This window comes from uncultured Limosilactobacillus sp. (genome assembly GCF_934202705.1).
Lineage (GTDB): Bacteria > Bacillota > Bacilli > Lactobacillales > Lactobacillaceae > Limosilactobacillus.
The window spans coordinates 1-115,343 of the sequence record NZ_CAKPYE010000005.1 but is presented as its reverse complement, the minus strand read 5'-3'; the positions used below and the strand labels follow the sequence as shown (position 1 = coordinate 115,343).

Here is a 115,343-nt window from a genome sequence, read left to right as displayed (position 1 = left end):
CAAATTAGGCAATAGAAAAGCGCCCATTTCCGGAGAAACAAGCGCTACGGGTGCTACTTGAGCAGCCACTTAATTAGGTGTTTAACGTGCTTACTAGGCACGATCAAAATGATTAGGCACAAATGCCACATTGGAGGTAACCTCCTTTCTGGCACTAGTCAGGTTTTCTAAGCCTGCTTAAATGTGCAATTAGTATTGTATCATAAATAAGGTATGCTATAATATAGCTGTCAAGATGATTAGGCCGTGTGCAATGAGTGCTTTCTAGCTCATAAGCTGGCTTAGGTGGATACCGTTTGGTACCCGCCTTTTTTATTTAAACTTATATACCAAAAAGATAAGTGCTGCTAAGATAGGTAATGAAATAGACGCAACAATCATTTCAGGCTAGACTCGAATTAGGGCCTAGCTTTTTAAATTGACTTATATTTAACCCTAATAACATGATTACATTGAAAAAAGGAATAATCGTTGTATAATAGATGTTAAATAAGATGTGGAAGGGGTGATGATATGCGTAAATTGTCGCAATTTGAGGAGGCCGTCGAACTCCTTAAAAACCCAAAGGAATTTGGTTTAACACAAAAAGTGGTAGCAGAGAAGATGGGATTGACCCGGCAAACGATTAAAAATTATGCAGAGCATCCTGAAACCATTCCATTAGAGCGAATGCCGAAGTTATCAGAGATTTTCCATGATGCAAAAGAACAGCAATCTGAAATCCTACAATTACTGAAGCATGCAGAAACCACTAATCAGCGATTTGAACGAACACAAAATGAATTAATAGCGTTGATTGAAAGTGGTCTTAAGAATACTGAAGCAAGCGACTATACAAAACGGGTTGCGAGAACTTTAGAAATGGAACTTCGGCAGAACAATTCCGAGTTTCTCCAGGTTTTAATGTCACGAATGAGCGGTTGGGGAATTTAAAATTAACATTAATTCAACTTTATTAAAAAATATTATTGACAAATAGTAAAATAGATGTAAAATATAATTGTAAACTGATTCAAGGATATTAATTAAAGATTAGGAGGAGATCAAATATGAATCGGCAAGAAAAGAAATTAGCTGTTCTAACTGGTGCTACTTTAGCCACTGTTACTGGAGTTGTGGCAACAACCAACACGGCCAAGGCTGATAGTACGGATACTAATCATGAAGCCACTGTTCCGGCTCAACAAGTGGTTTCCCAACGGCAACAAGAAGCCAAGAAGGCTCAACAAAATTATGACGACGCTAAGGCGGGCTTAAACCAAGCCAACCAAAGTGCTGATAGTGCCAACAAAGCTTTAAATGATGCCCAAAGTAAGGCTGATGCCCAACAACAAGTTGTCAATAATAGTCAAACGGCTACTAATAACGCTAAGTCAGCGGTTGATGATGCGCAGAGCAAGGTTAACGAAGCGCAAGCCAATGCTGATAAAGCTACTCCAGATGCCATTAAGCAAGCATCGAAAGCGGTTGAAGATCAAAACACGAAGATCAATAATGATCAAGCTGCCATCAAGACCGCTAATGATAATGTAACCACTTCTCAGCAAGGTGTTTCAAAAGCTCAGAACGATGTCGATGGTGCACAAAAGACAGTTGATAATCAAACCGACACGGTTAACAAGGCCCAAAATAACCTAAACAACGCCCAGGATATTTTGAATAATTCTAACTCTGGTAAGGCACAAAAAGCTTATGATGATGCTACCGCTAAAGTAAATGCTGACCAAAATGCAGTTAATGATCAACAAAAGGCGGTTGACGAAGCTAATGATGCTAAGCAAAGTGCGGATAATGCATTAGACGAAGCCAAGAAGAACGCTCAAACTGCTCAAAGCAACTACAACGATAAAAATGATGCGGCTACCACAGCAGCGATCAATTATCAAAATGCCCAAACGGCAACTAAGGAAGCTCAATCCGCAGTTGACAAGGATAATACTGATTTAAAGAACATTAATGATGATCTTAACAGCATCAATAAAATCACTTTACCGGCTGGCTATGTAGAAGCTTTGAAGAACTATGAAAATGATCCTAGTGATGCTAATAAGGAAGCTGTTGAAGCATACAAGAATGCAGGACTTTCTAATTCTTACAAGCACAGTAAGACTGATCAGAATGTAACGTTAACATACGGGCCAAATAATCAGTTAAGTGATAAGGAAGAAACGGAATTGACGCAATTTGTTGCTCAATTGTTAAACCCGATCCGGAAAGCATTTGGAATGCCTGAATTAACCATTAATAATGGGAGCTTGGCCTTTGCTAAATCTATTGCAGCTGCTTATGATAGCGATGCGTGGAATATGTTTACAAAAAATTGGCATGATGTTCAAGCTATCAATAGAGTAGCGGCAGATTACGGATTACAACATGCAACGTTAGATGATACTTATCATCAATCATATGAGTCACTAGGTTCCTCCAATTGGGATGGGAATCCAGAAAATCTTAAGCCTCAAACTCATACGGAGACTCTTGACCAAGTAAAACAAAATCTTTACTCGATGATTGTATCTATGTTATTTGATGACAAAGGTAGTGATTGGGGACACGCAACTGCTTTAACGGGGTTAATGAAAAATTCAGTTGGTGCTAAGTCTGAAGCATTAGGAGTTATGGTTGATTCAATGGATCAGCTGCACTTTATTACTGTATCAGACGTTGATACGGACAGCACTTCCAATAATTCTGTTGCTAATAGCAAGTATGACCAATTAGCTACTACTAATGTTGCAGTTCCAGATCGTTTATCTGAACTGGAAGCACAAAAGGCTACTGTAACCACTAAGTTAGGTAACGATCAAACGCAACTAACTAATGCGCAAAATAATGAATCAGCTAAAAAGACAGCTAATGAAACTGCACAAAGTGAGCTTTCTTCAGCAAAGGCTGCATTAGACAATGCTAATAATGCTGTATCTCCAGCTCAAACTAAAGCTGATAATGCTAAGCAAACTCTAGATGCTGCCACAACTCAATTAGGTGTTCTTAAGACTACTTTGCAAAATGATACTGATGTTCAAGCTCAGGCAAAGAGTACATTGGATGCTTATCAAGCAGATCTTGCTACTAAGCAAGCAAATGTTGATAAGGCTAAAACTCAGTTGGCAACTGAACAAAAAGCATTGGATGAGGCTAAGCAAAACCTCAGCAACAAGCAAGCTGCTCTTCAAAATGCTAATGATGATTTAGTTCAAAAGCAACAAACTGTACAAACGGCAAAAGATCAACTAACCAATGATCAAGCTACATTATCCAGTCTGAAAAAGAGTTTAACTGACTTACAAAACGCTCCTCAATTGTTAGCTAATGCTAAGCAGGAACTGACTACTAAACAAGCTGCTTATGATCAAGCTAACCAAAAGTTAGATGATGATGCAAAGAAATTAGCTGCTCTTCAAAAAGATGTTGATAGTGCAAAGGCTGCTGTGCAGACTGCCACAGATGCGGTAAAGTCAGCTCAACAAGACGTTGATCAAGCAAAGGCTAGCTTATGGACTGATGATATGATTTACGGTGATCATGTTACCGTTACTCCTGAATACACCATTCATAATGGCGATGAGCTACCAACTCCACAAATCACTAATGGTTTTGAATTGACTACTGATACTAGTCAAAACTCAACTACAGCAGCTTCAGTCTTTATTGTTTTACCAGCTAGCGCTGATCAGGGAACAACGACCTTAGCTAACTGGGATGGTAAGATTCCTGCTGGAACTAAAGCAACCTGGGCTGATCTTAACCAAGTACTAGCTGATTCAAAAGTTAATGGTGATCACACTGAAGATGTTTTGATTACTTTCCCTGATGGATCACATCGGACAGTACATGTAGTATTACATGTTTTAGCTCAACCAGCTAAAAACAATGTTTCCGTATCCTTACCAAATGGCTACCAAATTGTAAATGGTCGGGTTCTGGATGCTAATGGAAATCCAGTTGACGGTTGGTCAGTTAAAAATGGTCGAGTTTACAATGCCAATGGTGAATTAGTTGCTGACTTAAGCTTAAATGGTAACTCACAAACTACCAAAACTTTAGCCAGTGCTAATGCCACTAATAATAAGAAGACTTCCTTACCACAAACTGGTAACGAAAACACTTCTGCATTAGCTGGTTTAGGATTAGTGATGGTAAGTATGTTAGCTGTTCTTGGCTTACGTAAGCGGAACTAGTCTTAATATGCCGATTCAACTAGTTTGATATGTAAGCCAACTAAAAAAGCATCTCTTAGATCAAATCTAGGAGGTGCTTTTTCTGTGGTTTAAGCACGCTACAATAGCTATTATTTAGTTACATCGAAATGATAGTGAATAGTATCTCTAGGATTATCTGTCTGAGGAATAATCGTAGAGTAATAAGCCCAAACGTTTGAAGCAACATCTTTATTGTTTCCTCGTGTGAAAAATCGTAGTTCTAAATCCGATCCGTTTAATTTAACAATTCCTGAACCGTAGAATTGATAAGGACTTTTCCTGCTGTCCCAGTCTTTGTACTGGGTAGGTTGATTCTGCGAATTATTTGTGTCACTATACAATTCATTATCATCGTGAACTGATATTGAAGAACCAGCTAAAGCTAAAGCCCTTCCACCTGAAATCACTTTAACTCCTTCCACATGAGAATTGTCAGGATCATCACTATACTCGGGGCGATATTCATTGTTTAATGACGAAATGGAAACATAAGCATTCTTACTCATATTGATAGTGTTGCCTTGTTCATCATAAAATTGGTCACGCAGCGTAACACCGTCCGACCAGTTATACCAAAAACCGTCAGTAGGGTCGCCGTAAATTACCAATGCTGGGTTAGCGTTGTTATATAAATTAGGACTAGTATGATAGTTAACGTCAGCCCAATGCTTTCTACTTGTACCTAAAAGGTTGCTGAATGTTCTCACAATCTTTGATATTTGATGCTTAGTGCCATTTTCGTCTAAATAGTAAGAGTTTTTTAGATTACTGTAAGTAATGGTAGCTACAGTTCCAGCCACTGGTCCTTGCTCATGAATGACATACGTAGTATTGCTATCAGTCTGAGAACCTCCTTCACTTGAAGAAGCTCCCCAATCATAAGTACCCCAATCATTTTTTGAAATAAGGTTTCCAGTCACAACTTTGATATTCGAAGTAGCCTGTGGTTCATGGCCTAATATTAAATGTTGTTGAATTTGGTCTGAAATAATAGCGTTACTTGTGCTGTTATCTTCATTCCATTTACTCCAAGCTTGTTTCTGAGTAGTGATATTAAATCAAAATTTGCTTTCACTTACGAAAGCTGGATAATCATCCTTAAATAAAGGGAGTTTAGTTCTTACATCGAAATGATAGTGAACAGTATTGGTTGGTGGAGTAATTTTGAAACCATCTTGAGGAATTAGTGTAGATAACGTAAACCACGAATTAAATTGATTATACGATGACGTAACAGTAAAGTTTACATCTGTGTAATCACCGGTTACATGGAAAACACCAGCCCCCATATAAGCGTTGGGATCATTTAACCCTTGATCTGTGTCCCACCATTTATTTTCTTGATTAAGCCCTGGTGCCAAAGTTCCATCACCAAAACCAGTTTTGCCAGCCGGAGTTAAGTCTGCTCCTGGTTCGTTAACATGATCTGAGTAAATTAAGTTATTATTGTGAACCGTTACTGTAGAACCATAAAATCCATAAGCTTTTCCACTAGATGTTAGTTGAGCTTCTTCCGTTCGACCAGATCCAGCATTAAGAGAACCTGCTGTCAGCCAAGCACCACCACCGTCTTCACCATCATTAAAGGTAATGCGATTTCCTTTTTCATCGTAATAGTAGCGTTTTACTCCTGTATTGGTAACGCCCACAACAAAAATACCATAGTAAGGATTATTAGAGATAGCGATTCGATGGTTTGATCCACCGTCAACTACTAAATCATGGAAAACCGTCACGATTTTTGAAATCTTATGACCAAGATAGCTACTGTTTTGTAAATTGTCGAAGGTTACTGTAACAGCATTCCCGTTGACGTTGTTAGGAACAGTTACATATACATATCCAGATTGACCCACAGCGTGTTCACCTTTTGATCCCTTTGAGTTTGGCCAGATATCTGGAAAAATGGTTGAATCATCGTTAGGATTACGTGTTACTGCAACAGCAGTAACAGATGAATCATCAACGGAAAACGAAACCTTAGCGTTAGGCTCATTCCCCAATTTAAGATCTTGAATAATGGAGTTGGCAGCTACTTGATTATTGTTCAGTTTCTTTTTGTAATCGTCTAACTGTTTTTGATAAGCCGCTGCTTCTTGATTCTGAGTAGGATTAGTAATTTGCTGTTTTTCTAACTAATTGTATGAAAATTAAACGAACAATTATCTATAAATATTGTTGAGTTGTTAATGTTACTAATCAAAATACTAGTACTTTTATTGATATTTACTTTTATTACTCAGATTCGAAACAACAATGATTATGCAAAGGAAATAAAAAAACTCGAAAGTGATCAAACCATTTCAGGATCTGGAACTTTGAATTGGGGAACCGATGGTAAGAATGGTTACTTCAAGTTTGATTATACCTATACTGCCACCTATCATTACAAGCCAGATACTGATCAAATTGTGGTTACCTCTATTAACTTCCATTTATCGAGAGAAGAACCAACACAAAAGGGTGGTGGCTTTTGGGACGCCATTATTATAGCTAATCCTAATGCCAACTTGCCTCAAGAAACCGGGGATTTTGCTTATCCAAATGGAGACATACCAGGTGTCACTGGTGATTCGCTTTGGTCAAAATATGGTCTGAATAAGAAGGATGTATTTGCTTTTACTGCTCAAAATAATAAAAGCGAGGAGTACTCAATTCACTATAATGATTCAGGAATTGTTCCATACACGGTCAATCGTAACAGTGATGGTACATTTACCATTTTTAAAACGTTAATGCGAGGTAATACTAACGACGACACACATCATAATTGGCATATTCAATGGCGAAATGGTAATTTGAAGAAGAACATTGAAGTTCCAATGCGAAAATCTTCAGAAATTCACTATCATTTCGATGTAAATATTAACTGCAGTTAATTTATGGAAGGTTTTTCTGCTTTCGTAAGTGAAAGTAAAGTTTGATTTAATATCACTACTCAGATTCGAAATAACAAAGAATATGACGAAGAATTAGACAAATGGAATCAAAATAATAGTGAGATTCAGCAAAACTATGAAGAAAAATTAACCGAATATAATAGCCAACTTAAATCATTAGAAGCAGATCAACATGCTGTTGGCTCACAACATGCAACAAACGGTGGTAACTATAACGTAACCATTAATTATGACGTTACTTGGCATTATGATCTTGTGAAATCAAAAGTAATCGTAACTAACGTCAAGTTAGACATTACGCATGGTTCATCAGAACGCCCAGGTAGAGCTGACATGCCTGATTATGGTTTCTTTGACACTTATGTGTGTGCACTCCCAAAAGGTTCATTGCCTGTTGAGACAGGTAAATTTATAGGAGCAGTTTCCAAAGAAGGAAGTGATGTGCCAGGGGCGAGTGTCGATTATATATGGAATTTGGTTAAAAACAATGCTTTAGGTGCTTATATACATAGAAATGATTGGAATCAGTCAACTAAGTATAATTTGAATCTAGTTCCATATGAAGCATTAGATAATGGAGATGGCACTTGGACTTTAATTTCTATTTGGGATCGTTATAGAACAAGCGAGGATCCAAATGGAGTTGTTGCAGGAAAAACAAATTGGCCAGTTTGGGTAAAAGGAGGAGTTCTCGCTTCTGTAAAACTGCCAGTGCCCCCTGTGAAGTCTAATGTTCCTGCTAAACCAATTCAAAAAACAGCAAATATTAACTATCATTTCGATGTAAAAGATATCGCTTTATTTGAGTATGAAAGTACAAAAAAATCGCCTAGTGAAGAAACTAGACGATCGTCAAAGTCGCTAAACCCTGCTATAATATAACCGTAGTTAAAGAATTATATTACTTCAACAATTAGGCTGATAGCTTAACGGTAGCGCTCTTGTTCTGGTGTACGGCAATACACCACCAGCCAAGCGCAACAGAGTCACCCTCAAGGGTATCAGCTCCTCAGTTGACAACTCGTGCATTGGTGGTCGCCAGTGCACTTTTTTTATTATACCATGGAAATCAGACATAATATTCATAGTAAAATTTTTGTGAAAAATATAGGGAGGTTTTACTATGAATAGTAAAATGTTATTTTATCAGTATTATAAAAGTTGGATACATCAGTATAAAGAAGGGGCAGTACGTAAAGTCACCTTTGAGAAGTACCAATTAGTACTTAAAGAATTAACCATCAGGATTCCTCATATCCGATTATGTGACTTGGATCATTTCACTTATCAAAAATTAATCAATGACTATGCACTCACTCATGAGAGATTAACAGTGCGAGATTTTCATCATCATTGTAAATCCGCTTTGATGGATGCCTTAGAGGACGGACTTATTGATAAAGATCCTACCCGGCACTTAATTCTAAAGGGAAAGGATCCTCGTCCTAAGAAGATTAAGTATTTAAGCCTGCTTGAATTAAAGAAACTAATTTTGCAATTTAAACTAGGACAAGAAATTAATATGGATTGGTTATTATTATTAATTGCAAAAACAGGCATGCGATATGCCGAAGCATTGGGGGTAACTCCCGCAGACTTTGATTTTGAAAATGAGATGCTTAGTATTAATAAAACATGGGACTACAAAAGCCAAAGGGGGCATTTTCAACCAACCAAGAATAAATCTTCAGTTCGAGTGATTAAACTAGACACGATTACTTGTGAGCAGTTTCAGAAATTAATTGCTGACGTTCCAGATGATCAGCCGATTTTCCTCTACAATAATAAGAAAATATACACCTCGACGGTTAACTATCATTTAAGAAAATATTGCAAACTAGCTCAAATCCCAATTATATCAGTGCATGGCTTAAGACATACGCATGCTAGTTTGCTAATTTATGACGGGGTGTCAATCCCATCGGTATCTAAGCGGTTAGGACATGCTAATACAATAACTACACAAAATACTTATTTGCACGTTGTAAAAGAACTGGAAGTTAAAGATAACTATAAAATCATCGAAAATATGATCCGATTAGCATAGCAATATATAGAAATGGAAAGGAGTCATCGGCATGAGCAAGATTGATGAATATATTGCAAAGCGAAGTAAAAAAAGTGATGATTTTGCTAGAGAATATAAGGAAGAAAATCAACAATTGCAGGTTGCGGTTGAAGTCCGTAATCTTCGTGATAAATTGGGAATGACACAACGTGAATTTGCAAAACTAGTTGGGAAACCACAGTCGACAATTGCTAGAATTGAAAGTGGTAAAATGAACGTTTCTATTAGCGTTCTTAATGAGATTGCAGACGCCACCAATCAACAATTGACAGTTAAGTTTGAACCAGTTGCAGTATAAAAGGGTTTCAGATAGTACAATTAAAAATGAGTTTTAATAAATTACGAATTTTTGGCGAAAAAATGGCGAAAGTTTGTAATTTATTTTTTTTGTTTATTTTTTATGGTGTAAATAAATTTTAAACAAAAGGAGAGCTCATACATGATTGTAAAAGAAAAAACACAACCATTTATTGTAGATAAAAAGCCTCACTTCAAGATGTATAAGTCCGGTAAATTATGGCTAACGGCCATGGTTACAACTTTGACTTTAGCTGGAGCAGGGGTGACAACTGTCGCACATGCTGATGAAAACACTACAGGTGCTAATTCATCAACTGCAGAAACTAAAGCAGGGGGTAATGCAGTAACCTCAACTACGGCTAATACAAGTGATAGTCAAGAGAATAGCAATGGGGGAAGTTCAACGAATTCGGTACCGGTGAATATTGACCATAGTCAGCTTGATCAAGCTGTACAGAAGGCTAAGGATTCTGGTATCACAAATGTGCATCAAGATCCAACCCAGTCAGCAACAGTTGGTCAAGATCAGATTAATCAAAAGTCTGACCAAATTACTAAAGATTATTCTGATCAAACTCAGAAGATTAATCAGCAAGTGGATCAATATAATCATGAAAAAGAAAATATTAAAAAGTATGATAATGCTATTGCTGATTCAACTTCATTGGAAAATGCTGTAAAACAAGCGCAATCTACTCCTGGTATTACAGTTATTAAGGATAACCCGAAGATTAGTAATATTCAGGCTGATGATAATTCAGTCGATGCATGGAAAAAAGATGCCGAAAGTGATTACTCAAAGCAAGTTTCTGACATTAATAATGCTATCGCTACTCAGAATCAGAATAACTCTAACTATGAAAAAGAATATGCTCAATATGTTGATACCATCAATAAACTTAAACAGGCAATTAAGGAAGTGGGCCTTAACTCAGACGAAACTGGAATTGATTTAGCTAAGCTTCAGCAAGCGTTGGCGTTTAATAACGAAAGAAATGCCCATATTCAAATTGATTCATCTTATAAAACTACTAACGGTACTAATAATCACACCAATTTACTAGTGGGCACACAAAATATTCCAGGAGACTTTGCTACAATTACTTGGACAAATCTAAACAATACTGTTTATCAAGGGCATAAAATTGTCAAAGTCATTGCTGTATTGTCGGATCTGAAATACAACTTAAAGGATGGTAAGTATACCGGAATTGTGCAAATTCCTAATGACCCTTCGGGATTCTTTAGTATTAGCGGTAATTCATTGGATATTGACTACACGTATTACGACGACAATGGTAATCAAATTACGTTTGGCGATAATGCATATCTATCTGCCGGAGGAATGGAATCATGGGATCATAATGGTTTAGATAGTGAAGGGGTGCAATTATTGTCTGATGGACAAGCACTCCACTTGCCAGGCTCTTCTATTATGGTTCATGATGGTAATCTATTGTATGCAGATACTAACAACACAGATTCAAGTAAAGGTGCCAAGATTCAATATGGTAGTCGGAATTTTGACAATGTTGAAAATTACTACCGTGAAGGTTTATTTAAGGTTACTGGTAATCATGTCAAAATTCGGTATACAGATATCTGGTCATCACCATCTGTTGGTAATTGGTTAGATAATAATGGATTACATGCTAGTGATGAGTTTGATGGAGTAACAACTAATAATTTTGGTGGCGTTACCGTTCCATTGAAAAAATCTACTGAACTTCACTATCATTTCGATGTAGCGAAATTACATCATAGCCCAGCTAATGAAACAATTAATTACCACTACACGAATCTAAATGTAACCACAACACCAACTAAGCAGTGGGCGGAAGATGGTCAAAACTCTGATAATAAGGTCTACTTTAATGGGGACACTGCTCATGCTTCCGTATCAGCAACCTTGAATGGGATTAACAACTACGATGGGATTAAGAACGGGTTTGCACTAACTGATGATTATTCACAGTTAGCTCCTGATGCTACTGTTACTGGTGCTACGGTAACTGAAAATGGTAAGGATACCACCGCTAACTACACGCTATCAGTCAAGGATGGCAAAGTTACCATGACTCGGAATAACACTGATGGGCTGCAAGATGGCACCTACACGCTTAATGTTGCCTTTAAGCTAAACGACAACGTGAAAGCAGGAACCCAATTGACTAATAAGGGGTATCTCACCATTGGTGACCATCAATTAGATGTAACGCCAAAGACCGTTACAACCACCACTCCAGATCCACATAAGGATGTTGATGCCGGTGAAGTTCAAGGTAAAGGTGACAAATCCATTAATGGTCAAACTGTAGCTAATGGTACGTTGACCACCTTTCCATTTACTACGGCTAACTTACCAGAAAACCGGGCCAAAAAGATTACTGATCGGGCGTCTGTTGATACCCTGGATCCTCATTTAACTTACCAGGGCTTTAAAGCTTATGTGATTGGTGATGACGGTAAGTTAGAAGATGTGACTAGTCACATCAAACTGGTGCAAAATGGACAAACCCTAACCTTCACCGAAGATAGTTATTTGATTAATCGGTATAATGCTGATCTTTCAAAGGCGGTTACGACACCAATTATTGATGTTTATGCTTACGTCAATGGAGCTAATGTTAAGATCAAAAATCAATACACGTTAATCCAAAATGGCGTTAAATATACATCAAACACGGTGGAATTGACCACACCCGAAAATCCAAAGCCGGTTAAAAAGGATTTAAACGAACAAGGTGTGGATATCAACGGTAAGACAGTTTTACCAGGATCTACTAATATCTATGAAGTCACGGCTGATTACGATCAATACAAAGGCATTCAAACTTCAGAAGACAACATTGCTAAGGGCTTCTACATTATTGATGATTATCCAGAAGATGCTTTAAATGCAGATACGAGTAAATTATCCGCTAAGGATAAAGATGGGAAAGCTGTAGACGGGTTAACTTACACAATTTACCAGTCAGTCGATCAAGCTCCTAAAGAAGTTCAAGCGGCCATTAAACGGAGCGGCATGCAAATTAAGGGAGCGTTTATCGTGGCTGCGGCTAAGGATCCGATGGATTACTTTACAAAATATGTTCAAACTGGTGATTCTGTAACGGTAAGTATGCCAATGATCGTTAAAGATGCTTACAACGGTACTTACACCAACACGGCTTATGAGGTCGATTTCGGACAAGGTTATGCTACTAATGTAGTTTCTAATAATGTACCAAAACTGACTCCAACGAAGAGTGCAGAAGATGGTAACGGTCAAACATTACAAAATAATGCAACGATTCAAATTGGCCAAACTTTTGATTATGTTCTTCATGGGGCCATCATTCCTGCAAATGAAGGTCATCCTTTAACCCAATATGGGGATTATGACGACTATGATCTGGATCATGATCAATATGAACATAAGTATCAAGCGGTTCTAACTACTGATGTAACTTTGAAAGATGGTACGGTACTCAAGAAGGGAACTGACGTTACCAAGTACGTTAAGGAAACAGTTGATGAAACGAATGGTGCAGTTGATTACGAATTTGACAAGGAATTCTTAGATCAAGTGGATACTGATAAATCAGCATTTGGTGCTGATATCCGGGCGTTCTTTACCCGAATTGCAGCCGGTGATGTTAAGAACCAATACACCAATTGGATCAACGGTAAACCATACTTGTCCAATACGTTTATCAGTCACACACCGAAACCAACTCCTAAGCCAACACCGGTGACACCAAAACTAACACCAAAGACTCCAACTCCAGAAACACCAAAGCCTGTTGTCGCAGCGGTTACTCCTGCACAACCAGCTCCGAAAAAGAAGTCATTACCACAAACTGGTAATGAATCTTCAGGATTATTTGGATTAGGCCTCATGGGCTTGTTAATGGCCATTGGTTCACTTGGATTTGGCTTTAAGAAGAAACAAAAGATCGACTAGAATTAACAAAATCATGTATGAGTAAAAGAGAGTAGCAATTAGCTACTCTCTTTTTGGTAATGAGGTGATTAAAATGGTACAAATTCAAAACTTATCTTTGCAGCAGTTAAAGTTCTCTTTAGCTGGAATCAAGGGTTCTGATAATTGGAATACAATGGAGAAACAAATTCCTATTGACCAGCAAGGGGAGTGTATTGAAGCCTTAGCTAGAGTAAAAGAACCTGAAAGAGTAATTCAACGCATGATTGTTGCTAAAAGAATGGATATGGTTAGAAAACACTAGTAACAAAAAAACTCCGTCACAATTTGTGAAGTGATGGAGTTTTTCGTTATTCATAGTGAGACCAAGCAGAATAGATATCAACTATTTTATTCTTTTTATCAACTTTATAAACGACTCGATGTTGAACATTCATTCTTCTGGAATAATTTCCAGAAATCGGCGGTTGTAGTTTTTCAAAACCTTGATTATCTTTAAAAGGATTCTTTTTTAGTTGATCAATAATTTTGTTAAATGATTCTTTTAAATTACTTTGTTTGACTTTTTTTAAGTCTGCCTTAGCAGAATTTTTAATGCGAACTTCGTAAAAACTATTATCGTTTTCCATTTTTAAAGTTTATCCCAATCAATTTCATCAATGTTAGTGAAACCACTATTATCTTTTTCTCTTTTCCGCACTATCTTACCGACACCAGCATTTTCAAGATACATGGTTTCTTGTAAGGAATCCCAATCAGCTTTACTAATTAAGACGGCATCTTCATTTTTCGATGAAGAGATAGTAACCGGAACGTGTGTATCATTAACTTGTTTTAAGAGGTTGTATAGATTTTTTCTTGCGTTAGTTGGTGTAAATACGCTGTCCATTATATTTTATCTCCCTTTTTATTTTAGTTTGATTATAGCGTACGTTAATACGTACGTCAACTTTTTCAAGGATAACTGTATTTACTTCATTTTAAATACATTCCAATTAAAGTAATTGGTGCAATTAAAGGTGACCACATAAAGATGAAAAAAGTGATCATTAATTTGATAATAAGGAAAATTAAAAACTCGGCCCCCGTTACAAAAATAACATAATTAGTGCTGCCCATACCTAATACCTTTTGCATTGTGAAAATATGACGAAACGGATAAGCTGCAATCGGATAACAAAGGCCTAGAACAACCAGTGCACTCCATTCTTTAAAGTTATAAGCCGAAGGGTTATTTTGTTCGGTCAATACAGCTATGATGATTAATACAGCGTAGCGACTAATTAAATAAAAGGTATCCATTTTGCGGAAAGTTTGATTGTAAAAGTTCTTTAATACAGCCATGATGACTTCCTCCCAATTCATTTTACTTTCTTTTACCTTTATTTTATTACCTTTGACCAAAAAGTCAAATAAACGTTAAGCAAAAGTCAAATTCATTGCTTCATAAAAAGCTGTCAAGTCATAAAATGGCGAAAAGTTGTATTGCTCGAATTTTATTTATTCTGAGAGTAAATAAGATTAAGGAGTGATATTATGATTCGTGTTTTTACTAAACCGGGTTGTCCACAATGTAAGATGACAACTAACTTTTTAATTAATCATCATATTAAGTTTATCAACCTAGATATTACGAAACATTCTCAATACCGCCAAAGTTTAATTAACCAAGGCTTTCAACGAGTACCAGTGGTCATGATCAATGAAAGCGAAAAATGGTCGGGTTTCCAGCCAGACCGGTTAAAAAAGCTTGATCAGCAACGTCATATGGGAATGGCCAGGTGATAGTATGACTGAGGTAAAAAGTAATAATCAAGATGGGAAGATCTTTCGTCAATCGATTCAGAAGTACCTTGATATAAGCGGCATTCCGTACACTCAAGATGGCCATTACCTACGTCTGAGAGATCATGACTCTTTAGTGGTTGACACTCGAATTACTCCGCACAAACCTTATGAGACTTTTTATTGGAATTCACAGGGGGAGGGTGGTGATTTATATAATTTTCTACGAGTCTATGGGCCAGATGGTAATGGTATGGATCGCCATGAAGCATACAAAACATTAACCAAGTTGCGTCCGGAATTAGCCAAAGCGCCAATCCACCGGGTAACCATTGCGCCGTATGATCGGAATCGGTGGCGACCTGGTTATGACACTGGAAAAGCCAAAAAGTATTTGACTAACGTCCGTAAACTGAATCCAAAATTAGTTGATGCCCTCTTTCAGATGAAAATTGTTCGGGAGTTGCGAAATGGTGATCTTTTCTTTGTATGGCGTGACCAAAAAATGAAAGAAATTGGCGGCGATGTCCAGGGTACGACAGTTGACCACCAAAAATTTGGTAAACGAGGAACACGGAAAATGATTGCTAAAGGATCACCTCGTGATTTTGGCTTTCACTTTTCGGTAAACAATGCTGGTAATACTAAAAAACTCTATGTTTTTGAGAGTCCCATTGATGCGTTATCCTTCTACAATTTACACCCCAATTTATCAGGCAAATGTGATTTTCTTTCTCTAAATGGTGCGGGTACTAAAGTTAAGACTATTCAAAACTTTATTAGTAAATATGGTATTCCTAACGAAGTTCATTTGGCCATGGATACTGATGACGCCGGTTTTAAGGGAATGTTGAGAGCTAAGGATCTTTTAAAGCCAGCTGGGGTTGGTGACCAAGGAATTGGTTGGGATCAAATGAAAGTTCTTTTTGATCAACCAGTTAGTAAATATAAGGATTGGAATGACGCCCTAAAAAATCAAGATCGTAAGTTATATGTTGAAGATATTAACCAAATTACAAATCGAAAACGGCAAGAAAAGGGTGAGACTTGGTTTAAGCGGATTGTTAATGAATATTACGGTGGCGAGTTGGGCAATAGTAAAGCCAAGACAAAAGTTCAAACAGCATCACCTCAGAAATTTGTTACTCAACCACCCCGGATAGAAAAGCGTAGCCCTGCTTTAAGTCGATAGTTTACTTAGTCTAATTATTTTTTTACAGGAGCTTTTAAATGGAAAATTTAACGATAAAATCAACGATTGAGAACACGATAACAGCTATTAGTAAGTATTGTCGAACGACTATGGGTGTCGGTAATAACGTGTTCTTTTATATGCCGTCATTATTTCGGACACGAAGTGATCAATGGGTGTTTGATGAAAATGGAGCATATTTGCCGTTAAATTATTTAGTGGAAACCGGCAAACCTCAGCAGGGAACCTTATCAATTACCATGAAGTTATGGGATAAGATTCATAATGAAGATATTCAAACTGTAGTGCTGGATGCGATCCCTTTGGGCCGGCCATTTTATAATCGCAGTTATCTGGTACCAGTGGGAATTTATCAACGCAAGCATTATTATGGCGTTGGGTTTTATTATCCACAATTAGCTGGTCGTGCTCAATTAGATATCACTGAACAATGGAAATTATCGATTGCTCATGATGATCATGAATATCAGTTTAAGCGACATTTATCGATGCCGATCGCACTGGATCCTTCGGTAAAGCCTAATGATTTAAAAATTAACGAATCCGGTCAGAATTTTTATAGAGACTTGATTACATATGACAATCAGCTTTATCAAGCCGCTGTTAAAGATGTCATAGCGCCAGTTAAAAATTATAACTATGTATTGCTGGATAATGATAAGTCTTATAATGAATTTGGTAGTCAAAGCATTGTGATTGGTCGATGGCCAAGGCTTACTGCTTTTTATGTACCAAGTGATGGGTGGTTAGCAAATCAATTAATGGTGTATAACCAGCAACCTCGAATTAATTCAACCATTTCACGATTTAATCATGTCGCACAATGGCAAGAGATAATTCGAGTTTTGCGTAACCGCGGAATGATTGATGAAGAGTTTGGTGAAATGTTAGAATCAGCAGATTCGATGACACAATTTTATACAGCGTTTTATAATTTATGTAATCAATCCGGAACCCAGTTTATTAAAATTGATGGTTTGCCTCACGATAATACGCTAGACGTCAATTTTCCGGAATTTCATGTAGCTGAAGCTTGATCAGCTGGATAACAAACATAAAGAGTAAAACGATATCTTGGCAACTCAAAATGGTAAAGTGGAATGTTTATTCAATAGTCTTTACCAGAAATAGAATGTAAGTTTATAATTGAAAATTAGTATAAAGTTTATCCTAAAGAAGGTGAAATAATGAGTAATGATAAAGTTCTTAATGAAACTCTTGATGAACTAACTACCTTAAGAGATGAGATGAACACATTTCGACCTCTTTCAAAAACGCAAACCAAACAATTAGAACGGAATATTCGAATTGAACATGTGTGGTCATCAAACGCTATTGAGGGTAGTTCTTTAAATAGATATGAGACAGCATCTATCCTGGATACCGGTATGACCATTCACAATGTTCCGCTAAAAGACGCAATGGCTGCGGTCGATCTAAACCAAGCCTATGATTATATGATGAATCTGGTAAGCGAAAAACAACCCTTAACTATTACCACTATTCGAGATTTAAATCGACTGGTTATGCTCAAAAACACAAATGAAAAAAGTGAGGCAGGTGCCTATCGGGCCATTGAAGTATGGCCATATGGAAGGGAAGATCGACACTACACAGCGCCACTAGATATTCCATTTGAAATGGATAAGTTAGTTAAATGGGCCAATGATGCAGCTATTAATGAACATCCAGTTAAGTATGCAGCTGATTTACATTATCGCTTTGTTTCAATTCATCCTTTTATTGATGGTAATGGTCGTACTTCTCGCTTGTTAATGAATTTTGCTTTAACGGAAGCAGGATATCCGGTAATTAATATTCAACCAGATAAAACGTCTCGGCAAGAATATATGCAAGCCTTATCACACGCTCAAGATACTGGAGATTTACTGCCCTTTGAAAGGTTAGTGGCAAATTATGTAAAAAAGACGCTTAATAACAGGCTAGGGATACTTAAGCAAAACGAGAAAAATATTGAAGACGCTAGAAAACAAACTTTACTGTTTAAACCCAAGCCACATGAAAGATAAACCAAAGAAGCACATGGCAATCTGCTATGTGTTTTTATTTTGGCGAAATTTGCCTTGTTATTCGAGATTATTACTGTTTTACAAGAAAACAATAACAAGGAAGGCTGGAACAAATGAGCTATGATTATTTAATTCTCAATGAAAAGAAAGATGCTTTTGAAAATTTTAAAAAGGCTCTTGGGGGCTCTCAAGGAATGTTCAATGGTCATTCCTATAAATTAGTTCATGCGCAAGGACACCTTTTAAAATTAGAGGATCCCGAATATCAAGTTCCGGAACAGTTGAGGGAACGTTATAAATCATGGGATCCCAAGTATATTCCATGGAATATTTCTGACTTTGCTTGGCGAAAACGTCCAAAAAATGATCAAGCAAGGAAACTGTTAAAACAAATTCGTGATGCAAGTAAAAATGCTAAAGCAATTGTAATTGCTACCGATGATGACCCTTCTGGAGAAGGGGAGTTAATTGCATGGGAAATTATTATAGCTATTCGATGGAATGGCCCGGTTTATCGTGAATACCATGATGATGAAGAAGCAGATTCGATTCGTAAGGCATTGAGTAATCTGAAAGATGTGTCTAATCCAGAACAAGATGGTGATTATCTTAAATCATCTACTCGAACTAAATGGGATTATCTTTCAATGCCGTTAACCAGATTGGCCACTTCATATGCAAGAAATGGTGGGTATTATGTTCGCAATTCAGTTAGGTTAGGCCGATTAAAGTCGACGATGGTGGCTTTTGTCTATCAACGATTACAAGAGATTCAAAACTATGTTAAGAAACCATATTATGAAGTTAAGTACCAGGATGATCAGGGGCATCTTTATGCTCGAAAGACACCTAAAAATGAAGACGAATTAAAAAAACTGCGCCACGCTGATAAAGCAAGTGCCGTTAAAGAAGCCTATCAATTTACTAATCCTGGACATGTTTCCGGGGTAAAGCGTACGACAAAACATCAATCACCAAAAACACTGCTAGATTTGTCAAAACTCGATGCCATTCTATCGAAACAAGGGTATCCTTCAAAAACGATTCAGGATGTCTACCAACAACTTTATCAGGAACACTATGTTTCCTATCCCCGGACGGAAGATAAATATATTACTTCTGATCAGTTTGCAACCCTGGTCCAGAATGCGATTAAGGTCGCAAAAGTAGTTGGGGTTGACCCTCAACTACTACAACATTGGGAACCACGTCCATCAATTGTGAAAGGGAAAGCAACACATGGAGCTAACCGATTTGGAAAACGAGTTCCAAGAGACTTAGACGAAATTAGAAACGTAGTTAAAAATGCAAATGACGGTGATTGTGCCGTGGATATTTATAGGTTAGTAGCGAAAAGTACCCTGGCAATTTTTGGTAATGATTACGAATATGAAGCCATCGAAGCCCAGATTGCAGAACACCCTGAATTTGTGACCCATTTTAACGTACCCGTCAACTATAACTACAAGTTAATTTTTAATTTAGGTAACTTACCGCAGCAACAAAAGCCAATTGGACAAGAAGCCAAAGTAATCATTGATGAAGGGGTGAATCCCAAGCCAAGTAAACCAACCAAGGAATGGCTTTACAAGCGACTTTCCAAGTATGGTAAGAATGGGATTGGCACAGCGGCAACACAGCAGTCAACAATGTCTGAATTAACACTTCCACAGGGCAAAGCTCATATGTTTAATGATGAACGGGGTATTTTATCATTAACTGATCAAGGCCTAATGGCCGCTTTATTAAGTCAAAATACTTTTATTGCAAATCCGCATATTACGGTGCAGCTATTTGACGGAATGGATCAGATTGGCAAGTTTGAAAAAGAACCAGATAAAGTATTAGCAACCGTTAATCAAGTCATCGATCATGATAACCCGATTATTGAAAAGAATGTCGACTTATTGGCTGGAAAATTTGAAAAACGAAAACAGCAAAATGCTAGTTTTTCAGATAATGATTATCAAGATATTACATTCAATGGTGAACATAAACGGATTAAAAAGGTCTGGGGATCACATCGTTTTACACCTGAAGAACTCAATCAGTTAGCTAATGGAGAGACGATTAGTTTCACGTACACGATTAAAGGAAAACCAAAGATTGTGAGTGGGAAATTAGGCAATGCTAAATTTCATGGTAAAAGTTACTTCGGCTTTATTGCTGATTTTAATCAAGATAAGTAAGGAGAATGAATATGCTTAAATTAACAGGAGAATTCACTAATCAATATGGATTAACTCATTATGATAATTTAACCGTCATGCGGTTTAAAACAAGTGGTGGAATGCTAAATATTCTATTGTCAGATGACCAATACTTGAATAATTTTGTATTAGATACGCAACCACAACCTGGCTCTAGATGGGAATTACTGTTGTGGGAGGACTTAGTACCGCAATTAAATATTATGGTTTTTCGACTTTCTTCCGCCCGAAAACTGGAGAACAGTCAGTCTAATCCACATGATCAACTCAATCAAGACTTTCCATCTGGTGTAAAGGAGAAAACCGATAAACGACAAGCAGGGCAAAAGGCTTCTGAAAGCTTTGAGCGAACTAAACAGCAATTACAAAATCAACAGCAAAGTATCAAACATCATGAAGATTATGTAGCGAAACCCCAACCGCCAATTCGGCAATTTGACACTGATAATGACAACGATAAGGGAGTAGATGATTTTGCCAATGATTACGACGCAGCTGCCGATCTTGATCAAACGGTTAAGGCTGATCAATATCAGGCTGGTTCTCAGTATCAAAACTATGATGACTTTGATATGCGGAAACGGGTACCAAAGAAAAAAACACCGGAGGATGATGCTGTTCAAATGGGTGATGCTGATGATATTGCTAAAGGTTTCTCAAAATTTGAAAAGGATGAAACTAGTACCGAAGCGAGTGATCATGACGAAGACGCCACTACTAATATTCCTCATCTTGATATCTAACCAGGGGAGGATTGCAAATGAATAATTATGAAACGCTGAAATCACTAAAAAGCAAGGGTTATTCACCAGCAGTGGTGGTTAAAAACATTAATCAGTTAAGTCGGCAATCGGCCAAAAGGTGGAGTCATCGTTCCTTTTTAAAAGAATTGAACAGCAGTCAACGACTAGCAATTGGTTATTTTAATGCTCATGTCTCGGATTTAACACAGTTACGAATCTATCAATTACGAGAAGCGTTAAGTTCGCAAAACTTGGATAGCCAATATTGGTTTGTCGCTGAACAGATTAAAGAAGATAAATGGATTGTTGAAAATCCCTTTATTATGCGGCACTTTACGGTGGTGTTTCAGGGCGGTCAGATTAAGTCCTATCAATATAAACTGGATGACGCTGACTTAGAATTTGTCACAACTGATAATCTAATCGAAGCGATTTTGCTCACACAGGTTTAGGGAGGTGGTTACAAAATGAGCTTAGAACAGACAATTAGTAATACTCCAATGATTGACCAGTACACAGATGATTTAACATTAGCTGCTAAACGGAATCCGGATCGTTATCAAGCATACGCTCGGGATCGGGAAATTAGTAAAATTATTGATTATCTAGGTCGTTTAACTAAAAATAACCCAATCCTTCTGGGAGAAGCCGGAGTTGGAAAAACTGCAATTGTGGAAGGTTTAGCTCGCCAAATTGCCTTAAATGAAGCTGGAAAAAAACTGAATGGTAAACACATTCGAGTCATGCAAATTGCGGCATTAGGCCAGCGAGATACAGTGCAAAAGATGTTAAAAATCATTGATGAGTTTCGTAAAACCAAAGGGCAAAATATTTTGTTTATTGATGAAATCCATACCATTATGGGGGCGGACCAAACTGGTGGAGCAATGGATCTAGGTGATGTTTTAAAACCAGCCATGGCCCGGGGAGAGATTCAATTAATTGGTTCCACTACGCAGGACGAATACAATAAATTCATTGCCAAAGATCCCGCTCTACAACGACGTTTTCAAGATCTAATTGTGGAAGAACCAGATCGTAATACGGCTATTCATATTGTGGACGGCACGAAAACGATGTACGAAAAGTATCATCAAGTTCACTATACTCAACAAGCAATTGTTGGTAGTGTTGATTTATCAACTCGATACATTGCTGATCGCTTTCTTCCTGACAAGGCCTTAGATTTAATTGATCAAGCGGGAGAAATTGCCAATCGCCATGGACAAACTAAAATTGATCTCAAGGATATTGCCATGGTTTTACAGATTATGCGTGGAATTCCAGTTACTAACATTTTGAAAAATGATAGTTTACGTTTACGCAATTTAGCTGAACGGTTATCCCAGGATGTGAAGGGGCAACGAGAGGCTATTAAGCAAGTGGCCAATGCAGTCACGATTGCTAAAGCCGGATTACAGGCCCCCAATAAACCGTTATGTTCATTTTTATTTTTAGGCACTACTGGGGTTGGTAAGACGGCATTGGCTCGGGCTTTAGCAAAAGCCATGTTTGATTCTGAGGAAGCCATGGTGCGGTTTGATATGTCGGAATTTTCGGAGCGTGATTCATTGGATCGTTTTCAATATATGGTGACAGATCAAATTAAGCGGAAACCATACTGTATTTTGCTATTTGATGAAATTGAGAAAGCTAGTACGGGTATTCATGATCGGCTGCTGCAAGTTCTAGATAATGGGGAGTTGCGTGATTCCCGTGGGCGGCGGACTAACTTTCGTAACTGCATTATTATTATGACCACTAACTTAGGAGCTGAATTAGTTGCTGATAAACAGTCATACAAGCTAGCGGTGGACGAAGTGGCACAATCTCACGAAACTCCTCGACAAAGAGATCGACGAGAAGAGTCATTTCGGAAAGAAGTTAGTTTGGAATTAACTAATATTTTCCGTCCCGAATTTGTCAACCGAATTGAACATAAAATTGTTTTCAATGTTTTAACAAGATCGATTATTAAACAAATTACGGTACATGATTTAAAGATTCTCAATCATCGTTTAGCAATTCGGGGATTTAGATTGCATTATGAAGATGATCTAGTGAACTACTTGGCTGATGTGGGAACTGACGTTGCCAATGGGGCTCGGCCACTTGAACGAGTCATTGAAAGGGATGTTACGGCACCGCTATCCATGATGTTATTACAACTGGAAAGTCAGCCGGACAATCGTTACCACACGATTGCAACCTCAGTGCTTGATCAACGGGCTGATTATGATCGAACAGCATTACAAAGACATAAGGTAAATGGACGAAAAGTTCTATTTCGACAGATTCCTGATAGTCAAGTTATAGATGATAAAGATGGAGAGAAGGTAAGTTAATGACAACAAATGCCATTATAAAAACGACTAAAAAGCGACAAGCTGCTGAAAAACAAAAGGAAAAGCTAGAAGCGCAACTTAAAACCATTCGGAAAAACATTCGAGATTATCAAGCCTTAGAGCGACAAGAGCTCATTGATCTAATTGGTAAAAAGTTGATGAAAGATTATGGGATCCATTCGGTGGAAGACTTTAATCGCTGGTATCAACAGGTTAGAAATCGAGTTCCGGTAGATCACGCAAATTAATCGACAAAAAGTGGCGAAACTTAACCCTTGGTGGTTTTTCATTAATCTGAATTCTGATCAGTTTGTGATCGAATTCAAATTAAGGGAGGCTTATACCAATGATGCAACCAGTGTTGAATCTGTGGGCCAAGTATCAATCGGTGGTTCAATATATGTATTTGGATGCTGATGTTGGACAATCAACCGCTAACACCATTCGAACGGTAGCGAATGACCTCAAAATTGCTGTACTTGTGGCAATGGGTGCTTCCATTATGTGGGGTGCCGGTCTGTATGGTGTCGGTGGTGATGAATCAGCTCGGGCAGCTAAGAAACGTTGGGGACGGGCAGCAATTGGGATTGTTGTTTGTGTCGGCGCTTGGTTCTTTACCTCATGGCTACAGGGCTATGGTGAACAAAACTTTAGCTAGTTAACTCTTTTAGAAATAGGAATCCTTCTTGGAAAGTTTCAAATTTATTTAGTTATGAATTTTTAACTTAACTTATCGACAGCCAAGAAGGATTTTTTATTATTTTTGGCACTAAAAAAGGACTTTCCATTCTAACCAGAATGAAAAGTCCCCGTAATAGTCCTCGTAAGGATACTATCGCTTATCCAATCACACACTAACATATTTAGATTAGACTATCAAGTACTAGCTATTTTTGGCGAAAGTTGCGGTTTAATGGCAGGTATTTAAATTAGGAAACGAATTAAATAACTATTTCTAAAGGAGTAAAAAGTATGGGTTTATTTAAGTCATTGCGAAAAAAGAATAAGCGCACCATGTTAGACGATAAATATACTGTATTTATGGTTTTGGCGGAAGATTACTTACCAAAGAATAATGATGCAGTTAAGGAAATTATTGATGATCTCTCGGCTTCAGAAAATGCAGATGGGGAAAAGCCACTAAAACAAACCTTACCGTTTGCCACGTTTAAGAATGCAGAAGATTTTCTAAACGAGTTAAGAACGTTATCTGCTAATGAATCTTCACCAATTCCCTTTAAATACATGGCTATTTGGGAATTTGATAAAAATCAAAAGCCTAAACCAGGTAAACCGGGTAGTGGTTCTGGGAATCCTCATGAATGGATTACCTTACCGAATTTTAAAGTATCCTATGATTTTGAAAATCTAACTAAGGTTCTTTTTGAAAGTATCTTTAACGATCCAAATAATGATGACGTACCCTATGATGAAAAAAAGCAAATTGCCGAAAGCCTTAAAGAGGCCTATATGAATTCGCTGGGAGTTGGTGAAGACCAAGTGGCGCATATCCCAACCGAAGCCGAAACTAGCCGGGGTGCAGTTAATTTAACGATTCCAGCATATGCTGACGTTCAGGATGAAGATGATGTTGGGGAAACACCAGCGGATACTACCACAGTTTATGACCCGGAAAGTAATACCTTTATTAATCCAGACGAAAAATCAGTGGCAAGCCAATCGCCTCAATCTCAAGTACCAAAGGATAATGCTGAATCGGCAAAAGATAAAGCTGTTCAGAATTTAAGTGAAGATAATATTGACAAAAATGATACCGATCTAGTAATCCCTAGTCGTGAAAAAAGGGCCAACAAGCGAACGATTAATGATGAAGTCAATGATGAGACGGCTGAAGCTCGACAAAAGGGATATGTTGAAGCACCGCAATTTGCGGTTAAAGTACTTGATCCCGTTAACCCAGGGCAACCGGGCTATGTCGATTATCAATTAAATCAGCAGAAAAAGACCTACAATGCTTATCTTAAGAATCTTGAAAAGAAAATTAATGATTCTAATGAAAAAGCAATTGTTAAGCAACGAGAAAGTTATCGTAAAGCGGCCGCTGAAACCATTGCTCAATTCAAGGAAGCTCACAAAAATGATTTAGATAATTTGCATGATGACATTTTCCATAAACTCTATGCTAAAAAAGAAGATGAAAGTAAGAAAGAAAATACTAAAATTGATGATCAAGAACAGCTAGAATTGAAAGAAGCCCAACGTGCTTATGAAAAACAACAAGAACAAATTCATGAGGACGCCAAAGCCAATCGGGCAGATTTAGAAAAACGTTTAACTGCTAAATATGATAAATTAGCCACTGATCAATTTACTAAGGACTCTGAAAAATTACTTAAGCAAAATGAACAAGAACAGGCTAAGTTACAGAAGCAACAGGATCGAAAATATGAAATTAAAGCTCGTGAGGATGCCGCTCAGTTAAGAATCAATGGTCAACAGGCATTACAGAAAGCCATGGAACATTATGATCATCAACTAAGTAAGGTGCGAACTAAAGTGACTGCCGAAGATATGAACGCACAACAAACAGTAACTGCGGCTAAGAGAGCGGAAACTGAAAGCAAAAGGGTTGATGCTCCTTATCAAGAAATTCGGGAAGCTAATCAAACCATTAGCGACTTGAAAGCTCAGTTATCCAAGGTAACTACAGAACGAGATAATTACCAAAAGGAATCGGTTGACCGCCATACTGAAGTTAAAAATTTGAATCATAAGTTAGATGCCGCCCGCAAAGATTACTCGGCCTTGAATAAGGAGTTGATTAACCAACAAATGTCGAATAGCAATAAGACCTCATCTGATAATTTGAACAGAATGGTTCAATTGATGATTACCCAACAATTAGCTAATCAAAAGCCCGAAAACAAACAGCAAGAGTCACCACAGTTAAAGACGCTTATGAAGGGTGCTAAGCGGACCATGATTGGTGGAATTACCGTGCTAGTCTTACTTATCGCTGGTGGAACCGGGTTATTTATCCATCAGCAAAATGTGAATAATGCACGGATTGCTAGTCTTACCAACACAATGAATCGGCGAGTTGCGGAAGCAAAGGCTGCAAAGGCCACTCCTCAACCAAGTCAGGCTGAAGTTGATAAGAAGGCACTAACCGCTTTACATGCTAACGATAGTAATGCGTTAAACAAATTGCAAACAGAAACGTATTATCAACTAGATAAAGCCATCATTGATAATAATGCGGACGCTGCTAATGCAGCCGTCAGTGCCATGGGTGACAATTTAAAAATGAATGATCGTTATCGATCAACGCAGGCAGAAAACTTATTAAAGAATGCCCATAATGATGATTTAGCTAACAAGGTAGCTGACGCTAATAAATAAGTGGCGAAAATGTTATTGAACGTGAATTTATTTATAAAGAAAGGATATGAAAGGAGTTTAAATTATGCTTAATTGGTTTATTAATAATCCGGTACAACGGTGGTTGTTTGAAAATAGTCACACATTCAATATTTTAGGTTCACAATTTCACTGGGATAATGCGGATCTTGTCGGAATTGTTTTAGTAATTCTACTGGGTGGTTTCTTATATTGGCGACGACGCAAGAACAATAATGTAGATGACTATTACTAAAACCAAAGTTTAGTAAATGATGACCTGGTGCCAATTTGGTACCAGGTCTTTTTTGTTGGCGAATATTGGCACAAACATCAAAGTTATTATAACTACAAATAAGGGTGGAAAATTTGGCTTGATTCTACCTGGTGAATGTTTTCATCCATGGATTGAAAAGAAGGGATTATAAATGGAAAAACAGAATAAGACGAAAGGACGCTATTGGGCCACTGCTTTATTAACCGTGAGCTTACTAAGCGTGGGTACGCTAACAGCCTCAACAGTGTTGGCAGATTCCACAGCTGATTCGGACGTTAGTTTACAAGTTAAACATACCCAAGTTTTACATTTTGTTGATAAAGATACAGGCAAAGTCGTTGGCACTCAATCATTAGTGCTGGACTCCAATGGTAAAACTTTTGCAGACAATACCAAGCTTAAATTACCTTCTGGGTACAAGCGGACGGATAAGTTTACGTACGATTTATCGAGCGTTACTGACGATTCAGACTTACATTACACAACTACTAAATCTGGCCAAAAAGTATGGAACGTCTTCGTTTCCAAAGTCGATGATGATCAAGTAGCTGGTAAGTCTGGAAAAACCGTAACCGCTACTACCACGGTCACAGATAAAGATGGTACGACAACCACCACTACCACTACGACAACCAGTAACGGCAGTACTTCATCAACTTCCACTACTAATCAAAGTGATGGAGATAACGATTCTTCTGACAGTAGTTCAAATGAAAGTTCAAATTCTACTAGTAGTAAGAGAGATTCTTCATCTAATGATGATGCATCGACTAACGATAGTAATACTACCAATGCTGATTCCAGCTCAGATAATTCTGATTCCGACACCGCTGTTTCCTCGGCCAATAGTACGAGTTCAACATCATCAGCATCAGATCAGAATGATCATGGCAATGGGAGTACAAACGGCAATAGTAATACGCAACCGTCTGCAGCCAATAGCAGTTCTGCTAGTTCAGCACCTGCATCGAGTAGTTCATCAAGTGGTTCTTCGTCTGATAATGGTCAAAGCCCAGCAGCTAATGGTAATAACACTACTGGTCAAGGGCAAAATGGCGCAAATCAGACCTTACCGCAAACTGGCATGCACAAGCATAATTTCTTAATTTTGGCCTTAATGAATTTAGGAAATTGGATTAGTACTGTGTTCCATTAAATCAACCAATCAACGTTATGAATCCCTAATCAAATTTGGTTAGGGATTTTTTGGCGAAGATTGTTAAAAAACGTCAACCGATTACCGTTAAATTCGACTAATTATGAGAGGGTGGTCTTTTGGCGCTAAATTATGATCGTGAACGTCGCCGGAAAGATGGAATTCATCATCATTTGGGTGGAAATCCAGTTTTTCTAGCGATTGTTTGGCTGTTTTGGGCGGTAATGATGAGCTACATTGCTTGTTGGTTAGCTAGTGGTTTATTAGCGACGTATGCTTTCTTTCATTCACCAGAATCGTATGCAATTTTGGGAAGTAATATTCCACCTGGTTTATTTAATGGTGTCTTTGCTGGGTGGTCGTTTCGACATTTAGGGGATTATTCCATTTTACAAACAAAACCACTCTGGTTCCTTGTCATTGAGGCTATCTTAGCCGGAATGATGTTACCGCTTGTACATAAAAGTCGACGGAAATGGAAACCCAATTCTCACAATCAATATGGGAATGATCGTTTAACCACCGAAAAAGAAATTCAAAAGCAATACCCACAGATTCCGGATCGAGGTTTTACTTTTCCTGGGTATGGTGGAATTCCGGTATCACATGCCGCCATGACGGATAGTGCGTTAATTAAGCATCATCCTGCTAAATGGTTAAAGTATTGTGTTTGCCCCTGGACATTGCAATGGATCTCAAAAGTCCCAAGTTTAGCAGGGGTCATTCCATTTCGTGAATATGCGAAAGGATTCTATGCAATTGACCAGCAGGCGGTAAATTCTCTGATTGTCGGGATTACCCGTTCCGGGAAGGGTGAAACCCTAGTAATGCCGTTAGTCGATATTCTTTCCCGGGCTGCTAAGAAAGCATCAATGGTGCTTAATGATCCTAAAGGTGAGTTGTATCAAATGGCTTATAACATTTTGCGTAAACGGGGGTATAAAGTCGAAGTTTTGAATATTCAAAATACCGATTTTTCAATGTCTTATAACCCGTTACAAAAAATTATTGACTATGCGAAAGATGGTTACTTTGATGAGGTACAACAAGAAGTTAATACCCTTTCTTCTAGTATCTATGTGGATCCCAATGCTAAGGATAAGTTTTGGCAAAACAGTTCTATTAATCTGTTAAACGCCTTAATTATTGCCGTGATTGATTATGCCAAACGGAATGATAAATGGTCAGAAGTCACCATGGATAACGTCTTACACATGATGACGGAACTTGGTTCGAAACAAGTGCTGGTGAATAAAGAGGGTGAAGTTATTCCAACAGATAAGGATCTTGCGCAAGATCCGGAAACGCCGGTTCCTGATGATACGGAACCAGCTGATCGAAAGAATAAATTGATTGTCTATTTCGAACAAATGCAGAAATTGAATGAAGTTAATTTCAGTCAATTCCGCCAAATGGCGTTAGATGCGTTTGCTCAATCTAAATTTGCTGGTGATGAAACGTCGGGGAATATTTATTCTAGTGCGATGGAAGGAATTAAGATTTATCAGCAAACCAACATTGCTAAGTTAACTTCTAAGAATTCGGTTAATTTTGAGAGCTTAGGTTTCCCTCGAGTGTTCAAGATGAAATTACCTAAGCAATTTCGTTTTAAAACAGCAGTCCTGGAATTTCGGGATCAATCGGGCAAACGACTCGAAAAGCGAACGCAATTGGTTGATAAGGTGGGAATGGTTAACTATGCGATTGAAACCAAGCTACCAGATAACTTTTCCGTAAAAATTACTTTTAACTATCGTAAGAATGATCCGTCGGTTCGGACTTACGAAGCGCTTGTGAAAGGTCATAAAGTTTATCAAACCCAGTTTGGACATGTCAAACGGGACCCATATTCTAATCAACCAATTTTGAAAAAGGTTGAATTACAACCGGATAATGGTCAAATTACGTTTAGTAAATTAGTGATGGACTATTCCGAAGCGCCAGTTGCCTTGTTCCTAGTAACACCACCTAACAATCCTTCGTATAATCAATTACCGGCGTTTGCCGTTGATCAGATTTTCAATGCCAATTACAGTATGGCAATGAATAACGGTAGAAAGTGTTTCCGGAGAATTCATTTTATTTTGGATGAATTTGGTGGCATGCCAACCATCAACGATATGAATGTGAAGGTACAGATTGGCTTGGGACAAAATATTTGTTTTGATCTGGTTGTCCAAAACTTAGAGCAACTTGATATTAAGTACAGCAAAGAACAGGCTTCAACCATTCAAAGTAACTGTTCTAACTTACTGTATATTCTCACCAAGTCCGAGAAGACAGCAAAGACGATTTCCAATATGATTGGCAAGCGGACGGTAGAAGTCCAAACCAGTAATGGTCGTTATGGCAATCTGCATAACGTTAACTACAATACTTCATTTATAAGTCAAGACATTCTCAGTATGAATGATCTACTGAAGTTAATGGGTGGTGAAATGGTAGTTTTAAGGTCTGTATATCGACAAGATCAGAAGGGACACTCAGTTTCCGCAATGCCGATTTTTGATCACGGTAAAACGAAAATGCCATATCGTTATACCTTCTTACGAAGGGAATTTAATGATCAGACCACCTTATCTGATATTGGAATTGTATCGTCACACCGTAATTTAGATCTACAAAGTATGCGGATTAATTATGATCGGGCCTATAACCAGATTGTTAATTTAATGCTACAGAGCACTGATGGACAATCAATAACGAGTGCTGATGAGGAACTTGGCAATCGACTCGGGGATATTAATCAGGAATTGAATGATTCAAATCATGACAACATTAGTATTACTGATGAGAATCAATCCATTGATGAGATGCCGAAAGTGACTGAAGGGAACCAACCTATTAATCACAGCTCGGTTATTAATTCCATAGATGATATGCCAAGTGATTATGTCGTTAGTTTTAATGACTTACATGATCAAGAATATCTTGCCTTGCTTACCAGGACATTGTATCAAGATTTAAATGGTGTTTTGCCTGTAGAAAAACGGAAGGCTTTATTCCAACATACTCATGATGTCTTTAAGCAAACTCGTTATAATTCCTGGTCCGGTTTAACTGATTTATTTGGTGGTGACACACCACAATTTAGCAAATTTAAACAAGACCTATTGAATTTACAGAAACAATTTAGAAAGGAGATAACAGTAAATGTGGCAAGTACTTAAGTATTTTATCCTGCATAACTTACCACTATTAGCAGCCTTTCCTGATCAAATTAAGACGGGTAATAATTTACCGGGTAGTGATCCATCAGTAGCCTTTTACATGAAATGGCATGACTATTTGAATGGCGAAGCCACGATCTTTCATATGGTCGGTGGTTGGATTGAAACGCCAGCAGTCAAAGTTGCCTATCGGATTAATCATTCCTTTGAAGATGTGTTTAATGGAATGTTTTCGCTATTGGGTTGGCAAGGGAATCTAGCTAGTGGTGGTTCACCATTACACCCAATTTATTTAGTAATACAAACTGTTGGTTGGTCGCTGTTGGGATTATCGATCATTATTTTGGTACTCCAGTCGTTAGGACACAATATAAAATGGGGCAAAATTCTGCCCAACGTGGTTGCTGTCTGCCTAACCATTACTGTCTTACCTATGTTGATGCAGACCGCTGGTAGTACAATCGGTGGCGCTGCTCGACAAGGCGTTAGTGATATCAGAAATGCTAAGGTCGGTGGTAAATATGGTTCAAGCATGACGACTAGTTTAGCTTCGCAGCCATACAAGAATAATATCTTTGATGTGGCGGACGAGGTGCGACGTAACTGGAGTGATAATCCAAATAACCTGAACTATGCCAAAGTTAACCATATCAATAACGATAAGGACGTCGCTAATCTGGATATGGGGCAATGCTTTGATTATAAGGGTAAGACAGCAACTGCCCTTGGTTTAACTAATAAAAATGAAGGCAAGTCCCATAAAAAGGCGGCTGAAGTGCTTAAATATCACTTAATTGATGAAAGTGCTGCTGGTGAAGACTCTGGTGGTTATACTGTGGAAAAGAATAATGAAGCCGGTTTAGGCACCCTTAATGATTATTCGTACAGTCGGTATAAAGTTAACTGGATTGGTCTATTTGGTCAATCGCTATTATTGGCGGCCGTATTAATTGCTTCTTCAATCAGAATTGGTAAAGATGCCGTCGAATTAACCGGTATGGAACTAATTGCTCCGCTATTGGCTTATCAATCTGTTCGGTCAAGTAAAAAACTCAGGGATTTAGTTAATTCAATCTGTGGATTGTATATGTCGGCAGTACTTTTACTGGCCGTGATCAAAATCTTCTTTGTCTTTATCCAAACGGCTCCGACGATGAAACCATTTTCTGGAATGAATAATTGGACGAAGTCACTCGCCATTATCATCATTTATGTTGCCGGTGCCTATGGTTTATTTGCTGGAATTAATTATTTTGAACGAATTACAGGAGTATCACAAGGCTTTACCCAAGAAGGACAACAAGCAATGGCTACTGGAGTTGGTGCTGTTGGCCTAGCTGGTGCGGTTGGGGCCGCCGGTGGCTGGATGGCTAGAGGTGGCGGCGCCATTATGAAGCATACAAGTGGTGCTAGTCGGAATAATTCCTTCAGCAAAGCCAAATCAGCGCTTAGTAATAATGGACAATCGAATAACAAGTCCAACACTAAAGGGATTAATAGTCAGTTAGATAAAGATAAAAGTAAGGATCAAACCAATAATCATAATTCATCACAACAGAACGATAATAGTCAAAATAAAAATCAACCGGGGAAAAATGATCAATTCAATGATGCTAAATCGCAACTGGGTGGTAACTCAAATGTTAATGATCAGAATCAGAAACAGGCAGTTAACCCCGATGGGGAAGCTCATGGAATTGGAAATCTTGGCAATGAACAAAGCAATGGTGAAATGCCAACCTTAAATGATGATCAAATTGATAATCCTTCAACGGAAAATCCAGTTGATCAAGCCATGGGTGAACAAGCGCCTGATGAACCACAAACTGATAATCCAGTTGGATCTGAAATGGAGAACAACGGAACCTCATATGAGGGTGGTGATCAGAGTGGTAACTTTGATAGTTCTAGTGATGGTGACCATTCATCAACACAAACACCAGAAAACATTCAAAGCGGATCTCAAGGAATCTACTCGGCAGGGCAAAAGCTCTCATCAGCAGGGGATACTGTCCATCACTTCGGTTCGTCGGTCTCAAAACAATCACGGGACTACTTAAAGAATCATCAATTTAACATGAGTCAGAGTGGCCATGTTCACGGTACAGATGCCGAATCGTTCGAAGATGAATAAACTACGGAAAGTATCTAGTTTTACTAGGTACTTTCTTTTTTGGCATTTCTTTGTAATTTCAGCTATTCGCTTATTTTTAGAAATAAGAAAAGCTCCTACACCAATAACGGCGTAGAAGCTTTGAGATAATTAAATTAGGAGTTGAGTTTATGAACCAAAACAAAAAGAAGAACGATAATAATACGCCTTATTCGTTGAGTGATCAACAGGGCAACGGGCTACCCGAACAGCAAATGCTGAACCATGAATTTACTCGTCCTTCTACTAAATATTTTAGCATGAAATTAGATAAAAATCCACGTCATAGAGACGGTTATCATGTTGCTTCTTCAAGTGAATTAGCCTCTATTAATAAGAATATTGATAGTTTAATAAAAGCTGCGAAATTTTATGAGTCAATTCTGACTAAAGGTTATTTACTATACGTTTATAAATCATCTAGTCAGGAAATAAAAACCCTTAAAGTGAAATACGCAACTGAAAATTTTGCACATTTAACTGGACTTATTTTTGATAGAAAAAGTGCAAATGAAATGTTAAAGGATATTTGTAGTGAGCGTTTACAACAAAATGCCATCTTAGTGAAAAATGATGGTACAACAATGGATAAACTAAAAATTGTATTTAAATTAAACGAAATTGAAAATGCAAAATCTACAGAACTTGAAGATTTTAATTCTGTTAAGCAAGCAAAAAGGCTTCATTTCCAAAAAGGGATTAAATCTTATAACAAAGAACTTTTGCTGGCTTTAAGGTACTTTAACCCTAAAATTGCTACTCCTTTTTCTCTTATTAATTTAAAAAAATCAAAATTAAATTATTCTGATTACTCCCAAGTTCCTAATAACAAGATCTTGGCTGTCCTTTCAGAAACTAAAAATGAAGTGAGTGGGTTAAGTATAGGAACATTATCAATTAATCAAAAGTATGTTAAGTCGGCCAAGCAAGTTGTCGAAATAACACAAGCCATGAATCAACAATTGATTAAGGATTATATGCTCGAAAAACAAGAACAACCAAATCATTTAACGTTTAATTTGAATCACAAACATTCTCATCATAGATAACTAATTTGCGCCCATTAAGGGTGCTTTTATTTTGGCGAAAATTGCGCCTTTAGCTTGGTTATTTAGTATGACTTCTGATTATTGAATAACGAGGTGAATTTAAATGAACGATTTTGGAGTTGTACCAGATATCCATGCAGAAATTAAACTGAATGCCTTTATGTATCTCAAGGATGTGGGGGTTTTTGCAATTGTATTAGGGCTGACCTTTGTGCTGGATCAGATTTTTCCAGCTGAACAGACCAAACAATCATTTATCTTTTTAGGACTTGGTTTAATGCTGACCATTTATATGGATCTTCGACCGTCCTCTAATCCAGGAAAACGTAATTATGAAATTATTTGGATGCTGATTATGAATCGCCACCCGAAAGAATATAAAAGCTACGGATATTACGAGTTCAAGTCGGTGCCAGAGATGCGAAAGGAGGATCTCCTAAATGGCAATTAGAGGAACCAAGACTCGGGTAAAGAAAAAGGTTTCACCCATTGAAAAACTTAAAAATTATCGTGGTGTTTCTGAAGCTAAGTTTGCTGAAATGCGTGATTTGTTGGCTTATAAAGCCATTACTAAAGATGATGACCATTTCTTAGTGCTGAAAGAAGAAGCCGATGGATATGCAGATTTATTAAGTATCCGAGGACAAGGGGTTGGCACGATGTCTTACAACGAACAGCAAAACATTATTGAAGGTTTTCATCATTTTCTCTCGGCAGCGTTAGAAGATATGAAGATTATTATCAGTCCTTTTCCGGTGGACACTTCACATCAACGACAATTTTGGGGGCAACGGTATACAGCGGTTGCTGATCAACTTAAACGGACTACCAAGCCACGAAGAAGACAACAACTGCAGACGCAGCTCCGCTATATTAGCTCACGACAACGCCAAAATGTAGCCGTTGAAAAAGCCCTGGTATCAGAAGAATTTATCTTGGTCATTTTTGGCAAACGCAAGATTGACTTACGAAATGAACGAGAAGCAGTTATTGCCTGGGGTGGTAAATCACTAGTGATGGAAACCCTGTCTTTAGAAAAGAAGGAAGAAATCTTAACACGAATTAACAACTTGAATACTCGGGTTAAATAAAGGAGGTTAAATTGTGCGTAAACGACAAGTTTTAAGACTTCAGCAAGCAGGCTATGATCTTGATTTCTTAGCAAGGGTACAACCACAAGGAAATCTAAAGCGTCATGCCCGTTACTTACAAATGGGTGATGGATATGTAACCTGCTTGCGAGTGTATCGGTATCCGGCCCATGGACTGGGAGCTTTTTGGGGCGTGCCTTTAACTAATAACGACTCTACAATGGCGGTTCTTAGTTTGGGAACTGAAGATCGACAAGCTATCTTAAAGGAGCTTTCCCGTTCCGCTACCGAAAAGAAGACACAAATTTCCGGGAAGCAGAAGGAAATGGATAATGTGGAAGCTGGAAATGCTTATTACGATCAAATGCAATTGATTGCGGCAATGCAACAGAGAAACGAAATTATGAAACGGTTCTATTGTCGTATTTTTGTGTATGCGCCAACTTTAGACAAATTGGAAAAACGCTGCACGGAAATTATTCGAAATAATGGTGAGTTTAATATGGCTCGGTATTCTGATGAACAACTTGATGAGTTTGGCAGTATTTTTGTACCGACGATGAGTGAAGAAGATTTATTAAACAAGCCAATTGGAACGCCAATTAGTGCTTATTCGCTATCGGGGTCCTATCCTTTTAATCACGTGAAGCTAGATGACCCGAATGGATCGTACTATGGATATACTCGAACTTCTGGCCCGATAATGTTTGATCCTTTCTTACGTGATCGCCGTCGTACCCGGTCATTCTTCTTTGTAACTGGAAATGCTGGAATGGGTAAATCCACCTTACTGAAGAAGATGAATGACGATGTCTTTAGTCGGGGCGCTTTTATCCGAAACTTTGACGTGTCTTCTGAATATACTGACCAGACTAAAGATCAGGGTGGGGTTACGATTCGATTAGATAAACCCGAATTTATGATCAACCCGTTCGAAGTGTTTGCCACCGTGGTTAAAGATACTGACGGTTCTACTGATGAGATTGGTTCATTTGCCCAACATATTACCAAACTCAAGAACTTCTTTAAATTTCTAAATGAAGATGTCACCAGTGATGACATGGAACTACTTGGCCAGTGGTTGAATGATTTCTATATTACAGAAGGTTTATGGACGAAGAATCCACAACAAACAATGAAGGACATTAAAATTACTGGACGGCCGCACGATTGGTACCCAACACTGCAGGATTTTGTTACCTATGCTAACGAAAGAAAACGAAAGGCCGAACGTGATCCTAAGATTCATATTACGAATGCCACTGAACACTCCATGAGCCGAATTACTCGAACATTCTCCGGAATCGAAGAAACGAAAGCCGATATGTTTGAAGGCATTACTCGTTTTCCCGATTTATCCCAAGAACAAGTGGTTACGTTTAATATTCAAGGGCTTAAAGCACAAGGTGATGGCGTATTCAATGCTCAAATTTATTCTGTATTCACCTTGTTGTCTGCGGAAGTAATTAAGAACGGGCTGAAATTACGACGACTTCTGAAGGAAGGACGTTTAGATCGTAATTCGATTCCTTGGTACTACATTAACCTGGATGAAGTGGAAAACATTGTTAATCCCCGATTCGCATTTGGTGTAGAGTTTCTTGCTTCTATGATGGAACAGATGCGGAAAAATTTCTGCGCCATCACTATGGCGGCGCCAACAATTAAAGATCTGATTATGAATGGAAATTCCCATGATCCATATATCTTAGCCGTTCAGAAAATGTTTAGTCTTTTTCAAATTCGCTTTTTCTTTCAAATCAGTGATGATGATTTACCACGTTTAAGGCTGGCGTTGGGTAATTCAACAACGGCTGATGAGTTACAAAGTCTCCCCAAATTAGAGAAAACTGAATGTCTCATGATGATTCAGGGTGATCGTAATATTCAATTTAAGGTTGAAATTACGAAGGAAGAGGAACGACGTTACGGGGGTGGTATCTAATGGCAATTAACCGACAATCCACTCACGCTAACAATTCGAATAAACATCAACGGCTTCATTACCTACGTCATCCTATTAACAGTTACCGACAAATCCAAAGCGCCGAAAAACAGAAGATTAACCAGCGGAAAGAACAATTAATTAACGGAGAACCAATTAAAGATCATTCTTCAGATCAGAATAAATTCTTCTTCTTTCTAATAGGGATCCTCGTGGTGCTAACTGCACTTTTTAAGCTGTATTCATATTTACAGTAAGAAGGTGAGTGTAGATGGGACAATGGATAAAAAAGCACTCACTAAAGTTTGCTCTAGTTAGTGGCGGCGTGCTATCAGTATTGGGTGTGATGTTATTAGCTATTTTCATGTTTTTCTATTCGGAGAATAGTTGTTCACCAAATCAACAAAACGAGTCGTCTGATATTGCAACTGCGGGTATGGCGAATGGTGATTGGACGAAGCCTGGGACTGAGTCTTATAAAATCGCTAAGCAGATTTGGGATCGATTACATAAGGATCTAGGAATTGATGGGGCGGCTGATGCCGGTGTAATGGGTAACATTGCACATGAATCTGGTGGCTTTAACTTGAAAGCAGAAAATGGTTCTGGCGATGGTGGCCATGGATTGATGCAGTGGACAGGCAATCGTCGAACAGCTTTACGGAATTTTGCTCAACAACAGGGAATGGATGAGAATTCGCTTGAACTTCAAATCCGTATGATTGAGAACGATATGCGGAATCCAGCCATGTGGGCTTCTGGTAAGTATAAAGATAATTCTTTAAAGCTATTTGGTCATTTGACTGATCCTAAGGAAGCCGCTAGTCGTTTCTACATTTCAGGTCTTGAAGCCGGTCAGGGGTGGACTCATGATCCAGACGGTACTGAAGGTAAACGACAAGGATATGCTGAAACAGCCTATAAAGTATTTGGTGGTGAAAACTTATCTGCAGATGATAGTTTACTTGGTAACGCAATGTCTGGCGCAACAGCCGGAGCTTCTGCCGAAGAATCTAGTGAGAATAAGTGTGCTACTAATACCGACAGTGGTGGTGACAGCGATATTATTTCAATCGCTAAGAAGTTACTTGGCTATTTTCACTACGGTCAAGTACGGCCAATCTTGGATCATGTTATGTCTGACAAATCTTCAAAAGATGTCTCTAGTGTAAGGAAAGACGGAGTCACAGACTGTTCAGGATTTGTTTGGTTATCTTGTTACCTAGCCGGATATAAAGTTCCTAGTGGTGGCTGGTTTACTGGGTCAATGTGGCAGGATGCTACTGGTGCACATAATTGGCTTCAAGAAGTAAGCGATAGTGATTCTAAAGCCGGTGATGTGGTAATTGTCGGTGGGCCAAACTCTTCTGGTGATGGTGGACACACGGCAATTATTGAAGAACCTTGGCATGGCGATGCAACAAAAGTGATTAATGAAAACTCTTCTGATGATCATGTTTCAGAAGGAACCTTCAAACAAGAATTTGGTTCAATGACGAGTGAACCTCGGTTATTAGCTCGTCCCATTAAGGATGGTGGCAATAAGTAATGGAAAAGAATAATTTAATTCTGTGGAGTACAGCAGCGGTAATTATGGCTTGTGGAATTATTACAATCCCTTCAAAAGGGGTATTGAATATGTCTCAACAAGCGATTACTAGAGTTAATCGACAGATTGCTGATGTGAAAGCAACTGACCCCGCATCAATTCTAGATAATAGTCAACAATATAATTTACAGCAGATTGAAAGTAAAGCTAATCAACAGTTAGCCGAAGGAGTAGGTTTGGCAATGGGTGGAATTCATTCCGCCGACGACTTGAAAAATAACCAAAATAAATTAATCGGTGATCTGGGCTCAAAAAGTAATGTGAATAAATTAGTCAAGCAAACTATTTCTCGAAATGAAAATAAGTATTTAGCTAAGCAAAATGATAATGTGTCAGTTAGCTTTGGTGATACTAATGATATTTCTAAGATTCCTGTTACAATCGTTACCCAATATACCCAGCAAGATAATACCGCAAAGTATTATATAATTACTGCCTCTTACAATGGACAACGACAAAAGCTGAATACCGGAATCAGTGTCAAAGGAATGCTCAAAAAGACCCCAACAACCGTTACTTCAGGGGGTGATCAATAATGAATAAACGATTATCAACAGTTAGTGCAGTGGTTATCATGGTTGTTGGTGTGATATTATGCGGTGTTAATTTCTATAAGCAACAATCCATTAACCGACAAGTAAAGCATAATCTGGTTGTTTTTCAGCAAAAGAAAAAGACGTTAGCTGCAGATAAGCGTTCTCTGAAAAAACAACAAACAATTGCTAAATTAAAAAGTAATAATCCAACTGTGCAGGCTAATGCTAAACAAACAGCAGCTCAGCAACAGTTGAATCAAGTAAGCCATAAGTTTTTTAAGACAGTGATGACCTTTGATAATTTGCAGACTTGGCAAAAGCGAAGTCGATTGGTGGCGCCCTACGTTTCTGCTGATGTGTTAAGCAATAAAAATCTTTTCAATTCAGGTAAAGATAATACCGGTAATGATATTTTCAAAGCTAGTCATATCCATTCAAAATTTGGTAGTGCCACGGTAACTAGTAGTCAGTTAAATGACGATGGTTCAATTACCGGGAATGTGTTAGTTACCTTTGATAATTGGACAGGAGATAATGATCCTGGAGTAATAACCGATGTTTATACAGTTAAATACGATACAAAACAAAAGAAACTGACTAGTGTCCAACGGGTTGCTAATTTAGAAGTTACCTCTTCTGATAATTAAGGAGACAGGTTTATGAAATTTAGAAAAGCGAGAATTACCCAACGACAATATGATTGGTTAGTTATGATTAGTTATTTAAGTATTTTCTTTCTCTGTTCAGGACTAGCCTTGCCCTTAGGTAAAGTGACCAGTTACATTATGAGCATTGCATATACTTTGCTACTGATTATTTTAGGCTATATTAATAGGAAGAAACTTTTTACAAAGATATCCTGTAGGACAGTCGGAATGGGTATCCTTTGGGGGTTAATTGGTGTTGGAATTGAAATGGGAAGTATTCTCCTTGTGTTAATTCTTCATCATGTATCAATCCGTTCCCTAAACACAACTAATATTTTAAGTCTGGTTAAACAGTTACCAGCATTTATTATCTATGTGGTTTTTGTTGCTCCATTGTTAGAGGAATTGGTATTTCGCCAATCTATGTATGAACGAATAAAACCTTGGTTTGATATTCATGCTGCTTCTTTTAATTCTAAAACTAGGTTTACTCTTGCCGCTGTATGTGTCGGTTTTATATTTGCAATGGTACACAGCGACTCAACGGTGTTTGAGTACATCATGATCAGTGTTTTACTACAGGTGATTTACCACCACTACAAAGATATCCGGGTAAGTATGATTACACATCTTACATTTAATTTAGCGACAATCATTTGTTTACTGTTGTAAAATGGTAGTAGCAGTAAAACGTAGGATGGTGAGACAAAATGGATAATTCTAGATTGGCCGAATTTATTGCTTCATTTGGTAGCTTGAATAGTTATGGTAGTACAGTTGCACAAACAAAAAAAGCTTTGGATTCTGGAGATTTGCGAGTTTTAAATAAACCAAGCGATATGGGTATCTTCAAAGATGCTTTATCAGGAATCAAAGCAATTCAGAAGGCTGGATTTTCAGTTGACGGAATTATTAACGTCAATAAGTCTTTCAACCATAGTGCAGAAGAAGATCCAGATTTACCAGGCCATCTTAGAAATACAATGTACAATACCGATGATAATATTTCAGTATTAGTTGATCAGCAGGGCAATGATTACTATATTCCTCCAGAAGTAGTAACAAAACAAGATTTACAATTAATTGTTGATCAGTTTAATTCGTCTGATCAGTCAAAACTGGATGCTTTAAGAGTGTTTGCAGACTTATCAAGATTACAGCCTTTTCAAGATGGTAATAAACGGACAGCGTTAATTGCAGCAAACGCTGCTCTAGATACTTGGAAAGATGAAGACTATTTGCTTTTACCTTTGAATGATCTAGATCGGGCCGACTTTACAATTAATCTTATGCGGTATTATAAAGCACAAGATTCAAACCGAGAAAAATCTCTTTTAAAGTACATGGATAGTTTATTACCAAGTTCGAATTTAGGATTTAGTCATAATGTTGATCTTAGTAAAACAGATATTGATAAGTTAAAAACTACCCGAGTAAAACCACTTTTTAGAAAAAAGGGGAGAGAGATATAAAAATAAGTTGCATTTGTTCAAAATCTCTGGTATATTAATAAACGTTGATTAAGGGTTCACATTCCTGTGTGTCCTTTTCACTGTTATGGAGAAGGTTAATGGTGCGTTTTTGGTGCTTTGACTTTATACTAGCTTTGGCAAATCAATGTTCCTGTGTCCCTCCTTCTCCGTTTATGCTCACTTGGAGTGAGTTTATGACCCGTTGGTCAAGTTGGTTAAGACACCAGCCTTTCACGCTGGTAACGTGGGTTCAAATCCCGCACGGGTCACTTTTTATTATCGCGGGGTAGAGCAGTCTGGTAGCTCGTCGGGCTCATAACCCGGAGGTCGTTGGTTCAAATCCAGCCCCCGCAATTTATGGTCCGTTGGTCTAGTTGGTTTAGGACGCATCCCTGTCACGGATGAGATCACGAGTTCGAGTCTCGTACGGACCGTTAATCAAAGCATTCCTGGTTGGGGATGCTTTTTTGTATATGGGCTCTTTGTCAATCAGCACTGAGAATGTGTTGTTTAACGGTGCTCGCAATTCGACAGCCTTTCTTAATGCCTTGAGCCGAGGCCGTGCGCGTGACTAGATTTGGGCAGGATGCCAAAGGCCTACAAAGATATTGTTGTTTAATGATACTTAAGATCGTTGGTTGATTGGCAATCGAAAAGTCCTTAATTTTTACAGGTCTCCTCCGGAGTCTGCTATTGTGTTGCATTAACTGGCTGCAAACCAGGTAATGCATTGAAAATGACTGTAAAAGGTGGATGATCTTCTGGCCATTTTCTTCCGTGGTGGCCGGTTTGTTAAATTTTAAGTAAGGGTCAATGATTCGTGATAAAAAACTGATATTATTACACATGAGGATTAAGTGTCTTTCTTGAGGACAATTAACACGGTTTGGTGACAAAGGGTTAATTGTTCGTTTTTTATTGTTAATCGTAATATAAAAACAGTACTGACGGATAAAAAGTATCTTTCAGTACTGAATATCGTAGAACCTGTATATATAATACTAGATTAGTATAAAGTGGATTTAACATTAATAAAAAAAGAAGCGGTCTTTAGACTGCTTCTTTATTCTTCAACTGTCTTAAAAACTTCTGTAAAATTGCGAAGCTGTTGATTGGTATAATCTTTTAATTTATTGTAGGTAGAACTACCCAACCAATCTTTCATGTCTTCTTCGGATTGCCAAATTGTTAACATTACCAAAGTTTGTGGGTGATCCATTCGGGTTGCAAAGTAACCACAATTTATTTTATCGGCAAATTTTTCATAGGTTTCATCTAATACCTTAGGACCAACTTCCCTAAGCATCTCACGGGTTTCTTTTGGTAAATCAAATGCTTGTAAGAATAAATATCCATCAAAGGACTCATTTCCTACATGATGTGTGGTTTTTAGCTTAATGGACATTCCAAAAATGCTTGGTTGATCTGAAAGATCCATTAAAATATAATTATCTTCTGTCGTTAAGTTTTCCGCCATTACTAAACGACGGTTAGGATTGGCTTTAATTTCATCGTCAAAGTATGATTTGGAGCCTAAAGCGTAGTTAATTACTTTGATCATTCCATTCACTCCTTTACTGGTTTATTATACACTAAATTGGTTATTGATTTAAAATATGATTGATGAATATTATGGTAGCTTGACTAAGCTGGTAGAAAAGGTAAAATTAGTTTATTATAAGTCGAGGATGATGGGAGGTGTAATTATGGAAAAGCGTCAACTAGATGAAAATACGATACAAGTAATTATTAACCAGGATGATTTAGAAGCTCGTGGAATTTCGATGCTTGATTTGATTGGAAACCAAAAACAAATTGAAGATTTTTTTTATAGTATTCTAGAAGAAGTTGACACGGAGCATCAATTCCAAAGGAATGATTCTGTGACTTTTCAGGCGCTCCCAATTAAAAATGGTTTAGAATTAATCATTTCTAAAAATGTGAATAAGGGTACCAATTCCGGAATGAATCAAGTTTCTAAATTGATTGCTGATCAGTTACGGGGCCATGATCAACGGAATTATTCAAATAATCGCAATACATCGATTAATAATGATGAAAAGGCGGTTGTTTCAGATACTTTTGTAGTAAAATTTGCGGATTTTGAAAATATAATTGAATTGGCTAACGTTCTTAATGAGGATAATTTGTCCTCTGATCTCTATCATTATCATAAGAAGTTCTACTTAGTGATCAAGAACTTAGATAATGTTGATTTAGCTAAAGAAACAATGCTGAATTATCAAGCAATCGCTAGTGAATACGGCCAGATAGTTGATTTTGCACCCTCTTTACTTCAAGAACATGGAAAACTAATCATGCGGCAATCCGCATTGGACACAACTAAATATTATTTTAATTAAAAGCTTCAGCCTCTGGCTGAGGTTTTTTCATAATAATGAAGCCCCTTCCCGTAACTAACAAGGGAGGAGGAAAAGAAAAATGCAAATTGGAATGAGTCCGCAAGGTCAACTTATCCAGATTAATCAAGCGTTAAAAAGTGAAAAGTATGTTTGCCCAACCTGTGGTCAAAAGCTTGTAATTAAAACTTCGTGTTTGGGGAAGAAATATTTTGGCCATTTACAGAGGTCATCAAAATTATGTGGTGAGTCAACTCCTCATCAATTAGGAAAACAGCAAATTTTTCAGTGGGCGCTTTCGCAAGGGTGGCATCCTAAACTAGAGGTTTATTTACCTAACATTCATCAACGGCCAGATATTTTGATAGAAGTGAAACAGAAACAAATTGCGGTAGAGTATCAGTGCAGCCCACTGACCATTGACCAAATGAAACAACGAAATCAAGGTTATGATTCTCAAGGAATTTGCGTTAAATGGATTTTGGGTCATCGATATTGTCGGCATCTTCACGCTAGAAAAGTTGCCCAATTTACACAACGATATCAAAACCAGGTATGCCTTTATTTTTGGGACTCAAAGTCTCAACGAATTATATATCGTTCAAATTTTGCAACAAGTTCCTTTAGGGCAAATATTGGCTCTAAAGCAGAAAGAATTTTGAAGCAAACCAATCGTTTACAAAGTAACCGATTCATAACTAATCCATTGACTAATTTTTGCTACCAAAATGGGCATTTAGTTGGTTGCTGCCCATTGTTCGTTCATGATCTAATTAAGCGATGGCCAGTAATGGTCACACCAGTAATTGAGTGGCGAATTCGCACACTGCTTATTATGGAAAAATGGCCAATAGGAAAAAGCCTTTCATTAGGGACTTGGCAACAATGGTTATTTTTTTCTGCAGATTGGCTAGAATTCCCATGTTTAGATGAACGAATGATTGAGCAACTTCGTTACCGAGTTATTCTTGACTGGCAAGAGGCATTAGTAATGGCAGGGATAATTCAAATTAATAATCTAATGGTACACTATTGCAGTTGCCCCATTTGGTACAATAATATTACAGAAAAGAACACTGAAATTAAGCAACTAGCTTCTAAAACAGGCAGATTATTCCAACGTATGATAAAATAATGTGGTATGAATGAAGGGGGAAAGAGGAATGGTTGAAGATTGGCAACACTTCTTGTTACCTTATCAGCAAGCCGTGAATGAGTTAAAAGTTAAGCTTCGTGGGATGCGAAAACAATACCAAGATCAGGCACAGCACTCACCCATTGAATTCGTCACAGGCCGTGTAAAACCTGTCGATAGTATCAAAGAAAAGATGGTTCGACGTCATGTTTCAGAAGAACGTCTAGAACAAGACATGCAGGATATTGCGGGGGTCCGCATTATGTGTCAATTCGTTGAAGATATTTATGAAGTGGTAGATCTACTACGAGAACGTAGTGATATGAATATTTTGGAAGAGCGTGATTACATTAGTAATGTTAAGCCCAGTGGTTATCGTTCCTATCATATTGTCGTTGAATATCCTGTTCAATTAATTACTGGTGAAAAGAAAATTTTGGCCGAAATTCAAATTCGGACGTTAGCAATGAATTTTTGGGCAACAATTGAACATTCGCTTAATTATAAGTATCAAGGGGCTTTTCCTAGTGATTTGTCTGCAAGGCTGAAGAGTGCTGCAGAAGCGGCGTTTAAATTGGATAATGAAATGTCAGAAATTCGTGAGGAAATTCAAGAAGCACAAAATTTGTTTTCTTACAATAAAAATTCTGATTGGTCCCAGAAAAAAATTCCTGAAGATAATAAATAGTAATTGGTGATTATATGAAGGTAGCAATTTATACTTATTCTTCGCCAGAATCCTTACGTTTGCGTGATTTGATCATCAAGGGATTGGACGAATATAAAATTGATTACGATGAACAGCGACCAGATATCGTTATTACAATCGGTGGTGATGGTACTCTGCTTTCAGCATTTAATAAATACGAGGATCAGCTGGATACGATTAGGTTTATTGGTATTCATACTGGACATCTAGGTTTTTATACGGATTGGCGAAACTTTGAAGTCCATGACCTAATTGAGAGTTTAAAGGATGGTGCTGGTCAATCAGTCAGCTATCCACTTGTTGAAATGACTGCTAAGTTTTCTGATGGTCAGGTTATGAAAAAGACTTGTTTAAATGAGAGTACTATAAAAAACATCACTAAAACAATGGTTTGTGATGTTTATATTAATCACGAATTATTTGAACGTTTTCGGGGTGATGGGCTTTGTATTTCGACGCCAACTGGATCAACGGCATACAATAAGGCGGTAGGTGGAGCTGTAATGGATCCGCATATTATCGGTTTTCAATTAGCTGAAATGGCATCACTTAATAATCGGGTTTTTAGAACACTAGGTTCACCAACTATTTTTGGTGCTGATAATATTCTAACGTTACGCCTTAAAGATGAGTCAAGTGTTGTTTTGACTTGTGATCGTGAAAAGTGGGTTCTTGGTAACCACAGTCACCATTTGGTTGAGTTAATTTTTGAAGTCTCTAGAAAGAAAATTCGTTTTGCTAAATATCGTCACACTAATTTTTGGCAGCGGGTTCGTGAATCATTTATTGGTGACCTGTAGATGATCTTTCAATGGCAATATCAAGGCTCACAAGAGCGTCGATTACGTAGTGTGTTGAAATCCTTTGGGGTGACGAGCTCGTTACTAAAAGTTGCAATTTTCCATGGTGGTGCTTTGAAAATTGATGGACGGCCAGCTTGGGCAGTTGATCAAGTTTCTCCTGGACAAAAAGTTGCGATTGATTTACCCAATGAACCGGCTAATCCGCGAATCACTCCATTTCCTGGTCCATTTATGGTGGCTTATGAAGATGATGACTTTTTAATTATCAATAAAGATGCAGGTGTTGCAACTGTGCCAGCGCATAATGTTACTGTGCAGGACAGTCTTGTGAACAGAGTCAAAAATTATTACCAAGTGAATCATTATCCTAATCAAGTGACTCACGTTGCAACCCGTCTCGACAAAGATACTAGTGGCTTAGTTATTTTTCCAAAACACCGATTTGCTCATGCAGTATTAGACCGCCAATTAAAACACCATCAAGTTAAGAAGTACTATACAGCAATAGTTGAGGGGCGACTTAGCACGACACACGGTTATATTTATGCACCAATCGGTCGTAATCCTGAATCATTTGTTCAACGTCAGGTTTGTTCAGATGGGAAGGAGTCGGTTACGGAATATTGGACAGAAGTCGTTGGAGAAAAGATGACAAAGGTGCGAATTCGTCTTCATACTGGAAGAACTCATCAGATTCGTGTTCATTTTAGTTTCCTGGGTCATCCTTTAGTTGGTGATGATATGTATGGAGGTCAAGATAGTGTAATTACGCGTCAGGCACTTCATTGTCAGGAGATTAGTTTTTACAGTCCGTTTAAAAAACAGCAAATTGTGTGTCAGGCAATGTTACCTAATGATATGCAGAAATTAATTAAACAATTATGATGAATTAAAAAATACGAATTCACTCTCTTAATTAGAGTGAACTCGTATTTTTTAATTAATATGAAATGACTGGATTATTTTTGACCATTCCATTTTTTAACACAAACCGGTTCTGGACTAACGACATCTTTTTGAATCATTGTCAGTAGTCCATTTTCTGGATTCCGTCGATAAAGGGTAAGATTGTCACTATTTTGATTGGAAGCGACTAGGAAGGTTTCATCAGAACTAAGCTCGAAGTCTCGTGGGAAATCTCCTTCTGAAGAGATTGATTGAACATGCTTAACCGTATGATCCGGTTGAACAGCGAAAACTGCGATGGTATTTTCACCACGATTTGACGTGTAAACAAACTTGCCATCAGACGTCATATGAATAGCGGCTGCACCATTATGGGAATTCCAATCTTCAGGAATAGTTTTAATCGTTTGAATGTGATCAAGTGATGCAGAAGCAGCATTGTACTTTAAAACTGCCAGCTTACTGCTAAGTTCACCTAGAACGTACACGTATTGACCATTGGGAGCGAAGACAAGGTGACGGGTTCCAAAACCGGGTTCAAACTTAAATTGATTGACTGCAGTTAACTTACCGTCATCACTGACGTTATAAATGACTAAAAGATCCATTCCTAAGTCACAAACAGCTAAACGACCGTCCGGTGTTAAATCAGTAAAGTGGGGATGTGGTCCATCAGCTTGTTCGGGTTCTGGACCGTGGGCGCCTTCATGTTTAATTGAATCCGTTTGATTAAATGTCCCATCTGAACTGACTTTGTAAACATTAACTACAGCTTTGTGATAGTTAGCAGTAAACATAAAGTGACGTTTGGGATCGATTCCAACATAAGCAGGTGGAGAACCAGCAGATAGCGACTTATCTACAAGTGTTGCAACACCATTTTCAATTCGATAAGAAGCAACACCGCCGAGCTCACCTTCCTGACGAATTGCAAAAACCAAATGATTTGGCCCAACTTGTAAATAGGCAGGTTTTTCAGATTCAACAATTACTCGATTATTGATCAGTTTTTCTTGGGTAGAATCTAATGTAATGGCATACATTCCTTTACTATCTTTTTTTGTATAAGTACCAATCAAAAAGTCTTCTGACATGAGAACGCCTCCTAAATAAATTAACCTTATCATAACAGGTCTAATGAGGTTCTACCAGTACTTGTGATATGTTAAACTATTAATCAGAGGAAAATAAAATGAAGAAAATTGAGAAAACAATTAAGTGGTTAAATAACCACTTAGCAATGTTGAGATGTCCGGTGTGCCAGGCACCATTTATCGAAATTAAGGATCAACAATTAGGGTGTGTTAACCATCATCAGTTGAATATTAACAAACATGGTTATGTTTATTTTTTACAGAAGGGAGTTAAAACAGAGTATGATCGTGATATTCTGGTGGCAAGACGGCAATTATTGTCAGCGGGATTATTCAAAGGAATTATCGATGCAATTGATGAAGAATTGGGCAGCACACCGCAAACGATTTTAGATGTGGGAAGTGGTGAAGGAACACCACTTTTTCAATTACAACAGCGACGGCATTCAAAAGATAATGCATATGTTGGTTTTGATATTTCACGTCCTGGAGTTCAGTTAGCAACCCAGTTAAGCGATCAATTATTTTTCTGCTTAGCAGATTTACGACAATTGCCATTTCGAGATAACTCATTTACTTCGATTATTGAGTTATTTTCGCCATCAGATTATCAAGAATTTCATCGAGTCTTGCAGCCAGGCGGTAAAATCGTTAAGGTAATCCCAAACAGTAAATATCTGAAGGAACTTCGTCAACTGCTGTATTCAACGAAAGACAAGCACCAACAATATGATAATACCGCAGTGAAAAAACGGTTTGCAAAAAGTTTTAATCCAACTCAGATTAAACAGGTTCATTATCAGTTTGAAGTACCAAACAGGTTGAGAGCAGCAATGGTTCAAATGTCGCCGCTTCATTGGGGCAAGGAAGCACGACAATTAACAATTAATGAAATAGCCCAGTTAACAACTGTTACTGTTGACGTTGAATTGCTAATTGGTAAGCAGAAATAATGGTTGCTCTATGACTTTTTTATGATATAATACTTTTTAGAAATCGTTTAGCAAGCGACATCGATCGTGTGAGTTCGTTGGTACTTGCTAAGGTGTACTTCATTAAAGCAGCGTTTCGCCGTGCCCACACCGAGACCCTGCTTTTTTATTTTGCAAAAAGAGGAATTTTATGACAAATCATATTGTATTATTTGAACCGTTATTTCCAGCAAATACGGGTAATATTGCACGGACATGTGCTGGTACGAATACTGTCTTACATTTAATAAAACCGCTGGGCTTTTCCACTGATGATAAACATATGCGACGAGCTGGTTTGGACTATTGGGACAAGGTTAAGGTTGTCTATCATGATGATCTTTTGGCGTTCATGGCGTCAGTTCCTGATTTAAACCATTTATATTTAGTTTCTAAGTTTGCCACACGTGATTATACAGATGTTAATTATACTGAAGCTGGTGATCATTACTTCCTGTTTGGCAAGGAAACGACAGGGCTCCCCGAACCGTTTATGCGTCGTTATCCAGAATTAGCCATTCGGATTCCACAAAATGATCAAAATATTCGAGCTCTGAATCTTTCAAACAGTGCTGCCATCGTTATTTATGAAGCGTTACGACAACAAGGATTTCCAAATTTAGCGAAAACGCATAAATATCCGTTTGATAAATTAAAATAAAGGAAGATGGACAATGGCGAGAAAAAGATCAACGAAACCAGGGACACGGAAAAAACGATCGCAAACAACGCGACGTAGCAAAAATGCTTCACTAGTGGGTAGCCTTTCGGGGGTCTTGATGATTCTTTTGACATTAACCGGGATGTTTCAATTGGGAGCATTAGGTTCTCTAATATTGGGACTGTATAAGATGCTGGTTGGCCAAAGTTACCTATTATTAATGTTGATCGTGATTCTTTACTCACTGGGGCTAGTAGTCTATAACCAACTAGTTCATTTTCGGAAAAACTGGGTTTGGGGCATGCTTATTTTTTATTGTGGACTATTGCTTATGCTCCAAGCATTAATGTTTCAGAAACTGAACCAACATGGACACTTTTTTGAAATCACCTGGAATAATATCGGTCAGAGTATCGTGAATTCAGATAGTACGATACCAGTTGGCGGTGGCATGATGGGAGCACTTTTATACACGGCTAGTTATGTTTTACTCAGTTCAGCTGGCTCAATTGCTTTGGCGATTATTATGATGATTATTGGTGTAATTATTTTTTTCAAATTGCCGTGGCACCAATTAATTGTTGCAATTCATCACGGATTAATGCGATTAGGTAAACAAATTAGACTATACAATCAAAAAAGAAACGAACGACAAGCTAATGTCCAACCGCAGACTGGTAAAAAACAACCAGTGGTTGCTAAAGCTGATTTTAAACGTACTGAAGAAAAACGTGAAATCGTCAATGAACCTAAAATTACGGTCGCGTCACAACCGATTGTTTCTAAAAAGGAACCTACTTTGGATATCCAAACTAATGGAGAAGTGCAGAAGTCAGGTGTTGAGTCTCATAGTCCTGTGGGAGACTTTGCGGAGGCATCAGAAACTGAGGACGAAAATTATCGTTTACCGCCAACTTCATTGTTAACCAAAGTCAACGCAACCGATCAGAGTGCTGATTTAAATTCGATTAAGAAAAATACTGCTAAACTGCAGTCGACACTCAAATCATTCGGGGTTGAAGCTACGGTTGAGAATGTCAATTTAGGACCATCAGTGACTAAATATGAACTACGTCCAGCGGTTGGCGTAAAGGTCAGTCGAATTACTCATCTAGCGGATGATTTAGCACTTGCCTTGGCAGCCAAAGATATTCGGATTGAAGCACCGATTCCTGGAAAATCCTTAATTGGTATCGAAGTGCCAAATAAAAAGGTCGCAACCGTTGGTTTTCGTAACATGATTGAAGCAGTACCTAGCCATCCAGAAAAGCCATTGGAAGTTCCACTTGGTAGAACAGTGACCGGCGATGTAATGACTGCGGACTTAACGAAAATGCCACATTTGTTAATTGCGGGAGCTACTGGTAGTGGTAAATCAGTTGCTATTAACGTCATCATTACTAGTATTTTACTGAAAGCAAAGCCTCATCAAGTCAAGATGCTGATGATCGACCCTAAAAAAGTTGAATTAAGTGTTTATAATGGCATCCCTCACTTATTATCACCAGTTGTATCAGATCCCAAAAAAGCTGCCCGTGCTTTAGCGAAGGTTGTAGCTGAAATGGAACGACGTTATGAATTATTTGCAAGTTTTGGAATTCGGAATATTAATGGATATAATGAGCAATTGAAAAATAGCCAACACCAGGATGAAAATCATCCATACCTGCCATTGATTTTGGTGATTGTTGATGAACTGGCTGACCTAATGATGACCGTTTCAAAAGAGGTTGAAGATTCAATTGTGCGTATCGCTCAAATGGGGCGGGCAGCCGGTATTCACATGATTCTAGCAACTCAACGACCATCAGTTGATGTCATTACTGGTTTGATTAAGGCCAATGTACCATCGAGAATTGCTTTTGCTGTTTCGAGTGGTGTTGATTCGCGAACAATTATTGATACTAATGGTGCAGAAAAATTACTTGGGCGCGGTGATATGTTATTTGAGCCAATTGATCAAAACAAGCCAACGCGAGTTCAAGGAGCATTTATTTCTGATAAAGATGTTGAAAGTGTTGTGGAATTTATTAAAGATGAACAGCCAGCAGATTATGATGAAAAAATGGTAGTTAGTGACGAGGAAATTCAGCAAGAGGAAGAAACTGCAGAGCAAGATGAGTTGTTTCCAGAAGCATTAGATTTTGTTATTGACCAGCAAAAGGCGTCGACTTCGTTAATTCAAAGAAGATTTCGAATTGGATATAATCGTGCTGCACGAATTATCGATGATTTAGAACAGCGGGGTTATATTGGACCGGCTAATGGGTCCAAGCCACGTCAAGTATATAAACAAAAAACAGATCGATAAAGAAAAAATGCGCGTTCTAGCGAAACGCGCATTTTAATGATCTAAATTAAATTTAATGAAGCTACAGCTCCTAAAATTAACGACCCAAGCATGGCAATTAACATTAACCAAACTGCCACCATTGTGATTTTTTGAAAAGTTGATTTTTTCTTTTTTTGCATTCTATTCATTCCCTATTTAATTGATGTTAGGTTTTAGTTTAATCAATCTGTCGATGAATTTCAAATTTTCATAGAAAGATATGGTAGTATTATGAAGTAATTTGTAAAGGGAAGGAAATCACAAAATTGAATTATCAGCGAATTCTGGTTGAAATGTTGATTATTATTTGTTACTGGTTTGTCGAAAAAATGTTTTTCATAGTTTTTGTTAATACTAAAAAATTACAAAAAATGCGAGTGCACCATCCTAGTATCTGGATGATTATCATGTTTTCGCTCACGTGGTGGAATTTAGGCTATTACTATATTGCTTATCCATTAATGATCGTTGCTCTGTTAGGAATTGGGTTAGTGGGGAAGCAATTGTTAACTAATCATGAGTTTTTATATCGCATTTTTTGGCCTCATTTTTGGAATTTAGGTTGTCTATTGATGGTTATTTCATATGTAATATCAATTTTTTGTTATCAGCTTCCCACACCATAGAAAGCTATATTACCAGCGTTTTAGGGCGTCATCCTTGTTTGGATGACGCCTTTTTTTGATAAAGTTGGGGAATTTGGGGATGAATGTGGTGGATAGTGGGGGATTGTGGTAAACTAAAATTTGTAATTAGCAAAGGGGGGATTAGTCATGTTTATGGGTGAATTTAATCACTCAATTGATAACAAGGGTCGACTAATCATCCCCGCTAAGTTTCGTTCTCAGCTTGGCGAACGATTTGTAATTACACGTGGAATGGATAAATGTCTATCCGGTTACTCATTGACAGAGTGGGACCAATTAAAGCAGCAACTGGAAAAATTGCCAATGACCAAGAAAAATGTTCGACAATTTGTTCGGTTAATTTATTCAGCGGCCATTGAATGTGAGTTTGATCGCCAAGGACGGGTCCACCTATCCAAAACCCTCATCAATTACGCTAATATTAGTAAAAAATGTGTTGTGGTCGGGGTTTCATCTCACTTTGAAATTTGGGATGAAGATGCTTGGCAACAATATAGTGATCAAGCTGCAGCAGATTTTGATCAAGTTGCTGAAAATATTGATTTTGATTTTTAAAGGAGGAAGTTCAGTAAGATGGAATTTGATCATGTTACAGTGCTCCTCCACGAGGCGGTTGATGGGTTAGATATCAAGCCTAATGGGATCTATGTGGATGCTACGCTTGGTGGCGGTGGTCATAGCGGGTTGATTTTATCAGAATTACAGAGTGGTCATCTGTATGCGTTTGATCAAGATCGGACAGCGATTGAATATAATCAGGAGCATTTAGCAGATTATCTTGCAACTGACCAAGTAACTTTCATCAAAGATAATTTTAAAAATTTAAAAAAAGAGCTTGCTGATCATGGTGTGACTAAAGTTGATGGGCTTATTTATGATCTTGGTGTTTCATCACCACAATTTGATGATGGTCAGCGGGGGTTCAGTTACCAGCATAATGCTAAGCTGGATATGCGGATGAACCAGGAACAGTCGCTATCTGCGTATGAAGTGGTTAATGATTGGTCATATGAGAAACTAGTGAAAGTTTTGTACCGCTATGGCGAAGAAAAATTTGCCAAGTCAATTGCTCGAGCAATTGAACGCCATCGTCGGGAAAAGCCAATTAGCACGACATTTGAACTGGTCGATATCATTAAGGAAGCAATTCCGGCACGAGCTCGACGCCACGGGGGACATCCGGCAAAGAAAACCTTTCAGGCCATTCGAATTGCAGTCAATGATGAATTAGGAGTTTTAGAAACATCTTTAGAGCAAGCGTTTGAATTATTAAACGTTGGCGGACGAATTAGTGTGATTACCTTCCAATCTTTGGAGGATCGACTGGTTAAGAACATGTTTCGGGAACAAACAACGGTGAAAGATGTTCCTGCAGGTTTGCCAGTGATTCCGAAAGAACAACAACCAAATTTTAAGTTGGTAAATAGAAAGGCAATCGAACCATCAAAGCAAGAATTAGCAAATAACCACCGTGCACATAGTGCACATTTACGAGTGATTGAAAAAATTAAGTAAATTGAAGGATCGTGTACAAAATGGATTTTAATACGAATGTTGCAAAAAAATTAACTGAAACACAATCGGTTGAACGGCCACAGCAATCCGTCCACACACTTCGCCAACCAGTGGCAATTTCTAAGTTTGAATACTTATTGACTGGTTGTTGTACATTAGTTATTTGTGCAATGATGATTTCATTGGTTTCGGCGAAAATTAGTGTTAACAATGCACAACGTCATCTTCAAAATATTCAATCACAAATTAGTAAGGTTAATAATTCCAACATTAGTCAACAACAAGAGATTGGTGATTTAACAAGTCAAGATAGTTTACAAAAGATTGCTGCCAAGTATCACCTCAATGATTCAAACACTAATGTAAGGAACGTTAATAAATAATGAAATCTCCTGATCAACAAAAGCGAACGATGAATAGTAAAGGGCAACGTGACCATAAGCAATTTGGTAAATGGTTATGTATTGTAGTAGCCGGCCTTTTTTTATTATTTATCGTTCGTTTTGCTTATATAGCGATCTTTAAAGACGTTAAGAATCATGATTTAGCAACTGCTGCGCAACAACGTTACACACATTCACGAGTAATCACTGCGCAACGGGGTAACATCTATGATGCAAACAATAATCTATTAGCAAGAAACACAAGTAAGTATACAGTTTATGCAGTACTGGATAAGAATCAAAAAACATTGAATGGAAAGCCTCTCTATGTGACGAATAAGAAGAGGACAGCGAGGGTGCTAGCAGAGTATTTGGACGTTTCTGAAAAGAAAGTTTATCGAGCCTTAACCCCCAAAAAGAAACTATATCAGGTACAATTTGGAACAGCTGGATCAAATATTTCTGTCAGCAAAATGGAAGAGATTAAAGCTCGTCATTTAACGGGCATTCACTTTACTAAAACTCCTGCTCGTCAGTATCCGGAAGGCGAATTTGCTCGTCAATTGTTAGGGGGGACGGCTGTTAAAACTAACCCGCAAACTGGTCAGTCGAAACTGGTTGGACAAATTGGCTTAGAGCAATACTTTAACAAGCAATTGAGTGGAAAAGATGGTTTAAAAAAGTCTGAAAATGATGTCTATGGTTACCAATTGTCTGATTCTCCCCAAAAAGGTCATGCGGTTAAAAATGGGGATAATGTTTATTTAACATTAAACAATACAGTCCAACATCAATTGGAAAACTTAGTTACAAGTGCAGACAAAGCTGCCAAACCTGAAGCAATGACTGCTGTGGTAATGGAGGCTAAGACTGGGAAAATTATTGCAGCCACACAACGGCCAACTATGACATCGAAAAAGCCAGCTTGGACAAATGCATTGATTCAAGATACATATGAACCAGGTTCAACAATGAAGGTAATAGCTTTAGCATCAGCCATTGACTCTGGAAACTTTAATCCAAATGCTACCTATAAGTCAGGAACTTGGTCAATGGGCGGTGGTAAAATCACAGACTGGAACACAAGTGGATGGGGTAACATTACGTTTCGTGAAGCTTTTTACCGTTCTAGTAATGTTGGTTTTGCCCACATTGAGCAAAATATGGGAGCTTCAACCTGGAAGAAGTATTTGAAGGATTTTGGCTTTTTAAAGCCGACTAAAGTTTATGGAATGTCCGGTGAGTCTTCAGGAGCAACAACATTCAAGGGGGCTTTGGAACAAGCTAACACTTCATTTGGTCAAGGTATCACAGTCAATACGATGCAAATGATGCAAGCTTTCACCGCTGTAGCAAACAACGGGCACATGATGCGTCCCTATATTGTTCAAAAGATTACTAATAATAACGGCAATACGATTAAAACAGTTCAGCCAAAACAGGTTGGTAAACCGATTAGCAGCAGCGCCGCTAAAGAGACAAGAAAATATATGCAAGGCGTTATCTATGATAAAGTTGGTACCGGTCAATTATATAAAGTCAAGGGTTATCGGATTGCTGGTAAGACTGGAACTGCCCAAATTGGTGGTGCCCATGGTTATGAACAAGGCTCAAATAACTATATATACTCATTTGTTGGATTTGCACCAGCTAAAAACCCAAAGTATATTTTATACATCACAATGCGTAAACCAACTTCAACTAACGGTCCGGCTGAAAAAACGATGGCTGGAATTACGACACCATTGATTAAGACGCTGCTTGATAAGCAAAAGAGTAAGCAAACCAAAAAACAAGGAGTTGTCAAAGTTAAAAATGTTGTTGGTCAGTCAACAAAGGATGCTCAAGAAAAACTTACTAGGGATCATTTACAGGTGACTGTAGTAGGCAGTGGCAAGAAAGTTCGCCAACAATCATTGTTGCCTGGAACTGCTGTTGTCATTAATAACCGAATCATTATTTTAACGGATGGCAAAGTTAAAATGCCAAATATTACTGATTGGAGTCAATCAGATGTGAGCCAACTTGCTCAAATGTTAAATTTGAATCTAAATTCATCGGGAAGCGGTTTTGCGACAGAACAAAGTATTAAAGAAAATCAAACAGTCAAGTCAGGACAACAGTTAACAGTAAAATTTGAAGAGAAATAGAGATTAGGAGGAAAATTATAATGAGCAAAGTTATACTAAGTGGAATTATTTCACTTATCATTGCTGGTTTCTTAACATACTTATTAATGCCATCTTTAATCCGTTACTTTCGGGCAAAAAAAGAGGGGCAGCAAATTCGTAAAATTGGCCCAACTTGGCATGCTAAAAAGGCCGGAACTCCAACAATGGGAGGTATTCTATTTATCGCAGCAACTGTAATTGCGATCCTTTTAGTAAGTGCCTTTAATCGGTCGATATTAACAAACACAATGTGGGCACTTCTTTTTACCATTGTTGTTTTTGGCCTGATTGGAATGTGGGATGACAGTATTAAAATCTTCCATCACCAAAATGAAGGTTTTAAACCTTGGCAAAAATTTTTATGTCAAGTGATCGCGGCGATGCTGTTTGCGGTGATTTACCAACATGAAGGCTTTCAAATGGGATTTGGTGAATCTCAAGTAGGCTGGATTTACGCTTTATTTATTATTTTTTGGATGGTCGGTTTTTCCAATGCAGTCAATTTGACAGATGGCTTGGATGGCTTAGTAACCGGTTTAGCTGTAATTTCATTTGCTGCTTATCTCATCATTGCAATATTCCAAAAACAAGCAGAAGTGGCGGTATTCTGTTTAACAATTATTGGTGCATTGTTAGGCTTCTTCCCATTTAACCATAAGCCTGCCAAAATTTTTATGGGTGATATGGGTTCCTTATCCTTAGGAGCCAGTTTGGCGGCAGTTTCATTATTGTTACATCATGAATGGTCGCTGTTAGTAATTGGTTTAGTATATGTTATTGAAACGGCCAGTGTGATTTTACAAGTGGCTTCATTTAAGACCACTGGCAAACGGATTTTTAAAATGACGCCGATTCACCATACCTTTGAAATGATTGGATGGAGCGAATGGAAAATTGATTTAACATTCTGGGGATTTCAGTTAATTTGTGCTATAATCGCAGTTTCAACAATTATTATTTTTAGTTAAGTGAAGAAGGGTGATTGTAATGAATAAAGTAACAAAATATAACGGTAAAAATGTTTTAGTTATGGGTTTTGGTTTGAGTGGCTTAAATGCAGCCCATTTGTTAGTTAAATTAGGTGCCCATGTGGTGGCTAATGATAAAAAGACACCCGATGATTCAACCGTTGTTGAAGAGCTTGAAAATGATGGAATTAAAGTGATTACAGGTGAAAATCCGGTTAGCTTAGCGGATGAAGACTTTGACTATGTTGTTAAGAATCCGGGAATTCCTTATGATGTTCCATTAGTAGCAGCTTTTGTAAAAAAAGGAACACCAATTATTACTGAAGCTGAACTTGGATATGAAATTTTTCCTGGACACTTAGTTAGCGTGACTGGATCTAATGGTAAGACCACGACCACAACGTTAATTCAAAAAATGCTTGATGCGGGACTACCACATACAACTAAATATGCTGGTAATATTGGTGTGTCCTTTACCAAAACGGCACAAGATCTGACAGCTGATGACTACTTAGTTACGGAATTATCTAGTTTTCAATTATTAGGAACACCAAATTTACATCCACATATTGCTGTGATTACGAATATTTTTTCAAATCACCTCGATTATCATAAAACCCGGGAAAACTATATTAATGCCAAACTAAATATTACGCGCAACCAAACGAAGAATGATTACCTGATTATGAATTGGGATCGTGAGGAATGGCAACAAATTGCTCACCGTTCTTCAGCGACAGTTGTTCCATTCTCTCGGTTAGGAAAGAGTAAAGATGGTGCTTATGTTGATGATGGGATGATTTATTGGCGTGGCGAAAAAGTAATGCCAACCAAAGACATTCGGCTAATTGGACCACAGAACGTTGAAAATGCACTGGCTGCAATTGATGCGGCTAAGTTAAGCGGTGTTAATAATGATGCAATTATTAGCGTTTTGACCACCTTTGGTGGCGTTCGTCATCGTTTGCAATATGTAATGGATTATCAAAACCGTCGTTTCTATAATGATTCCAAGTCAACGGACATTGAAGCAACTGAGGTAGCTCTGCAAGGTTTCGAACAACCAGTGATTCTCCTAGCAGGTGGGCTTGATCGTGGCTATACTTTTGAACGGTTAGTTCCTTATTTTAAGAAGCATGTTAAAGCACTAATTGTTTTTGGCGAATGTAAAGATAAGATGAAAGATGCAGGCGAACAAGCTGGTCTGCCGGTTTACGAAAGTGAAAATGCAATTACTGCAGTGCCAGAAGCATGGAAATTAAGCGAACCTGGTGATGTCATTCTTCTTTCACCAGCAAATGCTAGTTGGGATCAATTCCCAAGCTTTGAAGTTCGCGGAGATAAGTTCATCCAAGCTGTTGAAAAGTTGACTGGTCAAAAGGAGCAAAAGTAATGAGATTATTAGTTTCCGGAGGAGGTACTGGTGGTCATATTTACCCGGCACTGGCCTTAATTGAACGATTGAAACAAGTGGAACCGGATACAGAGGTTTTGTACGTTGGTACAACTAGAGGCCTCGAAAATAAAATTGTTCCAGCAGCGGGCTTAAGATTGAAAACACTTCACACGCAAGGCTTTAAACGATCTTTGTCCTTAGATAATTTTAAGACATTATATTTATTCATTAAATCGGTTCATGATGCTAAAAAAATCATTCGTGATTTTCGGCCAGATGTGGTATTAGGAACTGGTGGATACGTTAGTGGTGCGGTATTATATGCTGCTGCGAAGTTGAATATTCCAACTGTGATTCATGAACAAAATAGTGTGGTTGGGATTACCAATAAATTTTTAAGTCGTTACGTAGACGAGATTGCAATTGCTTTCGAAGCAGCACGTGAACAATTTCCCCCAAAAAAGGTTCATATGACTGGTAACCCACGGGCTCAGCAAGTTGTTGCTAACCTGAATTCAGACTATTCATGGACAAATGATGGATTAAGCGATGACCGTCCAACAATGATGATTTTTGGTGGCAGTCAAGGGGCACCAAAAATCAATCAAAGTGTTGTAAATGCCATTCCTGAATTTAATAAACGTGATTATCAAGTTTTGTTTGCGACCGGTCAGAAACGTTACCAAAAAGTTATGGGAATGCTGCGGAACGTTCCAATTGGTGATAATGTAAAGGTTGTTCCATATATCCCTGATATGCCAAAAAAATTACCCAAAGTGGCCGCATTAGTTTCACGGGCAGGAGCTACTACAATTGCTGAAATTACCGCTTTAGGAATTCCAACAATTTTGATACCAAGTCCATATGTGACGGCTAACCATCAGGTAAAGAATGCCCAAGCATTAGTCAAAAAGGGTGCAGCAGCTATGATTCTTGAAGATCAACTGGATGCACGGACACTACTTCTGCAAGCAGATAAGATTATGGAAAATGAAAATGTTCGTGAAAAGATGGCTCAAGCATCAAAGCAAATTGGCCGGCCTAATGCTGCTGATCTTCTGATAGATGTTTTAAAGAAGGCCGAGCAAGATCACAAATAAAGGAGGGAGCAGAATGAACCATCATTATGATGACAACGACGACCATCAACGTTATTTAAAACGTCTCAAACAAATTGAGGGAAGTAGTCTCCATGCATTAAAAGCGCTTCGTGATCGAGAAATGTCTTTGAATAATGAGGTTCCAGCTGTTGGCTATCGTCAACGTCTAGGTAATGGCCGACGAGCTGCAAGTCTTCTGATCCCTTTTGTTGGATTGTTGCTAATTGCTCTTTATATGCTATCACCACTTAGTAAAATTGCTTCCGTAAAAGTGGTTGGCAATAGTGAAATGAGTCGTCAAGAAGTTGAAACTGCCACCAATCTTAGACCAGGAAGATACATTTGGTGGATGTTACGACACCAACAAGCAACGCTTCATCAATCTCAAAAACGTAATCCGCAGTTAAAAAGTCTGCAGGTAACTTTAACGGGTCCCCGGTCAGTTAAGGTCCGAATTACTGAGTATCCAGTAATTGGGATCATTAATCATAATGGTCGCCAACAATTACTTTTATCAAATGGTAAGTATCGACCAGTATCGGGAAAGGTGGATAATTTTCTTCACTACGCTAATTTTAGTAATAACTATACTCATTTAAAGATAGCTGCCAGAGAAATTGGGTCACTTCCCAAGTACATTCGTCAGAGCATTTCGGAGGTTAGTTATTCACCAACTAAGCTGAACCCTGACCGCCTAAAATTAATTATGAATGATGGCAATACCGTCCTTGTTCGAGCAGATACGCTTGGTGAAAAAATGACATATTATCCATCAATCGTTTCAAAGATGGATGGACGTGGAGTGATTGATTTACAGTATGGGGCATATTCATATAACTACGATAATCATCAAAAATAAGTCTTTTTATAAGTAGTTTTGCTGATTTACCGAGTGGATCTGCTTAATCTGTGGTAAAATCAGATAGTAAGTCAATTTATAAATAAAAAAATTTTAGGAGGGTTCCTTGTAAATGAATAATTCACAAATCTATGTTGGTTTAGATATTGGAACCACTTCGATCAAAGTACTTGTATGTGAAAACGTTAAAGGCAAGCTAAAATTGATCGGTGTTGGCAAACAACCATCTGGTGGACTAAATCGTGGAGTGATTGTCGACATTGATCGAACAGCAACTGCAATGAAGCAGGCAGTAGCTCAGGCTACGGAAAAGTCGGGAGTTAAAATTAGCAAAGTTGTAATTGGATTACCGGCAAACTTCTTGCAGATGAATCAAGTTCACGGGATGATTAATCTTTCTGATCAGGGGCAACCACGTGAAATTGTCAATCAAGACGTTATTGATGTTGCACATTCAACATTGTCACAAGGCCTTCCACCAGAACGTGAAGTGATTGATTTGGTTCCACGTGATTTTGCAGTTGATCAGTTTAGAGGAATTAAGGATCCACGAGGAATGTCTGGTATTCGTTTAGAATTATGGGCAACGTTATATAGTGGTCCCAAAACCATTGTTTACAATACGAGAAAGTCAGTTGAACAAGCTGGTCTACAGATTGAAGATATGGTTGTTGATTCTATTGCAACCGGCTCTAATGTTTTAAGTGATGGTGAACAAGACTTTGGTACTGTAATTATGGATTTAGGTGCTGGTCAAACAACGACCAGTATTATTCATGATCATCAACTGAAATTTGCCTACGTAGATCCTGAAGGTGGAAACTACATTACTAAGGATATTTCTGCGGTGCTCAATACTTCACAAAAGAATGCTGAACAATTGAAACGAGATCATGGGTATGCTGATAGTCGACAAGCTGCTGAAGATGTTCAATTAGCAGTTGATGTGGTGGGGAAAGCCCAGCCAGTTAACTACACCGAAAGATATCTATCTGAAGTGATTGAGGCGCGAATTCGCCAAATTTTCCGTCGTGCAAAGGATAAGTTAGATTCAATTAATGCGCCAGATTTGCCTGGTGGGTTAGTACTTTATGGTGGGGTTGCGGCTTTGCCTGGTATTAAAGAAATTGCTTCTGAATACTTTCCTGGGAATGTGCGAGTTTTCGTTCCTAATGAAATGGGTATTCGACAACCAAGTTATGCAACTGCTTTGTCATTATGTTTGTATGAGAGTGGACTAACTGATGTAGATCGTTTGATCAAAGAAACTATTCACGATGGCAATTTAATTGCTAGTCCTCATCAAAGTGAGCAAAACGAAAATATAGCAACGACGCAACATAAGACCAAGCATTTGCGAAAAGTGCGTCATTCAAACCCGAAGGCTTCTACTCCGGTTCATGACAATAGTCAGGACCGTCAAGATAAGAAACATACGGGTGAAAGTAAAATCAAGAGTTTCTTTAGCAACTTTTTCGACTAATTAATCACGGAGGGAATTTTTATGGAAAATCCAACGAACGCAAATGATCAAATGGAGATGGAAGGCGCCCGCATTAAGGTTATTGGTGTTGGTGGCGGTGGTGGAAATGCCGTTAACCAAATGATTAATGAAAAGGTTAAGGGTGTTGACTTTATCGTTGCTAATACAGATTTACAAGCGCTTGATGGTTCGGCTGCTAAGACCAAGATTCAGTTAGGACCAAAGCTAACACGCGGACTTGGTGCGGGATCAAATCCTGAAGTTGGTGCCAAAGCTGCTCAAGAAAGTGAGTCTGAAATCACTAAAATTTTAGAAGGTGCCGATATGGTCTTCGTGACTGCCGGAATGGGCGGAGGTACTGGGACTGGTGCTGCTCCAGTAATCGCTAAAATTGCTAAAGATTCTGGCGCATTAACTGTTGGTGTAGTAACACGGCCATTTAGTTTTGAAGGAACACGTCGGGCTAAGTTAGCTGCTCAAGGTTTAGCTAATTTAAAGAAAAATGTTGATACTTTAATCATTGTTGCTAATAATCAGTTGCTTGAAATGATTGACAAGAAGACCCCAATGATGGAAGCATTTAAAGAAGCCGATGATGTTTTACGGCAAGGTGTGGAAGGAATTTCTGATCTGATTACTAACCCAGGCTACATTAACTTGGACTTTGCTGATATTCGACATACAATGACAAACCAAGGATCTGCCTTAATGGGAATTGGATCATCAACTGGTGAAAATCGGGCTGCAGAAGCAACTAAGAAGGCAATTTCTTCACCACTACTGGAAGTTTCTATCGATGGTGCTGAACACGTCTTGGTAAACGTTACTGGTGGTAAAGACTTGTCAATGTTTGAGGCTCAAGAGGCTTCAAGCGTGATTCGAGAAGCAGCAAACACAAACGTAGATATTACATTCGGAATGTCGGTTGATGACAATCTTAATGATGAAGTACGCGTTACAGTAATTGCAACTGGTATTGATAAGAGTAAGCAACAAAATAATAGTGTGCAACGAAATGCTTCAGCTGATGATCGTCCGGCCCCATTGAATGTTGAACAAAATCAACAGCATCAAGATTCAACAGTTGATCAGAATAACGATAATCATCAAGATCCATTCAACGGTTGGGATGATCCAGGTGATGAAGTTAAACAATCAATGAACCGGGATAACAATTTTGATGATGTTAAGAAACCTGACTTCAGTGTTCAGGATGATGATTTAACGAATGTCGATGATGGTGGTGAAGATCTTTCAACGCCAGCATTCTTTAAGAATCGGCGTAAATAATCTGAGGGTGGAACTTGATGTTCCTCCTTTTGTTTATCTAGTGCTGATTTAGTTAGGAAAGGAGAGTTCGAAATGGCTGGTAAATTTTTAAATAATTTTTTTGGCATGAATGACGATGCAACTGCAACTAACTACTATGACGAACCAAAAAATGATAAGCCAACGGATAGTCGTAAGGTTGTCTCAATTAAGAATGTTCAAGCGTTACGTGAAACTGGTAAAATTGCCTTATTTGAACCACGTATCTATGGGGATGCACGCGATATTACGGAACAGTTATTGAATGGTCAAGCTGTAATTATTAACTTTCGGCAAATGGATCCGAAATTGGCAGTTAAGACAGTTGATTTTCTAAATGGAGCTGTATTTGCGATGGATGGTGAAATTCGACGAATTGGTGAGCAAATTTTTCTGTGTACGCCAAAGAACTTTGAAGTTACTGGAAAGACAATGTCTGATTTAGAAAATAGTCACCAATCGTTTGACGACTAAAATAGCTGAGGAGTGAATCATGATTGGGTTTATTGTGTGGGCAATTAATAGTCTTATTAACCTGTATGTATTTCTAATTGTTATTTGGTGCTTGCTTTCCTGGTTTCCAGGAGCAAGTCGAAGTTCGCTTGGTGAATTTTTAGATCGATTGGTCCGTCCTTATTTAGCGATTTTTGAACGAATTATTCCACCACTTGGTGGGGTTAGTTTTTCACCAATTGTTGCAGTATTAGTATTATGGTTTGCCCAACGTGGCGTTCAAATGCTTGGTTCCCTAATGTAAGGTGAATAAATTGGTTGGGTTAAATGTTAGTCAGCATTTTCGTTCAGATGAACATGATTTTTTAAATCAGGTAATGGACATGATTTCTACCGTAACCGGTGAATACCGCCCCGTTCTCTCCAATTTTTTAAACCCACGACAACTGTTTATTGCGGAAACGTTGGTTAATCGTGAGACTGGGTTATGTTATCAATCCTGGGGTGGTTATCCAAATGCTGAAATGCAAAGATTGTTAATTTATCCCGATTACTATCAACCAAGTGATAAAGATTTTAATATTTGTCTTTTGGAGATCAAGTATCCAACTAAGTTTGTGGAACTTCACCATCGGCAAATTCTTGGTACATTAATGGGGAATGGACTAACCAGGGCTAGTTTTGGTGACATTTTAAATGATGGGTTGAATTGGCAAATCATTATAAGTGAAGATGTCAGCCATTTTGTCACTCGTCAGCTAGACCGAATCGGCAGAATTAATGTAAAATTTGTTGAAATTGATGGTCAATCAGTGATTACTCCACAAGATGACTGGGAAGATGCATATGTAACCGTTCCATCGTTTCGATTAGATGCAGTAATCGCAAATGTGTTTAACTATTCACGAAACCGAGCAAAGGAAACCATCGAACATGATTTAGTCACCGTTAATTGGGAGAAAATTGAACGACCAGATTATCAGCTTGCGGTTCATGATTTGGTCTCAGTCAGACATAGTGGTCGGATTAGATTAGTGCAGACAGGTGGTACAAATCGTAAGAACAATCATCGATTGGAAATACAGTTAATTAAAGCATAATATATATTTGGAGGAATTATCATGACAGTGAGTGCAGACGAGATTACTAACAAAACGTTTGATACTAAAATGCGGGGCTTTAACCAAAGTGAAGTCCGTGATTACTTAAACCAAGTTGCCCAGACGGTTCAGGAGTTAAATGAGCGCAATCGCGAACTTTCTGAAATGGTAAGAGCAAATGAGGAAAAGCTAAAATACTTTACCGATTTAAAGGATTCGTTAAATAAATCCATTTTAGTTGCACAAGAAGCCGCTGATAAGGTTAAAAACAACGCTAAAAAAGAAGCAGAGATTATGGTTCGAGAAGCTCAGAAACAAGCTACCGATATTGTTTCAGAAGCCAACGAAAAGGCAAATTCAGTAATTGAAGAGTGCACTAATTCAACACGGAAGCTAACTACAGAAACTAATGATCTTAAGAAGCAAACGCGGATTTTCCGTCAACGGTTACAAGTAATGCTTGAATCTCAATTAGAGGTCGTAAAGAGTAATGATTGGGATGAATTACTTGCGAATACTGATATGAGTGATTTTACAGAAATTCAAAAGATTCTTGGGAACAAGGTTGACAATCCGCAAGCAAGCAGTGTAAACTCTGACACAATACCAGATGAAAACACTACATCGTCTGTAGCTGCTGATCAACCTGCTGCTGGTGATGAGGGAGAGACGGTTGTCATTTTCCCAGATAGTGATAAATCTGATCACTAATGATAATTCTAAAATAATGATGAGACCACGAGAGTATTATGATGTCACAGAGAGTCGATGGTTGGTGCGAATCGATGGCTTAATAATATTCCCATCACCTCTGAATGTAGTCTTGACAGTACAGTGGAGGGACTGCCGGGTCATCCCCGTTATAGAATGCCTAAGGAAGTCCTAATGACTTTAAACTAGGGTGGTACCACGAACAGCTTCGTCCCTTTGGATGGAGCTGTTTTTTTATTTTAGAATTTAGTAAATGAAGGGAGAAGCAGAATGCGAGTTAAAGATACTTTAAATTTAGGTAAGACCAAATTTCCAATGCGTGGCCACTTACCTGAGACAGAAGGGCAACGTGAAAAAGTTTGGGAAGAAAACAAAGTTTACGAACAACGACAAAAGTTAAATGAGGGCAAGCCAACTTTTGTTCTCCACGATGGACCACCATATGCAAATGGTAATATCCATATTGGTCACGCAATGAACAAGATTAGTAAAGACTTTATTGTTCGCTATAAGTCCATGACTGGTTATCGTGCTCCATATGTTCCAGGTTGGGATACACATGGATTACCAATTGAACATCAACTAACGAAATCGGGATATGATCGGAAGAAAATGTCTACAACCGAATTTCGGGATCTTTGTCGAAAATATGCTTTAGAACAAGTACAAAAACAGATGGCAGGTTTTAAGCGACTTGGGGTCAGTGGTGATTGGGATCATCCATACCTAACCTTAGATAAGGAGTTTGAGGCCGCACAAATTAAGGTTTTTGGCGATTTTGCCAAAAAAGGTTTGCTTTACCAGGCAAAGAAGCCAGTATATTGGTCATGGTCCTCAGAATCAGCATTGGCCGAAGCTGAAGTTGAATATCATGATGTGGTGGCGAAAACTGCCTTCTTTGCTGAACAGGTAAAGGATGGTAAAGGGATCCTTGACACTGATACTTACTTAGTAGTTTGGACTACAACTCCATGGACAGTTCCTGCATCTGAAGCAGTGGCAGTCAATCCAGGATTTGAATATTCGGTAGTTAAGCCAGCTAATGATGAACGCAAATTTGTAGTTGCAAGCAGTCGCTTAGCAGACATCGCCACGAAGTTAAACTGGACTTCTTTTGACGTCGTTAAAACTATTAAAGGACAAGATCTTGAGTATATTACTACTAAGCATCCATACCTTGACCGTGAACTATTAGTGGGAGTTGGTGACTATGTTACTGATGATACTGGTACTGGTTTAGTCCACACGGCTCCTGGATATGGTGATGACGACTACCGTTTTGGAAAGAAGTATGATTTACCAATTCTCGCCCCAATGAATGACCAAGGAATTTTAACTGAAGAAAATGGTCCAGAATTTGCTGGTGTCTTTTACCAGAAGGCGGATGATATTTCGCTTAAGTTATTGGAAGCGAAAAATGCTTTGCTTCTCGAAGAGCCACTTAAACATAGCTATCCATTTGACTGGCGGACAAAGCAGCCGATTGTTTTCCGTGCAACTGACCAATGGTTTGTATCGATTGACAAGATGCGTGAAGAAATTCTCAACGCAGTTGATGAAGTTCAATACTTCCCTGAATGGGGAAAAGTTCGGTTACGTAATATGTTGAAGGATCGTGGTGATTGGGTCATTTCTCGACAACGGGTGTGGGGAGTCCCATTACCAATCTTCTATGCTGAAGATGGAACACCAATTATGACTGAAGAAACTATCAATCACGTGGCTGATCTTTTCCGTGAGTATGGTTCTAATGTGTGGTTTGATCGCGATGCGAAGGACCTGTTGCCAGAAGGCTTTACCAGTGAACACTCGCCAAATGGCCAGTTTACTAAGGAAACTGACATTATGGATGTTTGGTTCGATTCCGGTTCATCACACCAAGGAGTTCTGAATGAACGAAGTTACTTAACCTACCCAGCAGATCTTTACCTGGAGGGCTCTGATCAATATCGTGGCTGGTTCAATTCAAGTATGATTACAAGTGTGGTTGTTTCTGGTCATGCACCATATAAGAGCGTCCTTTCTCAAGGATTTACATTAGATAAAAAGGGCAAAAAGATGTCCAAATCACTTGGCAACGTGATTGACCCAAGTAAAGTTGTTAAGCAAATGGGTGCGGAAATTATCCGTTTGTGGGTCATGAGTGCTGATACATCTGCAGATGTTCGGGTTTCGATGGGGACCTTCCAACAGATTTCTGAGGCATATCGGAAATTGAGAAATACATTCCGCTTCCTGTTAGCCAATACGAGTGATTTTGATGCGGACGAGAATACAGTATCTTATGACAAGCTCACTAGTGTTGACCAATATATGCTAGTGAAATTTAATCGCTTCTTGGCTAAAATGCGGGCTGAATTTGATAGCTATGACTTCTTAGATGGCTATAAGCTATTAATTAATTTTGTTAATAATGATTTATCAGCGTTCTATATGAACGTTGCCAAAGATGTGCTTTACATTCAACCAGCTGATTCATTAGCACGACGGTCAATGCAAACAGTCTTCTACCAAATTCTTGACGGATTGGTTAAGTTACTAACTCCGATTTTACCACATACAACGGAAGAAGTTTGGAGCTATATGAATGAGCCAGAAGAATTTGTTCAATTAACGGAGATTCCTGAAGCTCGTAAATATGACGGAGAAGAGGCGTTAATTGATCTATGGGATCAATTTATGGAAATCCGTTCACACGTTTTAAAAGTTCTGGAAGATGCCCGAAATGAAAAGTTAATTGGTCGTTCACTCGAAGCACGTGCAGATCTATATGTTAAGCCAAGTCAAAAGGCAATGTTAGATGCTTTAGATTACGATGTGGCCTTGTTACTTGGCGTTTCTGACTTTGAAATTCATCCTGCAGATGAAGTGCCGGCTAGTGTCGAACAATTTAAAGATGGTTCTGCAGTCCGAGTAGAAAAAGCACATGGTGAAGTTTGTGCTCGTTGTCGAATGACTAAGGAAGATGTTGGCAGTGATTCGGCATATCCACAACTTTGTGCACGCTGTGCGCGGATTGTTCGTGAAAACTTTCCGGAAACCGTTACTGAAGGATTAGAAAAATAAGAAAATCTCAAGCTGGAGCTTAGTTCATGACAAGCTTACGGTGGTGGTGTAAAATGAGTCATGGCAAATCGCTGTGACTTTTTTTATTGGAGGAAGTTCATTTATGATCATTGGAACTATCAAAAGTTATGAACCTGAAAAGGGTTGGGGGTTTATTGCTTCACCTCAAGATGGTGAAATTTTTGTACATACGAAAGGAATTGAAAAAAGTTCACGAAGTTTAATTAAAGCGGGTGTCAAGGTTGGCTTCGTGGTTATTCCAAGTATGAAAGGATTCCAAGCGGCCCATGTTAGAGTAATTTCAACGGAGGACTGATTAATGAACCTCAAAGAAGCAGTTGAAACATCCCAAACAATTTACCATGGTCATATTTTACAGCTAGAAAAGCAACGGGTTAAAACACCTAGTGGGAGAATAGCTAGTCGAGAAATCATTCATCATCATCCCGCAGTTGCTCTGTTAATGATTACCGCTGATCAAAAAATGATTCTCATTAAACAGTGGCGAGCAGCATTACAGAAAGCAACCTTAGAAATTCCTGCAGGTAAAGTTGATGAACGTGATCAAGGCAATCTCATCCATGCTGCTCACCGTGAGATGAACGAAGAAACTCGTCTTCAAGCAACTTCACTGAAAAAAATTGTTACGTTATATAGCTCTCCAGGTTTTACTGATGAACAAATAACATTGTTCAAAGCAACAGGATTGAGCAGTGTTCGAGAAAAATTACCGCAAGATCAAGATGAAAATCTGCAAATCATTCAAGTTGATCGTGATCAAGCATTTCAAATGGTTCGGAATGGTGAAATTGATGATATGAAGACGGTAACGGCAATCTATTACTGGATGGGTCAGGAGGACTGCTAGTGACGGAAGAACATCAGATGACAAGGCGCGAGTATCGAGAACAACATGGGCAGGGGTTCAAGCAGCCGCTTGAAACTGAAAAGGAGCATCAGCAGCAAAATCTGGATGACGAACCATTTATTCAAGCGGCATCGCATGATGAAAAAGCGCTACGAAAAACTCGTGAAGAAAGTCTTGCTGAGCAAAAAAAGATTTTAATAGAAGAAAAAACTAATCGGCTTCGAAAAAAGCTTAATCGAATTATTATAGGACTATTGATTGTAATTATTCTTGTCTATTTAGGACTATTTTTTGTTGGATAGGAGAGGAAAATGAAATTCGGAATTATTTGTGCAATGCCAGAGGAACTCAAAGAATTATTGGACCATCTCGAAAATAAACGGGCCAATGAAATTGGTGGTAAGAAATATTACACGGGCTTAATTAGTGGTCAGACGGTGATTCTTGTTGAATCAGGAATTGGTAAGGTTGAAGCTGGAATTACTACTGAACACCTAATCACTGATTTTGCTGCTGATGTGATTATTAATTCAGGATCTGCCGGCGGCATTGGCGAGAATCAACAGGTTGGCGATATTGTTATCTCTACTGAAACGGCTTATCATGATGCAGATGCACGGGCGTTTGACTATGTTTACGGCCAGCTTCCAGGTCAACCAGCACGATTTAAGGCGTCACCAAAGTGGGGTAACGCATTGGCCAACGCTGGCGAAAAGACGGGCTTGAAGATCGAAAAAGGATTAATTGTTTCTGGAGACCAGTTTGTTTCAAGTAAAGAGGCAGTTGCCAAAATTAAAGAGTACTTCCCAGATGCACTCTCAGCGGAAATGGAGGGCGCAGCTGTTGGTCAAGTGGCAACCGATCATGAAGTGCCTTATGTTGTTGTCCGTGCCATGTCTGACACCGGGGATGAAGATGCAGGGGTTAGTTTTGACGAATTTATTATTGAAGCTGGACGTCGTTCCGCTAAGATGCTGTTAGAGTTATTTAGTGAATTAGAGAAGGCAGAATAATGGAATTTCAACATGCAGTTCAATTAATTGGTGATTCCGATACTTATATGATTAGTAGTCAAATTAAAGAATATACGTTAATTGATTTAGGCTTTGAAAGAACGAAGCGGGGTAACTATCGTTATTTAGGATCATTGGATCGACAGTCACCGTTTAAGCCGTTTGCTCGTTTACAAATTACGGTTAATGGTGAACTTAGTGGTTTTAAGATGTCGACCGTCAGTACGAATGGAACGAGAATTATTAACATCTTCAATCAACCAAGACGCGAAGAATTTGTGACACAGCTCCACTTCATTTTGGATGAAATGGTTCAACGTGGTATTTTTGACAAAAAGTAAGTAAAAGCAGTGACCAAGTTCGCACCGTTTGTTATAATAAAAAATACTGGACATGCGACCTTCAATCGTAGATGGATCCAGAATCTATTTAGAAATGATGGTGATTTGCATGGCTGATAATAGTCATACACGTGTAGTTGTTGGGATGAGTGGTGGAGTTGATTCATCGGTGACAGCGCTTCTTTTAAAGCGTCAAGGATATGATGTCGTGGGTGTTTTTATGAAAAACTGGGATGATACGGATGAAAATGGTGTCTGTACCGCGACAGAAGATTATAAGGATGTTGCTAAGGTGGCAACTCAAATTGGCATTCCGTATTATTCGGTTAATTTTGAAAAAGAATACTGGGATCGCGTTTTTAAATATTTTATTGCTGAATATAAAAAGGGTCGCACCCCCAATCCAGATGTGATTTGCAATAAAGAAATTAAGTTTAAGGCGTTTATTGAATACGCTAATCAATTGGGGGCAGATTACGTAGCAACTGGTCACTATGCTGATTTAAAGCGTGACAAAAATGGCAACATGCATTTGATGCGTGCTAAAGATCAGCATAAGGATCAAACCTATTTCTTGAGCCAGTTAGATCACGAACAATTGGACCATGTTAAGTTCCCGTTAGCAAATTATACTAAACCTGAGATTCGTGAAATTGCTAAAAAAGCGGGGCTGGCAGTTGCCGATAAGAAAGATTCGGTCGGGATTTGTTTTATTGGAGAAGATGGTCATTTTCGAGAATTTCTGAGTCAATATCTACCAGCACAGCCCGGTAAGATGGAAACTATTGATGGGGAAGTTGTTGGTCAGCATGCTGGTTTAATGTATTACACGATTGGTCAACGTCGTGGCCTTGGATTAGGTGGAAATAAGAAAAGTAATGAACCATGGTTTGTAATTGGTAAAGATATCAAACGCAATGTGCTCATTGTTGGCCAGGGTTATCATAATTCACACCTTTATGCTACTCACTTAGAGGCCAGTGATATTCACTGGGTGGATGATGTGGTCAGTCGGTATGGTCATCATTTTCATTGCACAGCTAAATTTAGGTATCGGCAAGTTGATGAAGGGGTAACTGTGGATATTAGTGATGATGAAACAAGAGTAACGGTCACATTTGATGAACCTGCACGGGCGATTACGCCGGGACAGGCAGTTGTATTCTATGATGGTGAAGAATGTCTGGGTAGTGCAATTATTGATCGTGCATTTAGCCATGATCGACAACTGCAATATATTTAGATATTTCGCGGCTGAGTTGTAAAACTCAGCCTTTTCTAATTAATTAGAAAAAAGTCGCCATTAGATCGATTTTTTTGTTATGATAGGACTAAATAAATTCAAAACTGCATGGTGAGAAAATGACTAGAATATATTTTATTAGACATGGTAAAACGGAGTGGAATCTTGAATCAAAGTATCAAGGCGCGCATGGTGATTCACCATTATTGCCGGAAAGCTATCACGAAATTAAATTGTTAGCAGCATCGTTAAAGTCTGTACCAATTACCCATGTCTTTTCTAGTCCGCTTCCTCGTGCAAAAACCACTGCACAAAAACTCATTGAAAGTTTAGACCAGTCAATTCCGCTAACTATTGACCCGCGTTTAGCAGAGTTTGATTTAGGTTTAATGGAGGGAATGAAGTTCTCTGCAGTAGCTCAGCGCTGGCCAGAAGTGCTTAATAACTTTCGTCATCATCCAGATAAGTATGATCCTGAAATTGTGAAGAGTGAGAGTTTTGAGTCTGTAATTGCACGGGTTGGTAGCGCAGTGCATAGTTATGTTGAGCAATTTCCAAATGATAACATCATGGTAGTTTCTCATGGGGCAGCTCTGAATGCCGCCATTAATGGGTTATTGAAAGTGCCGATGAATCATTTGAAAGACCGTGGTGGGCTAAGTAATACCTCCACGACGATCTTACAGACAAGTGATGGCATTAACTATCAGCTTGAAAAATGGAATGACACTTCTTATCTTCATAAGACCAGTGTTGATCCAACCGATACGATTTAATGAGGTGACAAAAATGGCCAATGAACGACAAAAAGAACAAAAACAACAGAGTGAACAACTTGTTCATCGGTTGGTAAAGGCAATTGATGAAGAGCCGAATAAGTTTAATAATTATTATGACTTAGGCTCATTGTTAACACGCCTAAACGATTATGTGCAAGCCGAAGAATTATTCCAAAAGGCGCTAGGCATTTTTGAACAACGCGGTGATGAACGCGCTACTAATTTTTTGCAATATGGATTAGGCAATCTGTATTACACTGTTGGCAAGATTGATGAAGCCATCAAGTTGTATAATAAAATTGATGATGATAAGTTGAAAGCGGATGCTTATCTCATGTTGGCGCAAAGCTACATGAAGAAAAAGCAGTATCGACAAGCAGTTGCATATGGGTTAACGGCGTATGATTTATCCGCTGATGATCCTGAAATTAATCAAGTTTTAGGTGATTCAATGTTAGCGCTAGGTGAATTTACTAAAGCTGCCCAGTACTATGATCAAATTTTGCTCCATCATCCAGGACGAGCAGATACTCAATTTAACCGGGGGCTAGTGGCAATGGCGCTGGATGAACCGTTTGAGAAATACTTTGATCAAGCGCAACAGTTGGACTTAGATTATTATCAAAAAAGTAAACAAAAAATTGTGAAAATTCAAGAAACATTAAAGAAAATTAATAAGTAATTAATAAGAAGTCATTAGGAGAGGATTTGAGGGCCCTTTGTTAGTGACTTCTTTCTATTTTACTTAAAGAAGCATGAGGAGATTTTTGAAATGGTAGAATACCATCAGCCAATTCAGCACCTTGAGGGTGTCACGACTACTGGGCCCACCTCTTTTATTGGGACAGTTAAGGTCTTGATTTTTGAGCGCGGGCTTTTTCGAATTCTTTCGGTCAGTGTGGAGGATGCCAATTTTGAGTGGGATCAAGAAAGTATAACTGTCAAGGGACAACTGGGTGAAATTGTTGAAGGCGATCGTTATGAATTTGAAGGACGAGTAGTTGATGATCAGCGTTATGGGTTACAGTTTGCTAGTACTGGGTGTCATGTTGTGATGCCACAGTCAAGTAGCCAATTAACAACATATTTAAAATACCATCATGTCCGATTAAAGCACCCTCGTAAGAGTAGTCGACTCATTTTTGACGCTTTAGGCGGTCAGGCAATGAACATTGTCCTTGATGATCCGCATTGCTTAGCTAAACTGACTGAAATGGACAAAAGCGATCAAGATCAATTAATCGATTTTTTTACCAAATTAGATTTTGGCAATTCAACTGGTCAAATTATAAAAAAGTTACAACAATATGGGTTTAGTGAACGGCAGGTCAACCTAATTTTTGATCAGTATGGCGTACAAACTTTGATGAAAATTAGGAATAATCCATATCAATTGGCGGTGGATTTATTTGATAATGGAATTTCATTTCAGACGATTGATCAAATTGCGTTACGTTTTTATTCAGTTTCGTTGAATGATGATCGACGCCTGCAAGGGGCAATTTTATACTCTTTAAAAGAATTAATTTATCGACAGGGTGGTAGCTTTGTTATTGAAAATGATTTGTTTGCCCTAACAAATCGTAATTTAAGTTACAATCTTGATCAGTCAGATTTTAAGCATCAATTATCTTTATTAAAAGATCGTGAGCGAATTCAAATTGAAGATCACCAGCATGTTTATGAGTCATCTTTCTATAACGCAGAGTGGAAAATTGCTCAAAAATTGCATGAATTAATATTGGCAAATAATGATGAAGAGATCAAAGATCAGGATTTTAAAGAAGCTATCAAGACTATTGAAAAAGAACAAGGGTATCAATACGATCAGGTACAAATTGCTGCTATTCGAGAAGCATTAATAAAACCCGTAATGCTACTAACTGGGGGACCAGGTACCGGGAAAACAACGATTGTTAATGGGGTTGTGGAAGCCTTTTTAATGTTGCATCCAAAGCTCAGTCGCGAAGATATTATGTTAGTTGCCCCGACTGGTCGGGCCGCCAAACAGATTAATCTGGTGACGGGAATTGAAGCCAGTACGATTCATCGTTTATTAGGACTTAATGCTGACATCAACGATGAGCAACTAATGCAAATGGCGTTTGACCCTCTTGATACCAAGCTATTAATTGTTGACGAAATGTCCATGACTAGCATGGCGCTATTTACCGCCTTGTTATCAGCAATCGAACCAGGAACTCATATTGTGTTAGTGGGTGACTGTGATCAACTCCCCTCCGTTGGACCGGGGCAAGTATTTTATGACTTGTTAGCGAATGATGACCTCCCACAGCGACGTTTAAAGCATATCTATCGTCAATCGAACGATTCTACTATTATTCCTCTAGCAAATTGGATTAATGATGGCAAAGTCACTAAAGAATTATTTGCGCCGGATCAAGGTGATCATTATGCGCATCGTCAATTTATTCAGGCGAGACTTAATGATATTCCGCAATTGGTTGCTCAAGCAGTGAAGCTTTATCATGAAAAGCATACTGTACCAATTATGGACATTCAGATTTTGACTCCCATTCACGGTGGAGTGGCCGGAACGATTAATCTCAATCGTGTGTTGCAAGCAGCCCTAAATCCTGACGATAATACTAAGCCTGCAATTCAGCTTGGTCAGCGAATCTTGCGCGTCGGAGACAAAGTAATGCAAACGGTGAATGACCCTGAAAAAAATGTTTTTAATGGGGATTTAGGAATTATCAAATCGATTGAAGGAAGTAATGTTATTCATGGATCCAAGGGTGCGCAGGCAAAGCAAAAAGTTGTAGTTGATTTTGATGGAGTTGAAGTAGAATATTTACGTTTAAATGAAATTAACGCGTTACAGCTAGCATACTGTATGACGATTCATAAGTCGCAAGGTAGTCAAGCGCCAGTAGTAATTATCGCAATGGCGGATGAATTCTTTCCGAGAAGGACCAGTGCACCGACAATTATGCATCGGAATCTTTTGTACACTGCAGTGACGCGATCATCTCAGGCGTTATTAATGATTGGTAGTCCACAAGCATTTGTTCGATGCGCAGAGTCGCCAACTCAGTATCGTCAAACAACGTTAGCTAAACGCATTAAAATGGTGTGGCAAAATGAACATGCGTTATCTAGTAATCCTGATCACAGCAAAGGAGACAATGAGGAACACTCGTTGACTCCGGTGCAAACAACGGTTTCAGTTCTGACGCCGAAAGTTATTGAAGATCAGTTAATTGATCCAATGATTGGAATGGAAGGGATGAAACCAAGTGATTTCTGATTAGTATTGCATTGTCAATAATTCCCTGTAATAATATTAGTGATGAATGAATTATTACCATGATTTTGGCGGAAGGATTCAAAAAATGACAGAAATAAGAAACGCAAAAGATGTGAAGCTATTTGCCTTAAATTCCAATCGGCCATTAGCAACAAAGATTGCAAAAAAGTTAGGAATCCCATTGAGTAAATGTACCGTTAGTCATTTTGAAGATGGAGAGATTTCCGTGGTTGTAAACGAGAGCGTGCGAGGACAAGAAGTCTACGTGATTCAGTCCGTTTCTGATCCAGTTAACACCAACCTCATGGAACTATTGATAATGGTTGATGCATTACGTAGGGCTAGTGCAAAGACAATAAATGTGGTAATGCCATATTATGGATATGCACGCCAAGATCGCAAAGCAAGGTCACGTGAACCAATTACAGCAAAGCTAGTCGCAAACTTATTGCAGGATGATAAAGTTGATCGACTGATTACAATTGATTTACATGCACCACAGGTGCAAGGCTTTTTTGACATCCCAGTTGATCATTTACGCGCGGCCATGACTTTTGTAGACTACCTTAATCACCACCACTTGAATCAGAATGTGGTAATTGTGGCTCCTGATCATGCTGGCGTCTCATTGGTACGGCGGTTTGCGGAACATATGGGTGGTGTACCGATTGCCATTGTCGATAAACGAGATAATTCTAATCGACGACATATGGATGAACGGCAGCCGGAAGCATTAATTGGTAATGTAACAGGAAAAGTTGCAATTATTGTGGATGATATTATTGATACTGGCACACGATTGGCAAATTCTGCTGAGTTATTGAAACGAGAAGGGGCTGAAGCAATATATGGCATTGCTACACACCCAGTGCTTTCTGCTGGTGCAGTTAAAAGAGTCGAAAACTCACCAATTACTAAAATGTTGGTAAGTGATTCAATTTTAATTCCACAAGTTAAGCAATCATCAAAATTTGTAGAACTGACGGTTTCTAACTTAATTAAAGAAGCCATCGCTAGGGTTCATAATCAACAATCACTGCAAACATTATTTCATTGATAACAAATAAAAAAGCTTCAAAGTTCAGTTAATCTGAATTTTGAAGCTTTTTAAGCTAACTTAATATGACTTTGAGGATGGGTAAACTTTGCTAACAGTTGAGAAAGCTCAAGACGTCGTTCACTTTGTGGAATGAAGATACCCATTTTCTCCTGATCAAACCCAGTAATCAGTTTGTTGGCATCAAAAATGATGGGATTTTTCAAAATTCGCGGACTAGTTTGAACAGCCTGGGTAAATTCATTAATTGTCACACTTGGGCGATCCATTTTTAGCGATTTGGTATCACGGGAACGAAGTGAAATCAAATCCTCAGTACCGTTTAACGAGATGCTAAGTAGATGGAGAACTTCGTCAGTAGTCAGTGGTTGCTTGTCAATGTTTCTTTCCATTACCGGAATTTGATGATCTTTAAACCAACGGACTGCTTTTCTTTTCGAAGGATCGTTCGTATGAAAATATAGATATACCAATACTTACACCTCGATTACTAAATCATTTATATTAATTCTAACAATATTTGCTTAATAAACGATAATCTCAGTAATTGTTTAATAAAAGTTTATAAAGAGGTTTTGGTTAAATCAATAAAAAAATAACCGAAGCAGCTTTAAAAACTGCTTCGGAATGATAAATAATCGTTGATAGATTAGGATGTTTGCTCATTATTATGAATCATAAAATCTTTAATTGTGGTAACCGAACCTTAGGTTAAATTTTTATTAAGCAACTTAATTATTTGTATTAACTACCTTATTTGACTATGTGTGGGTGGGATTCTGCCAAATTTGACAAGGGACGCTTTCAATCGTAACATCAACGAATCGATTGCCTAACTCGATCCCATCTTTTTGAACAAACTCTAACGAGGTGGTAGTGTAGTGAAATTGATTGGCAGTTAGCAAATGAGCCCATCTAGATTTAGAGATTTTACCAGTTAACAGTAACCAAAGGGTCCAAAGAGTAATTAACCAGTTGTGACGCTCAACAATAAGCAATGATAATTCTGGTTGCAACAGAGATTGGTGCCGTTGCTCTGGTGTACCCTTTACTAAGTGATTGTAGCAACTTGATATAAAAGTATTTGCAAAAAGTAAATGTTGTTGCTTTTCTTGAACCATTAATGAGTAAGGTTGTTGATTATACAAAATCGAACCAGCATTTCGAATAAATGAGAAGGGGCCCATTTTACGATGCCCTTTTTTTTGTTCACTTTGTTTACTTAGTAGCGCGGCATCAAAACCCAGTCCCCAACTATTAATAAAGTATCCCGCTTCATCTTTGATGCTTTCATAGTAGTAGCCAATGTACACGGTTGATTCTTGAGTTGTATGACTTATTTGTTGAAAGGCTTCAATTGGTGTTTCGCTAATATTCAGTGATTTAGCAAATTGGTTTTGCCAACCAGCAGGGATGATTGCGATTGGTAGCTGGTTGATTGTTCGTGGCTTTTTTTTAATGTAAAGACCGTTAATAGCCTCATCAACAGTCCCATCACCACCAACTACTATGACAGTAGTGTTGGAAGACGCTTGAGTAGTTAATTGCTGGGCAATTTCAGTTGCATGACCAGGGTAGCGGGTGAAATTACTGTTGTATTCAATATTATTCGTATCAAGATAATTTTTTAGCTGTGACCAGGTATTCTTTGCTCGTCCTTCATGAGCAGTTGGATTAATGATGAATGAGTAACGCATTAATTATCTTCCCTTCACAAAAGAAAACCGGGGCGAGTAAAACGTCCCGGCTGCCTAGAAAAAGATCTAACTAGAATTTGGTAATTTTAAAATCGGCGTTTTGCTTTTCGTATTCTAGAGATTTTTCATCTAATAATTCAATGTATTCAATATTATATTCAGTGTTATTTTCAACTAACTGACGAGCTTCTGCTTCAGAATTTGCTTCTAAGTATAGTGAACGAGTATTTTCCCGTCGTGGAGTATTTTTTTGGCTAGGTTGGAAATAAACTTTAAAAGTCATAAATATATAAATCTCCTTTAAGTTATTTTAATAACGTTTAAATACCAATCTATTTTAGCACAAAATCACCGAGCTGTCGCCCGAGTGTGGTATCCTGATAATAAATAATTGTGAAGGAAAGTGTCAGAATGTCATTAATTTGGATTGTTATTATTGCAGTAGTCATTGTCTTCCTTATTTACGAGGCAGTTCATCGTTTTTTAATTCGCCGCGCAACGTTAATTGTTCGTCAGCGGGCTCAGTCTGTGACTGATAAAATTGTTTTTCAAGTTCTTAATGAGAGAATTGGATTAGCTAACTGTGATCGACAATCAAGGCTAGTTTCTGATATTTGGGGTAAGGGAGTGCTTTCCTTTGAATATAATGTTAATCTGGCACCCGAAAAACAAGTTGAGATTGCTGGGCTCTCTCGACAAGGATTAGAAGAGCGATTAAATGAATTAGCCAGGCAACAAGCTATTGACTTTTATCCACAGGCTAAGCAGGCGTTTAAAATTACGGATTGGTGGCAAGGAAAAAAACGGTTCCACATGGATGTTACCTATTTAATGAATGAAGCTTCCTTTGAGTATGTCCATGATTTACGAAAATTGCAAGAATCATAAAAAAAGATTGGCACTTTTGAAGTGTCAATCCTTTTTTATCCGAATAGTACCGTATCCTTCGGGGCTTCAAAGGGATGCTCCTTATTAATGTGATCGTAGAAAAGAACTCCGTGGAGATGATCAATTTCATGTTGACAAACAATTGCCGGGTAATGTTTTAAGCGAACCTTATGCGTTTGCCCATCAACATCTTGATATTTTAAGGTAATCCGATCATGCCGAGGAACATATCCAGGGATATCTTTGTCAACGGATAAACAACCTTCACCTTCAGTTAGTGCACCATATTGAACAGATTCACTAACGATTACCGGATTAATGATGACATCTTTGAATTGAGGCTTGCCGCCTTCTTCATCAGCCGGTACCAGTACCGAAGCCATTTGCTTGGAAACTCCAACTTGAGGAGCTGCTAAACCAACTCCTGCACGGAGCCCATATTTTTTGCATTGTTCTGGATCCTGACTGACTTCAAGGTATTCCATTAATTCATGAGCAAAAGTTCGCTCTTCATCTGTTAGGGGAAAAGAAACTTTGGCTGCCCGTTGACGCAGAACAGGGTTACCATCACGCACAATATCCTTCATTAAAAACAACTTTTTTGCCTCCATTCTTCTTTAACATATAAGTCTATCACAAAATAATTTTTGATTACATTAAAACTAAACCGTTCTTCTAAAAATAGGAATGGTAAAATAATAAAAAATAGGGGTGAATTATATGACAAACGATAATTATTCGTATCCGATTGATCCAAGTTGGACTACAAAAGAATTAGAAATAGTGATTAAAATGTTCAATCAGGTTGAGAAAGCGTACGAGGGTGGCGCGAATCGGCAACAACTCTTGAAAGCTTATCAAGATTTCAAACAAGTGGTTCCGGCAAAATCGGAAGAAAAGCAGATTGGTCGAAAGTTTTATGAGGCTAGTGGTTACCAATTATATGATGCTGTAAAAGCAGCCCAGCAAACTGATCACAAAATCATTACACTATCACGGGGGTAGGAGCGGATGCTATTAGAAATTGATCAAAAGATTCAAAAGCTAATGTGGGATGTTCAGAAGCTGACTCGACAACGGATGAAAAAATCATACGATGTTGATCTAAAGACGAGTTATAAAGATTTGGTAACGACCGTAGATAAGGAAAATGAGCAGTATTTAAACCGAAACTTACGTGAGATTGATCCTGAAGCGCAGATTATTAGTGAAGAGGGTTATGGTGATCAAGTTAAGTCAATGGCCGGGCATGTGTTTATTGTTGATCCAATTGATGGAACGATGAACTTTGTTATGCAACACCGAAACTTCGCAATTATGGTTGCTCTATACGTTGATGGACAGCCAACTTATGGTTATATTATGGATGTGATGAATAGCAAACTATATCATGGCGGTAATGGAACAGGTGTCTATGTTAATGAACAGCAAATTAACGCACCGGCCAATAATAACTTACATGACAGCCTAATGGTTGTTAATGCTGGACTAACGATTGATGGTGGTCATAATGTTCGTGAGGTGGAAAGGCAAGCACGTGGATTAAGGATGTACGGCAGTGCTGGGATTGAAATGATTTACGTTATTACTGGCCGAATTGGCGGCTACCTTTCATTCTTAAAGCCTTGGGATTTGGCTGCTGGAATGGTCATGGCCAATGAATTAGGATTAGTTGTGAAAGGAATTGACGAGCCCAAGGTCAATGTGCTATCATCTAACCTTGTATTGGTAGCGACAAAGCAGGTTGCAGATGATGTTCTGGAACTTGTGGATTAGCCGTTGATACTGTGACGAAGGTCACAGTTTTTTTATGAAATGATATTAAACTACTAATTTTGAAAGGAAGATTATGCATGAAATCACGTGATGATATTCGTAACATTGCGATCATTGCACACGTTGACCACGGTAAGACCACTTTACTGAATGAAATGCTAAAGCAATCAGATACTTTGCCAGAACACTTTGATATTCAAGATCGGGCAATGGATACTAACGCTATTGAACGAGAACGTGGAATTACGATTCTCTCAAAGAATACCGCTGTTAAGTATGGAAAGTATCAATTTAACATTTTGGATACTCCAGGGCACGCTGACTTCGGTGGAGAAGTTGAACGTGTTATGAAGATGGTTGATGGTGTTTTACTAGTGGTTGATGCTTTTGAAGGAACGATGCCACAGACACGTTTCGTTTTGAAGAAAGCTTTAGAACAACACTTGACGCCAATCGTTGTTATTAATAAGGTCGACCGAAAAGGAGCTCGTCCTGAAGAGGTTGTTGATGAGGTACTAGACCTATTTATTGAACTAGGAGCAGATGAAGATCAACTGGATTTTCCAGTTATTTACACTTCAGCTATGAATGGGACTTCAAGTTATGATTCTGATGTTTCAACTCAGGAACATACGATGAAGCCGTTGTTTGATACAATTGTTAAAACCATTCCTGCACCAATTGATAATTCTGATGAACCACTTCAATTCCAAGTGGCAATTTTGGACTACAATGATTTTGTTGGTCGAATTGGTATTGGTCGGGTCTTCCGTGGGAAGATTAAGATTGGTGATAACGTTACCTTATTAAAACTTGACGGTTCTAAGAAGAACTTTAGGGTTACAAAATTATTTGGTTTCTTTGGATTGAAACGTGAAGAAATTCAAGAGGCTGAAGCTGGTGACTTAATTGCCGTCTCTGGGATGGAAGATATTAATGTTGGTGAAACGGTTGCAGATCCAAATCATCCTGAAGCCATTACACCATTACGGATTGATCCACCGACATTGCGGATGACTTTCCGAACTAATGATTCACCTTTTGCAGGTCGTGAAGGAAAGTTTGTAACGGCTCGTCAACTGGAAGACCGTTTGAAGCGTGAAATGCAGACTGATGTTTCACTCAAGGTTGAAGATACCGACGATCCAGGTGCATGGACAGTTTCAGGGCGTGGTGAATTGCATTTATCCATTTTAATCGAAACTTTACGGCGTGAAGGTTATGAATTATCAGTATCTCGTCCAGAAGTTATCTATCGTGAAATTGATGGTGTAATGTGTGAACCGTTTGAAGAGGTTCTAGTAGATACACCAGATGAATATACTGGTTCAATCATTGATAGTTTGAACAAGCGGAAGGGTGAAATGAAAAACATGGAACCCGATAACAATGGTCAAACACGGTTAACGTACTTAGTTCCTTCACGTGGATTAATTGGTTATTCAACTGAATTCATGTCAATTACCCGTGGTTATGGGATCATGAGTCATACTTTCGAAAAGTATGCTCCAGTTATTAAGAATTGGAACCCTGGTCGTCAAAAGGGAACTTTAGTTTCAATGAATGCTGGTAAAGCAACAACTTACGCAATGATGGGAATCGAAAGTCGAGGAACATTGTTAATTGATCCAGGTACTGAAGTGTACGAAGGGATGATTGTCGGTGAAAATAGTCGTGAAAATGACATTACCGTAAATATCACCAAAGGTAAGAACTTAACAAACGTGCGTGCGGCTGGTTCTGATGAAATGGCTCGGATTAAGACACCAACTCACTTTACGCTTGAAGAATCACTAGAATTCTTGAATGAAGATGAGTATTGCGAAGTTACACCAGAAAATATTCGGTTACGGAAACAAATCTTGAATACTAACGCTCGTGAAAAAGCTGCTAAGCGTCGTAAAGCAGCGTCACGGAAGTAAATTGATTGTAAATGAGGCTGGGGCAGATTACTCAGCCTCATTTCTTTTGGAATCAAATAACTAGTTATTATAAGTGGTGTATAATATTTTTTGTGAATTTCATTTAGAGTGAGGAAAATAATGCAAAAAGTGTTTAGTAAAATTAAACAATTGGATCCCTGGATCGCTTTTTCCTACATTGGGCTGTGTATCATCGGTGTTATTATGGTGTATTCAGCGAGTGCTGGGATTCAGATGCAAAATGGTGGCTCACCAACTGGATATTTACTACGACAATCCGTATTTGCGGTTGCGGGGATAATTGTAGCCATTGTGAGTTCGTTAATGCGTTTAGAAGCATTGCGATCACCAAAATTACTGATGATTTTTTTCTTGGGTTTATTAGCAATGTTGCTCTTTGTTAAACTCTTTGGAGCTGCAATTAACGGAGCACAAGGTTGGATTAATTTAGGATTTATTAGTATTCAACCAGCTGAAATTGTAAAACTATTTTTGATCGTCTACTTAGCCAATCAATTTGCGCATTATAATGAACAATCCGGAATTTATAGTATTTGGAGTACCCGGTATCCATTAATTATTACCGCACTGTTATTGTTTTTAATCTTAATCCAGCCAGATTTTGGTGGTTTTGCGATCAATAGTGCAATTGTGATTGTAATGTTTTTAGGGAGTGAAATTAACTGGCGAAGTGGGGTGCGGTTATTATTATCCTTTTTAGGAGTAATTGTAATTGGATTACCAATTATTGCACGATTTGTGGTGAATCATTTCCATGGTTATCAAGTAAATCGTTTTGTTGCTTATATTAACCCATTCGGTAACAATAGCGGGGTTGGTAGTCAACTTGTTAATTCATACTATGCCATTTCCAACGGTGGTTTAACTGGTGTCGGGTTGGGTAATAGCATTCAAAAAATGGGGTACCTGCCTGAACCAAATACAGATTTTATTTTGGCTATTATTAGTGAGGAAATGGGATGGCTTATGGTTGCAGTTATCTTAATCCTGATAATGATCATTGTTTGTCGGACAATTCAACTTGGGGTGCGTGTTAATTCTTTATACCAAGCGTTAATTTGTTATGGAGTTGCAACATTTATTGCTGTTGAAACATTCTTTAATATTGGAGGTGTTTCAGGACTCCTGCCGATTACCGGGGTGACTTTACCGTTTATTTCTTATGGTGGTTCCAGTATGTTAGTGTTAAGCGCTGCAGTGGGTTTGGTATTGAATGTGAGTCGACAGTATAAGAAACAACAGTCATAAGTATGAAAGGTGGCATTAAAAGAGTTGTTTAGTATTACAAAACGACAAGGATTAATTATTTATGTTAAGAATGCACATGTTATCCGTCGACTACGCCACTATGGACACGTTATATACTTTTCACGACGATTTCATTATGTGATTTTATATGTTAATCAGACAGAAGTTAATGAAATGAAGGATAAAATCTTAGCGCTCCGCGCCGTTAAAGATGTCCAACTTTCGGAATGGCCTAATATTGACCCAACGGTCTTTCGGTTAACAAATGCTGGTATTTATAAGAAGAATGATGAGGATGAGTAAACGATGCGGGTAATTTCAGGAAAGATTCGGGGACGACGTTTAAATGCTGTTCCTGGGATGGCAACTCGACCAACAACTGATAAAGTTAAAGAATCGTTATTTAATATTATTGGTCCTTATTTTGATGGCGGACAAAGTTTGGATCTTTATGGTGGTAGTGGTGGTTTAAGCATTGAGGCCGTTTCACGCGGAATTGACCATGCCATGATTGTTGATCGTCAATATGCTGCAATCAAAACAATTCAGCGAAATATTTCATTAACCCATTGTGATGATCAATTTACGGTTCTGAAACAAGATGCTCGCAAAGCATTACGTCTATTTGGGGGACAAGGAAAGCAGTTTGATTTAGTATTTTTAGATCCTCCATACGCAAAGCAACAAATCCTTAAAGATATCACGGCGATGGTTGCAGAAGGACTGTTAAGGAAAAATGCTTTAGTTGTTTGTGAGACGAATGGTGAAGCAAACTTACCGCAGAATTTAACTGGCTTTAAGCTATTTCGTCAACATCAATATGGAATTACAGTGCTGACAATTTATCAATTTCAAGGAGATAATGAATAATGAAAGTGGCAATTTTTCCAGGAAGTTTTGACCCATTAACACTGGGACACCTCGATCTAATTAAACGAGGGAGTGCATTGTTTGACCAATTGGCAGTTGCCGTTATGGCTAACGAAAGCAAGCACCCCTTATTTACGCTTGAAGAACGATTAAATCAGGTTAAAGAAGCGGTTTCAGGTTTGGACAATGTTTCAGTCATCACCAGTCAGGGATTAACAGTTGATTTAATGAATAAAATTGGTGCTGATTATCTAATGCGTGGTTTACGTAATTCCAAGGATTTTGAGTATGAGCGAGACATCGCAACGATGAATCAATTTTTAGATGACCAAGTTGAAACAGTGTTTTTCTTAGCAGATCCAAAATATCAACACCTTTCTAGTAGCTTATTAAAAGAAGTTACAATGGCCGGTGGTGATATTTCAGCATATCTTCCTGCAAACATTAATGCTGCCCTTGAGAAGCGGCTTGATGAGCGGCAAATGAGACAGGTGAAGAAACATAATGAAAAGAGAAGATAAACGAATATTAAGTCGGGTATTTGCAATTGTCATAATTATCCTATTTACAGGATGGTTTATTTTTTGGCCCCTAAATAAGTATATTGAAAGTCCGGGAAGCGCAGATAATTTACGATCATACGTTACTGTTCCAGGACATCCTGATAAGAAATCAGGAAGTTTTATGATCACTTCTGTATACTTGCAACAGGCACGACCGGTCACTTATTTATGGGCAAAGGTGACGCCAAATACGACGATTGAGAGTGCCCAAGATGTTACGGGCGGTCAAAGTGGTAAAACTTTTGATCGAGTCCAAAATTTCTATATGCAAAGTGCAATTAACCAGGCAATTGCAGTGGCCTTTAAAGCAGCGGGGAAACCCGTCAAGACGAGTTATCTTGGAATATATGTTCTTCAAGTTCAAAAAGACTCTAAATTTAAGGGTAAGATAAATGTTGGCGATACCATTACGAAAGTTAACGGTCATCATTTTAACACTGCGCATGGGTATCAAAAGTATATTAGTAAACAGAAACTTGGAGCACCATTAACAGTCACTTATTTGCATAATAAAAAGCAACGGACTGCAACTGCACCATTGGTCAAAATTACAAAGTCACGTGTAGGGATTGGAATTATCTTAACTGACAATACAAAGGTTCAGACGACTCCTCAAGTATCAGTTAATCCAGGTAAGCTGGGAGGCCCATCAGGTGGGTTAATGTTTGCTTTACAAATTTATCAACAAATTAGTGGTCATGATTTACGACATGGACAAAAAATTGCCGGAACTGGCACAATTAATGCTGATGGAACCGTCGGTGAAATTGGCGGCATTGACAAGAAAGTTGTTGCAGCGCATCGAGCAGGAGCCAAGGTCTTTTTAGCGCCATATGTGAAACCTTCCAAATTACTTTTAAAATACGAAGAGGGTTATCAAACGAATTATCAAATGGCAAAAGCGACCGCTAAAAAGTATGCGCCGGGAATGAAAGTTGTTCCAGTAACAAGTTTTAAAGATACAGTTAATTATTTAGAGAAACAAGCAAAGTGATGAGTTCAAAAATTCATCACTTTTTTAATGGAAATGATTAGTTTTAACGTTTTTATATACTAGGGGGTGAGAATGATTGACAAAATAAAGGAATTTTGTTGGCTACATTTACGATTTGTCAGTATTAGTATCGGATTAGTCGTTATTTTAACTTGGCTCAGTTGTATTCATTTTTCAAGAATTCAGCATCAACCAACTGATCGACTGCCAGTGAATCAACGATTAACGAAAGCAACAGCAGTAACTACTACTCGTGGCGGTAATTCTAGTAAAGTGTGTGTTGATATTAAGGGGGCAGTTAATCGTCCTGGTGTGTATCATTTAGTAAAAGGATCACGGGTTGAAGAGGCGATCGCTGCTGCCGGTGGTAGTACTAGTCAGGCTGATTTAAATCAAGTTAATTTGGCTAAGGAGTTATTAGATCAACAAGTGATTCAAATCCCTAAAGTTGGTGAGCAGGTAACACAAATGATGGGACCAATGACAGACGGGAATCGTGCTGTAGAGGGGAGTAAGGTTAATTTAAATACGGCTGGTAAAGACGAACTGACAAAAATTGATGGTATTGGCGATAAGAAAGCTGAAAAGATTTTAGAATACCGTAACCAACATGGTGGTTTTAAGACACCGGCCGATTTAAAAAATATCGCTGGCTTTGGCGAAAAAACCGTTGCAAAATTAAAAGATCAGTTGGCGGTCTAATCTGATGTTCGAATAATAATTTGTTATACTTAACAAAGAAAAAAGGAGGAATAACAATGAAAAAGCGGATTGACTGGGATCAATACTTTATGGTTCAAGCCGGCTTAGTGGCCTCACGAGGGACATGCCGTCGACTATCAGTTGGGGCGATTTTAGTACGTGATAAGCGAATTATTGGTAGTGGTTATAATGGTGCGGTTGCTGGTGATGATCATTGTATTGACGTTGGATGTTATATGCGTGATGGTCACTGTGTTCGGACGATTCACGCAGAAATGAATGCGCTTCTACAGTGTGCTAAGTTTGGCACGCCTACTGATGGTGCTGTATTGTATGTCACAGATTTTCCATGCTTACAATGCACGAAAAGTCTTCTGCAAGCAGGAATTAAGCAGATCAATTATTTGCGCAATTACCATAATGATGAATATGCAATGAAATTAATTCGCTTGAAGAAGGTTAAATTAAATCAAATCAGATTAGATCATAATATTTTAGAGGAAGTCAATCTGGATCAATATATTTATCCGGATAATCATTAATCATTTCTGATCACTTTTTCTATGCAGCGGTTGCAGAAGGTTTACTCAGTGCATTTCTTTTAGCTGATCAAAAATGGTGCCTAATCCTGTTGATTATCTTGCTATTAGCATTGGCATACCGAAAACAGAAGTCAACATTAATTTTAGTTTTAATAAGTTTAATGATGGTTGGTGGGGGATGCTACCGAGTAATTAGGAGTGCAAAGTTGCAGACAATTACCGTACCAGTTGAAACCAAACGCTATTTCAAAGTTTTTCCAGACCAAATTCAGCTCAATGGGAATCATTTACGGATGGTTAATAGGGCAGATGATGGACGGAATTATCTTATATCTGCAACACTATCTGATCGGCAAGACTTACGTCAGCTAATGGATACCAAACATCCTCTGTTTGTGGCAATTGAGGGGCATGCTGAATCAATTCAACCAGCGACCAATGAAAACCAATTTAATAGTCAACGTTTTTATTATGCACAAGGGGTGTTCAATTGTCTCCGCGGTAATTGTTCGGTTAAGGGTTCGATTACTCCCCAGGGAATTGACTACCTACATTGCTGGAGACTTTGGCTGATGAATTATTTTAAGACTATGCCAGCCCCGCTTAGTTTGTATTGCAATCGGTTATTACTTGGGATTAGTGATGAAGGATTAGAAAAAACTATTCGGCAAGTTCAGGTTTTAGGAATTATCCATTTGTTTTGCTTATCTGGCCTCCATGTAGCGGTCCTGTGTCGAATCATTCGCAGTCTATTATCAGCGATTAATTTACCACGTGAATGGATTAATTATTGTCAAATGGTCCTGTTACCGGTTTATTGGATAATAGGCGGTGGTTCAGTTAGCTTAACACGAGCTGTTTTAATGATGGAATTTGGATTATTTACTAAAGCTTTTTCCCGATTACGTGGACTCAATGGCTGGTCCATTACTTTGATGTTACATTTAATCTTTTCACCTTCGTTGGCAATGAATTTCGGTGGACAATTGAGTTATTTATTGTCTTTTAGTTTAAGTCGAATTAAATGGCACAATAGATTACGACAAACGGCTGGTTTAACCATTATTAGTTTACCAGTGGTCGTGAATACAACATACCAGATTCATTTACTAACAATGGTCATTAATTGGTTAATGATTCCCATTTTTTCGTTCATCGTTTTACCAACTTTACTGATTTGCGCTTTATGTGGCTGGTTATTTCCAGAACTGGTCTATTTTTGTAACAACGGATTAATGTTGTTTCAACATCTTATTCAGTGGTTAGCTGATTTGCCAGGGGAAGTCGTTATTGGGAAAATAGGTAATCCCTTATCGGCTGTTCTTGTTGTAATGAGTTTGCTAACAGCAGACAGTTTTAAACATCAAAAATTGTTAAGGATCATCATTTTATTAACATATGTGTTCATTTTTTGTTGGCACCGTTTTCCAGTTCAAGGTGAAGTTACATTTTTTGATATTGGGCAAGGCGATTCTATTTTGATTCAAACACCGTTTAATCGTCAGGTAATAATGATTGACACTGGAGGGCGTCCCCAATATCATCGCAAAAATATTCAGAATAGTCACTCATCAATTAATGATGCACAGCGGATCAGTATTAACTATTTAAAGAGCAAAGGGATCAACCAAATTGACGCAATTTTCCTGAGTCACCGTGATACTGATCATATCGGTTATTTAGAAAGTATTTGTCAAGAACTAAAAGTTCAGTTGATTTTAGTACCATCTGGAATGGAAAATTTGTCTTGCTTTAAACGGAAAGTTCCTGCGAACGTTAAAGTTTTACCCGTTACTGATCAATGTGACCTAACTAATCTAAAATTAAAAGTTTTGCATCCGTTTCATTCCGGTAATGGACGTAACGAAGATTCTATGGTTCTTTATGGTATTTTTGGCGGTAAGTCATTTATATTTAGTGGTGATTTAGATCGAGCAGGAGAACGTCAAGTGATCAAGTACTATCCACAGTTAAAGGCAGATATAGTTAAATTAGGCCATCATGGAAGTAAAACTTCAAGTGATCCACATTATTTACGACAATTACACCCTCAATTAGCCATTATCTCAGCAGGTCGACATAATCGGTATGGCCACCCTCACCATGAAACAATCTCAACATTAAAACAGCAGCAAATTTCTTTTTGGTCAACACAAAAGTATGGAATGATAAAGTATAGGTATAGTCATGATAGTGGGAAATTTCAAACAACATTAAAAGGAGATGAGTTTGCTTGGATACAATCAACCTCAAAAAACAATTAAATGACGCTCCGCCAGCCCCGGTATATTTAGTGCTGGGTACACAATCGGTAATGATGACTGAAGCAAAAGAAGCATTTTTAAGCATAATTCCAAAGGAAGAACGGGTGATGAATGTTGGCTCGTATGATTTAGAAGAAGAGTCATTATCATCTGCAATTAATGATGCGATGTCCGCACCATTTTTTGGAGAAAAGCGTTTAGTTTTTTTGAACAAACCGACTTTTTTAACGACAACTGGTGAAAAAGGAAAACTGAAGCAGAACCCTAATCTTTTGAAGGATTATTTGGATCACCCACAGCTAAGTACCGTTTTAGTAGTTATGGCTCCCTATGAAAAGCTTGATGGACGAAAGGGAGTCGTAAAAGATCTAAAAAAGGCTGCAGTGATTGTCGAAGCGCAACCATTAAAAGAGCAAGCGGCACGCGAAAACGTTCAACGTCAAGTTCGTTCTGCTGGTTTTCACTTTGCAGATGGGTCCTTAAATGATTTAGTGGAACGAACTAATGCAGATTACAGCCTAATGGTTGCCAATTTGAAAAAGCTAATGATTCTTAATTATCAGACAAAAGAGATCTCACGAGAAGCTGTTCAAAAATTAGTTCCGCAATCGCTGGATAGTAATGTATTTGATTTGGTCACTGCGGTGTTAAATCATCATCAGAAACGATCGTTAGATTTATATCGTCAGTTATTAGATAGTGAACAACAACCGCTCCAAATTAATGCAGTTCTAGTAAGTCAGTTTCGCCTATTGTTACAGCTGAAGATATTGAGTGCACGTGGGCTTAGCCAGGGGACACTTGCTAACCGATTAAAAGTGCATCCTTATCGAGTAAAACTTGGATTACAAACTGTTCATAAATTTTCATTAATTGACTTAATGAATGCGTATTTAGGACTGGTTAGGTGCGAGCGCGCACTAAAGACGACTAGTCGCTCTCCAGAGTTATTATTCCAACTATTTATGTTGCAATATTCTCAGCAAGTTAAAAAATAAAAGGACCCCGTTAAGAAACGTTTCTTAACGGGGCCCTTTTATTTTGAATATCGAATTAATTACTTAGCATAACGGGCAGAAAGACGTGACTTATCACGAGCTGCCTTGTTAGCCTTGATTAATCCCTTGGCGTGAGCATGGTCAATAGCTGAAATAGCATCCTTGTATAGCTTGTCAAGGTCACCGTCACCAGCTAACTTAGCCTTATCAAACTTCTTGATTGCAGTCCGCATTGCGCTCATTTGTGAAGCGTTACGAGCAGCGGCCTTTTCATTTACACGTACACGTTCAATAGCTGACTTGATAATTGGCATGAATTTCACCTCCGTCCACCTTTGGGTATTGGTTGACCAGAATTTTCAACATTTGTCATTATACAGAATCATCTCTTGTATTGCAACTTTCTTTGAAAATTGAGTAGATAAAATCATTCTGATAGCTTGCGTTTATATTTGATTTCGGTTATATTAACAAAGGCGAGTTAACCAAACCCTTTCTCAGTTTAACGATCCTCACCGACGTTTTACTTAGAAACGGGCAATTTATTATTTGAAAGGTGGGAAAATAGCAATGGCTATTTCAAAAGAAAAAAAGGATACACTTATCAAGCAATACGCAACTCACGAAGGGGACACTGGGTCTACTCAAGTGCAAGTTGCTGTTTTGACTGCTGAAATTAACGAATTGAATGATCACTTGAAGGAACACAAACATGATTACAGTTCCCAACGTGGTTTGATGAAGAAGATCGGACACCGTCGTAACTTACTTGCCTACTTGCGTCGGACTGATTTACCAGCTTATCGTGAATTAATCAAGAGCTTAGGCCTTCGTCGTTAATTTATTTATGAGAACGGACATTGTGTCCGTTCTTTTTTTGTTTGTGCAGAGTTTTCACCTTTTAGATAAATTATGTTATTATAAAATTCAGTAGATTAAGAGTTGAATATTTAGCAACTAACATCCGGTTGGTTGTTTATTAAACTGAAGATTCTAAAACAAAATTGAAGGAGTTTAAATTGAGTAATATTAATGTAATTCCATTTGGCGGTGTCCGCGAAAATGGTAAAAATATGTATGCGGTGGAAATTAATGATCAGATCTTTATTTTGGATTGTGGTTTAAAATATCCAGAAAATGAATTAATGGGAATTGACTTCGTTATTCCTGATTGGTCCTATTTATTAGAGCATAAAGACAAAATTGCGGGGGTTTTCTTAACCCAAGGGCATGCAGATGCAATTGGTGCTTTGCCATATTTTCTGATGGATTTCAGAGTACCAGTATTTGGTAGTCAGCTCACAATTGAATTAGCTAAACTGGCAGTTAAAAATAATAAGCAGGTCAAAAAATTTAATGATTTTCATATTGTTGATCCTGAAACGGAGATTGACTTTGATGGCGTGGTGGTCACTTTCTTTAGTACTACGCACACGATTCCACAAACTTTAGGAATTGTTCTTCACACTGACGAGGGAAATATTGTTTATACTGGGGATTTTAAGTTTGACCAGACAGCCCACGGCGACTATCGAACTGATCTTTCTCAATTAGCTAAAATTGGGGATGAAGGTGTCCTTTTACTGATGAGTGATTCTGCTGGAGCGGCGATTACAGGAGCAAGTACCAAGGAAAAGGATATTGCTGAGTACATTCGTGACACGTTTGATAACTATGCGGGAAGAATTGTTGTCGGGAGTGTTGCATCGAATATTATGCGGGTTCAACAGATATTAGATGCAGCTGAGCAAACTGGACGCAAAGTTGTTTTATCTGGAAGCGACATTGAACAAATTATTGATACTGCAATGAAGTTTGGTGAAATTAAGGTTTCAAAAAATACATTAATTTCGTTAGACGAGGCGGCAGATTTACAGCCGAATGAAGTCGTTATTTTGGTAACCGGTCGAATGGGTGAACCACTCAAAGCTTTGAATGATATCGCAAATGGGGATGACCCTGATATTCAATTGGGTGAAAACGACCTAGCGTTTGTTACGACGACACCTTCATATGCAATGGAAACAATGGAGCAAAAAGTTACGGATGCACTTTACCGTGCGGGCGCTGATGTTAAATTTATTTCACAGGATTTGAACCCATCTGGACATGCTAATCAAAACGATGAGCAACTAATGTTGAATTTCATGCACCCTAAATTTTTGATGCCAATTCAGGGTGAGTATCGTTTACTTGACCAACATGCAATTTTGGCAGAAGAAGTTGGAATTCCACGCGAAAATGTTTTTATTGTAAATAAAGGGGACGTCCTGACGCTAAAAGATGGAGAGTTTCATATAGGCGAGCATATCGAAGTTGGCAATACGATGATTGATGGAACTGGAATTGGTGACATTGGTAACATTGTTTTGCGTGATCGAAGGATTCTTTCTGAAGATGGAATTTTTGTAGTGGTTGCAACAATTGATCGCAAAAATAAAAAAATTGTTACTCGTCCACAAATAACTTCACGGGGATTTGTTTTTGTAAAAACTAATCGTGAATTAATGAAGCAAAGTGCTGATTTAGTTGAAAAAGTAATCCAAGAAGACCTGGACCAAAAAGAGTTTGATTGGAGCCATTTAAAGCAAAACGTTCGTGAAAAATTAAACCGGTTCTTGTTTAATCAAACTAAACGGCATCCAGTGATTTTGCCAGTAATTATGGAGATAAATCAACATCCAAAGAAGAAAAATCATTCTAAAAAGAAGGAAGAGTCAGCTGATAGTCGTAATCAAAAGCCACGCTCAGGACGTGGTCGTGGTAGAAAGAGTAATCGTCAGCAAAAATAAAAAAGCGGGACTAGGTCTTTGAATGGACTAGTCCCGTTTTGAGGTATTTAATATGGATAAGGATTACGAAAAACTAATTAAAGAAAATAAGAATTTATTAAAGCAAGCTAATTATGAGGAGGTAATTGACCAATTATCAACAGTTTGTCAGAAGCACACTCCGTGGCAAGTGAATCGTTTGTATGTTGAAGCGCTTTATCGACAAAAACAATTTACTCGTGCATATAATGAGGCACAAGCCTATGAAACAGAATATCTTAATAATGATATTAGCTTTTGGGTTGAAATTCTTTTGGCAAATCAGTTATTTATCCCGGCGCGACTAGTCGCTAATCAGAAGATGTCTTCAAGCACAGAAGGGCTGTTATCGAGAATTAGGGATGTAGAAACGGCTGTGGAAACTCGGCAAGCAGCAACTATTCAAAAGGTTTTTAAAAATTTTTACCATTTAGGCGATCAACCTGAGTGGAAGCAGCAAGAGATCATTAATGAAGCGGATCATTTACCGATTGACAAATATCTGCAAGCGACAAAGTTCATTATAAGAGATCCATTTGTGGGAATTATCATTCGAAATATGCTTTTGAAGACGTTAGCAGCGTTAGACTACGGTCAGTCTGTGATATACATTGGAGTGGATCAGAAGGAACATGAAGTCATTCCTAATAAAATACAAAATCAACAATACCAAAACATTAATGAAGTAGTTAAAAAGAAAATTTTAGAAAAATTTGCTCAAGATCCGATTGATGCAAAAAACTATCTTCAACAGTTTCGGCTTCAAAAAATTTGCCTATATCCATTAATGACAACCATTATTTCAGATCCCGAGCAATGGGTGAAAGTTTTGGTCGATGGAGAATCAGGAAGTGATTCTCCGACAATAAAAAGAATTGCCAAGTGGCAGAAATTAATTCAAGAAAGCCTCATTATTCGACAATAATTTAGAAAAAAAGTGTTAAAGACGTTTACAAATTAAAAATGAGCTGATATTATGATTAAGAATTCTTCTAGAGCGTAATTTAATGCTTTAAATCAAAGCCTAGAAGTAGTACAATTGTAGCAAGGGTGTGTCGGAGTAACTCCGGCATGATACTTGCATATTATTTCAGGAGGGTTTCATTAATGGCAGAAAAAGAACATTATGAACGTACTAAACCCCATGTTAACATTGGTACTATTGGCCACGTTGACCATGGGAAGACTACTTTAACAGCTGCTATCACTAAGGTATTGGCTGAAAAGGGTCTGGCTAAGCAAGAAAAGTTTGAAGATATTGATGCTGCACCAGAAGAAAAGGAACGTGGTATCACTATCAACACAGCCCACGTTGAATACGAAACTGAAAAGCGTCACTATGCACACATTGATGCGCCAGGACACGCTGACTACGTTAAGAACATGATCACTGGGGCTGCACAAATGGATGGTGCAATCTTGGTTGTTGCTGCGGATGATGGTCCTATGCCACAAACTCGTGAACACATTCTTCTTGCTCGTCAAGTTGGTGTTGAATACATTGTTGTATTCCTTAACAAGTGTGACCTTGTTGATGATGACGAATTGATCGACTTGGTTGAAATGGAAGTTCGTGACCTGTTGTCAGAATATGACTTCCCTGGTGATGATATTCCTGTTGTTCGTGGTTCTGCTTTGAAGGCACTTCAAGGTGATCCAGAACAAGAAAAGGTTATCCTTCACTTAATGGATGTTATTGATGATTACATTCCAACTCCAAAGCGTCCTACAGACAAGCCATTCATGATGCCTGTTGAAGACGTCTTTACTATCACTGGTCGTGGTACTGTTGCTTCTGGTCGTATTGACCGTGGTACTGTTAAGATTGGTGACGAAGTTGAAATTGTTGGTCTTAAGGATGACGTTCTTAAGTCAACCGTTACTGGTGTTGAAATGTTCCACAAGACTCTTGACCTTGGTGAAGCCGGGGATAATGTCGGTGTACTTCTTCGTGGTATCTCACACGATCAAGTTGAACGTGGTCAAGTATTGGCTGCTCCAGGTTCAATTCAAACTCACAAGAAGTTCAAGGGTGAAGTTTATGTTATGACCAAGGAAGAAGGGGGACGTCATACTCCATTCTTCTCAGATTACCAACCACAATTCTACTTCCACACAACTGATGTTACTGGTAAGATTGAATTACCAGATGGTGTAGAAATGGTTATGCCTGGTGATAACGTAACATTCACTGTTGAATTACAAAAGCCAGTTGCTCTTGAAAAGGGTCTTAAGTTCACTATTCGTGAAGGTGGACACACTGTTGGTGCCGGTGTGGTATCAGAAGTGCTTGACTAATTCAAGATTTTAAAGAGCCTAGATTTTTAGGCTCTTTTTTGTTTGTCACTGTGTCAAATCCTGTTGATGCAAGCTAATAAGGACAGTACTAAGTTTTTAAACTTGGTGCTGTTTTTTGTTTTTCATCATTGGTAAGTTAATCTTTGCTATCAAGTGATGAAGTTCCACAGTTTGAAAGCCTTGCGCTGAATTTGCTTAATCATCCGGTTGGTACCTGCTAATGAGTCATTAGCTTATTAAGTTAGAAAATGACTTGGCTAATCGTTGTTGATTGTGAAGAGTTAGATAATTCATAATATTATGTATCACAACGTAGTGATATTTAGTTTTGGATGATAATTGATCATGATTTGATAACTCACGAGGAGTTTTTAGCTAACAAGATCTTAGTGGTTGAAATTAGTACTTTTCTACGTTAAAATTATAAAGTATGATGTTTGCTAGTCCTTAGGGACTAGCTTAATAAGATGTTATTGGAGGAAATGAAATGTCAGCAAAATGGGAACGCGATAGCGAAGCCAGCAAAGGGACATTAACGTTCGATATTGATGTAGAAACCATTCAAAAAGGAATTAATGATGCTTTTAAGAAGACTCAAAAGCGAATCACAGTTCCTGGATTTCGAAAAGGTCATGTACCACGGGCAATTTTTAATCAAATGTATGGTGAAGAGTCATTGTATCAAGATGCTCTAAACGATGTTTTGCCTGATGCCTATGAAGCGGCAATTAAGGAAACAGAAATTGAACCAGTTGATCAACCTCAAATCAGCATTGAAAGTATGGAAAAGGGTGAACCTTGGACAATTAAAGCTGAAGTTGCTGTGAAGCCTGAAGTTAAATTAGGTGATTATAAGGGGATGTCAGTTCCAAAGCAGGATACTGAAGTTTCCGATGCAGATGTTGATGCAGAATTAGAGAATAAACGTCAGCAACAGGCGGAATTAGTATTGAAGGAAGATCAACCAGCAGCTAACGGTGATACGGTCGTAATCGACTACGTTGGAACGGTTGATGGTGAAAAGTTTGATGGTGGTTCTGCTGATAACTACTCTCTAGAACTTGGTTCAGGATCGTTTATTCCTGGTTTTGAAGATCAATTAGTTGGTCACAAAGCAGATGAAGACGTTGATGTAAAGGTTACTTTCCCAGAAGATTACCATGCAAAGAATTTAGCAGGCAAGGAAGCAGTCTTTAATGTAAAAATTCATGAAGTTAAGGAAAAGCAACTTCCTGAACTTGACGATGAATTCGCTAAGGATGTCGATGAAGATGTTGATACTCTTGATGCATTAAAGGATAAAACTAAGAAGCAACTTCAAGAACAAAAAGAAGAAGCTGCAAAGTCAGCAATTGAGGATGCTGCAATCGAAGCTGCTGTTAAGAATGCTGAAATCGAAGACATTCCTCAAGCAATGCTTGATCAAGATACTGACCGTCAAGTCCAACAATACCTGGCCGGAATGCAACAACAAGGAATTAACCCACAGATGTACTTCCAAATTACAGGGACTTCACAAGATGACTTGAAGAAGCAATTTGCTAATGATGCTGATAAGCGGGTTAAGACGAACTTAGTTCTTGAAGCAATTGTTAAGGATGCTAACTTAACAGCTTCTGACGATGACATTAAGAAGGAAATTAGCGATTTAGCTAAGCAATTCGGAATGGAAGAAGATGCCATCGAAAAGAGCTTAACAAAAGACATGTTAGCTCATGATATTGAAATTAAAAAAGCAGTGGACTTAGTTGCTGATTCTGCAAAGCAAGATTTACCAGCTAAGAAGGAAGACGACAAGTAATTGTCGACCACTGTAAAATCTCATTAAAAGAAGGGAGTTGTAACAAAATAAATGTTACACCCCTTTTTTATATATTTATTGATATTTGGAGGTTAGCGAATGTTCGAAGATACGACAGAACAAAATATCCATTGTTCATTTTGCGGTAAATCTCAAGATGAAGTAAAAAAAATTGTTGCCGGACCTGGTGTCTATATCTGTAATGAATGTGTCGAACTTTGTTCTGAAATCATTAAACAGGAGTTGGCAGAGGATCGAGCTAATAGTGGTACCTTTAAAGTGCCAACGCCCGCAGAAATTATGGATCAACTTGACGATTATGTAATTGGCCAAGGTGAAGCCAAAAAGACGCTTGCAGTTGCGGTTTATAATCACTATAAACGTGTTAATGCTATGGTTACTGGTGATAATAATGATACTGAACTTCAAAAATCGAATATTGCTGTAATTGGACCAACCGGTTCAGGAAAGACCTATTTAGCTCAGTCACTTGCTCGGATTTTAAATGTTCCGTTTGCAATCGCTGATGCAACCACATTGACCGAAGCAGGATACGTTGGCGAAGATGTTGAAAACATAATTTTGAAACTCTTACAGGCTGCTGACTATGATGTTGAACGAGCTGAAAAGGGCATTATTTATATCGATGAAATCGATAAAATTGCTAAAAAGAGCGAAAATGTTTCTATCACACGTGATGTTTCTGGTGAAGGAGTTCAACAAGCCTTATTGAAAATTCTTGAAGGGACGATTGCAAATGTTCCGCCACAGGGAGGTCGAAAGCATCCTCAGCAAGAATTTATTCAAGTTGATACTAAAAACATTCTTTTTATTGTCGGTGGTGCCTTTGATGGAATTGAGTCCATCGTGAAGGAACGGCTTGGCGACAAAACGATTGGTTTTGGAACCGATTCTAAAGAAGCTGATCAAGTTAACGAAAAAAACATTCTACAACATGTCATTCCCGAAGATTTACTTAAATTTGGGTTAATTCCAGAATTTATTGGACGACTACCTGTTATGACTGCGTTAGAAAAGTTAGATGAAAATGATTTGGTACGAATTTTAACGGAACCGAAAAATGCTCTTGTTAAACAGTATCAAGAATTGATTCGGCTAGATGGTAGTAAGTTACGATTTACTGATGGTGCATTACGTGAAATGGCGAAGTTAGCAATTGCTCGTAATACAGGTGCTCGTGGGTTACGTTCCATTATTGAAGGAGTAATGCGGGATGTAATGTTTGACTTGCCGAGTCGTCAGGACGTGACTGAAGTTGTAATTGATAAAAACTGTGTTGAGAATCATACGGAACCGCGTTACGTGTTAAAAGATGATCAAGCGTCATAAAGAAAAGTACGAGGCTAAATAAATGAATGTGAATCATGTTGATTTAACCATTAGTGCTGTTCGCCCTGATCAGTACCCAATTACCGATTACCCAGAAATTGCCTTAGTTGGTCGATCTAATGTTGGAAAATCTTCACTAACTAATACTTTAATTAACCGGAAAAATTTTGCACATACCTCTAGTCAACCTGGTAAAACGCAGACTCTAAACTTTTATAATGTGGAAGATCAACTTTATTTTGTTGATGTGCCTGGTTATGGCTATGCCAAGGTTTCCAAGAAGCAACGTGAAGAATTTGGACAAATGATTGAGAATTATTTAACACAACGTAAGCAATTACGTGGTGTGATTATGCTGGTGGATGGTCGCCATGCGCCAACAGCAGACGATGTTCAGATGTATCAATGGCTTGCTTACTATGAGTTACCCATTTTGGTTGTTGCAACAAAAATTGATAAGGTCAAACCAAGTCAGTTTACAAAAGTAAAAAAAGTTGTTAAAGAAAAACTTAATTTTCAAGGCCAGCAGCCGATGGTTGTTTTTTCAGCAGTGTCGAAACGTGGTAAAGACGACGTATGGCGTTGGATTGAAGAGAAAACGGGGGTTAATTGATGGAGTTTAATGATTATCAAGAAGCTGCTAAGCGCACGTTATATGGGAATGAACAAGTTTTAACGAATTGTGCGTTAGGCTTAGCGGGCGAAACTGGGCAAGTTGTAGATTTGGTTAAAAATTATACTTTTAAAGGAAAAACGTTAAATCGTGAAGAATTAATACATGAAATGGGTGATGTGCTTTGGTACTTATCTCAAGTTGCTGAGTGGGCTGATATTTCTTTTGATGAAGTTGCTCAGACTAATATTAATACTTTAAATAAACGTTACCCGCATGGTTTTAAAATTGAAAACTAAAAAATAAGGATTGATCACCTTTAATAGTGTCAATCCTTATTACTTTTTGACTTTTTCTTATCGGTTTGTTTTGCAGTGGCGTTTTTTTCCTTTTGAGCCTTTTTAGGATCAATTGCTAGGTTTTCAAATAGCTTATCTAATTGATCACTACGACGAGTAACCAGTCCCATAACTTCACTTCCTTTATTGATAATGTCAGTATACCATATTATTACTGCATATTGTTTGAATAATAACTGCAAATATCGAAAATATATTCATAAATGTTGCATAATAATGAAAAAGTCGGTATAATACCACCATAAATATCAATTGACGGGGGAAACAAAATGACTGATGAAGTAATGATCAATATTCAAAATCTCACAAAAAAATTTGGTAAAAACACGATTCTAAAAGATATTAATGGTCAGGTGAAAAAGGGACAAGTAATTTGTATTATTGGCCCATCCGGTGCAGGAAAGTCGACATTTTTGAGATGTTTGAATCAATTAGAGAAACCAACTAGTGGGACCGTTGAAGTTGAAGGAACAAATTTAACCAATTTGGACGAAAAAGGGGTTCAAAAAGTTCGTGAAAAAATGGGAATGGTTTTCCAAAGTTTTAATCTTTTTCCAAATAAAACAGTGATTGAAAACGTTAAACTGGCTCCAAAAAAAGTTAAAAAAATGAGTGATGCTGATGCCAATACTGTTGCAAAACAATTGTTAGATGAAGTTGGAATGGGTGATAAAGCTACCGCATATCCTGCTAGTCTTTCTGGTGGACAGCAACAACGGGTTGCAATTGCTCGTGCTTTGGCGATGAAGCCGGATGTGATGTTGTTTGACGAGCCAACAAGTGCATTAGATCCGGAAATGGTTGGCGAGGTTTTAAAAGTTATGCAGCAATTAGCCAACGATGGGATGACAATGGTGGTTGTTACTCACGAAATGGGTTTTGCTAAAAATGTTGCAGATCAAATCTGGTTCATGGCAGATGCGGGAATTCAAGAGAAAGCAGCTCCAAATGATTTCTTCTCCCATCCGCAAACGGAGCGGGCTAAAGAATTTCTTCAGAAGATTTTAGATGCATAATTGAAAGCGATAACTGGTGGTTCATTATGAACTGACCAGTTTTTTGATTCTCAAGTTTTTTGCGTTCATATGTTCGCTTGTTATAAAATGAATATTAGTTTTGGGAAAGGAGATTATGATGGCAACTGAATATTTAGAACATAAGCTTGCACTATTACCAGATAAACCTGGCTGTTACATTATGAAGAATATTAACGGTCAAATAATCTACGTTGGTAAAGCTAAGAACTTAAAAAATCGTGTTCGCTCATATTTTAAAAGTAGCCATACAGGAAAAGTTGCGGCAATGGTGGCAGAAGTAGCAAATTTTGAAACAATTGTTACGTCCACTAATAAAGAGTCCTTTCTTCTTGAAATTACGTTAATTCAAAAACATCAGCCATATTTTAACATCAAGTTAAAACAGGGAACGGGGTATCCCTATATTAAAATTACTAATGAACGTGACCCACAGATCATGATTACCGGCCAGATTAAGAAAGATGAAGCATACTATTTTGGCCCTTATCCCAACGTTTATGCCGCTGAGGAAACAGTTCATTTTATTCAGAAAGTATTCCCACTGCGGCGTTGCAATGGTTATCAAGGTCGACCTTGCCTGTACTATCACCTTGGACAGTGTTTGGGAGCTTGTTTTAAAACGGTACCTCGTGAGGAATATGATAAACAAATTAAGCGGATTAAGTCGTTTTTAAATGGTAATACCGGCCAGGTAAAACGCCGTTTAATAAAACAGATGCAGGTGGCATCCTCTAAAATGGAATATGAACGCGCAGCGGAAATTCGTGATCAAATTCATTATATTGAAGTAACTGTTGAAAAACAGAAAATCATCTCTAATGACGAGACTCCACGAGATTTATTTAATTATTATATTGATAAGGGTTGGCTTTCGATTCAAGTGTTCTTTATTCGCCAAGCGCGATTAATGAAACGTGAAAAACGGTTATTTCCAATTGTCGATACCGCAGTTGAAGAAATGACTAGTTTTATTCTTCAATTTTATAATCGCAAAAACAACATTCGACCACGTGAAATTTTATTACCAGCGGGATTGCCAAATAAAGAAATTAGTGAAATTTTGGGAATCCCAGTTAGAACGCCACAGCGAGGTGGAAAAGCTGACTTGATGGCGATGGCCAAAGAAAACGCTCAACTTTCGTTAAATGAGAAATTTCGTTTACTAGAATTAGATAAAAGTAAAACAACTGGCGCCATGAAGGAAATTACGGATGTATTAGGGTTACCAACTGGTCATAAAATTGAGGCTTTTGATCACTCGCATATTCAAGGAGCCGATCCTGTTTCTGCAATGGTAGTGTTTGTAGATGGTGAACCAGCAAAAAAGCTTTATCGAAAATACAAACTAAAGACGGTCATTAATCACGCGGATGAAACGGCCAGCACTAAAGAGGTAATTAGACGTCGCTATGGAAGACTATTGAAAGAAAATAAACCCATGCCAGACATGATTTTTATGGATGGGGGAGAAATTCAAATGAATGCCGTCAAGGATGTTTTAGTGAATGAACTTGATTTAGATATTCCAGTGGTTGGAATGGTTAAAAATGATAAGCACCGGACTGCCGATCTCTTGTTTGGCGATCATGATGAACATGTTAATCTTGATCCACGGAGTCAGGCATTTTATTTAGTTCAGCGAATTCAAGATGAGGTTCACCGATTTGCAATTACTTTTCATCGGAAGGTTCACACTAAACATTCATTAAGCTCGCGCTTAGACGAGATCAAAGGGGTTGGCCCACGAACACGAAACAAGTTAATGAAACGATTCGGATCGTTAAGCAAGATTGCCGCTGCTTCTGTTGATGAGATCCACGCATTAGGGATTAATCGTCCGACTGCGCAATTGATTAAGGTATCCCTCCAAAAGAATGCTGAGGTCGCGAAGGGAAGCAGTCATGATTAACTTTGACGCGTTGGAAGTTATCCAATATACTATGTTAATAAGAAAAGAGAACGGAGAAATAGCATGTCAACATTTGTCGATCAAGTTAAAATTGAAGCTCATGCTGGAAAAGGCGGTAACGGAATGGTTGCCTTCCGGCGAGAAAAGTATGTTCCTAATGGTGGTCCAGCTGGTGGTGATGGTGGTCGTGGAGGCAGCATTATCTTAAAAGTTGATGAAGGGCTGCGGACTTTAATGGACTTCCGTTATCATCGGATTTTTAAGGCCAAGAATGGTGGTAATGGAATGAGTAAACAGATGACTGGAGCTGATGCTAAGGATACTGTCATCCCGGTTCCACAAGGGACAACTGTTCGCGACCTGGATACTGGAGAAATTATTGGTGATCTGGTACATAATGGTGATGAACTAGTCATTGCCAAAGGTGGCCGTGGTGGTCGTGGTAATATGCGGTTTGCATCTGCCAAAAATCCAGCGCCAGAGATTGCTGAAAATGGTGAGCCTGGTGAAGACCATTATCTGGAATTAGAATTAAAAATGCTAGCGGATGTTGGATTGATTGGTTATCCATCAGTTGGCAAATCAACTTTATTATCAGTTGTAACAGGTGCTAAACCCAAAGTAGCAGCCTATGAATTTACAACTTTAGTGCCCAATCTAGGAATGGTAATGCTACCTGATGGTCGTGATTTTGCAATGGCAGACATGCCAGGTTTGATCGAGGGCGCTTCTAAAGGCGTTGGCCTTGGACTACAATTTTTACGTCATATTGAACGAACGAGAGTTCTTCTCCACTTAGTAGATATGGGGAGCGAAGATCCAAATCAAGCAATGAAACGATTCCACTCCATTAATCATGAATTAGCAAACTATGATCCGGAATTACTAAAGCGTCCACAACTAATTGTTGCCACCAAAATGGATTTACCTGATGCTATGGATAATCTGCAACACTTTAAAAAACTTCTGGTTAATGACCAGACGTTGCCAACCACCCCTAAGGTTTTTGCTGTTTCGGCTGTTACTCATAGTGGAATTGATGAATTAATGAAACAAACTGCTGCAACTTTAGATTCGGCACCTGAATTTGATAGTGAAAGTCATGATAAGCGAACAGTAGTACATTATGGACTGAAGAAAAAAGACCAAGATGAACCCGAATTTACTATTTCACGTGATGATGATGGGACGTGGGTATTGTCAGGAGCAAAACTTGAAAAACTGTTTGCAATGACAAATATGGATCATGAAGAAAGTCAATTACGCTTTGCACGTCAGCTTCGTCACATGGGAGTTGATGAGGCGCTTCGAGCAAAGGGAATCCAAGATGGTGATCAAGTACGGATTGAAGACTTTGTTTTTGAATTCCTTCAGTAGTTCCTTCAGTAGAGAATTAGAAAGTTGGTACAAGAATGCAAATTGAGTTTTTGGGGACTGGTGCAGGTTCACCGAGTAAGCAGCGTAACGTTTCGAGTTTAGCTTTGCGCCTGCTTGAAGAACGAAATGCCATTTGGCTGTTTGATGTTGGCGAAGCAACCCAACACCAGATTCTAAATACGACCATTCGGCCACGGAAAATTGAAAAGGTGTTTATTACCCACCTACATGGTGATCATATTTTTGGGTTGCCTGGTTTGTTAAGCTCACGGTCGTTTCAAGGAGGTAACACGCCCTTAACGATCTATGGACCGGTTGGAATTAAGGAATTTGTTCAAACATCATTACGAATTAGTGAATCTCGATTAAGTTATCCCATTAAGTTTGTTGAAATCACTGACGATGGGGAAATTTTTAGTGACCAGACCTTTACTGTTTATGCGAAGCGTTTGGATCATAAAATCGCGTGTTTTGGTTATCGAATTGTTGAACATGATCATCCAGGTGAACTACAAGTTGACAAACTCAAAAAGTTAGGGATTCCTTCTGGACCGATTTATGGTCAACTTAAACAAGGAAAACAGGTTACAATGAACGATGGGACGGTTCTTAATGGTGGTGACTTTATTGGTACACCTCAAAAGGGACGAATTGTGGCGATTATAGGCGATACTCGTAAGACAAAAAACGCAGTTGCCTTGGCCCAAGGGGCGGATGTTTTAGTTCATGAGAGCACATTTGGTAGGGGTGAATCTAAACTAGCGCATAATTATTATCATTCAACTTGTGCACAGGCTGCTAATATTGCTAACCAAGCTCATGTAAAATTGTTATTGTTGAATCATATTTCAGCAAGATATGTTGGCAAAGCTGCTTATAATTTGGCGTACGAAGTTCGTGATATCTTTCCAAATACTCGTGTTGTAAACGATTTTGATATTTACGATATTCCTTTTAAGGGAGGTCAATCAAAATGATGAGAAGGCTAAAGTCATTACGACTTTTGAAAAATAAAATTGTATTAATCACTGGTGGATCCAGTGGAATTGGTGCCCAGTTAGCATTGGAAGCGGCCCACCGTGGTGCAATTGTTGTAGTTTGCTCTCGGAATAAGAAAAAATTGGAAGAGATTGCACATAAATGTTTGATTTTATCTGGACGACCGTCGTTTGCTTATCAACTTGATGTTACTGATCCTGATCAAATTGATAAAGTACTTAATTTGGTCCGACATGAAGTAGGTGAAATTGACGTTTTGGTAAATGCAGCGGGACTAGGCGATATGGTTCCGGTTGTGAAACAAAGTCGTCAATCGATGAAGCAGATGATGAATGTTAATCTTTTGGCAGCAATGTACCTTAGTCGGTGTGTTGCTAAGCAAATGATGGATCAAGGCTATGGGGCAATCATCAATGTTGCTTCATTAGCTGGCAAACTGCCGACACCGAATAGCGCTGTATATTCAGCAACTAAGGCTGGGGTAATCCAATTTGATAATATCTTGCGGATGGAAGTGGCCGACTATGGGGTTCAAGTATTGACTGTGAACCCAGGCCCAGTAGCAACACATTTCTTTACGGAAGCGGATCCAGATGGTAGCTATTTGTCACATGTTCCTTCATGGATGATCATTGAGCCAGAGGCATTGGCAAAGACCGTTTGGAACAATGTTGGCTATAAAACACGAGAAATTAATGTTCCAGGTTATACTTCAGTAATTGGCTGGGTTTATCAAGTTATGCCAGGAATTGGTGACTGGGCCGTTAAGAAGTTTTTTGATTTCCAACAAAATAAGGATATTTTATAAAATTTTGCGGGGCTGGTAATGATTAAATAATGTCTATCACGAACTCGCCAGGAGCGTGAATTTCAAAGCAATCTAAGCTTGATTCACGCTCCTTGATTAATTTTAGGAGAATATGAATGTTAAAGACAAAGTTTAAATGGCAACTAACTGCGCCACAAGATTCTGAACTAGTACGTCAGATCCAAGAACAATGTCAGATTAGTAAAGTGATTGCTAATTTATTAGTTGCCGATGGCTTCACATCGGTTCATGATGTCCAGCTCTTCTTAAAACCTCAATTACAGCAAATTCAGTCCCCTGAGAAGCTGCATGATATGGATAAAGCTGTCACAAGAATTACGAAGGCAATTGAAAAAGGAGAGCAGGTTACCGTGTATGGTGACTACGATGCTGATGGGATGACTGCAACCTCTCTAATGTTGGAAACACTAGAGACGTTAGGGGCCAATGTTAATTACTACATTCCGGATCGTTTTCAAGATGGGTATGGTCCAAATCAGGAGGCATATCAACGCTTAATTAAAAATGGTACCCAATTGATTTTGACAGTTGATAATGGGGTCACTGGTCAGAAAGAAGTTGCTTACGCAAAAAAGCAAGGCGTTGATGTGATAATTACTGATCACCATAGTTTACCAGCTGAGCTTCCAAGTGCCGTAGCCATTGTTCATCCCCAATACCCTGGCGATTATTATGAATATGGTGATTTATCAGGAGTTGGGGTTGCTTTTAAATTATCCTGGGCATTACTAGGTGAATTTCCGACAGAAATGCTCGACTTAGTGGCAATTGGCGAAATTGCGGACTTGGTTTCGATGGCGAAAGAAAACCATGCATTGGTAAAGTTCGGCATTCAGCAACTTCAAGCAGGATTACGACCAGGTATTCAGGCCTTGCTGAAGCTTGCTGGAGTATCTGCAGCCAGCCTGACTAGTAAAGATGTTAGTTTTAAATTAGCACCGCGCTTAAATGCGTTAGGACGAATTTCAGATGGTAATGACGGTGTTAAGTTATTAACAACAGTAGACGAAAATACAGCTGAGAAGCTTGCTAAGAAAGTTGACGAGTGTAATCGTGAACGACAGCAGTTAGTTGATCAGATCACTAAAGAGGCATTACAAAAGGCTCAGGCTCCGGACAATATCCAACGCCAGACGTTATTGATTGTTGGTCATGATTGGCATCAAGGAGTGCTCGGCATTGTGGCTAGTCGATTAGTGGAAAAAACTGGCAAGCCAACGATTATTGCGAGTGTTAATCATGGCGAACTGGTTGCCAAAGGGTCGGGGAGAAGTGTTGGAGGTTATGACCTTTTTGCTGCACTTAATCCACATCGAAAGTTGATGACTGCATTTGGAGGTCATACGATGGCGTGTGGGATGTCCTTCCTGATTACCCAAACACCGGCAATTGCGAAGGTGTTAGAACAAGCTGCACAAAAACAGCATTTAGATATTACTCACAAACCAGTGCTCAAAATTGCTGGGCAATTAACAGCAAACGATATTTCTGAAAAGCTTTATCGCCAGATTCAATTATTAGCTCCGTTTGGGCCAGATAACGAAGAGCCAGTTTTTGAAATTGATCAACCAACAATTATTAGCGATCAGCAAATTGGCAAGAATCAAGAACATTTAAAATTTACTTTGGCAAGTCGTCATCAAGTTGAGGTGTTAGCTTTTGGCCAGGGTAATCATCATGACTATTTTACTCCTGGATCGGCAATTGATTTAGCGGGAACAATTTCCGTTAATACCTGGCGAGGGAAAACAACACCGCAATTAATGTTAATGGACCAAAAAGTGGTAGGACCAGTCGTGATGGATTTCAGGGCTAAAAAACTGGAACCGAAAATGTTTACCGAGCGCGCTGACTATGTAACGTTTAACTCCAAAATTCGAAAAAACATTACTGGTCACGCAACGGGGACGGTGATTAATGGTGAACAGCCGGAAAAGATGAATCATGAAACACTTATCTTTGTAGATCTGCCAAAATCGCTAGCACAAATCAGCAAAGTTTTGCAAATGACTCAAAAAGCGAACGTTATCAAATTGTATCTATTTAATACTGGAACTAAGTTGGAAGATGAGATTCCGCCCCGGCAGACTTTTGTAAACTTTTACCAAATTATCCGACAAAGTCAACAAATCAATATTAATCAACAGGCAGGTAAATTAAGTCACTACCTTAAAGTTAACGGGAACCAATTAATTTTAATGATTAAAGTGTTTTTAGAACTAAGATTTGTTACAATGAAAAATGGCTTGTTGAAAATTTCCGTTCATCCACAAAAGGGGAAGTTAGAGCAAACACAGGCTTATCAAAATTATTTTACCCAACGACAAGTGCAAAAAGCCTTGTTAAAAAGTACAACTCAAGAGTTAACTGAATGGGTTCGTCGAAAACTGCATTCAAATTAAAGGAGAGACTTTTATGTCGTTAGACTTACATAAATATGTTGTCAGCATTCCTGATTATCCGGAAAAAGGAGTCATTTTCCGTGATATTTTACCTTTAATGGCGGATGGGAATGCCTTTAAACAGGCAACAGATGAAATTGTTGACTACGCTAAAAATAAACATGTTGATATGGTTGTTGGTCCAGAAGCTCGTGGTTTTATAGTTGGCTGTCCAGTTGCGTATGAATTAGGAGTTGGATTTGCACCAGCCCGAAAGAAAGGTAAGCTTCCTCGACCAGCGATTTCTTCATCCTATGATTTGGAATATGGTGAGGCAACTTTGCAAATGGAGAATGATTCCATTAAACCAGGGCAAAGAGTATTAGTCGTCGATGACTTATTGGCAACTGGCGGTACAATCTCAGCTACTATTGATATGGTTGAAAGAATGGGTGGCGTAGTTGTAGGCACAGCCTTCATTATTGAACTAAAGGCACTCAAAGGACGACAAAAGATTGCAGAGTATGACTGTAAAGCATTGATGGAATATTAGGTGTGTTAAATGATATTATTAGTAGTTTTTGGTGGCTTAGTATTAATTCTGGGATTGTTCTATTTGGTTAATTCATGGCAACAGTATCATGAGTGGAAATGGGCAACATTCATTGTTTTAGTAAGTTTAGCAGCGACTGTTTATGGAGCCATTAATTTGCCGTATTGGCACCACCATTCACAAGATTCGCGGACGGCCAAAGAAGCCAAAAATGCCAATGGTAGAAGTTTTTCTTCTTTTTCAAATAGTGAATTACAACAACAGAACGGTCAGACTCAGGAGAATAAAGAAATGGCGGTCCTGAGGCAACTACAAAAGGCCTATGCAAAAATGGGGAGCGTCTCATTTGATAGTGATACAAAAACTTTTCGGATTCAACCAAAAGATGGTGACGAAAGTAAAGCAATTTCGTATATTATTCAGAATCCAAACCAGGCAGATCAGGCTGGATGGCCAAATTTAACCAAGTCATTAATTTCCACCTCGAAACAGCTAAACAAAATGCTAGGAAGTGGCTACTCGATTAGTTTAATGAATCCTGATGATAGTAGTGCAGCTGTATTTACCGTCAAGGATGGGAAGCAAACATACACTGCGGTTAAGTAGTTAATTAAGGCCTGCTACAAATTACTTGCTCATTTTAAACGGAATTGATATAATATTTACCGTTATGGAGAGTTGGCAGAGTGGTAATGCACCGGACTCGAAATCCGGCGAACCCATGTTGAATGGGCGCGCAGGTTCAAATCCTGTACTCTCCTTTGAGCTTGAAATTAGCAGGTTTTAAGTATTGAAATAAACACCCATGGATGTTGAAAAAGATACATTCATAGGTGTTTTTGTTTAGAAACCATGGTATCACTTATGCGTTTGTAAAATCTTTGGGACTTTGTACAAGAAAATGGAGTGACTTTATGAAAATTGGGATTGATAAATTATCGTTTGCTACAACACCTTTTTATATTGAGCTAGCAGATTTAGCGAAAGCACGAGGAGTTGATCCAAATAAGTTTAAAATTGGAATTGGCCAGGATCGACAAGCTGTGGTGCCGCCAACGCAAGATATTGTTACCTTAGGTGCGGCAGCAGCCAACAAATTACCGCAACAAGATTTGCAACGAGTCACGACGTTAATTACCGCAACTGAATCTGGAATCGACAATTCGAAAGCGAGCGGAATCTACATTAAACGATTGTTAGGATTGAATGACTATCTTCGTGTTGTAGAAACTAAGGAAGCTTGTTATTCAGCAACAGCAGCTCTACAATTCGCTCGTGGACTAGTAGCTCTTAATCCAGAAGAAACAGTCCTAGTTATAGCTGCAGATATTGCGCGTTACGGGTTGAATACCCCCGGGGAAGTTACTCAAGGGGCTGGTGCAGTTGCAATGCTAGTAACAAGAGACCCAAAGGTGTTGGCAATTGAACCAGTCAGCACCTTTTATACTAGAGATATTATGGATTTTTGGCGGCCACTATATTCTGGTGAAGCGTTTGTTGATGGAAAATATTCTAATCAAGTCTATGTTGATTTCTTCTTAAAAACTTTTCAACGTTACCAGCAAACGACCGGCTGTTCATTAGCGGACTTTGCGGCAATTGCCTTCCATCTACCATATACTAAGATGGGTAAAAAAGGACTGGAAGGTCTGATTCATGACAGACGGGATGAGGTAGCAGAACGATTACGAGCCAATTTAGCAGCCGAACAACAACTTTGCAGACAGGTTGGTAATCTTTATACTGGCTCATTATACTTAGGTCTAATTTCACTGTTGCAAAGTGGGAATGTTCAACCAGAAGAACGGATTGGTCTATTTAGCTATGGCTCTGGGGCAGAAGGAGAATTCTTCTCTGGAATTCTTCAACCAACGTATCGTGAAAATATTGGGGACAATCTGTTAACTGAATTGCAAATGCGTCAAAAAGTAACGATTGATCAATATGAACAAATGTTTAATCAGCAGTTGGGACTATCAAGCGGTGATGTGGTATTTGATGTCAAAAACGACTCCAGTAATTATGTTCTTAAGGGTCAAAAAGATGGTCAGCGAATTTACCAAACAAAAAAAGAAGGCTAGTCATAACCTCCTTGTTGGAATCTATTTATCCAATGAGGGGATTACACTAACCTTCTTTTTTTAAAATATATTGTCACGAAAAAGACCGACAACTTTCCCCAGAATTGTTACGTGATCAAGAATAATCGGATCCATTGTATCATTTTCTGGTTGTAATCGATAATAGCTTTCTTCTTTAAAGAATCGTTTACAAGTTGCTTCATTATCACTTGTCATAGCAATAACAACATCACCATTGTTAGCAGTGTTTTGACGACGAACAATGACTTTATCACCATCCAAAATTCCCATGTTGATCATGCTGGTTCCTTGAATTTGCAACATAAACAAATCATCATGATCATTAATTGTTGGAGGGATTGGGAAGAAGTCAGTTGCATCTTGTTCAGCAAGAATTGGCTCACCAGCTGCAACAATTCCCAGAAGCGGAATTTTATTCTGCTTGGGTTCAATTCCAAGAAATGATAATCCTTCAGGAGTAATTTCTAAAGCACGTGGTTTAGCCGGATCTTTTTTTAAAAATCCTCTTTTGATTAATCGGTTAATGTGCCCATGAACTGTTGATGTTGAAGAAAGTCCTACAGCAGCACAAATTTCACGAACTGTTGGTGGATAACCTTGTGCATCTACTTGCTTATGAATGTAATTTAAAACGGCCGTTTGTTTATCTAATGCATTTCTTGGCATAATTCCACCTCATTTATTAGTTAGATTTATTTTATCATAGCAAGCTGTTAGTGTAAACGTACGTTCGCCAACTTTTCAATGTGTTGCAATAATTATCAGTCTTAGTTAGACTTAGAGTTGCGATGATAAGGAGGACGATTATGGCTGAAGAAAATGAACAAGATAAATTGCTAAAGCGGATTAACGAATTAGCACATAAGAATAAAGCCAAAGGATTAACTGATGAAGAAAAAGCAGAACGAAAAAAGCTGCGTGACCAATATCTTAAGAACTTCCGTGAAGCATTTCGGAGTAAAATTGAAATGACAAAAGTGTTTGATCAAAGTGGTAAGGAAGTTACTCCAGAAAAGGTAAAGGAAATTCAACGTAAAAAAGGGTTACGTGATGACTAAGAGAAATCTTTGATAAAAAATTTACAATAACTAAAATGTTTTGTAATATTATTAGTATTGAATAAAAAAGGGGGTCAAGAAAGTGAACACTGTTGGTGTAATCTTATTAATGATTTTAGCGCTACTGGTGGGTTTAGTAATTGGTTTCTTCGGTGCTCGTAAGTACATGGAAAATTATTTGCGGAATAATCCACCAATTTCTGAGGATATGATGCGGACGATGATGCTTCAAATGGGTCAGAAACCATCTGATCGAAAGTTACATATGATGATGCAAACGATGAAGAATCAAGCCAAGAAAGCAAATCGCAAATAAAAGGGAAAGAACTAATAGGCTAGCTCATCTTTTACAAAGATGGGTATAAAAGTTTAGCGTAGTTCCTTATTTTTAAACTGTTAATAGTTGCTATATAGCAGAAAAGGGGCTGTGACATAAGTCTCTTATAAAGAATGGAGTTCAATGAAATCTTCGGATTTCGTTGAGCTCCATTTTC

The 115,343-nt window shown here is 38.3% G+C and carries 114 protein-coding genes, 4 tRNA genes and 1 other annotated feature (1 of these 119 running past the window's edge); of the genes, 103 read left to right on the top strand and 15 right to left on the bottom strand.

What is annotated here, in order from left to right; genetic code table 11:
• The 3 genes from Q0C76_RS04565 to Q0C76_RS04555 form a co-directional block, all read left to right on the top strand.
• Positions 1-15, top strand: partial view of a hypothetical protein gene (locus Q0C76_RS04565; protein ID WP_295730269.1) — the final stretch only. It extends 162 nt beyond the left edge of the window; the window shows 15 of its 177 coding nt (coding positions 163-177); the start codon falls outside the window, past its left edge; its stop codon occupies positions 13-15.
• Between the two features lie 498 nt (positions 16-513).
• Positions 514-933 (top strand): helix-turn-helix transcriptional regulator, encoded by a 420-nt coding sequence (locus Q0C76_RS04560; RefSeq protein ID WP_295730266.1) that lies wholly within the window; start codon positions 514-516, stop codon positions 931-933.
• 116 nt (positions 934-1,049) lie between these two features.
• Positions 1,050-4,181 (top strand): SEC10/PgrA surface exclusion domain-containing protein, encoded by a 3,132-nt coding sequence (locus Q0C76_RS04555; protein ID WP_295730264.1) that lies wholly within the window; start codon positions 1,050-1,052, stop codon positions 4,179-4,181.
• Positions 4,182-4,291: 110 nt separating this feature from the next.
• Here Q0C76_RS04555 and Q0C76_RS04550 read toward each other — a convergent pair whose 3' ends face one another.
• Together Q0C76_RS04550 and Q0C76_RS04545 are read right to left on the bottom strand one after the other, a co-directional pair.
• On the bottom strand, positions 4,292-5,122 hold the full coding sequence (locus tag Q0C76_RS04550; protein ID WP_295730261.1) for a GbpC/Spa domain-containing protein: 831 nt from the start codon (positions 5,120-5,122) through the stop codon (positions 4,292-4,294).
• A gap of 138 nt (positions 5,123-5,260) precedes the next feature.
• Positions 5,261-6,205, bottom strand: a complete 945-nt coding sequence (locus Q0C76_RS04545; RefSeq protein ID WP_295730259.1) for a GbpC/Spa domain-containing protein — start codon at positions 6,203-6,205, stop codon at positions 5,261-5,263.
• Positions 6,206-6,520: 315 nt separating this feature from the next.
• On the opposite strand from Q0C76_RS04545, the gene Q0C76_RS04540 reads away from it, so the two are divergent.
• The 6 genes from Q0C76_RS04540 (at position 6,521) to Q0C76_RS04515 (ending at position 13,699) form a co-directional block, all read left to right on the top strand.
• On the top strand, positions 6,521-7,081 hold the full coding sequence (locus Q0C76_RS04540; protein ID WP_295730257.1) for a hypothetical protein: 561 nt from the start codon (positions 6,521-6,523) through the stop codon (positions 7,079-7,081).
• Between the two features lie 354 nt (positions 7,082-7,435).
• A complete protein-coding gene (locus tag Q0C76_RS04535) occupies positions 7,436-7,984 on the top strand; it encodes a hypothetical protein (RefSeq protein WP_295730254.1) in 549 nt (182 codons plus the stop codon).
• Positions 7,985-8,225: 241 nt separating this feature from the next.
• Positions 8,226-9,149, top strand: coding sequence for a site-specific integrase (locus tag Q0C76_RS04530; RefSeq protein ID WP_295730251.1), 924 nt, complete (start codon positions 8,226-8,228; stop codon positions 9,147-9,149).
• Between the two features lie 31 nt (positions 9,150-9,180).
• The gene (locus Q0C76_RS04525; RefSeq protein ID WP_295730249.1) at positions 9,181-9,468 is read left to right on the top strand and encodes a helix-turn-helix domain-containing protein; all 288 of its coding nucleotides are present in this window, start codon (positions 9,181-9,183) and stop codon (positions 9,466-9,468) included.
• A 141-nt stretch (positions 9,469-9,609) separates the two neighbouring features.
• Positions 9,610-13,416 (top strand): SspB-related isopeptide-forming adhesin, encoded by a 3,807-nt coding sequence (locus tag Q0C76_RS04520; protein WP_295730247.1) that lies wholly within the window; start codon positions 9,610-9,612, stop codon positions 13,414-13,416.
• 73 nt (positions 13,417-13,489) lie between these two features.
• A complete protein-coding gene (locus Q0C76_RS04515; protein ID WP_295730244.1) occupies positions 13,490-13,699 on the top strand; it encodes a hypothetical protein in 210 nt (69 codons plus the stop codon).
• A 46-nt stretch (positions 13,700-13,745) separates the two neighbouring features.
• On the opposite strand, the gene Q0C76_RS04510 is transcribed toward Q0C76_RS04515, so the two are convergent.
• The 3 genes from Q0C76_RS04510 to Q0C76_RS04500 all read right to left on the bottom strand — a co-directional run bounded on the left by Q0C76_RS04510 (position 13,746) and on the right by Q0C76_RS04500 (position 14,739).
• Entirely contained in the window at positions 13,746-14,024 is a 279-nt protein-coding gene (locus Q0C76_RS04510; protein ID WP_295730243.1) for a Txe/YoeB family addiction module toxin, read from the bottom strand.
• A gap of 2 nt (positions 14,025-14,026) precedes the next feature.
• Positions 14,027-14,284: a type II toxin-antitoxin system Phd/YefM family antitoxin gene (locus Q0C76_RS04505; protein ID WP_295730241.1), complete on the bottom strand. Its 258-nt coding sequence runs from the start codon at positions 14,282-14,284 to the stop codon at positions 14,027-14,029.
• A gap of 86 nt (positions 14,285-14,370) precedes the next feature.
• Positions 14,371-14,739 carry a hypothetical protein gene (locus tag Q0C76_RS04500; RefSeq protein ID WP_295730240.1) on the bottom strand — a complete coding sequence of 123 codons (369 nt, stop codon included), beginning with the start codon at positions 14,737-14,739 and terminating at the stop codon, positions 14,371-14,373.
• Positions 14,740-14,931: 192 nt separating this feature from the next.
• On the opposite strand from Q0C76_RS04500, the gene nrdH reads away from it, so the two are divergent.
• From nrdH to Q0C76_RS04360, 28 genes are all read left to right on the top strand, one after another.
• Entirely contained in the window at positions 14,932-15,180 is a 249-nt protein-coding gene (gene nrdH, locus Q0C76_RS04495) for a glutaredoxin-like protein NrdH (protein ID WP_295730237.1), read from the top strand.
• A gap of 4 nt (positions 15,181-15,184) precedes the next feature.
• The gene (locus Q0C76_RS04490; RefSeq protein WP_295730234.1) at positions 15,185-16,372 is read left to right on the top strand and encodes a toprim domain-containing protein; all 1,188 of its coding nucleotides are present in this window, start codon (positions 15,185-15,187) and stop codon (positions 16,370-16,372) included.
• A 38-nt stretch (positions 16,373-16,410) separates the two neighbouring features.
• Complete coding sequence (locus Q0C76_RS04485; RefSeq protein ID WP_295730231.1) at positions 16,411-17,430, top strand: hypothetical protein; 1,020 nt, start codon at positions 16,411-16,413, stop codon at positions 17,428-17,430.
• A 150-nt stretch (positions 17,431-17,580) separates the two neighbouring features.
• Positions 17,581-18,423: a Fic family protein gene (locus tag Q0C76_RS04480; protein WP_295730228.1), complete on the top strand. Its 843-nt coding sequence runs from the start codon at positions 17,581-17,583 to the stop codon at positions 18,421-18,423.
• Positions 18,424-18,536: 113 nt separating this feature from the next.
• Positions 18,537-20,612 carry a DNA topoisomerase gene (locus Q0C76_RS04475; RefSeq protein ID WP_295730225.1) on the top strand — a complete coding sequence of 692 codons (2,076 nt, stop codon included), beginning with the start codon at positions 18,537-18,539 and terminating at the stop codon, positions 20,610-20,612.
• A gap of 11 nt (positions 20,613-20,623) precedes the next feature.
• On the top strand, positions 20,624-21,376 hold the full coding sequence (locus Q0C76_RS04470; protein ID WP_295730221.1) for a hypothetical protein: 753 nt from the start codon (positions 20,624-20,626) through the stop codon (positions 21,374-21,376).
• Positions 21,377-21,393: 17 nt separating this feature from the next.
• Positions 21,394-21,828, top strand: a complete 435-nt coding sequence (locus Q0C76_RS04465) for a hypothetical protein (RefSeq protein ID WP_295730219.1) — start codon at positions 21,394-21,396, stop codon at positions 21,826-21,828.
• Positions 21,829-21,843: 15 nt separating this feature from the next.
• On the top strand, positions 21,844-23,721 hold the full coding sequence (locus tag Q0C76_RS04460) for an AAA family ATPase (RefSeq protein WP_295730216.1): 1,878 nt from the start codon (positions 21,844-21,846) through the stop codon (positions 23,719-23,721).
• Positions 23,721-23,969 carry a hypothetical protein gene (locus tag Q0C76_RS04455; RefSeq protein ID WP_295730214.1) on the top strand — a complete coding sequence of 83 codons (249 nt, stop codon included), beginning with the start codon at positions 23,721-23,723 and terminating at the stop codon, positions 23,967-23,969. The genes Q0C76_RS04460 and Q0C76_RS04455 overlap by 1 nt, the downstream gene beginning before the upstream one ends.
• A 98-nt stretch (positions 23,970-24,067) precedes the next feature.
• On the top strand, positions 24,068-24,379 hold the full coding sequence (locus Q0C76_RS04450; protein WP_295730212.1) for a hypothetical protein: 312 nt from the start codon (positions 24,068-24,070) through the stop codon (positions 24,377-24,379).
• A 314-nt stretch (positions 24,380-24,693) separates the two neighbouring features.
• Positions 24,694-27,084: a hypothetical protein gene (locus Q0C76_RS04445; RefSeq protein WP_295730210.1), complete on the top strand. Its 2,391-nt coding sequence runs from the start codon at positions 24,694-24,696 to the stop codon at positions 27,082-27,084.
• 64 nt (positions 27,085-27,148) lie between these two features.
• Positions 27,149-27,337: an LPXTG cell wall anchor domain-containing protein gene (locus Q0C76_RS04440; protein WP_295730208.1), complete on the top strand. Its 189-nt coding sequence runs from the start codon at positions 27,149-27,151 to the stop codon at positions 27,335-27,337.
• A 172-nt stretch (positions 27,338-27,509) separates the two neighbouring features.
• Positions 27,510-28,514, top strand: coding sequence for a hypothetical protein (locus tag Q0C76_RS04435; protein ID WP_295730206.1), 1,005 nt, complete (start codon positions 27,510-27,512; stop codon positions 28,512-28,514).
• A 119-nt stretch (positions 28,515-28,633) separates the two neighbouring features.
• Entirely contained in the window at positions 28,634-31,684 is a 3,051-nt protein-coding gene (locus Q0C76_RS04430) for a VirD4-like conjugal transfer protein, CD1115 family (protein WP_295730203.1), read from the top strand.
• Positions 31,668-33,818: a pLS20_p028 family conjugation system transmembrane protein gene (locus Q0C76_RS04425; protein WP_295730201.1), complete on the top strand. Its 2,151-nt coding sequence runs from the start codon at positions 31,668-31,670 to the stop codon at positions 33,816-33,818. Before Q0C76_RS04430 ends, Q0C76_RS04425 begins: the two co-directional genes overlap by 17 nt.
• Positions 33,819-33,967: 149 nt before the next feature.
• The gene (locus Q0C76_RS04420; protein WP_295730200.1) at positions 33,968-34,885 is read left to right on the top strand and encodes a PBECR4 domain-containing protein; all 918 of its coding nucleotides are present in this window, start codon (positions 33,968-33,970) and stop codon (positions 34,883-34,885) included.
• 103 nt (positions 34,886-34,988) lie between these two features.
• Complete coding sequence (locus Q0C76_RS04415; RefSeq protein ID WP_295730198.1) at positions 34,989-35,336, top strand: DUF5592 family protein; 348 nt, start codon at positions 34,989-34,991, stop codon at positions 35,334-35,336.
• Positions 35,326-35,976 (top strand): hypothetical protein, encoded by a 651-nt coding sequence (locus Q0C76_RS04410; protein ID WP_295730196.1) that lies wholly within the window; start codon positions 35,326-35,328, stop codon positions 35,974-35,976. Before Q0C76_RS04415 ends, Q0C76_RS04410 begins: the two co-directional genes overlap by 11 nt.
• 13 nt (positions 35,977-35,989) lie before the next feature.
• A complete protein-coding gene (locus Q0C76_RS04405; protein WP_295730195.1) occupies positions 35,990-37,921 on the top strand; it encodes a conjugal transfer protein in 1,932 nt (643 codons plus the stop codon).
• Positions 37,921-38,178 carry a hypothetical protein gene (locus Q0C76_RS04400; protein ID WP_295730194.1) on the top strand — a complete coding sequence of 86 codons (258 nt, stop codon included), beginning with the start codon at positions 37,921-37,923 and terminating at the stop codon, positions 38,176-38,178. Before Q0C76_RS04405 ends, Q0C76_RS04400 begins: the two co-directional genes overlap by 1 nt.
• Positions 38,179-38,192: 14 nt before the next feature.
• Complete coding sequence (locus Q0C76_RS04395) at positions 38,193-39,470, top strand: phage tail tip lysozyme (protein WP_295730192.1); 1,278 nt, start codon at positions 38,193-38,195, stop codon at positions 39,468-39,470.
• Positions 39,470-40,066, top strand: a complete 597-nt coding sequence (locus tag Q0C76_RS04390; RefSeq protein ID WP_295730191.1) for a hypothetical protein — start codon at positions 39,470-39,472, stop codon at positions 40,064-40,066. The genes Q0C76_RS04395 and Q0C76_RS04390 overlap by 1 nt, the downstream gene beginning before the upstream one ends.
• Entirely contained in the window at positions 40,066-40,713 is a 648-nt protein-coding gene (locus tag Q0C76_RS04385; RefSeq protein ID WP_295730190.1) for a hypothetical protein, read from the top strand. Before Q0C76_RS04390 ends, Q0C76_RS04385 begins: the two co-directional genes overlap by 1 nt.
• A gap of 12 nt (positions 40,714-40,725) precedes the next feature.
• Positions 40,726-41,385: a CPBP family intramembrane glutamic endopeptidase gene (locus Q0C76_RS04380; protein ID WP_295730188.1), complete on the top strand. Its 660-nt coding sequence runs from the start codon at positions 40,726-40,728 to the stop codon at positions 41,383-41,385.
• 38 nt (positions 41,386-41,423) lie between these two features.
• Positions 41,424-42,185 carry a Fic family protein gene (locus Q0C76_RS04375; RefSeq protein WP_295730187.1) on the top strand — a complete coding sequence of 254 codons (762 nt, stop codon included), beginning with the start codon at positions 41,424-41,426 and terminating at the stop codon, positions 42,183-42,185.
• A 196-nt stretch (positions 42,186-42,381) separates the two neighbouring features.
• Positions 42,382-42,454: transfer RNA gene (locus Q0C76_RS04370), tRNA-Glu, on the top strand.
• A gap of 11 nt (positions 42,455-42,465) precedes the next feature.
• Positions 42,466-42,539 (top strand) — tRNA-Met (locus tag Q0C76_RS04365).
• 5 nt (positions 42,540-42,544) lie between these two features.
• A tRNA-Asp gene (locus Q0C76_RS04360) sits at positions 42,545-42,619 on the top strand.
• A gap of 629 nt (positions 42,620-43,248) precedes the next feature.
• Here the strand turns inward: Q0C76_RS04360 and Q0C76_RS04355 are convergent.
• Positions 43,249-43,746, bottom strand: coding sequence for a hypothetical protein (locus Q0C76_RS04355; protein WP_295730186.1), 498 nt, complete (start codon positions 43,744-43,746; stop codon positions 43,249-43,251).
• Between the two features lie 145 nt (positions 43,747-43,891).
• Here Q0C76_RS04355 and Q0C76_RS04350 point away from each other — a divergent pair, with 145 nt between their 5' ends.
• The 5 genes from Q0C76_RS04350 to Q0C76_RS04330 all read left to right on the top strand — a co-directional run bounded on the left by Q0C76_RS04350 (position 43,892) and on the right by Q0C76_RS04330 (position 48,077).
• Entirely contained in the window at positions 43,892-44,548 is a 657-nt protein-coding gene (locus Q0C76_RS04350) for an adaptor protein MecA (protein WP_295730185.1), read from the top strand.
• Positions 44,549-44,627: 79 nt separating this feature from the next.
• Positions 44,628-45,680: a competence protein CoiA gene (locus Q0C76_RS04345; RefSeq protein WP_295730184.1), complete on the top strand. Its 1,053-nt coding sequence runs from the start codon at positions 44,628-44,630 to the stop codon at positions 45,678-45,680.
• 28 nt (positions 45,681-45,708) lie between these two features.
• Positions 45,709-46,368, top strand: coding sequence for a GTP pyrophosphokinase family protein (locus Q0C76_RS04340; RefSeq protein ID WP_295730183.1), 660 nt, complete (start codon positions 45,709-45,711; stop codon positions 46,366-46,368).
• A gap of 14 nt (positions 46,369-46,382) precedes the next feature.
• Positions 46,383-47,189, top strand: coding sequence for an NAD kinase (locus Q0C76_RS04335; protein WP_295730182.1), 807 nt, complete (start codon positions 46,383-46,385; stop codon positions 47,187-47,189).
• The gene (locus Q0C76_RS04330; RefSeq protein ID WP_295730181.1) at positions 47,190-48,077 is read left to right on the top strand and encodes an RluA family pseudouridine synthase; all 888 of its coding nucleotides are present in this window, start codon (positions 47,190-47,192) and stop codon (positions 48,075-48,077) included.
• A 74-nt stretch (positions 48,078-48,151) separates the two neighbouring features.
• On the opposite strand, the gene Q0C76_RS04325 is transcribed toward Q0C76_RS04330, so the two are convergent.
• On the bottom strand, positions 48,152-49,192 hold the full coding sequence (locus Q0C76_RS04325) for a lactonase family protein (RefSeq protein WP_295730180.1): 1,041 nt from the start codon (positions 49,190-49,192) through the stop codon (positions 48,152-48,154).
• 98 nt (positions 49,193-49,290) lie between these two features.
• Between Q0C76_RS04325 and Q0C76_RS04320 the strand changes: the two genes are divergently transcribed.
• The 3 genes from Q0C76_RS04320 (at position 49,291) to Q0C76_RS04310 (ending at position 53,135) form a co-directional block, all read left to right on the top strand.
• Entirely contained in the window at positions 49,291-50,145 is an 855-nt protein-coding gene (locus Q0C76_RS04320; protein ID WP_295730177.1) for a methyltransferase domain-containing protein, read from the top strand.
• Positions 50,146-50,314: 169 nt separating this feature from the next.
• The gene (locus Q0C76_RS04315; protein ID WP_295730175.1) at positions 50,315-50,824 is read left to right on the top strand and encodes a tRNA (cytidine(34)-2'-O)-methyltransferase; all 510 of its coding nucleotides are present in this window, start codon (positions 50,315-50,317) and stop codon (positions 50,822-50,824) included.
• Between the two features lie 13 nt (positions 50,825-50,837).
• Positions 50,838-53,135, top strand: a complete 2,298-nt coding sequence (locus tag Q0C76_RS04310) for a DNA translocase FtsK (protein WP_295730173.1) — start codon at positions 50,838-50,840, stop codon at positions 53,133-53,135.
• 41 nt (positions 53,136-53,176) lie between these two features.
• On the opposite strand, the gene Q0C76_RS04305 is transcribed toward Q0C76_RS04310, so the two are convergent.
• Positions 53,177-53,296 (bottom strand): DUF4044 domain-containing protein, encoded by a 120-nt coding sequence (locus Q0C76_RS04305; RefSeq protein ID WP_081443408.1) that lies wholly within the window; start codon positions 53,294-53,296, stop codon positions 53,177-53,179.
• A 633-nt stretch (positions 53,297-53,929) separates the two neighbouring features.
• Here Q0C76_RS04305 and mraZ point away from each other — a divergent pair.
• From mraZ to Q0C76_RS04180, 25 genes are all read left to right on the top strand, one after another.
• Positions 53,930-54,358: a division/cell wall cluster transcriptional repressor MraZ gene (gene mraZ, locus Q0C76_RS04300; protein ID WP_295730170.1), complete on the top strand. Its 429-nt coding sequence runs from the start codon at positions 53,930-53,932 to the stop codon at positions 54,356-54,358.
• 18 nt (positions 54,359-54,376) lie between these two features.
• The gene (rsmH, locus tag Q0C76_RS04295; protein ID WP_295730167.1) at positions 54,377-55,318 is read left to right on the top strand and encodes a 16S rRNA (cytosine(1402)-N(4))-methyltransferase RsmH; all 942 of its coding nucleotides are present in this window, start codon (positions 54,377-54,379) and stop codon (positions 55,316-55,318) included.
• A gap of 20 nt (positions 55,319-55,338) precedes the next feature.
• Positions 55,339-55,701 carry a cell division protein FtsL gene (locus Q0C76_RS04290; RefSeq protein ID WP_295730165.1) on the top strand — a complete coding sequence of 121 codons (363 nt, stop codon included), beginning with the start codon at positions 55,339-55,341 and terminating at the stop codon, positions 55,699-55,701.
• Positions 55,701-57,851: a penicillin-binding transpeptidase domain-containing protein gene (locus tag Q0C76_RS04285; RefSeq protein ID WP_295730163.1), complete on the top strand. Its 2,151-nt coding sequence runs from the start codon at positions 55,701-55,703 to the stop codon at positions 57,849-57,851. Before Q0C76_RS04290 ends, Q0C76_RS04285 begins: the two co-directional genes overlap by 1 nt.
• Positions 57,852-57,871: 20 nt before the next feature.
• Complete coding sequence (gene mraY, locus Q0C76_RS04280) at positions 57,872-58,840, top strand: phospho-N-acetylmuramoyl-pentapeptide-transferase (protein ID WP_295730160.1); 969 nt, start codon at positions 57,872-57,874, stop codon at positions 58,838-58,840.
• A gap of 19 nt (positions 58,841-58,859) precedes the next feature.
• The gene (gene murD, locus Q0C76_RS04275; protein WP_295730157.1) at positions 58,860-60,233 is read left to right on the top strand and encodes a UDP-N-acetylmuramoyl-L-alanine--D-glutamate ligase; all 1,374 of its coding nucleotides are present in this window, start codon (positions 58,860-58,862) and stop codon (positions 60,231-60,233) included.
• Positions 60,233-61,336 (top strand): undecaprenyldiphospho-muramoylpentapeptide beta-N-acetylglucosaminyltransferase, encoded by a 1,104-nt coding sequence (gene murG, locus Q0C76_RS04270; protein ID WP_295730154.1) that lies wholly within the window; start codon positions 60,233-60,235, stop codon positions 61,334-61,336. The genes murD and murG overlap by 1 nt, the downstream gene beginning before the upstream one ends.
• A 13-nt stretch (positions 61,337-61,349) precedes the next feature.
• The gene (locus Q0C76_RS04265) at positions 61,350-62,195 is read left to right on the top strand and encodes a cell division protein FtsQ/DivIB (RefSeq protein WP_295730152.1); all 846 of its coding nucleotides are present in this window, start codon (positions 61,350-61,352) and stop codon (positions 62,193-62,195) included.
• A gap of 112 nt (positions 62,196-62,307) precedes the next feature.
• A complete protein-coding gene (gene ftsA / locus Q0C76_RS04260) occupies positions 62,308-63,678 on the top strand; it encodes a cell division protein FtsA (RefSeq protein ID WP_295730150.1) in 1,371 nt (456 codons plus the stop codon).
• A 21-nt stretch (positions 63,679-63,699) separates the two neighbouring features.
• Positions 63,700-64,968, top strand: a complete 1,269-nt coding sequence (ftsZ, locus tag Q0C76_RS04255) for a cell division protein FtsZ (RefSeq protein ID WP_295730147.1) — start codon at positions 63,700-63,702, stop codon at positions 64,966-64,968.
• Positions 64,969-65,040: 72 nt separating this feature from the next.
• Positions 65,041-65,460, top strand: coding sequence for a cell division protein SepF (locus Q0C76_RS04250; protein WP_295730144.1), 420 nt, complete (start codon positions 65,041-65,043; stop codon positions 65,458-65,460).
• Between the two features lie 19 nt (positions 65,461-65,479).
• A complete protein-coding gene (locus Q0C76_RS04245; RefSeq protein ID WP_295730141.1) occupies positions 65,480-65,743 on the top strand; it encodes a YggT family protein in 264 nt (87 codons plus the stop codon).
• 10 nt (positions 65,744-65,753) lie between these two features.
• The gene (locus tag Q0C76_RS04240; RefSeq protein WP_295730140.1) at positions 65,754-66,539 is read left to right on the top strand and encodes an RNA-binding protein; all 786 of its coding nucleotides are present in this window, start codon (positions 65,754-65,756) and stop codon (positions 66,537-66,539) included.
• Positions 66,540-66,560: 21 nt separating this feature from the next.
• A complete protein-coding gene (locus Q0C76_RS04235; protein WP_295730137.1) occupies positions 66,561-67,250 on the top strand; it encodes a DivIVA domain-containing protein in 690 nt (229 codons plus the stop codon).
• A 7-nt stretch (positions 67,251-67,257) separates the two neighbouring features.
• Positions 67,258-67,469, top strand: a binding site (T-box leader).
• Between the two features lie 51 nt (positions 67,470-67,520).
• Positions 67,521-70,316 (top strand): isoleucine--tRNA ligase, encoded by a 2,796-nt coding sequence (gene ileS / locus Q0C76_RS04230; protein WP_295730135.1) that lies wholly within the window; start codon positions 67,521-67,523, stop codon positions 70,314-70,316.
• A gap of 103 nt (positions 70,317-70,419) precedes the next feature.
• On the top strand, positions 70,420-70,632 hold the full coding sequence (locus Q0C76_RS04225) for a cold-shock protein (protein ID WP_295730132.1): 213 nt from the start codon (positions 70,420-70,422) through the stop codon (positions 70,630-70,632).
• 3 nt (positions 70,633-70,635) lie between these two features.
• A complete protein-coding gene (locus Q0C76_RS04220; protein ID WP_295730130.1) occupies positions 70,636-71,184 on the top strand; it encodes an NUDIX hydrolase in 549 nt (182 codons plus the stop codon).
• Positions 71,184-71,486, top strand: coding sequence for a hypothetical protein (locus Q0C76_RS04215; RefSeq protein WP_295730127.1), 303 nt, complete (start codon positions 71,184-71,186; stop codon positions 71,484-71,486). Before Q0C76_RS04220 ends, Q0C76_RS04215 begins: the two co-directional genes overlap by 1 nt.
• Positions 71,487-71,495: 9 nt before the next feature.
• On the top strand, positions 71,496-72,197 hold the full coding sequence (locus Q0C76_RS04210) for a 5'-methylthioadenosine/adenosylhomocysteine nucleosidase (protein WP_295730124.1): 702 nt from the start codon (positions 71,496-71,498) through the stop codon (positions 72,195-72,197).
• Positions 72,197-72,538 carry a cysteine desulfurase gene (locus Q0C76_RS04205; RefSeq protein ID WP_295730121.1) on the top strand — a complete coding sequence of 114 codons (342 nt, stop codon included), beginning with the start codon at positions 72,197-72,199 and terminating at the stop codon, positions 72,536-72,538. Before Q0C76_RS04210 ends, Q0C76_RS04205 begins: the two co-directional genes overlap by 1 nt.
• A 109-nt stretch (positions 72,539-72,647) precedes the next feature.
• Positions 72,648-73,781, top strand: a complete 1,134-nt coding sequence (gene mnmA / locus Q0C76_RS04200; protein ID WP_295730118.1) for a tRNA 2-thiouridine(34) synthase MnmA — start codon at positions 72,648-72,650, stop codon at positions 73,779-73,781.
• Positions 73,782-73,900: 119 nt separating this feature from the next.
• On the top strand, positions 73,901-74,557 hold the full coding sequence (locus Q0C76_RS04195) for a histidine phosphatase family protein (protein ID WP_295730115.1): 657 nt from the start codon (positions 73,901-73,903) through the stop codon (positions 74,555-74,557).
• Positions 74,558-74,570: 13 nt separating this feature from the next.
• Positions 74,571-75,242 (top strand): lipopolysaccharide assembly protein LapB, encoded by a 672-nt coding sequence (locus Q0C76_RS04190; protein WP_295730112.1) that lies wholly within the window; start codon positions 74,571-74,573, stop codon positions 75,240-75,242.
• 90 nt (positions 75,243-75,332) lie between these two features.
• Positions 75,333-77,831, top strand: coding sequence for an ATP-dependent RecD-like DNA helicase (locus Q0C76_RS04185; protein WP_295730110.1), 2,499 nt, complete (start codon positions 75,333-75,335; stop codon positions 77,829-77,831).
• Positions 77,832-77,916: 85 nt separating this feature from the next.
• Positions 77,917-78,888 (top strand): ribose-phosphate pyrophosphokinase, encoded by a 972-nt coding sequence (locus tag Q0C76_RS04180; protein ID WP_295730107.1) that lies wholly within the window; start codon positions 77,917-77,919, stop codon positions 78,886-78,888.
• A 50-nt stretch (positions 78,889-78,938) separates the two neighbouring features.
• On the opposite strand, the gene Q0C76_RS04175 is transcribed toward Q0C76_RS04180, so the two are convergent.
• From Q0C76_RS04175 to Q0C76_RS04165, 3 genes are all read right to left on the bottom strand, one after another.
• Complete coding sequence (locus Q0C76_RS04175) at positions 78,939-79,361, bottom strand: ArsC/Spx/MgsR family protein (RefSeq protein ID WP_295730105.1); 423 nt, start codon at positions 79,359-79,361, stop codon at positions 78,939-78,941.
• Between the two features lie 288 nt (positions 79,362-79,649).
• Entirely contained in the window at positions 79,650-80,585 is a 936-nt protein-coding gene (locus tag Q0C76_RS04170; RefSeq protein WP_295730103.1) for a diacylglycerol kinase family protein, read from the bottom strand.
• A gap of 70 nt (positions 80,586-80,655) precedes the next feature.
• The gene (locus Q0C76_RS04165) at positions 80,656-80,868 is read right to left on the bottom strand and encodes a DNA-directed RNA polymerase subunit epsilon (RefSeq protein ID WP_295730100.1); all 213 of its coding nucleotides are present in this window, start codon (positions 80,866-80,868) and stop codon (positions 80,656-80,658) included.
• A gap of 128 nt (positions 80,869-80,996) precedes the next feature.
• Between Q0C76_RS04165 and Q0C76_RS04160 the strand changes: the two genes are divergently transcribed.
• On the top strand, positions 80,997-81,473 hold the full coding sequence (locus Q0C76_RS04160; RefSeq protein WP_295730097.1) for a hypothetical protein: 477 nt from the start codon (positions 80,997-80,999) through the stop codon (positions 81,471-81,473).
• Positions 81,474-81,508: 35 nt separating this feature from the next.
• On the opposite strand, the gene def is transcribed toward Q0C76_RS04160, so the two are convergent.
• Positions 81,509-82,069 carry a peptide deformylase gene (gene def, locus Q0C76_RS04155; protein ID WP_295730095.1) on the bottom strand — a complete coding sequence of 187 codons (561 nt, stop codon included), beginning with the start codon at positions 82,067-82,069 and terminating at the stop codon, positions 81,509-81,511.
• A 124-nt stretch (positions 82,070-82,193) separates the two neighbouring features.
• Between def and Q0C76_RS04150 the strand changes: the two genes are divergently transcribed.
• The 12 genes from Q0C76_RS04150 to holA all read left to right on the top strand — a co-directional run bounded on the left by Q0C76_RS04150 (position 82,194) and on the right by holA (position 93,373).
• Positions 82,194-82,478 (top strand): UPF0223 family protein, encoded by a 285-nt coding sequence (locus Q0C76_RS04150; protein ID WP_295730092.1) that lies wholly within the window; start codon positions 82,194-82,196, stop codon positions 82,476-82,478.
• A gap of 6 nt (positions 82,479-82,484) precedes the next feature.
• A complete protein-coding gene (locus Q0C76_RS04145; protein ID WP_295730090.1) occupies positions 82,485-83,249 on the top strand; it encodes an inositol monophosphatase family protein in 765 nt (254 codons plus the stop codon).
• 77 nt (positions 83,250-83,326) lie between these two features.
• Entirely contained in the window at positions 83,327-85,171 is a 1,845-nt protein-coding gene (gene typA / locus Q0C76_RS04140) for a translational GTPase TypA (protein ID WP_295730088.1), read from the top strand.
• A 120-nt stretch (positions 85,172-85,291) separates the two neighbouring features.
• Entirely contained in the window at positions 85,292-86,440 is a 1,149-nt protein-coding gene (locus Q0C76_RS04135) for an FtsW/RodA/SpoVE family cell cycle protein (protein WP_295730086.1), read from the top strand.
• A gap of 24 nt (positions 86,441-86,464) precedes the next feature.
• Complete coding sequence (locus Q0C76_RS04130) at positions 86,465-86,743, top strand: YlbG family protein (protein ID WP_295730084.1); 279 nt, start codon at positions 86,465-86,467, stop codon at positions 86,741-86,743.
• A 3-nt stretch (positions 86,744-86,746) separates the two neighbouring features.
• A complete protein-coding gene (gene rsmD / locus Q0C76_RS04125) occupies positions 86,747-87,310 on the top strand; it encodes a 16S rRNA (guanine(966)-N(2))-methyltransferase RsmD (protein ID WP_295730082.1) in 564 nt (187 codons plus the stop codon).
• Positions 87,310-87,831: a pantetheine-phosphate adenylyltransferase gene (gene coaD / locus Q0C76_RS04120; protein WP_295730079.1), complete on the top strand. Its 522-nt coding sequence runs from the start codon at positions 87,310-87,312 to the stop codon at positions 87,829-87,831. The genes rsmD and coaD overlap by 1 nt, the downstream gene beginning before the upstream one ends.
• Positions 87,815-88,867 carry a SepM family pheromone-processing serine protease gene (locus Q0C76_RS04115; RefSeq protein ID WP_295730076.1) on the top strand — a complete coding sequence of 351 codons (1,053 nt, stop codon included), beginning with the start codon at positions 87,815-87,817 and terminating at the stop codon, positions 88,865-88,867. The genes coaD and Q0C76_RS04115 overlap by 17 nt, the downstream gene beginning before the upstream one ends.
• A 72-nt stretch (positions 88,868-88,939) precedes the next feature.
• On the top strand, positions 88,940-89,569 hold the full coding sequence (locus tag Q0C76_RS04110) for a helix-hairpin-helix domain-containing protein (RefSeq protein ID WP_295730072.1): 630 nt from the start codon (positions 88,940-88,942) through the stop codon (positions 89,567-89,569).
• A gap of 56 nt (positions 89,570-89,625) precedes the next feature.
• Complete coding sequence (locus Q0C76_RS04105; RefSeq protein ID WP_295730069.1) at positions 89,626-90,111, top strand: ComE operon protein 2; 486 nt, start codon at positions 89,626-89,628, stop codon at positions 90,109-90,111.
• A gap of 206 nt (positions 90,112-90,317) precedes the next feature.
• Positions 90,318-92,375 (top strand): DNA internalization-related competence protein ComEC/Rec2, encoded by a 2,058-nt coding sequence (locus tag Q0C76_RS04100; RefSeq protein WP_295730066.1) that lies wholly within the window; start codon positions 90,318-90,320, stop codon positions 92,373-92,375.
• Entirely contained in the window at positions 92,345-93,373 is a 1,029-nt protein-coding gene (holA, locus tag Q0C76_RS04095; protein WP_295730064.1) for a DNA polymerase III subunit delta, read from the top strand. The genes Q0C76_RS04100 and holA overlap by 31 nt, the downstream gene beginning before the upstream one ends.
• Positions 93,374-93,432: 59 nt before the next feature.
• On the opposite strand, the gene rpsT is transcribed toward holA, so the two are convergent.
• A complete protein-coding gene (gene rpsT / locus Q0C76_RS04090) occupies positions 93,433-93,687 on the bottom strand; it encodes a 30S ribosomal protein S20 (RefSeq protein WP_295730061.1) in 255 nt (84 codons plus the stop codon).
• Positions 93,688-93,943: 256 nt separating this feature from the next.
• On the opposite strand from rpsT, the gene rpsO reads away from it, so the two are divergent.
• The 8 genes from rpsO (at position 93,944) to Q0C76_RS04050 (ending at position 102,544) form a co-directional block, all read left to right on the top strand.
• Entirely contained in the window at positions 93,944-94,213 is a 270-nt protein-coding gene (gene rpsO, locus Q0C76_RS04085) for a 30S ribosomal protein S15 (protein ID WP_295730060.1), read from the top strand.
• A 179-nt stretch (positions 94,214-94,392) separates the two neighbouring features.
• Positions 94,393-96,165: a ribonuclease J gene (locus tag Q0C76_RS04080; protein WP_295730057.1), complete on the top strand. Its 1,773-nt coding sequence runs from the start codon at positions 94,393-94,395 to the stop codon at positions 96,163-96,165.
• 52 nt (positions 96,166-96,217) lie between these two features.
• Entirely contained in the window at positions 96,218-97,108 is an 891-nt protein-coding gene (locus tag Q0C76_RS04075; RefSeq protein WP_295730054.1) for a hypothetical protein, read from the top strand.
• Between the two features lie 182 nt (positions 97,109-97,290).
• Positions 97,291-98,481, top strand: a complete 1,191-nt coding sequence (gene tuf, locus Q0C76_RS04070) for an elongation factor Tu (protein WP_006915794.1) — start codon at positions 97,291-97,293, stop codon at positions 98,479-98,481.
• A gap of 487 nt (positions 98,482-98,968) precedes the next feature.
• Positions 98,969-100,282: a trigger factor gene (gene tig / locus Q0C76_RS04065; protein ID WP_295730050.1), complete on the top strand. Its 1,314-nt coding sequence runs from the start codon at positions 98,969-98,971 to the stop codon at positions 100,280-100,282.
• Positions 100,283-100,381: 99 nt separating this feature from the next.
• Positions 100,382-101,632, top strand: a complete 1,251-nt coding sequence (gene clpX / locus Q0C76_RS04060) for an ATP-dependent Clp protease ATP-binding subunit ClpX (RefSeq protein ID WP_295730047.1) — start codon at positions 100,382-100,384, stop codon at positions 101,630-101,632.
• A gap of 22 nt (positions 101,633-101,654) precedes the next feature.
• On the top strand, positions 101,655-102,245 hold the full coding sequence (yihA, locus tag Q0C76_RS04055; protein ID WP_295730044.1) for a ribosome biogenesis GTP-binding protein YihA/YsxC: 591 nt from the start codon (positions 101,655-101,657) through the stop codon (positions 102,243-102,245).
• Complete coding sequence (locus Q0C76_RS04050; RefSeq protein ID WP_295730041.1) at positions 102,245-102,544, top strand: nucleoside triphosphate pyrophosphohydrolase family protein; 300 nt, start codon at positions 102,245-102,247, stop codon at positions 102,542-102,544. Before yihA ends, Q0C76_RS04050 begins: the two co-directional genes overlap by 1 nt.
• Before the next feature lie 29 nt (positions 102,545-102,573).
• On the opposite strand, the gene Q0C76_RS04045 is transcribed toward Q0C76_RS04050, so the two are convergent.
• Positions 102,574-102,714 carry an SPJ_0845 family protein gene (locus Q0C76_RS04045; protein WP_295730038.1) on the bottom strand — a complete coding sequence of 47 codons (141 nt, stop codon included), beginning with the start codon at positions 102,712-102,714 and terminating at the stop codon, positions 102,574-102,576.
• A 159-nt stretch (positions 102,715-102,873) separates the two neighbouring features.
• Between Q0C76_RS04045 and Q0C76_RS04040 the strand changes: the two genes are divergently transcribed.
• The 10 genes from Q0C76_RS04040 to Q0C76_RS03995 all read left to right on the top strand — a co-directional run bounded on the left by Q0C76_RS04040 (position 102,874) and on the right by Q0C76_RS03995 (position 113,770).
• Positions 102,874-103,620: an amino acid ABC transporter ATP-binding protein gene (locus tag Q0C76_RS04040; protein WP_295730036.1), complete on the top strand. Its 747-nt coding sequence runs from the start codon at positions 102,874-102,876 to the stop codon at positions 103,618-103,620.
• 118 nt (positions 103,621-103,738) lie between these two features.
• Positions 103,739-105,550 carry an excinuclease ABC subunit UvrC gene (gene uvrC / locus Q0C76_RS04035; RefSeq protein WP_295730033.1) on the top strand — a complete coding sequence of 604 codons (1,812 nt, stop codon included), beginning with the start codon at positions 103,739-103,741 and terminating at the stop codon, positions 105,548-105,550.
• 63 nt (positions 105,551-105,613) lie between these two features.
• A complete protein-coding gene (gene obgE / locus Q0C76_RS04030; RefSeq protein ID WP_295730030.1) occupies positions 105,614-106,927 on the top strand; it encodes a GTPase ObgE in 1,314 nt (437 codons plus the stop codon).
• Between the two features lie 35 nt (positions 106,928-106,962).
• Positions 106,963-107,904 carry a ribonuclease Z gene (gene rnz / locus Q0C76_RS04025; RefSeq protein WP_295730027.1) on the top strand — a complete coding sequence of 314 codons (942 nt, stop codon included), beginning with the start codon at positions 106,963-106,965 and terminating at the stop codon, positions 107,902-107,904.
• Positions 107,901-108,734: an SDR family oxidoreductase gene (locus Q0C76_RS04020; RefSeq protein ID WP_295730024.1), complete on the top strand. Its 834-nt coding sequence runs from the start codon at positions 107,901-107,903 to the stop codon at positions 108,732-108,734. Before rnz ends, Q0C76_RS04020 begins: the two co-directional genes overlap by 4 nt.
• 116 nt (positions 108,735-108,850) lie before the next feature.
• Positions 108,851-111,157 carry a single-stranded-DNA-specific exonuclease RecJ gene (gene recJ, locus Q0C76_RS04015; protein ID WP_295730021.1) on the top strand — a complete coding sequence of 769 codons (2,307 nt, stop codon included), beginning with the start codon at positions 108,851-108,853 and terminating at the stop codon, positions 111,155-111,157.
• Positions 111,158-111,170: 13 nt separating this feature from the next.
• The gene (locus Q0C76_RS04010) at positions 111,171-111,689 is read left to right on the top strand and encodes an adenine phosphoribosyltransferase (RefSeq protein ID WP_295730018.1); all 519 of its coding nucleotides are present in this window, start codon (positions 111,171-111,173) and stop codon (positions 111,687-111,689) included.
• Between the two features lie 9 nt (positions 111,690-111,698).
• The gene (locus tag Q0C76_RS04005; RefSeq protein ID WP_295730015.1) at positions 111,699-112,295 is read left to right on the top strand and encodes a DUF308 domain-containing protein; all 597 of its coding nucleotides are present in this window, start codon (positions 111,699-111,701) and stop codon (positions 112,293-112,295) included.
• Positions 112,296-112,361: 66 nt separating this feature from the next.
• Positions 112,362-112,450 (top strand) — tRNA-Ser (locus tag Q0C76_RS04000).
• A 153-nt stretch (positions 112,451-112,603) separates the two neighbouring features.
• A complete protein-coding gene (locus Q0C76_RS03995; protein WP_295730012.1) occupies positions 112,604-113,770 on the top strand; it encodes a hydroxymethylglutaryl-CoA synthase in 1,167 nt (388 codons plus the stop codon).
• Positions 113,771-113,830: 60 nt separating this feature from the next.
• Here Q0C76_RS03995 and lexA read toward each other — a convergent pair whose 3' ends face one another.
• Complete coding sequence (lexA, locus tag Q0C76_RS03990) at positions 113,831-114,457, bottom strand: transcriptional repressor LexA (protein WP_295730009.1); 627 nt, start codon at positions 114,455-114,457, stop codon at positions 113,831-113,833.
• A 140-nt stretch (positions 114,458-114,597) separates the two neighbouring features.
• Between lexA and Q0C76_RS03985 the strand changes: the two genes are divergently transcribed.
• Both Q0C76_RS03985 and Q0C76_RS03980 read left to right on the top strand, forming a co-directional pair.
• Positions 114,598-114,849: a DUF896 domain-containing protein gene (locus Q0C76_RS03985; RefSeq protein WP_295730006.1), complete on the top strand. Its 252-nt coding sequence runs from the start codon at positions 114,598-114,600 to the stop codon at positions 114,847-114,849.
• Between the two features lie 109 nt (positions 114,850-114,958).
• Complete coding sequence (locus tag Q0C76_RS03980) at positions 114,959-115,165, top strand: YneF family protein (protein ID WP_040455710.1); 207 nt, start codon at positions 114,959-114,961, stop codon at positions 115,163-115,165.
• Positions 115,166-115,343 lie beyond the last annotated feature (178 nt).

Excerpts from the sequence above, each read along its gene's own strand:
- Q0C76_RS04475 (WP_295730225.1), top strand. The coding sequence starts at position 18,537 with ATGAGCTATGATTATTTAATTCTCAATGAAAAGAAAGATGCTTTTGAA.
- Q0C76_RS04535 (WP_295730254.1), top strand. The coding sequence starts at position 7,436 with ATGCCTGATTATGGTTTCTTTGACACTTATGTGTGTGCACTCCCAAAA.
- nrdH (WP_295730237.1), top strand. The coding sequence starts at position 14,932 with ATGATTCGTGTTTTTACTAAACCGGGTTGTCCACAATGTAAGATGACA.
- Q0C76_RS04420 (WP_295730200.1), top strand. The coding sequence starts at position 33,968 with ATGAACCAAAACAAAAAGAAGAACGATAATAATACGCCTTATTCGTTG.
- mraY (WP_295730160.1), top strand. The coding sequence starts at position 57,872 with ATGAGCAAAGTTATACTAAGTGGAATTATTTCACTTATCATTGCTGGT.
- yihA (WP_295730044.1), top strand. The coding sequence starts at position 101,655 with ATGAATGTGAATCATGTTGATTTAACCATTAGTGCTGTTCGCCCTGAT.
- rnz (WP_295730027.1), top strand. The coding sequence starts at position 106,963 with ATGCAAATTGAGTTTTTGGGGACTGGTGCAGGTTCACCGAGTAAGCAG.
- uvrC (WP_295730033.1), top strand. The coding sequence starts at position 103,739 with ATGGCAACTGAATATTTAGAACATAAGCTTGCACTATTACCAGATAAA.
- Q0C76_RS04170 (WP_295730103.1), bottom strand. The coding sequence starts at position 80,585 with ATGCGTTACTCATTCATCATTAATCCAACTGCTCATGAAGGACGAGCA.
- Q0C76_RS04220 (WP_295730130.1), top strand. The coding sequence starts at position 70,636 with ATGAACCTCAAAGAAGCAGTTGAAACATCCCAAACAATTTACCATGGT.
- Q0C76_RS04180 (WP_295730107.1), top strand. The coding sequence starts at position 77,917 with ATGACAGAAATAAGAAACGCAAAAGATGTGAAGCTATTTGCCTTAAAT.
- Q0C76_RS04340 (WP_295730183.1), top strand. The coding sequence starts at position 45,709 with ATGGTTGAAGATTGGCAACACTTCTTGTTACCTTATCAGCAAGCCGTG.
- Q0C76_RS04470 (WP_295730221.1), top strand. The coding sequence starts at position 20,624 with ATGCTTAAATTAACAGGAGAATTCACTAATCAATATGGATTAACTCAT.
- Q0C76_RS04010 (WP_295730018.1), top strand. The coding sequence starts at position 111,171 with ATGTCGTTAGACTTACATAAATATGTTGTCAGCATTCCTGATTATCCG.
- Q0C76_RS03985 (WP_295730006.1), top strand. The coding sequence starts at position 114,598 with ATGGCTGAAGAAAATGAACAAGATAAATTGCTAAAGCGGATTAACGAA.
- Q0C76_RS04235 (WP_295730137.1), top strand. The coding sequence starts at position 66,561 with ATGACAGTGAGTGCAGACGAGATTACTAACAAAACGTTTGATACTAAA.
- mraZ (WP_295730170.1), top strand. The coding sequence starts at position 53,930 with ATGTTTATGGGTGAATTTAATCACTCAATTGATAACAAGGGTCGACTA.
- Q0C76_RS04390 (WP_295730191.1), top strand. The coding sequence starts at position 39,470 with ATGGAAAAGAATAATTTAATTCTGTGGAGTACAGCAGCGGTAATTATG.
- ileS (WP_295730135.1), top strand. The coding sequence starts at position 67,521 with ATGCGAGTTAAAGATACTTTAAATTTAGGTAAGACCAAATTTCCAATG.
- rsmD (WP_295730082.1), top strand. The coding sequence starts at position 86,747 with ATGCGGGTAATTTCAGGAAAGATTCGGGGACGACGTTTAAATGCTGTT.
- Q0C76_RS04245 (WP_295730141.1), top strand. The coding sequence starts at position 65,480 with ATGATTGGGTTTATTGTGTGGGCAATTAATAGTCTTATTAACCTGTAT.
- lexA (WP_295730009.1), bottom strand. The coding sequence starts at position 114,457 with ATGCCAAGAAATGCATTAGATAAACAAACGGCCGTTTTAAATTACATT.
- Q0C76_RS04285 (WP_295730163.1), top strand. The coding sequence starts at position 55,701 with ATGAAATCTCCTGATCAACAAAAGCGAACGATGAATAGTAAAGGGCAA.
- Q0C76_RS04005 (WP_295730015.1), top strand. The coding sequence starts at position 111,699 with ATGATATTATTAGTAGTTTTTGGTGGCTTAGTATTAATTCTGGGATTG.
- recJ (WP_295730021.1), top strand. The coding sequence starts at position 108,851 with ATGTTAAAGACAAAGTTTAAATGGCAACTAACTGCGCCACAAGATTCT.
- Q0C76_RS04410 (WP_295730196.1), top strand. The coding sequence starts at position 35,326 with ATGGCAATTAGAGGAACCAAGACTCGGGTAAAGAAAAAGGTTTCACCC.
- Q0C76_RS04400 (WP_295730194.1), top strand. The coding sequence starts at position 37,921 with ATGGCAATTAACCGACAATCCACTCACGCTAACAATTCGAATAAACAT.
- Q0C76_RS04325 (WP_295730180.1), bottom strand. The coding sequence starts at position 49,192 with ATGTCAGAAGACTTTTTGATTGGTACTTATACAAAAAAAGATAGTAAA.
- Q0C76_RS04105 (WP_295730069.1), top strand. The coding sequence starts at position 89,626 with ATGAAAAAGCGGATTGACTGGGATCAATACTTTATGGTTCAAGCCGGC.
- Q0C76_RS04560 (WP_295730266.1), top strand. The coding sequence starts at position 514 with ATGCGTAAATTGTCGCAATTTGAGGAGGCCGTCGAACTCCTTAAAAAC.
- Q0C76_RS04075 (WP_295730054.1), top strand. The coding sequence starts at position 96,218 with ATGGATAAGGATTACGAAAAACTAATTAAAGAAAATAAGAATTTATTA.
- Q0C76_RS04310 (WP_295730173.1), top strand. The coding sequence starts at position 50,838 with ATGGCGAGAAAAAGATCAACGAAACCAGGGACACGGAAAAAACGATCG.
- Q0C76_RS04510 (WP_295730243.1), bottom strand. The coding sequence starts at position 14,024 with ATGGAAAACGATAATAGTTTTTACGAAGTTCGCATTAAAAATTCTGCT.
- Q0C76_RS04395 (WP_295730192.1), top strand. The coding sequence starts at position 38,193 with ATGGGACAATGGATAAAAAAGCACTCACTAAAGTTTGCTCTAGTTAGT.
- Q0C76_RS04135 (WP_295730086.1), top strand. The coding sequence starts at position 85,292 with ATGCAAAAAGTGTTTAGTAAAATTAAACAATTGGATCCCTGGATCGCT.
- clpX (WP_295730047.1), top strand. The coding sequence starts at position 100,382 with ATGTTCGAAGATACGACAGAACAAAATATCCATTGTTCATTTTGCGGT.
- Q0C76_RS04045 (WP_295730038.1), bottom strand. The coding sequence starts at position 102,714 with ATGGGACTGGTTACTCGTCGTAGTGATCAATTAGATAAGCTATTTGAA.
- ftsZ (WP_295730147.1), top strand. The coding sequence starts at position 63,700 with ATGGAAAATCCAACGAACGCAAATGATCAAATGGAGATGGAAGGCGCC.
- Q0C76_RS04500 (WP_295730240.1), bottom strand. The coding sequence starts at position 14,739 with ATGGCTGTATTAAAGAACTTTTACAATCAAACTTTCCGCAAAATGGAT.
- mnmA (WP_295730118.1), top strand. The coding sequence starts at position 72,648 with ATGGCTGATAATAGTCATACACGTGTAGTTGTTGGGATGAGTGGTGGA.
- Q0C76_RS04425 (WP_295730201.1), top strand. The coding sequence starts at position 31,668 with ATGTGGCAAGTACTTAAGTATTTTATCCTGCATAACTTACCACTATTA.
- rsmH (WP_295730167.1), top strand. The coding sequence starts at position 54,377 with ATGGAATTTGATCATGTTACAGTGCTCCTCCACGAGGCGGTTGATGGG.
- Q0C76_RS04345 (WP_295730184.1), top strand. The coding sequence starts at position 44,628 with ATGCAAATTGGAATGAGTCCGCAAGGTCAACTTATCCAGATTAATCAA.
- Q0C76_RS04505 (WP_295730241.1), bottom strand. The coding sequence starts at position 14,284 with ATGGACAGCGTATTTACACCAACTAACGCAAGAAAAAATCTATACAAC.
- Q0C76_RS04555 (WP_295730264.1), top strand. The coding sequence starts at position 1,050 with ATGAATCGGCAAGAAAAGAAATTAGCTGTTCTAACTGGTGCTACTTTA.
- coaD (WP_295730079.1), top strand. The coding sequence starts at position 87,310 with ATGAAAGTGGCAATTTTTCCAGGAAGTTTTGACCCATTAACACTGGGA.
- murD (WP_295730157.1), top strand. The coding sequence starts at position 58,860 with ATGAATAAAGTAACAAAATATAACGGTAAAAATGTTTTAGTTATGGGT.
- Q0C76_RS04145 (WP_295730090.1), top strand. The coding sequence starts at position 82,485 with ATGCTATTAGAAATTGATCAAAAGATTCAAAAGCTAATGTGGGATGTT.
- Q0C76_RS04320 (WP_295730177.1), top strand. The coding sequence starts at position 49,291 with ATGAAGAAAATTGAGAAAACAATTAAGTGGTTAAATAACCACTTAGCA.
- Q0C76_RS04185 (WP_295730110.1), top strand. The coding sequence starts at position 75,333 with ATGGTAGAATACCATCAGCCAATTCAGCACCTTGAGGGTGTCACGACT.
- Q0C76_RS04305 (WP_081443408.1), bottom strand. The coding sequence starts at position 53,296 with ATGCAAAAAAAGAAAAAATCAACTTTTCAAAAAATCACAATGGTGGCA.
- tuf (WP_006915794.1), top strand. The coding sequence starts at position 97,291 with ATGGCAGAAAAAGAACATTATGAACGTACTAAACCCCATGTTAACATT.
- Q0C76_RS04380 (WP_295730188.1), top strand. The coding sequence starts at position 40,726 with ATGAAATTTAGAAAAGCGAGAATTACCCAACGACAATATGATTGGTTA.
- Q0C76_RS04440 (WP_295730208.1), top strand. The coding sequence starts at position 27,149 with ATGCTTAATTGGTTTATTAATAATCCGGTACAACGGTGGTTGTTTGAA.
- typA (WP_295730088.1), top strand. The coding sequence starts at position 83,327 with ATGAAATCACGTGATGATATTCGTAACATTGCGATCATTGCACACGTT.
- Q0C76_RS04040 (WP_295730036.1), top strand. The coding sequence starts at position 102,874 with ATGACTGATGAAGTAATGATCAATATTCAAAATCTCACAAAAAAATTT.
- obgE (WP_295730030.1), top strand. The coding sequence starts at position 105,614 with ATGTCAACATTTGTCGATCAAGTTAAAATTGAAGCTCATGCTGGAAAA.
- Q0C76_RS04460 (WP_295730216.1), top strand. The coding sequence starts at position 21,844 with ATGAGCTTAGAACAGACAATTAGTAATACTCCAATGATTGACCAGTAC.
- Q0C76_RS04020 (WP_295730024.1), top strand. The coding sequence starts at position 107,901 with ATGATGAGAAGGCTAAAGTCATTACGACTTTTGAAAAATAAAATTGTA.
- Q0C76_RS04315 (WP_295730175.1), top strand. The coding sequence starts at position 50,315 with ATGACAAATCATATTGTATTATTTGAACCGTTATTTCCAGCAAATACG.
- Q0C76_RS04110 (WP_295730072.1), top strand. The coding sequence starts at position 88,940 with ATGATTGACAAAATAAAGGAATTTTGTTGGCTACATTTACGATTTGTC.
- rpsT (WP_295730061.1), bottom strand. The coding sequence starts at position 93,687 with ATGCCAATTATCAAGTCAGCTATTGAACGTGTACGTGTAAATGAAAAG.
- Q0C76_RS04480 (WP_295730228.1), top strand. The coding sequence starts at position 17,581 with ATGAGTAATGATAAAGTTCTTAATGAAACTCTTGATGAACTAACTACC.
- Q0C76_RS04485 (WP_295730231.1), top strand. The coding sequence starts at position 16,411 with ATGGAAAATTTAACGATAAAATCAACGATTGAGAACACGATAACAGCT.
- Q0C76_RS04265 (WP_295730152.1), top strand. The coding sequence starts at position 61,350 with ATGAACCATCATTATGATGACAACGACGACCATCAACGTTATTTAAAA.
- Q0C76_RS04160 (WP_295730097.1), top strand. The coding sequence starts at position 80,997 with ATGTCATTAATTTGGATTGTTATTATTGCAGTAGTCATTGTCTTCCTT.
- Q0C76_RS04450 (WP_295730212.1), top strand. The coding sequence starts at position 24,068 with ATGATGCAACCAGTGTTGAATCTGTGGGCCAAGTATCAATCGGTGGTT.
- Q0C76_RS04165 (WP_295730100.1), bottom strand. The coding sequence starts at position 80,868 with ATGACTTTTAAAGTTTATTTCCAACCTAGCCAAAAAAATACTCCACGA.
- Q0C76_RS04515 (WP_295730244.1), top strand. The coding sequence starts at position 13,490 with ATGGTACAAATTCAAAACTTATCTTTGCAGCAGTTAAAGTTCTCTTTA.
- Q0C76_RS04330 (WP_295730181.1), top strand. The coding sequence starts at position 47,190 with ATGATCTTTCAATGGCAATATCAAGGCTCACAAGAGCGTCGATTACGT.
- Q0C76_RS04455 (WP_295730214.1), top strand. The coding sequence starts at position 23,721 with ATGACAACAAATGCCATTATAAAAACGACTAAAAAGCGACAAGCTGCT.
- Q0C76_RS04520 (WP_295730247.1), top strand. The coding sequence starts at position 9,610 with ATGATTGTAAAAGAAAAAACACAACCATTTATTGTAGATAAAAAGCCT.
- Q0C76_RS04210 (WP_295730124.1), top strand. The coding sequence starts at position 71,496 with ATGAAATTCGGAATTATTTGTGCAATGCCAGAGGAACTCAAAGAATTA.
- Q0C76_RS04190 (WP_295730112.1), top strand. The coding sequence starts at position 74,571 with ATGGCCAATGAACGACAAAAAGAACAAAAACAACAGAGTGAACAACTT.
- Q0C76_RS03995 (WP_295730012.1), top strand. The coding sequence starts at position 112,604 with ATGAAAATTGGGATTGATAAATTATCGTTTGCTACAACACCTTTTTAT.
- murG (WP_295730154.1), top strand. The coding sequence starts at position 60,233 with ATGAGATTATTAGTTTCCGGAGGAGGTACTGGTGGTCATATTTACCCG.
- Q0C76_RS04465 (WP_295730219.1), top strand. The coding sequence starts at position 21,394 with ATGAATAATTATGAAACGCTGAAATCACTAAAAAGCAAGGGTTATTCA.
- Q0C76_RS04530 (WP_295730251.1), top strand. The coding sequence starts at position 8,226 with ATGAATAGTAAAATGTTATTTTATCAGTATTATAAAAGTTGGATACAT.
- Q0C76_RS04195 (WP_295730115.1), top strand. The coding sequence starts at position 73,901 with ATGACTAGAATATATTTTATTAGACATGGTAAAACGGAGTGGAATCTT.
- Q0C76_RS04225 (WP_295730132.1), top strand. The coding sequence starts at position 70,420 with ATGATCATTGGAACTATCAAAAGTTATGAACCTGAAAAGGGTTGGGGG.
- Q0C76_RS04445 (WP_295730210.1), top strand. The coding sequence starts at position 24,694 with ATGGGTTTATTTAAGTCATTGCGAAAAAAGAATAAGCGCACCATGTTA.
- Q0C76_RS04050 (WP_295730041.1), top strand. The coding sequence starts at position 102,245 with ATGGAGTTTAATGATTATCAAGAAGCTGCTAAGCGCACGTTATATGGG.
- Q0C76_RS04415 (WP_295730198.1), top strand. The coding sequence starts at position 34,989 with ATGAACGATTTTGGAGTTGTACCAGATATCCATGCAGAAATTAAACTG.
- rpsO (WP_295730060.1), top strand. The coding sequence starts at position 93,944 with ATGGCTATTTCAAAAGAAAAAAAGGATACACTTATCAAGCAATACGCA.
- Q0C76_RS04290 (WP_295730165.1), top strand. The coding sequence starts at position 55,339 with ATGGATTTTAATACGAATGTTGCAAAAAAATTAACTGAAACACAATCG.
- Q0C76_RS04350 (WP_295730185.1), top strand. The coding sequence starts at position 43,892 with ATGGAAAAGCGTCAACTAGATGAAAATACGATACAAGTAATTATTAAC.
- tig (WP_295730050.1), top strand. The coding sequence starts at position 98,969 with ATGTCAGCAAAATGGGAACGCGATAGCGAAGCCAGCAAAGGGACATTA.
- ftsA (WP_295730150.1), top strand. The coding sequence starts at position 62,308 with ATGAATAATTCACAAATCTATGTTGGTTTAGATATTGGAACCACTTCG.
- Q0C76_RS04115 (WP_295730076.1), top strand. The coding sequence starts at position 87,815 with ATGAAAAGAGAAGATAAACGAATATTAAGTCGGGTATTTGCAATTGTC.
- Q0C76_RS04490 (WP_295730234.1), top strand. The coding sequence starts at position 15,185 with ATGACTGAGGTAAAAAGTAATAATCAAGATGGGAAGATCTTTCGTCAA.
- Q0C76_RS04525 (WP_295730249.1), top strand. The coding sequence starts at position 9,181 with ATGAGCAAGATTGATGAATATATTGCAAAGCGAAGTAAAAAAAGTGAT.
- Q0C76_RS04385 (WP_295730190.1), top strand. The coding sequence starts at position 40,066 with ATGAATAAACGATTATCAACAGTTAGTGCAGTGGTTATCATGGTTGTT.
- Q0C76_RS03980 (WP_040455710.1), top strand. The coding sequence starts at position 114,959 with ATGATTTTAGCGCTACTGGTGGGTTTAGTAATTGGTTTCTTCGGTGCT.
- Q0C76_RS04150 (WP_295730092.1), top strand. The coding sequence starts at position 82,194 with ATGACAAACGATAATTATTCGTATCCGATTGATCCAAGTTGGACTACA.
- Q0C76_RS04375 (WP_295730187.1), top strand. The coding sequence starts at position 41,424 with ATGGATAATTCTAGATTGGCCGAATTTATTGCTTCATTTGGTAGCTTG.
- Q0C76_RS04335 (WP_295730182.1), top strand. The coding sequence starts at position 46,383 with ATGAAGGTAGCAATTTATACTTATTCTTCGCCAGAATCCTTACGTTTG.
- Q0C76_RS04435 (WP_295730206.1), top strand. The coding sequence starts at position 27,510 with ATGGAAAAACAGAATAAGACGAAAGGACGCTATTGGGCCACTGCTTTA.
- Q0C76_RS04355 (WP_295730186.1), bottom strand. The coding sequence starts at position 43,746 with ATGATCAAAGTAATTAACTACGCTTTAGGCTCCAAATCATACTTTGAC.
- Q0C76_RS04205 (WP_295730121.1), top strand. The coding sequence starts at position 72,197 with ATGGAATTTCAACATGCAGTTCAATTAATTGGTGATTCCGATACTTAT.
- Q0C76_RS04250 (WP_295730144.1), top strand. The coding sequence starts at position 65,041 with ATGGCTGGTAAATTTTTAAATAATTTTTTTGGCATGAATGACGATGCA.